This is a genomic window from Spirillospora sp. NPDC048911 (assembly GCF_043198015.1).
In the GTDB taxonomy this organism is placed as follows: Bacteria; Actinomycetota; Actinomycetes; order Streptosporangiales; family Streptosporangiaceae; genus Spirillospora.
Genome location: NZ_JBICUD010000002.1, coordinates 1,244,005 through 1,357,505, shown reverse-complemented (window position 1 = coordinate 1,357,505; position 113,501 = coordinate 1,244,005). Strand labels below are relative to the sequence as shown.

Sequence of the window (113,501 nt, the reverse complement as noted above, 5' to 3'; positions counted from 1 at the left end):
CCGCTGAGAGCTTCGCCCTGCCTGACGGGACCTTCGCGTGCCCTGGCGGAAGGACTGTCTGGTATGACGAAAGCCGTGACCTCGCAGAGGAGCTTCTCCTCCGCGCGACCACGGCTTCCGGTCGAGCTGCTACTCCTGGCCGTTCCGTGGGGTCGAGTCGACGGCGGTATCGTCCGCGGCCTCGTCCACGGCCAGGTCGCCACCGAGGTAGGCGGCCCGGACCTCGGGGTCGGTCAGCAGGTCCGCGGCGGGCGCGGACTTGACGACCTTGCCGGTCTCGATCACGTACGCGCGGTGGGCCAGCGAGAGCGCCTGCTGGGCGTTCTGCTCGACCACCAGCACGGTGGTGCCACGCCGGTTGATCTCCTCGATGATCTTGAAGATCTGCTGGATCAGCATGGGCGCCAGGCCCATCGAGGGCTCGTCGAGCAGCAGCACCTTGGGCTTGGTCATCAGCGCGCGGCCGATGGCCAGCATCTGCTGCTCGCCGCCGGACATGGTGCCGCCCGCCTGCTTCTTGCGCTCGCCGAGCCGCGGGAACAGGTCGTACACCTCGGCCAGGTCCTTGGTGAGGTCCCCCTTGCGGGCGTAGGCGCCCATGTGGAGGTTCTCCTCGACCGTCATGCCGGGGAAGATGCCCCGGCCTTCCGGCGACTGGCCGATGCCCAGCAGCACCCGCTTGTGGCCCGGGACCTTGCTGATGTCCTTGCCGTCGAAGGTGACCCGGCCGGACGTCAGCGGGCGCAGCCCGGAGATCGTCTTCAGCGTGGTGCTCTTGCCCGCGCCGTTGGCGCCGATGAGGGTGACGATCTCACCCTCATCGACCTGCAGCGACACGCCCTTGAGCGCTTCGATCTTGCCGTAGTGGACGTAGATGTCCTCGATCTCAAGAAGCATCGGCGGGAGCCCCCAAATACGCTTCGATCACCTTCGGGTTGCTCTGGACCTCCGAGGGCAGCCCCTCGGCGATCTTCTCGCCGAAGTCCAGGACCGCGAGCCGGTCGGCGATGTTCATCACCAGGCCCATGTCGTGCTCGATGAGCAGGACGGTGCGGCCGGAGTCGCGGATCTTGCGGATGAGCCCCTGCAGCGCGACCTTCTCGGCGGGGTTCATGCCCGCCGCGGGCTCGTCGAGCAGCAGCAGCTTCGGGTCGGTCGCCAGCGCGCGGGCGATCTCCAGCCGCCGCTGGTCGCCGTACGGCAGGTTCTTGGCCGTCTCCTCGGACCGGTGGCCGATGCCCACGAACTCCAGCAGCTCGCGGGCGAGCTCGCGGCCCTGGCGTTCCTCCTTGTAGTGCCAGGGCAGGCCGAGGATCGCCCCGATCGCGCCGGTCTTGTGGTTGGCGTCGGCGCCGACCATCACGTTCTCGAGCGCCGACATGTTGTGGAACAGCCGGATGTTCTGGAACGTACGGGCGACACCGCGCTTGGTGACCTTGAACCGCTTCATGCCGCTGATGCGCTGGCCGTCGAAGACGATCGCGCCCTCGGTCGGCTTGTAGACGCCGGTGGTCACGTTGAACACCGTGGTCTTGCCGGCGCCGTTCGGGCCGATCAGCGCGAAGATCTCGCCCTTGTTGACGTTGAAGGCGACCTTCTTGAGCGCCACGACGCCGCCGAACCGCATCGTGACGTCGCGCAGCTCCAGCAGCGGGGCCGCCGCGCCCTGGGCGGGCGCCCCGGGCGCGCTCTCGGTGCTCACGTCGCTCACTTGCCCACCTCCGGAGCCGCGGTCGTCGGCGTGGCCACCTCGGCGCCCATGGAGCCCATGCCGCCGGAGCCCTCCTGCATCTCGGCCTTGCGCTGCCGGGACGGCAGCAGGCCCTCGGGCCGGACGATCATCATGATCACCAGCACGGCGCCGAACAGCATGTAGCGGTAGTCGTCCAGGAACCGGAACCGCTCCGGCAGCCAGGCGATGATGAACGCGCCCAGGATCACACCCGGGATGTTGCCCGAACCACCGAAGACCACACAGACCAGGATGGTCGCCGACAGGATGAACGGGAAGTTCTCCGGCTGGATGTAGCCCTGCGGGCCGCCCATCTGCCCGGTGCCCGCCAGGCCGCCGACCATGGCGCCGACGAAGAACGCGAGCAGCTTGAACTTGAACGTCGGCACGCCCATCAGCTCGGCGGCGTCCTCGTCCTCGCGGATCGCGGCCCACGACCGGCCGACCCGGCTGTTGTTGAGCCGGATCGAGACGATGATGACCACGACGATCATCGCCACGATGAGGTAGTAGAACGGCTTGACGTCCAGCACGTCGTTGAAGTCGAGGCCGAACATCGTCGGCGGCCGGGGCAGGTCGGAGATGCCGCGCGAGTCGCCGATCGCGGTGGTGTTCCGCGCGACGATGCGGATGATCTCACCGAAGCCCAGCGTCACGATCGCGAGATAGTCGCCGCGCAGCCGCAGCGTCGGCGCGCCGAGGATGATCCCGGAGGCCGCGGCGATGACGAGCGCGGCCACGACCGTGCCCCAGAACGGCCAGCCGTGCTTGCCGCCGAGCACGCCCACGCTGTAGGCACCGATGGCGAAGAACGCCACGTAGCCGAGGTCGAGCAGGCCGGCCTGGCCGACCACGATGTTGAGGCCGAGCGCCAGCAGGATGTAGATGCCGATCGGGTCCCACAGCGTGGTGATCCAGTCGGTCTCCGGCGACATGATGTTCGCGACGCCCTCGGTGGGCAGGACGAAGAGCACGAAGAGGAGCAGCAGCAGGTAGACCAGCCATCGCACGTAGTGGGGCGCGTCGGCCCACCAGTCGCGGATCCGGTCGGACAGGCCGCTCCTTGCACTGAAAGTCTGCTTGAGGTTCATGCGCGCGCCTGCTGGAGAGATTCACCGAGAAGACCGGTGGGACGGAACATGAGGATGACCACGAGAACGGTGAAGGCGATGACGTCCTTCCAATCGGAGCCGAAGAAGATCGCGCCCCAGTTCTCGATCAGTCCCAGCGCGAACCCGCCGAGCAGCGCGCCGCGCAGGTTTCCGATGCCGCCGAGCACGGCGGCGGTGAACGCCTTGACGCCCAGCACGAAGCCGACGTTGTAGACCGTCAGCTCGAACTCGACGACGTACAGCACCGCGGCGACACCGGCCATGGCGCCGCCCAGCAGGAACGTGGTGCGCACGATCGTGTCGATGTTGACGCCCATCAGGACCGCCGTCTCGGGGTCCTGCGCCGTCGCCCGGATGCCGCGTCCGACCTTGGTCCGGCTCACGAACTGGTCGAGCGCGATCATCATGACCACCGAGGCGACGATGACGATCACGTGGTCCAGCCGCACGGTGGCGCCGAAGATCTCAAAGAGCTTGTCGCGCTCGACGATCCGGGGCACGCCGACCTGGTTGCGGCCCTCGGGCCGGTCGAAGAGCTTGGGGATGACCTGCAGGGCGAACAGCTCCTGCAGGAAGAAGGAGGCGCCGATCGCGGAGATCAGCGCGGCCAGCCGCGAGGCGCCCTTTCTCCGGAGCGGACGATAGGCGACGACCTCCAGGAGGACCGCCGCGCCGCCGGAGGCCGCCATCGCGACGACCATGAGCAGCAGCAGCACGCCGAGCAGCGCGAAACCGCTGTAGGGAGAGGTGACGTTCAGGAGCTCCGTCACCGTGAACAGCGCACCGATCGTGCCGATCATGAAGATCTCGGAGTGCGCGAAGTTGATCAGGCGCAGCACGCCGTAGACCATCGTGTAGCCGAGCGCGATCAGCGCGTAGATGGCCCCGACGGTCAGGCCGCCCACTGTGGACGGCCAGAACTGATTGATGAAGTCGTTGAGCAATGGATCGCCTTCAAGACGGGGACGGCGGTCAGCCGTCCGACTGACAGAGGCGGGAGCGCGGTAGCGCTCCCGCCTCGGCGCCGTCACATGCGTGGCAACTGGGCCGAATCAGCCCTTCGGCTTGGCCTCGTCGGTCTTGCCGAGCCACTTGATGGCTCCGCCCTGAACCTGGTACAGGTGGATCGTGGTCTCGGCCAGCTCGCCGTCCGGACCCCACTTGACCTGCTTGGAGACACCCTTCGCCGTGTAGGTCGACAGGAAGGTGTTGATCTTCTCACCGGTCTCGTTGCCGGCCTTGATCGCCGCGGTGAAGGCCGTCGCGGCGTCGTAGCCCTCGGTCGAGTAGATCGCCGGGGTGGTGTTCACCTTCGCCTTGTAGTCCGCCACGAACTTCACCAGCGTCGGGTCGGTCTGCTCGCCGAACGGGATGAAGCAGGGGCAGCCCAGCAGGGCGTTCTCGGCCTGCTTGGCACCGGCCGCCTCGACCAGCTTGGCGTCCAGCGAACCGTCACCGGAGGCGAAGAGCGCGGTCACACCGCCGTCGCGCAGCTGCTTGAGGAGCTTGCCGCCCTCGGAGTAGTAGCCGCCGTAGAAGATGACGTCCGGATTGGCCGCCTTGACCTTGGTGACGGTCGAGGAGAAGTCCGACGCCGTCTCGTCGATCTGGTCGCGCTCGGTGGGAATGCCCTTGGCCTTGAACGCCTGGAAGGCGAAGTCGCCGATGCCGACGCTGTAGGCCTTCTTGCCGTTGATGACGTAGGCCTTCTTCGGCGACTTGGCCTTGATCAGGGCCTCGGCGATGCCGGTGCCCTGGGCCTGGTCGGTGGCGACCAGGCGGTGCCAGTACTTGTGACCCGCCTTGGACAGGTCGGGGTTGGTCGCCGACGGCGTGATGCTCGGGACCTTGCCCTTGTCCAGGATGCCGTTGGCGGCCTTGGACTCACCGGAGAACGCCGGGCCGATCATGGCGACGATCTTGTCGTCCTTGATCGCCTTGGGAGCCAGGGCCGCGGCCTGGTTCTCCTTGCCCTGCGTGTCATAACGGATCAGCTTGACTTTTTTCTTCGGGTTCGTCGCGTTGTACTGGTCGATCGCCAGCTGCGCGCCGTTGAACGGCGGGATGACGATCGCCGAGTCCGGACCCGAAAGGTCACCCATGAAACCGATGTTCAGGGTGTCGCCGCCGCCACCACCGTCGTCGCCGCCGCAGGCGCTCGCACCGAGCGCCAGCACCGCGCTCATCGCCACCGCTCCGGTGACTCTCATCATGTTGCGCCGCAAGGTGCCCAACCTTTCCATCCGGATCCTCAATGGATCGGGTACGAGTGTTGACCCCGCGACTTCGCCCTCAGCGGGTGAAAGCGGTCACTCGGGGACCTGTCCGTAGTACACCGATGTGACATCACAGATCAGCACCCAAGAGCAGAAGGGTTACCCCTTCGTTACGCCTCCGTGCCCATGTGACACCGGCCCGTACATGGGCTGATTACAGAAAGTTATCACCCGACACAGACATCCCATGAATGCGCGCCGAACATTCGCCGACAAACTGCCGACCGTCCATCAGGACGTGGGAGGTTCCTCGGCGGGCTTGCCCAGAGCACCGGCGACGACGGCGTCGGCGACGGCCCGCATGGTCAGGCGGCGGTCCATGGACGTCTTCTGGATCCACCGGAAGGCCTCGGGCTCGCTCCATCCGTTGGCCTCCTGGAGCAGGCCCTTGGCGCGGTCGACGACCTTGCGGGTCTCCAGCCGGTCCTGGAGGCCGGCGACCTCGGCCTCGAGCGCGCGCAGCTCGGTGTAGCGGCTGACGGCCATCTCGATGGCCGGCGCGAGGTCGGTCTTGGTGAAGGGCTTGACGAGGTAGGCCATGGCCCCCGCCTCGGTGGCCCGCTGCACCAGCTCGCGCTGGGAGAACGCGGTGAGGATGACCACCGGCGCGATCCGGTCGGCGGAGATCCGCTCGGCCGCCGAGATGCCGTCCAGCACGGGCATCTTGACGTCGAGTATCACCAGGTCCGGCTTCAGCTCGCCGGCCAGCCGCACGGCGGTCTCGCCGTCCCCGGCCTCGCCGACGACCTCGTAGCCGTCCTCCTGCAACATCTCCTTGAGGTCCAGGCGGATCAGTGCCTCGTCCTCAGCGATCACCACACGCAGCGCGCTCTCCGTCACGAGCACGAGACTACCGGGAGGCGCTACTCTGGTCAGCGGCAGGTAGGGCGATCACCCACCGCACTTTTAGCTTCAGAAGAATGTCCAACATAAGCCCCGATATCCCAATGGCAGAGGAAGCGGTCTCAAACACCGTTTAGTGTGGGTTCGAATCCCACTCGGGGCACCCGTCACGAATGATGCCGTCGTCGAGGCGCAGAGTGCGGTCACATTGGGCCGCCACCTCGGGGTCGTGGGTCGCGATGATCAATGCCGCGCCGCGTTCGGTCTCGGCCAGAAGGCGCTTGAGCACCAGGTCGCGGTGGCCGGGGTCCTGCTCGGCCGTGGGCTCGTCCGCCAGCAGGAGCGCGGGACGGCGGGCCAGGGCGAGCGCGACGGCCGTGCGCTGTTGCTGGCCGCCGGAGAGTTCTTCGATCAGGTGATCGGCATAGGGGGTCATGCCGAGGGTCTCCAGGGCGTCTGCGGCCAGCTCGCGTGCTTTCGCCGGAGGCCGGCCTGCGGCGCGGAGGGCGATTTCCACGTTCTCAGCGGCGGTGAGCAGGGACATCAGGCCGTAGCCCTGGAAGACGTAGGAGATCTCCTGGCGTGCCGATTCGCCGATGGGGGCTCCCCGGAATCTCACCTGTCCGTGCGTGGGGGTGATGACTCCGGCGAGGAGCGTCAGGAGGGTTGATTTGCCTGAGCCCGATGGGCCGATCACGGCGATGCGTTCGCCCGCTGTCGCTTCCAGGTCGATGCCGGTGAGGATGGCACGGCCGTCGATCGTGTGCGACAGGCCCTCGGCGCGCAACATCACTCGGCCTCCCGGCGCAGCTCGACGCCGTCGGGCAGGGCGCGGGCGACGGCCCTGGTGCCCGGCGGCAGGATCTCCTGGAGCGCCGGCGGCAGCTGGACGGAGCCGTCCCGGCCCACGACCAGGTACTCGGCGCCGTCGCGTTCCTCGGAGCCGACGCGTCCGTCACGGATGGTGAGGCTCCGGTCGAACGCGGCGCTCACGGCGGGGTCGTGGGTGACCACGACGACGGTGGTCCCGTTCTCACCTGCGGCGCGCAGCAGATCGATCACCACGGTGGCCGACTCGCGGTCCAGCTGGCTGGTGGGCTCGTCGGCGAGGAGCAGGCGCGGGCGGTGCGCCATGGCGATCGCCGCGGCGAGGCGTTGCTGCTCACCACCGGACAGGCGTCCGGCGGGGCCCGGCACGTTCTCCAGGCCCACCTGTTCGAGGAGGCCGGCGATCACGCGGCGGCCGCGGGCGATGCGCTGGGCCTGCGCGATGTTCTGGGCGGCGGTCGCGTGCGGCAGGACGTTGCGAGCGGGGTTCTGGAGGACGATGCCGATCTCCCGGGCGCGCAGCCGGGACAGGGCTCCCGGACCGAGCGTCTCGACGTCGCGGCCGAGGACGCTGAGCTTGCCCGCGCTGGGCTTCAGCAGGCCCGCGAGCAGCCAGAGGAGCGTCGTCTTGCCCGCGCCCGAGGGCCCGATGAGGGCGAGGGACTCACCCTGGCCGACCTCCAGATCCACCCCTCGGAGGGCGATGACGTCGTCCTCCTCGGCCCGGTAGATGTGCAGGACGTTGTCACAGCGAACGGCGGTCACGGCGGGGCCTCCCTGAGCTGGTCGGCGCGGACGCGGGTCATGAAGGCGCCCGACATCAGCCAGGCCCCGGCGAACGTGAGGGCCGTGGCGGTGGCGATCACACCGGCGAGGAGCCACGGGTCCGGCGCGCGGGTCAGGTCCGGGACGGCGGGCGGGTGCACGAACTGCGGGATGGACGGGAGCGCGAGCCAGACGGTGAGGAGCCCGGCGATCACGCCGACGGACGTGCCGAAGCCGAGGACCACGAGTTGTTCGGCCAGGAGGCCGCGGCGCAGAACGCGGCGGCGGGCTCCCGCGACGCGGAGGGCGGCGAGTTCGTACGTGCGGCGGCGACCCGACGCGTACAGGCTGAGCATCGCCCCGGCGGCGGCGAGCAGGGCCGCCGCGGCGGAGGTGACGAGCAGGAGCATGAGGGCCAGCCCCGGGCCGTCCTGCCCGAGCGCCTCGGTCTCGGCCTTGACCGTGCGCTCGGAGAGCACGGTCATGCCCGCGGCGTGGATCGCGGTCTTGATCCGGGGCGCGGCCTCGGGGGTGCTCCAGATCTGGTGGTCGACGGTCCCGGTGGCGACGGTGCCCGCGACTCGGCGGGCCTCGGCCTCGTCGATGACGGCGCCGGCCTCGCCGGCGGCGGGCAGCGCGAGGACGGTGGAGGTCACCTCCGCCTCCAGCGGGCGGCCGTCGAGCCCCAGCGCCGCGGACTTCCGTTCGGAGGCCTCAGGGATCACGCCGGGAGTCGTGACGGCCGCGATCCTCCCTCCGGGGCCGACGTAGCCGAAGCCCTGCCAGAGCGAGAGCGGCGCGTGGAACGAGGCCCGTATGCCGCCGGGGACTTCGTGGCCGCCGGCCTTGAAGACGCCGAATTCCTGGTCTTCGACCAGGAGGACGCGCCATTGCCTTTCGGAGATCACGGGCTCCACGCGGTTCCATCGTCCCGCGGCCCGCTCCTGGAGGTTCCGGACGATCAGGTCTCCGTCGACGGCGGACGGGCTCTTGCTGGGCGGGACGTGGAGGAAGACGCGCAGGATCTCGCAGCCTCGGGAACATCCGGGCAGCGTGCCGGCGAGGGTGCGCCGGCCGGGTCCGGAGATGGTCCCGAGATCGACCTCGGTGGAGCGCAGGCGGCCCGGCTGGAGGATCTCGACGCGGATCTCGGCGCTGACAGGCTCCTTGGTGGCCGAGTCCCGGAGCGTTCTGACGTCCAGCTCGGCCCGGAGCCGCTCGCCGTGGACGAGCGGCGGCGTCCCCGACAGCCGCGACAGCTTCTCCATCATCGAGGCCAGTGACTGTTTCCCGAAGTCCGGCCGCCAGTACGCCACGGCCGCGAACCGCTTCGGGTCGACGGCGAGCGTGACGGGCGCACCCGGCTCGGTGCGGCGGGTGGCCAGGACCGGCGCGGCGGACCGGCCGGCCGGGTCGGCCTGGCGGACGAAGTCGGCGAGCGTCCTGTCCGCGGGCGGGCTGACGGTCAGGACGACGGGGGCGCCGATCCGGACGCGCGCGACCTCGCGGTGGTTGGTACGGGTGACCGACCACGCGGCGGTGGCGAAGACGACCAGGGCGAGCGAGGTCGCGAGCGAGATCGTGAGGCGGTTGCCGCCGGGTCTGCGGGCGATCTGGCGGAGGGCCAGGAAGGCCCCGAGGCCGCCCTGCCGCCGCGTCCGGCCGAACAGGGCACGGCAGGCCGGCGGGAGCGCCCGCGCCGCGATCAGGGCCGCGCCCAGGGCGAGCAGCCCGGGGACCACGAGCGAGACCGCGTTCTGGCGTCCCGCCGTGGACAGCGCGCCGGAGCCGACGATCTGCGCGAGGCCACCGGCGACCAGGGTCAGCAGCACCGCCTCCGGGACCCACCCCCGGCCGGGGCGGCGGCGTCCGGCCGTCCGGCGCCACTGCTCGGTGACGGGCCGCGACAGGGCGGTGCGCGACGCGATGACCACCGCCACGAGGCCGCCGGCGGTGGTGCCGGCGGCCGCCAGCCAGACCGCCACGGGCATGCCCATGGTCACCGTCTCGCCCAGGAACGCCGCGGCCATCGATCGGGCGGCGACCCGCCCGAGCCCGATGCCGAGCGGCAGCGCGATGAGCAGGAGCAGCACGGGCTCGGCGAGGCCGAAGGCCAGCAGCCGCACGCCGGTGAGCCCGCGGAGCTTGACCAGGGCGATGTCGGGGGCGCGGGCCTGGGCGACCTCGGTCATGAGGAGGAAGAGCAGCAGCCAGCAGAGCACGACCAGCTGCAGCGTCACCACGATCACCGGGACCTGGAGGGTGCCCAGGGTCGCGTCGATCTCTTCGAGTGTGGTGGCGAGTTCGGAGTGGAACGACGTCCACGTGCGCAGCTGGCCGAACGCGGCGGCGTCCCGTACCGCCGTGCCCAGCTCGCGCCGGTCACCGGGCCGCAGCGCGTCGACCCGCACGGGCAGCAGGATCCGGCCGATGAAGCCCACCTCGTCGGGGACCTTGCCCAGCTGAAGGGGTTCGGCGACGAAGAACGCGCCGTCGCCGCCCCGCCCCGGCGGGCTGCCGTACCAGTAGGGCGAGTCGGCGTCACGGATCGTGTAGACGCCGGTGATGAGGAGCGTCACCTGCCTGCCCCCGGTGTCGCGAAGCCGCGTCCGCACCCTGCTGCCGGCCTTCCAGCCCCGGGCCGCGGCCGTCTCCCGGTCGACGGCGGCCCGCGTGAACGGCGCGTCCCACATCTCCGGCGTGGAGTCGGGGCAGCGTCCCGACTCGAAGGTCAGATGAGCGCACGCGCCTTGCCGCCAGGTGATGCCGGCCGCTCTGCCGGTCCCGAAGTCGCCGGTGCCCTTGATCTCCATGATGGGGCTCTGGAACAGCCGATCGTGCCCGTGGAGCGCACCGGTCGCGTACGACTCCAAGGGGCTTCGGTCCAGCGCCTGCCCGGCGGGCGAGAGCGCGGTGAGGTGCAGGGCCTGCCCGGCGGGCGGCGCCTTGGTGATCGTACGGCGCAGCGCGAACGTGGCGGCGGCGTCGTGGTAGGACGGGCCGATCGAGGCGGCGGCGACGGCGACGACCGCCATGAGCAGGAGCCCGGCGGACATGCCCCGCCGGAACCACAGGCCGCGCCAGAGGGTGGCCGCCCGTCCCGTTCCCCGCATGATCGTCGCTCCCGCCGGCCGTCGTCCCTGGTGGGATCAACGTGCCACGGGGAGGATCATGGCGGTGGGTTTCGGCCGGTGACGGTCGGCCGGGCAACCTCTGAACACCTGTGCAGATGTGCGGACGAGCTCTGGCGGGGGTTCGGCGCGGCTCAGCCGGGGTAGCGGGTGGCCTCGTCCAGCTTCACATTGCCCGGCTCGGCGATGACCTGCGGCTTGGGCGGGACCTCCTGGGAGGCCAGGGTGTCGGCCGGCGGCGTGCGCGGTGGCAGGGACCGCCACCGCGTGGCCGTGCCCGGCTCGCGGCCGTCGTCATCGCGCGGGTGATCGCTCATATCGGAATCATGCGATCACCGGCGCCGGAATGTCCAGCTTTCGGGCGGACCGGCGCCGGCTTCCGAGCCGGGTCAGTCGCGGACGGCGATGGCGTCGCCGATGCGGTGGACGCGGAGCGCGTTGGTCGAGCCGGCGGTGCCGGGGGGCGAGCCGGCCACGATCACCACGCGGTCGCCCTTCTGGACCTGCCCGGTCTCCAGCAGGCCCTGCTCGACCTGGCGGACCATGTCGTCGGTGTGGTGGGCGTGCGGGACGATGAACGTCTCGGTGCCCCACACGTGGGCGAGCTTGCCGCGCACGGCCGGCACCGACGTGAACGCCAGCAGCGGGATCGGCGAGCGGTAGCGCGACAGCCGGCGGGCCGTCTCGCCCGACATCGTGAACGCGACGAGGGCCTCGGCGCCGATGATGGCGCCGACCTCGGCGGCGGCCCGGGCGATCGCGCCGCCGACGGTCTCGGGGATGCGGTCGAGGGCGTGCGTGGCCTGCAGCGACGCCTTCTCGGCCGTGGTGACGATGCGGCTCATCGTCTCGACCGACTCGATCGGGTACTGCCCGACGCTGGTCTCGCCGGAGAGCATCACCGCGTCGGCGCCCTCGAAGACGGCGTTGGCGACGTCGGAGGTCTCGGCGCGGGTGGGCCGGGGCGCGGAGATCATGGATTCGAGCATCTGGGTGGCGACGATCACCGGGCGGGCCTTCTCGCGGCACAGCTCGATGGCGCGCTTCTGGACGATCGGCACCTCTTCCAGGGGGAGCTCGACGCCGAGGTCGCCGCGGGCGACCATGATGCCGTCGAACGCGGCGACGATCTCGGGCAGCGCGGCCACGGCCTGCGGCTTCTCGATCTTGCCGATGAGGGGGACGCGGACGCCCTCCTCCTCCATGATCCGGTAGCAGATGTCGGCGTCCTCGGGCGTGCGGACGAACGAGAGCGCGACCATGTCGACGCCGAGCCGCAGCGCCCAGCGCAGGTCTTCCTCGTCCTTGTCGGTGAGCGCGGGCACGCTCACCGGAACGCCGGGCAGGTTGAGGCCCTTGTTGTCGGACACCATGCCGCCGACCATCACGCGGGTGTGCACGCGGGGGCCGTCGACCTCGACGACCTCGAGGGCGACCCGGCCGTCGTCGATGAGGACGGTGTCGCCGGGGCTGACGTCCCCGGGCAGGCCCTGGTAGGTGGTGGACACCTCGCGGCGGCTGCCCGGGACGTCCTCGATCGTGATCGTGAACTCGTCGCCGAGCGTCAGCCGTACCGGCCCGTCCGGGAACCGCCCGATGCGGATCTTGGGGCCCTGGAGGTCGGCCAGGATGCCGACGCCGCGGCCGGTCGCCTCGGCGGCGGCCCGCAGCCGGTGGAACACCTGCTCGTGGACGGCGTGCTCGCCGTGGCTCATGTTGAGCCGGGCGACATCGATGCCGGCCTCCACGAGGGCGTGGATCTGCTCGGGGCTCGAGCAGGCGGGGCCGATGGTGCTGACAATCTTCGCTCGACGGGTCACGTGCACAACGCTACTTAGTTACCGGCGGGTACGGATATTCGTGCAGGATGCGGTCGCCGAAGATTCACGTACTGGTCTAGGTCAGAGGTCTAGACCATAGGGGGAAATGTGACCTGAATCACCATCGGCCCGGCCCGCGGTCACCGCTTGAAGGCCTCGACGGCGGCCTGGCAGAACGCCTTCAGGTCGTCGGGCTTGCGGCTCGTCACGAGGACGTTCGGGCCGCCCTCGCAGACCTTGACCTCTTCGTCGACCCACGTCGCGCCGGCGTTGCGCAGGTCGGTCTGGAGGCTCGGCCATGACGTCAGCGTGCGGCCGCGGACGACGTCGGCCTCGATGAGCGTCCAGGGCGCGTGGCAGATCGCCGCGACCGGCTTGCCGGTGTCGAAGAACGCCTTGGCGAACGCGACGGCGTTCGGCTGCGTCCGCAGGAAGTCCGGATTGGCGACGCCCCCGGGCAGCACGAGCGCGTCGAACTCCTCCGGCGGCGAGACGTCCACGGTCGTGTCGACCGCGAAGGTGTCGCCCTTGTCGAGGTGCTCGAACGCCTGGATACGGCCCGACTGCGTCGAGACCAGCCGGGGCTGCCCGCCCGCCTGCTCGACGGCCTTCCAGGGCTCGGTCAGCTCGACCTGCTCGACGCCCTCGGGCGCGCAGAGGAAGGCGATGGTCTTGCCCTGAAGATCGGTGGCCATGGCGGAATTCTCCCCTTCTCGTCGGTTTGGGCTGTCCTCGTTGCCCCTGCCCACGACGGGCAGTGGTATGCAGGAAGGGTGAAGGCCAGCCGCTATCTTGAACTTCCCGCGCCGGCGGGAGCCGGGCTGGCCTGCGTCTGGCGCCACGAACTCGCGGCGGGCGCCGGCGAGCCGTACGAGCAGCGCGTCGTCCCGGACGGCTGCGTCGACCTGATCTGGTGGAGCCGGGACGCGCGGATCCAGGTCGCCGGGCCCGACACCGGCCCGATGCTCGCGAGGCTGGACCCCGGTGACCGGCTGATCGGCGTGCGCTTCCGGCCGGGCATGGCCGCGCCGATCCTGGGCGTGCCCGCCGACGCCGTCCGGGACGCGCGGCCTCCGCTCCGCGATCTGTGGGGGCCCGAGGCGGACCGGCTGGGCGAGGCGCTGGCCTCGGCCGGCGACCCCGCGCAGGTCCTGACCAGGGCGGTGCTGCGGCGGAGCACCGAGTCCGAGCCCGCCGACCCGATCGTCCAGCCCCTCCTGCGCGACCTGGCCGGCCGCCCCGTCAGCGAGGCCGCTGACGCACTGGGCCTCGGCGAGCGGCAACTGCGACGGCGGGTCCTGGCGGCCTTCGGGTACGGGCCGAAAACGGTCCAGCGGGTGCTGCGCTTCCAGAAGGCGCTCGGGCTGGCGTACGCGGGCCGGCCGCTCGCGGACGTCGCGTACGCCACGGGATATTCCGATCAGGCACATCTGGCCCATGAGGTGCGCGAACTGGCGGGCGCCCCGCTGACCGCCCTGCTGGAGAAGGCCGCTTCGCTGGAGAGGGCCGCGGACCTCACCCCCGTCTGACCGAGCCCGCTCACGACGCGCGACCGTCGGGCTGTCCGGCCTCGCCGCCGACGGGCCGGGCCGCCTGCGCGGCGGTCAGATGGCCTCGCCATGCCTGCGCGCGGGCGCCTCGGGCACGGGCGGGACGAACCCCGGGCGGAGCCGGCGGGGCAGGGTGGCGACCACCGTGTCGTACGCCTGGTCGACGAGCGCGCGCACCTCGTCGCCGTCCAGGTCGCCCTCCAGCACCACCGTCACCCAGTGCCGCTTGTTGAGGTGGTAGCCGGGAAGCACCGTGCCCGGATACTGAGCCTGGAGCGCCCGCACCTCGTCCGGCGGCAGCTTGAGGCTCACCCTCGGCGGGTCGGCGTCCTCGCTGAGCAGCGCGAAGATCTTGCCCGCGATCCGGTAGACCGCGGGCTGCGGGCCGAAGGGGAAGTCCTCCTTCGCCTGCTCCAGGCCGAGGCAGTGCCGGGTGACGTCGTCGGGGGTGAGACCGCTCATGCCGACAGTCTTCCGTATGCCCGCAATGTCCGGAGGCGTTCCACGGTGACGAAGCCGCCCCACTCCGGTCCGGTCTGGGGCGTCCAGATGAGGAAGTTGACCGTCCAGCCTCCGTCGTCCTGCTGCGCCTCCACCAGCGCGTCGAGATGGGCCTCGATGACGTCGTCGTCGAAGAGGCGGCGGCCGAAGCCGTCCGGCGAGGGCGCGAAGTCGAGCGGGAAGTGGGCGTCGCCGCCCGTGCGCGGGTCGAGGGCGACGTGGGCGAGCATCGGCTTGCGCAGCCGCTCGAACGCCGCCTCCGCGCGGTCCCGGTCGGGCACGTGGTCGAGGAACGTCAGGATCGCGTAGATCTCGTACGGCTGCGGGTCGGCCGCCTCGTCCAGCCAGGCCCAGCAGAAGCCGGTCGCGGGCTCCAGCCACGGGTGGCCGACGCCGATCCGGTGCAGCTGCCCCGCCAGCGTCCCGGTGGGGACGATGTGGCCGGGCGGGTCGTCGGGCGACCGCCACCAGGGGCCGGCCGGCGTCCCGCGCACGGTCGGCAGCACGAACGGGACTCCCCCGTCCGGCCGGGCGATGGACGTCAGGTAGTCGCAGATCCTTCCCACCGCGGGGTCGACGCCGGCACCCGCCTCGTGCAGGAACTCCAGGGCGTGCTGGGCGGGGACGGGCTGGCTGGCCTCGCCGCGCAGATCGGGTTCGAGGCCGTGGCCGTAGCCGCCGTCGGGGTTCTCGTACGGCCGCAGCGCCGCCGTGATCGCGGCGGCCGGGCCGCCCCGGAAGTGGAACGCGAACCGGTGCCGGTCGATGAGGCGCGCGTTGCGGCGCATGAAGTCCTCGGCGCGCGCCAGCCGCTCGGTGTCGATCGTCTTCATGGCCCCACCGTAGGAGCGCGGGCCGGCGGGGGTCTTGTAGGTATCGGACACGCGGGCGGCCCGGTCACCCCAGCGGTGGATGACCGGGCCCCGAGTCCCGCGAAACGGGGAAGCCGAGCCCCTGTCGCGGACCGGAAGATTCGCGAACGATGGGCTCGAAGGCACGCACGCGAGGTGTGCGCCGGTGCCGAAATTCAACCGGCCCGGGACGCGGAGCACAACATGATCAGCAAGGGATGGCAAGGTGTGGCCATGACCGAACGCCCCAGATGGGACATCGACGAGCGGTTCACCGGCATCGCCTCGGGGGCGGCCGCCACTCCCCACGTCCGCGATCTCCTCCGGCACACCGAACGGGACGGATGGGTGGCCGAGGAGCCCGAGGCCCATCTCCTGCCGCATCTCCGCCGCGCCGACGCGCCGTTCCGGATCGTCTCCGAACGGCTCCTTCCGGACGGCGTCTACGAGCTCACCGTCGTCTCCACCGGACCCGCCAAGAAGATCCATCTCCTGCGCGAGGCGATCCGGTTCCTCGCGGCGATCGCCGAGCCGGCGTTCCTCGTCCGGCAGGTGGACGCGACCACGATCGACTGCGCCACCGGCATGCTGGACGGTGATTCGCCGGTATTCGCCGCGCATGGCCACCTCGTCCGCCTCATCGTCCAGGACGAATGATCATTTACTCGGCGGAAGCGCCCTGCTTCACTGACGTCATGAGTGACCCCATCCACGAACATGACACCGCGGCCGCCGGTCTCGAACTGGTCGCGAACGCCGCCGCCCCCTACCTCGCGAGCCTGGCCACGCGGCCCGTCCACGACCGGACCCGCGACGTCCTCCTCAAAGACCTGGAGGGCCCGCTACCGGAACGCGGCGAGGGCGGGCCGGCCGCCGTGGCGGAGCTCCTGCGCATCGGCACCGAGGCCGCCACCCACCTCTCCGGCCCCCGTTTCTTCCATCTCGTGACGGGCGGCTCCACGCCCGCGGCCATGGCCGGGGACTGGATCACGTCGCTCCTCGACCAGGCAGCCGGGCTCTGGGTCGCCTCCCCGTTCGCCACCCAGGTCGAGACGGTCGTCCTCGGATGGCTCAAGGACCTGTTCGGCATCCCCGCCTCCTACGGCGGCGTCCTCACCCCGAGCGCCACGTTCGCGCACGTCACCGGCCTGTCCGCGGCCCGCTGCTGGTGGGCCGAGAAGCACGGCGTCGACGTGACCTCCCAGGGTCTGGCCGGGCTCCCCCAGATGCCCGTCTTCAGCAGCGGCCTGGTGCACGTCAGCACACGCAAGGCCCTGCAGATCCTCGGCTGCGGCCGCGACACGCTGCGCACCTTCGCCCGCGACGACTCCGGCGCGATCGACCTGCCCGCGATGGAGGAGGCCCTCGCCGCCCTGGACGGCGCCCCCGCCGTCATCGTCGGCAACCTCGGCGAGGTCAACACCGGCGGCTCCGACCCGCTCGACGATCTCGCCGACCTGGCCGAACGTCACGGGGCCTGGCTCCACGTCGACGGGGCGTTCGGCATGTTCGCCGCGCTGTCGCCCCGGACGGCCCACCTGGCCCGGGGCGCCGCCCGCGCCGACTCCATCACCGCCGATGGCCACAAGTGGCTGAACGTCCCGTACGAGAGCGGGTTCTCGTTCATCCGCGACGGGGCGTACCTCTCCAAGGCCTTCGGCGCCTGGGGCGCCGCCTACCTCCCGCAGCCCGGCGAGGGGCCCAACTACAACATGCTCGGCCCCGAGTCGTCCCGGCGGGCCCGCGCGCTCCCCATCTGGGCGACGCTCCGCGCGTACGGCCGGGAGGGCTACCGCGCGATGGTCGAACGCCATCTGGACGCGGCCGCCCACCTCGGCAAGCTCGTCGAGAACGCCCCCGACCTCGAACTGCTCGCCCCCGTCCAGCTGTCCATCGTCTGCTTCCGCTACCGCCCGCCCGGCGTCCCCGAAGAGGACCTCGACGCCCTCAACGCCCGGCTCGGCGCCGAACTCCTCGCCGACGGCCGCGTCTACGCCGGGACGAGCACCTACCGCGGCATGACCGTCTTCCGCCCCGCCATGGTCAACTGGCGCATCACCGCCGCCGAGGCCGAGCAGCTGATCATCGTCCTCCGCGAGCTCGCCGCCCGCTGATCAGACCTTCTCCTCCGACAGGCCGAACCGGGACCCGAGGAGCGCCGCCAGCGTCCGGCGCGCCTCCTCCGGGTCCAAGCAGCGGTCACCCTGTCGCCGTGGCGGTTGCCGATCCCATCGAGGTCTCCCTCACCTGGGAGTATCTCGGCATGGGGCTCGACTAGCAGTTGTTCCAGTCGGCGGTCTCGTCCAGTTTCTCGAAGGGCTGGGTGAGGCTGTACCAGTTGCCGGAGTCGTCGCGGAAGATGGCCTCGATGCCGTAGGGGCGTTTCTCGGGCTGCTGGATGAAGGTGACGCCGGCGGCGGACAGGCGCTCGTACTCCGCCTGGCAGTCGTCGGTGGAGAACGCGCCGGCGCCGAGGACGCCCTTGGCGATCAGGCCCTTCAGCTGCTCGGCGGACTCGGGGTCGAGGGACGGCGGGCCGGGGACCATGAGGGTGAGCTGGAGCTCGGGCTGGTCCCTGGCGCCGACGGTGACCCAGCGCATGCCGCCCTCCCCCAGGGTCATGTCGGTGCGCTCCTCCAGGCCGAGCTTGGCGGTGAAGAATTCTTTGGCGGAGTCCTGGTCGAGTACCCAGATGGTGGCCAGGCCGAGTCCGGTGATCATGAGGTTTCCCTTCGTGGTGTGGGGTCCACGTTAGGAGGCGGAGCTCCGTTGCGGCTTCTTGAAAATTGCTGGTCCGCACGGAAGCCGCCCGCCCAGAAGAGGACGAAGCAACCGGGGACGGGGGGTGTTCCGGAGCGCCGGGCCGCGCGGCGGAACTCGGTCGGCGTGACGCCCACCTGTCTCTTGAACTTGGTGGAGAACGTGCCGAGGCTCGTGAAGCCGACCAGGAGGCAGATCTCGGTGACCGTGAGGTTCGCCGAGCGGAGGAGCTCCTGGGCCCGTTCGATGCGGCGGCGGCTCAAGTACTGGCCCGGCGTCTCCCCGTAGACCTCGCGGAACAGCCGTACGAAGTGGTACTGGGAGTAGCCCGCCTCGGCCGCGACGGTGGGCAGGTCGAGGGGGCGGGCCCAGTCGCGATCCATGGCGTCCTTGGCCAGGCGTACCTGTCTCAGCTGGCCGGTGTCCATGCCTTCAGTGGGCGCCGGGCCAGGGGCCGGGCGGGGTGTGGTCGCGGAGTTCGGTGGCGGAGCGGACGTCGAAGACGCGGAAGCCGCGGGCCTGGTAGTTGCGGAGGGCGTGCGGGCCGTCGTTGGAACAGGTGTGCAGCCAGACGCGTTCGGTGGGCTTGCGGTCGGCCCAGCGGGTGGCGAGATCCCAGGCGCGGGTGGCGCCGACGGTGAGCAGGTGGCCGCCGAGGCCCTGGCCGGTGAACGCGCGGAGCAGGCCGAAGCTGGTGATCTCGACCTGGCCGTCGGGTTGCGGGTCGAGCTCGACGTAGCCCGCGGGCGTGCCCTGGACGTAGGCGACCCAGGTCTCCACGCCGGGGCGCTCCAGCCAGTTGCGCCACTGCTCGTGCGACCACGGGAGGCGGTCGGTCCAGTACCAGTCGCCGCCGACGGCGGTGTAGAGGAAGCGGCTCAGCTCGGGGCTGGGTATCTCGGCGCGGACGATCCGCGGGGGTGTCCCGGGGACGCGGGCGGGGCGCAGCTCGTCCGCCGCGCACTGCTCCAGGTACCACGTGGTCACGTCCATCTGGCGAGTCGGCATATAGGTCCCCCTGGACACGACTCCGCCGTGCCCCGGGCGTCCGGGACACGGCGGGATTTGCCGGATCAGGCTATCGGACGCGCGGTGGGCACGATCGGGTAGGGCAGGGACGTTTCGCCCATCAGGTGCTTGTCCACTCCGTGCGCGGCGGCACGGCCCTCGGCGATCGCCCACACGATCAGGGACTGGCCGCGGCCCATGTCGCCCGCGGCGAAGACATCGCCGACGGTGGTCCTGTAGTCCTTGTCGCGGACGACGTTGCCGCGCTGGTCCAGCTCGACGCCGAGCTGGTCGAGGAGCCCTTCCTTCTGCGGCCCGAGGAAGCCCATGGCGAGCGTGACCAGCTGGGCCTCGATCTCGCGCTCGGTGCCCGGGATCGGCTTGAAGCCGGTCTGCGGGCCCTCGACCTCGACCAGGCGCAGGGCCCGGAGGTCGCCGTCGGCGTCGCCCACGAACGCGGTGGTGGAGACCGCGTAGACCCGGTCGCCGCCCTGGTCGCGGAGCTCCTCGTGGGCGCTCTCCATCTTGAACAGCATCGGGTAGGTCGGCCACGGCTGCGCGTCGGGGCGGGCGGCGGGCGGCTGCGGCATGATCTCCAGCTGGGTGACCGAGGCGGCCCCCTGCCGGATCGCGGTGCCGATGCAGTCGGCGCCGGTGTCACCGCCGCCGATCACCACGACGTGCTTGCCCTTGGCCGAGATCGGGGACTCCTCGAAGTCGCCCTCCTGCACCTTGTTGGCCGGCGGCAGGTACTCCATGGCCTGGTAGACCCCCTTGAGCTCGCGGCCCGGGACGGGCAGGTCGCGCCAGGCGGTGGCCCCGCCCGCGAGGACGACCGCGTCGTGGCCTGCCCGCAGCTCGTCGGCGGTGATGTCCACGCCCACGTTCACCGAGGTCTTGAACTCGGTGCCCTCCGCGCGCATCTGCTCGACGCGCCGGTCGACGTGCCGCTTCTCCATCTTGAACTCGGGGATGCCGTAACGGAGCAGCCCGCCGACGCGGTCGGCCCGCTCGTACACCGTGACGTCGTGGCCGGCTCGGGTGAGCTGCTGAGCGGCGGCGAGCCCGGCCGGGCCGGAGCCGACGACCGCGACGCTCTTGCCGGTCTTGACCGCGGGCGGCTGCGGGCGCACCCAGCCCTCGGCCCAGGCCCGGTCGATGATCTCGGCCTCGACCCGCTTGATCGTCACCGGATCCTGGTTGATGCCGAGGACGCACGCCGCCTCGCACGGGGCGGGGCACAGCTTCCCGGTGAACTCCGGGAAGTTGTTGGTGGCGTGCAGCCGCTCGATCGCCTCGTGCCAGTCCTTGCGGTAGACGAGGTCGTTCCACTCGGGGATGAGGTTGCCCAGCGGGCAGCCCTGGTGGCAGAACGGGATGCCGCAGTCCATGCAGCGGCTCGCCTGCTTCTCGAGCCTGTCGTTGCCGAAGCTCTCGTAGACCTCGGACCAGCTCTTGATGCGCACGTCGACCGGGCGGCGCTTCGGGAGCTCCCGCTGGACGGTCAGAAAACCCTTCGGGTCAGCCATGGTGGGGTCCCCCTCTCACTTCTGCGCCGCGGCCATGATGGCCTCGTCGACGTCCTTGCCCTGCTGGCGCGCTTCCTCGGCGGCTCTGAGGACGCGCTTGTAGTCGCGCGGCATGATCTTGGTGATGCGCGCGAGGGCGCCCTCCCAGTCGGCGAGCAGCCCGTCCGCGACCGTCGAGCCGGTCTCGGCGCGATGGCGTTCGACGATGTCGCGCAGGAACGCGCGGTCCTCGTCGGTGAGCGCCTCCAGCTCGACCATCTCGGGGTTGACCCGCTCGGTGACCAGGTCGAGCACGTAGGCGATGCCGCCCGACATGCCCGCCGCCAGGTTGCGCCCGGTGCCGCCGAGGATCACCGCGCGGCCGCCGGTCATGTACTCCAGCCCGTGGTCGCCGACGCCCTCGACGACGGCGGTCGCGCCGGAGTTGCGCACGCAGAACCGCTCGCCGACCACGCCCCGGGCGAACAGCTCGCCCGAGGTGGCGCCGTAGAGGATCACGTTGCCGCCGATGATCTGGGTCTCGGCCGCGAACGTCGCGTCCAGCGGGGGCCGGACGGTGAGGCGCCCGCCGGACAGGCCCTTGCCGACGTAGTCGTTGGCGTCGCCGATCAGCCGCAGCGTGATGCCGCGGGGCACGAACGCGCCGAACGAGTTGCCGGCCGACCCGGTGAACGTGACGTCGATGGTGTCGTCGGGCAGCCCCTCGCCACCCCACTTCTTGGTCACCTGGTGGCCGAGCATGGTGCCGACCGTCCGGTTGACGTTGCGGATCGGCAGGTCGAGCGCGACCTTGTCGCCGAACGCGATGGCGCCCTCGGCGAGCTGGATCAGCGTGTTGTCCAGCGCCTTCTCCAGCCCGTGGTCCTGCCCGGTGACCTGGCGCATGGCCGCGCCGTCGGCCAGCTCCGGCTGGTGCAGGACGGGGGTCAGGTCGAGCCCGCTCGCCTTCCAGTGGTCGACGGCCTTGCGGGTGTCGAGCATCTCGACGTGCCCGATGGCCTCGTCCAGGGAGCGGAAGCCCAGCGCGGCCAGGTACTCGCGTACCTCCTGCGCCACGAACTCGAAGAAGTTGACCACGAACTCGGGCTTGCCGCTGAAGCGCTCGCGGAGCACAGGGTTCTGCGTGGCGACGCCGACCGGGCAGGTGTCGAGGTGGCAGACCCGCATCATGATGCAGCCGGAGACGACCAGCGGCGCGGTGGCGAAGCCGTACTCCTCCGCGCCCAGCAGCGCCGCGATGATGACGTCGCGGCCGGTCTTCATCTGCCCGTCGGTCTGCACGACGATGCGGTCGCGCAGGCCGTTGAGCAGCAGCGTCTGCTGGGTCTCGGCGAGGCCGAGCTCCCAGGGCGCGCCGGCGTGCTTGAGCGAGGTCAGCGGCGAGGCGCCGGTGCCGCCGTCGTGCCCGGAGATGAGCACCACGTCGGCGTGCGCCTTGGACACGCCCGCCGCGACCGTGCCGACCCCGACCTCGGCGACGAGCTTGACGTGCACGCGCGCCGCGGGGTTGGCGTTCTTGAGGTCGTGGATGAGCTGCGCCAGGTCCTCGATCGAGTAGATGTCGTGGTGCGGCGGCGGCGAGATCAGGCCCACGCCCGGGGTGGAGTGCCGGGTCTTGGCGATCCACGGGTAGACCTTGTGGCCGGGCAGCTGCCCGCCCTCGCCCGGCTTGGCGCCCTGCGCCATCTTGATCTGGATGTCGTCGGCGTTGGTGAGGTATTCGGACGTCACGCCGAAGCGGCCGGAGGCCACCTGCTTGATGGCGCTGCGCCGCAGGTCGCCGTTGGCGTCCGGGGCGAACCGCCGCGGGTCCTCGCCGCCCTCGCCGGTGTTGGACTTGCCGCCGAGGCGGTTCATCGCGATGGCGAGGGTCTCGTGCGCCTCGGCCGAGATGGAGCCGTACGACATGGCGCCGGTGGAGAACCGCTTGACGATCGACTCGACGGACTCGACCTCGTCGATCGGCACCGGCGGGCGCTCGCCCTCCTTGAGCTGGAAGAGCCCGCGGAGGGTCATCAGCTCCTCGGCCTGCGAGTCGACCTTGCCGGTGTACTCCTTGAAGATCTCGTACCGGCGGGTGCGGGTGGCGTGCTGCAGCTTGAACACCGTGTCCGGGTTGAACAGGTGCAACTCGCCCTCGCGGCGCCACTGGTACTCGCCGCCGACGTCGAGGGTGCGGTGCGCCGCCTCGTTGCCGCCGGGCGGGTAGGCCTTCTTGTGACGCTGCGCCACCTCGGCCGCGAGGACGTCGAAGCCGACGCCGCCGAGCCGGGAGGTGGTGCCGGTGAACGCGCGGTCGACGACCTCGCGGCCGAGACCGATGGCCTCGAAGATCTGGGCGCCGGTGTACGAGGCGACCGTGGACACGCCGATCTTCGACATGACCTTGAGGACGCCCTTACCGTACGCCTTGACCAGATTGCGGACGCCCTTGGCGGGCTCGACGCCGTCGATGACCCCGGTCTTGATGAGGTCCTCGACGGTCTCGATGGCGAGGTACGGGTTGATCGCGGACGCGCCGTACCCGATGAGCAGCGCCATGTGGTGGCACTCGCGGGCCTCGGCGGTCTCGATGACCAGGCCCACCTGGGTACGGGTCTTCTCCCGGATCAGGTGGTGGTGCACCGCGCCGGTCAGCAGCAGCGACGGGATGGCGGCCTTGGCCGAGTCCGAGCCGCGGTCGGACAGCACGATGATCCGCGCGCCCGCCGCGATGGCCCGCGACACCTCGGAGCAGATCTCCTCGAGCCGCTGCTCAAGGGCCGCGCCGCCGCCCTCGACGTCGTACAGGCCGTGCACGACGTGGGCTTCCAGATGCGGCAGCGAGCCCTCGTCGTTGATGTGGATGATCTTGGACAGCTCGTCGTTGTCCAGGATCGGGGTGGGCAGCACGAGGCGCCGGCAGGACTCCGGCCCCGGCTCCAGGAGGTTGCCCTCGGGGCCGAGCGTGGACTGCAGCGAGGTGATCATTTCCTCGCGGATGGCGTCCAGCGGCGGGTTGGTCACCTGCGCGAAGAGCTGCTTGAAGTAGTCGAACAGCAGGCGCGGACGCTCCGACAGCACGGCGATCGGAGTGTCGGTGCCCATCGAGCCGATCGGCTCGGCGCCCGTCCTGACCATCGGAGTCAGGATGATCCGCTGCTCTTCGAGCGTGTAGCCGAACGTCTGCTGGCGCTTGACGAGCGTCTCGTGGGTCGGTACCTCGCGCTCGCGCTGCGGCAGCTCCTCGAACCGGACGAGGCCGTCGTGCAGCCACTCGCCGTACGGGTGCTGCGCCGCCAGCTCGGCCTTGACCTCGTCGTCCTCGACGATCCGGCCGGCCTCGGTGTCGACCACGAAGATCTTGCCGGGCTGCAGCCGGCCCTTGCGGACGACCTTGTCGGCGGGGATGTCGAGCACGCCGGCCTCGGAGGCCAGCACGACGAAGCCCTCGTCGGTCACCCAGTAACGGCCGGGGCGCAGGCCGTTGCGGTCGAGCACGGCGCCGACGACGGTGCCGTCGGTGAACGTGACGGACGCGGGGCCGTCCCAGGCCTCCATCAGCGTGGAGTGGAACTCGTAGAAGGCCCGGCGGGCCGGGTCCATCTCGGTGTGGTTCTCCCACGCCTCGGGGATCATCATCAGCACCGCGTGCGGCAGCGACCGGCCGCCCAGGTGCAGCAGCTCCAGGCACTCGTCGAACGAGGCGGTGTCGCTGGCCTCGATGTCGATCACCGGGTAGATGCGGGAGAGGTCGCCGGGGATCAGGTCGGACTTCAGCAGCGCCTCGCGCGCGCGCATCCAGTTCCGGTTGCCCTTGACCGTGTTGATCTCGCCGTTGTGGGCGATGAACCGGTACGGGTGGGCGAGCTCCCAGGCGGGGAACGTGTTGGTCGAGAACCGCGAGTGCACCAGCGCGATGGCGCTGCCGAAGCGGCGGTCCGACAGGTCGGGGAAGAAGGGCTCCAGCTGCGGGGTCGTCAGCATGCCCTTGTAGACGATCGTCCGGCTGGACAGGCTCGGGAAGTAGACGCGCACGTCCTGCTCGGCGCGCTCGCGCATGCAGAACACGACGCGGTCCAGCTCAAGGCCGGTCTTGCCGGCGTGCGGGCCGTGCTCGGCGGCGGTCAGGAACAGCTGCGCGAAGTGCGGCATGGCCTTGCGGGCCGCCGGACCGGCGAAGGTCGGATCGTGCGGGAGCTCGCGCCAGCCGAGGACGGTGAGTCCCTCCTCGACGCAGAGGGTCTCGATGTGGGCGACCGCGGCGGCGCGCTCGTCGCCGCCGGTGGGCAGGAAGGCCAGGCCGGCGGCGTACGAGCCGGCCTCGGGCAGCGCGAAGTCGCAGACCTCGCGGAAGAAGGAGTCCGGGACCTGGACGAGGATGCCCACGCCGTCGCCATCGTCGGGCTCGGCGCCCACGGCGCCGCGATGGTCGAGGTTCTTCAGGACGGTCAGGGCGTTCTGAACGATGTCGTGGCTCTTGCGACCGTGCAGGTCGGCCACCATGCCGACGCCGCAGGCGTCGTGCTCGTTGGCCGGGTCGTACAGTCCCTGGTGAGGAGGCAGGCCCGGAGTGAGGGCAGCAGCAGCCATCAACCCTCCCGTCGTCTTCGTCGTGTCACTGGCTTCGATGTCAGTGCAGTCCGGGACGACGTTGGCCCTGCTGCGGTGTGATGACATTACATCACTGCCGGGATCATGCCCGACTCGACCGGATCGCGAAACTCCTGCGCACCGATCGCCTGTAGGTCATCGGTGAGTGGTTTAGACCAGGATACCGGGCAAGTTTCCTACGAAAACGTCCTGACCTCGGTGAGCATCATCACCGGGCCCGGATGTTTAGCGGGTTACGCCGTATACCCGCAAGTAACGTGCCGTACACACGCGGGTCCTGATGTGGTCTCGATGATCAAGGATCAGCCGGCCTTGGCGGCGCGCCCGAGCACCGCCGGGGCCTTGCCGCCCTCGATCAGCAGCGACAGCAGGTCCTCGTCCTGCTCGTCGCCCGAACCGTCCAGGTGCTGGGCCCAGGAGACGACGACGAAGTGGCCCATGGCCAGCCCGCGCGCCATCCCGAAGCCCTGCCCGAACTTGTCCAGCGGGGACGCCGCGGTCAGCGGGCGCACGAAGCCCCCGCCGCGCCCGTCCCCGAGCCGTTTGACGATCCGGTCGGAGTCGTCGGCGCTCGCCAGGTTGAACACCGTGACGGCCAGCGCGTATTTCTTCTTGGTGTCGGCGTACAGCGTGCGCGCCGCCTGCGTGCACCCGCCCTCGGCGAGGGCCGCCCCGACGGACTTGCCCCAGACCGCGGGGGCGCAGTCGCCGTCGAGCCGTTTGCCCTTCAGCGTCAGCTTGGCCTTGCCGGACGGCAGCGAGATCGTGGACGCGGACGAGGGGAACAGCTCCGCCGCCGTGAGCGGCTTGGCGTCCGCCGACCGCTGGGCGATGCCGGTGTAGGCGTCAGCAGAGGGCGAGCTGGAGTACGAGGCGGGCGCCGGACCACTCGCCGCCACCCGACCGATCTTGGGAGCGGCCGGACCAGGCGCGGGCTTGTCGTCCCCACCCCCGATCACCACCATCACCACGGCCGCGAGAACCACGACAAGGCCGAGCGCGCCCGCCGCGACAAAGAACCAGCGAGGATCCACCCCAGCCTTGCCACCCGCCCCCTCGGAGTTGCGCTTGCCCTCGGCGCCCTTGGCCTGTGCAGGCCTGGACTTGGCGGCCTTGGATTTGGCCCCACGCCTGGCAGGCCGACCGGACCGGCCCGGACCAGGCGACTCGTCCGCCTGTCCATCAAAGGGCTCGTCCGGAACCGACTGCCCCTGCATCGACTGCCCGTAGGACGGCTGGCCCTGAGGTGACTGCCCGTAGAACGACTCACCCTGAGATGGCTGACCATGGGGCAGCTCACCCTGGGACGCCTGGCCATAGGGCGACTCGCCCCGGAGTGGCTGGCCATAGGGCGGCTCGCCCTGCGGCGGCTGACCGTGGGGTGGCTGGCCCTGCGTTGGCTGACCGTAGGGCGACTCGCCCTGGGAGGGCTGACCGTACGGCTCACCCTGGGATGGCTGGACATAGGGCGGCGGCTGGCCCGGGAGTGGCTGGCCGTAGGACGGCCCGTCCTGCGGCGGCTGGCCGTGGGACGACTCGCCCTGGGACGGCTGGCCGTAAGGCGGCTGGCCGTGGAGTGGCTGGCCATAGCGCGGCTCGCCCTGCGGCGGCTGGCCGTAAGGCGGCCCGCCCTGGGACGGCTGACCATGGGGCGACTCGCCCTGAGATAGCTGGCCGAGGGACGGCTGGCCCTGCGGCGGCTCGCCCTGCGGGGGCTGGCCGTAGGGCAGCTCGCCTTGAGACGGCTGGGCGTGGGGTGGCTGGGGTTGCGGCGACTCGCTTTGCGGCGGGGGGGCCGGGGGGCGCTCCGTCTGGCGGGGTGGACGCGCGGCGCCACGTCCGGAGCCCAGCCTGCGGGGCGCGGATCGGCGCGCGGAGCCGCGGGACGGCTGCTGCCGGGCGCCGGGCCGCGCCCGCTGCTCCCCGGGGCGGGGGCGGCCGGAACGCCGGCCGGGCTCATCGTGGTCCACGAGGGCGCAGACTACTGCCGGTGACGCGGTGACACGGCCGTTCCCGCCCGGATCACTGCGTCTTCTTGGCCGGGACCAGCTCGAGCCGGCCCCACACGAAGTCGGCGGGCTTCTCGATGGCGAGGCTCGCGTCGATCATCTCGTTGAGCGAGGCGGGCTGGGCGCCACCGGCGCGCTGTACCCAGGTCACGATCACGTAGTGGCCGTAGACCTGCGAGTACGCGGCGCTGAAGCCCTTGCCGAACGCCGGCTGGCCATCGGCGTTGAGCGGCAGCACGAACCCGGCGTTGGTGGCGGGGTCGAGGGTGCGGACGATCTGCTCGGCGCCGTCCTGGCTGACCATGTTGAGGACCGCGATCTGGCCGACGTGCCGCTTGTCCTGGCTGACGTACGAGCCGCGGGCGACCTGGGTGCACTGGAACTTGGCGAGTTCGCCCTGCAGGCGCTCCCCCCACGTCACGGACTTGCAGTCGGCGGACACCTGGGAGGCCGCCAGCGTGAACGCGTAGGTGCGGTACTTGACGGTCTTGGTGTCGGCGGGGAAGGCCTCGCCCGCGGTGACCGGCCGCGGGTCGGCGGTCCGCGCGGCCAGCTTGACCAGGGCCTTGTCGGCCATCTGCGGCGTGTAGGCGACCGGCAGCACACCGGGACCGTTGGTCGTCCCGGCGGAGCCCTTTCCGCCCTTGTCGTCGTCGCCGCCGGTCAGGACGACGGCGGCCACCACCGCGAGCACGACCACGACCAGCACGGCCGCGGCGCCGAGCAACAGCTTGGGCCTGGAGTTGCGGGGGCCGGGCTGGTCGTCGGGCCAGAAGTCCCGCCCGCCGGTCCCGCCCTTCGCCTCGGTGTCACGAGCCTCGATCACAGTCCGGGACTCTATCGGTACACGCGCCCGTCGCGTGCCCAAAAGGGTGTTTCCGGTGGGTTCCGATCAGAGCCCGTTCGCTCCGATGAGGGCGCCCAGGCCGTAGGTGAGCGCGGCGGCCGCGGCGCCCAGCGCGAGCTGCCGCAGCCCGCTGAACCACCAGGTCCGGGTGGTCACGCGCGACACCAGCGCTCCGGCGCTGAACAACCCCAGCGCCGCGATCACGGCGGCGGGCCAGAGGCTGGAGCCGCCGAGCAGGTACGGGAGCACCGGCAGCAGCGCCCCCACCGCGAACGACAGGAAGGACGAGCCCGCCGCCAGGTACGGCGAGGGGAGCTCGCCCGGGGCCACGCCCAGCTCCTCCCGGGCGTGCACCTCCAAGGCCTCCTCGGGGTCGCGCGACAGCTGCCGCGCGACCTCGGCGGCCACGTCGGGATCCACGCCGCGCGACTCGAAGACCTCGGCGAGCTCGTGCATCTCGGCCTGCGGGTGCCGGAGCAGTTCCAGCCGCTCGACCTCGATCTCCGCCTCGGCCAGCTCGGACTGCGAGGCCACGGAGATGTACTCCCCCGCCGCCATGGAGAACGCGCCGGCCGCCAGGCCCGCGAGCCCGGCCAGCAGGACGACCTGCCGGTTCGCCTGGCCGCCCGCGACACCGGCGATCAGGGCGAAGTTGGAGACGAGGCCGTCCATCGCGCCGAACACCGCCGGGCGCAGCCAGCCACCGGTGACGTCGCGGTGCTTGTGATGGTTCTCCGCGGCCACCCCGGTCCCTTCGCCGCCTATTTGGCGTCCTTCACAGGAGCGCCCTTGGCGTCTCCATTGTCCTCGGCGGCCGGAGCGGGCTCCTCCCCGGGCACCGACTCGGCCCCACCAGCAGGCTCGGCCACGCCTGCGGGCTCCGCCTCGGCAGCGGGCTCGCCCGTGGCCGCGGGCTCGGCCACCTCGTTGGACGGCTCGGTCGCGGGAGTGGGCTCGTCCGCAGTGGCAGGCTCGACCTTGGCAGCGGGCTCGGCCACGGCGGTGGACTCGGCCTTGGTCGGCTCGGCTCCAGCGGGGTCGACCACCTCGTCGGACGGTTCGGCCACGGCGGCGGGCTCGACCTTGGTGGGTTCGGCTACGTCGTCGGACGCCTCAGACTCCTCGGCCATGGGGATGGGCTCATCCGCGACGGTGGGCTCGACCTTGGCGGCGGGCTCGGCTCCGGCTGGCTCGGCCACCTCGGCGGACGGCTCGGCCTCGTCAGACGGCTCAGCCACGGCGGCAGGCTCGACCTTGGCAGGCTCGGGTTCGACGGGGGCGGCCACCTCGTCGGACGCGTCGGCAGCAGGGGTGGGCTTGTCCGCAGCGGCAGGCTCGGCCTTGGCAGCGGGCTCGGCCACGGCGGTGGACTCGGCCTTGGTCGGTTCGGCTCCGGCGGGGACGGCCATCCCGTCGGATGCCTCGGCCTCGTCGGACACCTCGGCCAGCGGGGTGGGCTCGTCCGCGACGGTCGGCTCGGTCTTGGTGGCCTCAGGGTCGGGGGCGAGTTCCAGGTCTCTGCGGGTCTCGGAGGCTGGCTCTGGCGCGGGCTTCAGGTCTCGGCGGGTCTCGGATGCGGGGTCCGGGGTTACTTCCAGGTCTCGGCGGGTCTCGGACGCGGGTTCGTCCACTTCGGGCAGTTGGTCGGCGGGCTCGTCGGGGGCCGTCTCTTCCGAGGGCGGCTCTTCGGCCTCCCGGGCTTCGGCCACCGGTTCTTCCACGGCCTCTTCCTCGGCGACGGTGTCCGGCTCCTGGGTGGTGGCGACGGCGCCGACGTTCTCGGGGCCGGTCTTGTTGCGGGCCCAGTAGAGGTAGCCCACGGCGCCCAGGAAGACGACCAGCGACGTCCAGTCGTTCAAGCGCAGGCCGAGGAAGTGGTGGGCGTCGTCGATGCGCAGGGCCTCGATCCAGAACCGGCCCACGGTGTAGGCGGCCACGTAGAGGGCGAACGCCCGGCCGTGGGTGAGCTTGAAGCGGCGGTCGGCCCAGATGACGAGGATCGCGATGCCGACGCACCAGAGCGACTCGTACAGGAATGTGGGGTGGTACGTGGCGACGTCGGCGTACTTGGGGTCGACGCTGGTGTCGGGCAGCTTCGGGCGGTTGCCGTAGTCGATCTTGAGTGCCCAGAAGGTGTCGAGCGGCCGCCCGTACAGTTCCTGGTTCCACCAGTTGCCCCAGCGGCCGATCGCCTGGCCGAGGGCGATGCCGGGCGCGATCGCGTCGCCCAGGGCCAGCACCGAGACGCCGTGGCGGCGGCAGCCGATGACCGCGCCGAGCGCGCCCAGCACGACGGCGCCCCAGATGCCGAGGCCGCCCTCCCAGATCTTCAGCGCGTCGACCGGCTCGCGGCCGTCGCCGAAGTACCGCTGGTAGTCGGTGATGACGTGGTAGAGACGGCCGCCGATGAGGCCGAACGGCACGGCCCAGACCGCGACGTCGATGATGACGCCGGGGGTGCCCCCCTTGGCGGCCCAGCGGCGCTCGCCCAGCCAGACCGCGACGACGATGCCGATAATGATCATCAGCGCGTAGGCGCGGATCGGGATGGGCCCGAGGTGCCAGACACCTTCGGAGGGGCTCGGAATGTAGGCGACCGACTGCATGAGCATGGACGTTACCGCTTCCAGGCCCTTCCGTGCCCCAAGATCGGCATCGTCGGCCGGACGGGCCGCCGGTGCGGCGGGCCGGGCGGGCGGGCTACCTTCCGGCCGCCTCGATCGCCTTCTTCAAGCCGTCCGGTGTGAGGGCGCTTGCGGCGGCCTTCTTCCCGTCGAGCATGAGGGTCGGCGTCGACGTCACCCCGGCCCGGGCCGCGTGCGCGGTGGCCTGGTCGACCAGCGCGTTCTTCTCGCCGCCGTTCACGCACGCGGTGAACGCGCCGCCGGGGATGCCGGCCTCGGCCCCCCACTTGATCAGGTCGGCGTTCTCGAAGCCGACGTCGCCCTCGTCGGGCTGCTCGGCGTACAGCCGGTCGTGGTAGCGGACCCAGTTGCCCGCGGGCGCGCACTCCGCGGCGTTGGCGGCGCGCTGGGAGTTGGACTTCAGGGGCTCCTGCTGGAACAGCCGGAACGGCCGGTAGACGACCTTGACCTTGCCCGCCGCCGCCTGCTCCTTGATCGTCGTGCCCAGGCTCTCCTCCACGCTCTTGCACGCGGGGCACTGGAAGTCCTCGTACAGCTCCAGGACCGGCTTGGCGACGCCCGCCTCGGCCATCACGACCGACCCGTCCGCCTGCCGGGTGGCCGGGGCGAGCGCGCCCTTGTAGCCGGAGCCGGGCGCGGAGTCGTCGTCCGTCGAGCCGCGCACGAGCACGACGGCGACCACGACGACCGCCACGGCCACCACCGTGCCCAGCACGACGAACAGCAGCCGCCGCTGCTTGTCCCGCGCCGCCTGCCTGGAGCGTTCCTCGGCCAGCCGCTGCCGCGCCGAGCGCTCCCTGTCCACCATGCTCATCAGTCCCCCGACTTGTGCGCCGACCTGCGGTTTCGCGGGTCGACCCTAGCGGCGGGACGCGGCGCGGCAGGGCGGCGCGACCCTTCCGAGGGAGAGAAAACACCGAGCCGTGGCCCGCTCGGGGGCCACGGCTCGGCGAAAAGGCGACGGCCGGAAGCGGCCGGGGCCGGACTACTTGTTGGTCTTGGCGGCGTCGCTGACGGCCTTCTCCAGGCCCTGGGGGCTGCCGATCTCGTCGTTCTCCAGCTTGCGGCCGTTGAGGAAGACGGTCGGCGTGCCGGTGACCTTGCGGGTCTGCAGCGCGAACGTGGTCATCGTGTCGACCTGCGCCTTCTTCTGCTGGTCGGTGACGCACTTGTCGAAGCCCGCGTCGGTCACGCCGACGTCCTTGCCCCAGTTGATCAGCTCCTTGGTGGCGAAGCCCTTGGTGCCCTCCTCGGGCTGGAACTTGAAGAGCGCGTCGTGGTAGGAGAGCCACTTGTCGGCCGGGACGCACAGCGCCGCGGCGGCGGACCGCAGTGAGTTCTCCTTGACGGGGTTCTCCGACTGGCCGAACAGGTGGAACGGCCGATAGACGACCTTGACCTTGCCCGCCGCGGCCAGCTCCTTGACCGTCTTGCCGGTGCTCTCCTCGAACGCCTTGCAGGCCGGGCACTGGAAGTCCTCGAAGACCTCGAGCGTGGGGGCGGTGACGCCCGCCTTGGCCATCACGATCGAGCCGTCGGCGTCGCGGGTGAGCGGGGCCTGCGCGCCGGTGTAGGCGGTCGCCTTCTGGTCGCTCTTGCCCTTCTGGTCGAGAACGATCACGGTGACCACCACGACCGCCGCGACGGCGACCACCGCGCCGAGGACGATCGCGAGCAGCCTGCGCTGCTTGTCGCGTGCCTCCTGGCGCTTGCGCTCGACGGCCAGCCGCTCCCGTGCGGACCGCTCACGTGCGGCCTTGCTCATTGTGGATCTCCTAATCGGGGGCCGCGCGGCGGGTGGCCGCGCGGGCTCGGCGGTGGGGTCCTAGTCGACCTGGCCGATCCGCCGGAACTCGTCGGACAGGACAAGGACGAACAGCAGGATAGTGATGGCGTGGACGCCGGTGCACCACAGGCAGATCTTGTGCAGCAGGGCCAGCTCGACGGTCACCAGGTAGATGACGAAGACCAGCCCGATGCCGGTGGCGGCCAGCCGGCCCCAGCGGAACAGCGGCCGCTCCGAGCGCAGCGCGAACGGCAGGATCAGCGCCGCGAACGCGACGAAGAAGCCCAGCCCGAGCAGCGGCAGCGGGACGCCGGCCAGCTCCGAGTACTTGCTGGTGGTGACCGCGTGGCAGTCGATCTGGCCGGACGCCGAGCAGACCAGCGCCTTCTCGTCGTAGTGACTGATCGTCAGGTAGATCGAGATGCCGAGCCCGGCGAGCGTGAGCACCCACGCGGTGAGCATGAACCAGAGCGGCCGGGCGGGCGCCGGCGCCGCGCTCGTGTCCCGTCCCTCGACCTGCTGAGCCATCATGATCCTTCTCCCACTCGGCACCCGTCGGCACCCGCCGGACAGCCCTGCGCCCGGGCGCGGCGGCACGCCACCACTCCCGGGCTCGGGAACACCTTAGGGGACCGCGCATAAGCTCGCCGTACGAACCGCGGGCGACCGCGGCCCCCGGGGACCGACCCTATTTGATCTTGCGTACGCCCTCGGCCAGTTCGGTGGTGAGGGCGCGCAACCCGGCGAGCCCGGCGGCGGCGTCCGGGGCGTCCAGGATGCGCCGGACGAACGCCGAGCCGACGATGACGCCGTCGGCGAAGCCCGCCACGTCCGCGGCCTGGGCGCCGTTGGAGACACCGAGCCCGAGCCCGACCGGCAGGTCGAGCCCCTGCCGCTCGATGGCCGCGCGGGTCCGCTCGACCAGGCGCGGCGCGCCGGTGTCGACGGCGTTGCGCGCGCCGGTGACGCCCATCAGCGACGCGGCGTAGACGAACCCGCGAGACGCCTTGGTGATCTTCTCGATGCGCTCGTCGGTCGAGCTGAGCGCGACGAGGAACACCTTGTCGAGGTCGTGCGCGTCCGCCGCCTCCAGCCAGGAACCGGCCTCCTCGGGCGAGAGGTCGGGCGTGATGAGCCCGCTGCCGCCGGCCGACTTCAGGTCGCGCGCGAACGACTCCACGCCGTAGCGGTCGACCGGGTTCCAGTAGGTCATGACCAGGGTCGGCACGCCGGTCGCCGCCACCGCCTCGACGGTGCGGAAGACGTCGGCGACCTTGAAGCCGCCGACCAGCGCCTGGTGCACGGCGTCCTGGATGACCGGGCCGTCCATCATCGGGTCGCTGTAGGGCAGGCCGATCTCGATGACGTCGCAGCCCGCCTCGACCATGACGCGCAGCGCCTCGAGGGAGCCCTCGTAGGAGGGGAACCCGGCGGGCAGATAGCCGACGAGGGCGGCGCGCCCCTCGGCCTTGGCCTTGGCGTAGGCGACCTGGGCGCTCATCGGGCCTCTCCTTCCGGCATCAGGCCGAAGAAGCTGGCCGCCGTGTGCATGTCCTTGTCGCCGCGGCCGGAGAGGCACACCACGATCGTGCTGTCCGGGCCGAGCTCGCGGCCGACCTTGAGCGCGCCCGCGAGGGCGTGCGCCGACTCGATGGCCGGGATGATGCCCTCCGTGCGGCAGAGCAGCGCGAACGCCTCCATCGCCTCCGCGTCGGTGATCTCGCGGTATTCGGCGCGGCCGCTGTCGTGCAGCCAGGAGTGCTCGGGGCCGACGCCGGGATAGTCGAGGCCCGCGGAGATCGAGTGCGTCTCCATGGTCTGCCCGTCCTCGTCCTGGAGCAGGTAGGTGCGCATGCCGTGGATGACGCCGAGCGAGCCGCCGACCAGGGTGGCGGCGTGCTTGCCGGTCGTGACGCCTTCGCCGCCGGCCTCGAAGCCGTAGAGCCGCACGCCCTCGTCGGGGATGAACGCGTGGAAGGTGCCGATGGCGTTGGAGCCGCCGCCCACGCAGGCGATCACCGCGTCCGGCAGCTTCCCGGTGAGGTCGAGGACCTGCTGCCGGGCCTCGACGCCGATGACGCGCTGGAAGTCGCGGACCATCATCGGGAACGGGTGCGGGCCCATGACCGACCCGATGCAGTAGTGCGTGTGGCCGACGGTGGCGACCCAGTCGCGGAACGCCTCGTTGCAAGCGTCCTTGAGCGTCCGGCTGCCGGTCTTGACCGGGATCACCTCGGCGCCCAGCATCCGCATGCGGGCGACGTTGAGGGCCTGGCGCTCGGTGTCGACCTCGCCCATGTAGACGGTGCAGTCGAGCCCGAGGAGGGCGGCGGCGGTGGCGGTGGCCACGCCGTGCTGGCCCGCGCCCGTCTCGGCGAGGATGCGCTTCTTGCCCATGCGCCGGGTGAGCAGCGCCTGCCCGAGCACGTTGTTGATCTTGTGTGAGCCGGTGTGGTTGAGGTCCTCGCGCTTGAGGAGGACGCGGGCGCCGCCCGCCTCCGCGCCGAAGCGCTTGGCCTCGGTCAGCAGGCTGGGCCGGCCGGCGTAGTTGGCGAGCAGGTCGTCGAGCTCGGCGACGAACTCCGGATCTTTCTTCGCGGTCTCGAACTCGCGGTCGAGCTCGTCGAGGGCGGCCATGAGGGCCTCGGGCGCGAACCGCCCGCCGAAGGCACCGAAGTGGCCGTCCGCGTCGGGCACGGGCGAAGCAGCGCCGCGCGCGGCGTCGATGGTCATCTGAAGTCTCGTCCTGTCGTACGGAGAAGGGCTTACCTGATTAGTGAGATGTCAGGTAAGCGCGCCATCGTTCGCGCAGCGGTTCCATCGGCATGACCTAAATCTACCCGGCCTCAGCCGCCCTGCCGGAGGGCGGGGTGCGCCCCGGCCGCGACCAGGTCGGCGACGGCGGAACGCGGGTCCTTGCCGGTCACCAGGCTCTCGCCCACGAGCACGGCGTCGGCGCCGGACGAGGCGTAGGCCAGGAGGTCGTGCGGCCCCCGCACCCCCGACTCGGCGATCTTGACGACGTCCTTGGGGATCAGCGGTGCCAGCCGGGCGAACACGTCCCGGTCGACCTTGAGGGTCTTCAGGTCGCGGGCGTTGACCCCGATGACCTTGGCACCCGCGTCGACCGCGCGGGTGACCTCGTCCTCGGTGTGCACCTCGACCAGCGGGAGCAGCCCGATCGACTCGGCCCGCTCGACCAGCGACACCAGGGCGTCCTGTTCCAGCCCGGCGACGATCAGCAGGGCGACGTCCGCGCCGTACGCGCGCGCCTCCCACAGCTGGTAGGAGGTGACGATGAAGTCCTTGCGGAGGACGGCGATGTCGACGTTGGCGCGGACGGCGGCCAGGTCGTCCAGGCTGCCGCCGAACCGGCGCCGCTCGGTCAGGACGCTGATCACCTTGGCGCCGCCGGCCTCGTAGTCGGCGGCCAGCGCGGCCGGGTCGGCGATCGCGGCGAGCGCGCCCTTGGACGGGCTGCTGCGCTTGACCTCGGCGATCACCCCGACGCCGGGGCCGCGGAGCGCGGCCAGCGCGTCCTTCGGCGCGGCCGCCCGCTCGGCCTTCGCCTTGAGATCGTCGAGTGAGACCTCTCGCTGCCTTTCGGCGAGATCGGCCCGGACGCCGTCGATGATCTCGTCGAGAACACTCACGCGCTGGGCCCCCTATTTTCCGGTCGATCCGTGCACCGATCGTAGCCGCAGACGGCCGTGCCCCTCGAACCCGGCCCCGCTCCCAGGCCCGGCCGAAGCACCTTTAAGGGGCCAGAGCATGCGCAAACGGAAGATTGCGGACAATCCAGTACGCCACCATCACCACCAGGAACACCCCGACCGGCCATGGCCGGAACAGGACCGAGTCCATCGGCTCACCCCGGGCCGCGCGGACCGTCCACCTGACCCACAGGTAGCCGAGCACCGGCAGCAGCAGGAAAAGCAGCGGGTTCAGGCCGAACGCGGCGCCGACGTCCCCGTGCGAGAGCGAGTTGACCATGCGCATCGCGCCGCAGCCGGGACAGTAAAGCCCGGTCAGGGCCAGGAACGGGCAGGTCGGGTAGTGGCCCGGCTCATGCGGGTCGCGCAGGGACACCAGTGTCACTCCCGCGGCGACGGCCGCGAGAGTCCCGAACGGCCCGATCAACGCCGGCCGGCGCCCCCGGCGCGGTCCGGGGCTCGGGCCAGGCCCGGGTCCGGGTCCGTCAGGAACGGACGGGACAGGCTGGGCAGGAACGCGGGTCACGCGTCCAGGGTAGGCGTGCTCGGAACACACCTCGAAGTCGCCGCCCCTGACGGGTGCAAAGCGCCCGTGGCGAGAGCGAGGCGCCCGTGGCGAGAGCCAGGCGCCCGTGGCGAGAGCCAGGCGCCCGTGGCGAGAGCCAGGCGCCTGTGCGGGCGTGAGGCGTCCATGGCGGGCGTGAGGCGTCCATGGCGAGGGCCAGGCGGCCGTGGTGGGTGCTAGGCGTTCGGAGCTGTTAGGCGTCTAGGACGTAGCCGACGCCTCGTACGGTCCGGATCGGGTTCTCTTCGCCCAGTTTGGCGCGCAGCTGGGCGATGTGGACGTCGACCGTGCGGTTGCCCGCGCCCGCGCCGGGGCCCCAGGCGGCGTCGAGCAGCTGCTCCCGGGTGAAGACCCGGCCGGGGTTGCCCATCAGGAACTCCAGCAGGTCGAACTCGGTCACCGTGAGCGCGACGCCGCGGTCGCCGACCGCCACCGCGCGCCCGCGAGGGTCCAGCATCACCGGCCCGGCGCGCAGGACGCCCGGCGTCTCGACCGGCGTGCTCCGGCGCAGCGCCTCGGCGACCGCGCCCACCAGCAGGCGCGGGCCGAACGGCCGGGTGACCCGGTGCTCGCCGAGGCCCGGCGCGGTGACCTGGTCGAGCGGGCCGGTCACCGCGATGACCGGGGCCGGCCGGGCCGCGTCGGCGACCCGCCGGTAGAGCTCGGCGGGCAGGGCGGCCGTGGACACGTCGAGCACGACCACATCCGGCCGCGTGCGGGCGGCGGTGGCGGCCGCGCGCGCCGGATCGGTCTCCACCTCGACCTCGAAGCCCTCGCGGACCAGGTAACGGCGTTCGAGCTCGGCGACGGCGGCCTCGTGTTCGATCACCAGGACGCGGCCGCCCCCGCCCTCGCCGGTCACGGCCGGCGCTCTTCGGCAGTGGGGTCCTCACCGCGGTCCAGGGACTTCCAGAGGCTGGACGAGTCGTCCGGGGCCTTGCCGGGCGCGCTCGGCCGGGCGGCCCCCTGCCGTTCGTACCGCGCCGACATGCCGGGCCAGCGCGCGCCCCGCACGAGCGTGAGCAGGCCGGCGGCGACGAGCAGCACGGCTCCGGCCACGGAGATCGTCCACCACGCGCCCACGTCCACCGCGGGATGCGCGGACAGGCCCTGCAGCAGGGCCCGCCTGTCGCCCGCCGCGGTGAGGACGTGGGAGCGCCGGACCGCCGCGACGGAGGCGTAGCCGATTCCGGCACCGAAGATCACCAGCAGCGCGCCGACACCGGCGCGCACCCGGCCGCGGGTCGCGAAGAGGGCCGCCAGCGCGGCCAGCCCCGCCCAGGCGAGCGCGCTCGCGGCGCCGCCCAGGTCACGGCCGGTCAGGTCCTGGACGAACGGCGTGATCGAGTCGCGGGCGCGGACCGTCGCCCACGGCCGCCCGGCGGCCAGCAGCACGAGCCCGGCGCCGGCCGCGCACAGCAGCGCGGCCAGCCCGCGCTCACGGCCCGCGGTCATCCCTCGGCGGTCGGACGTTCTCCGACCACCGCGTCGAGCACGTCGGCGTCGAAGCACGTGCGATCGCCGGTGTGGCAGGCGGCGCCGATCTGGTCGACCTTCACCAGGATGACGTCCTTGTCGCAGTCGAGGGCGACGGACTTGACCCACTGCTGGTGGCCGGAGCTCTCGCCCTTCACCCAGTACTCGCCGCGGCTGCGGGACCAGTAGGTGGCACGGCCGGTGGTGAGGGTGCGGTGCAGGGCCTCGTCGTCCATCCAGGCGAGCATCAGCACCTCCCCGGTGTCGTACTGCTGGGCGATGGCGGGGACGAGGCCGTCCTCGGTGCGCTTGAGACGGTCTGCGATCTTGGGGTCCAGGTTGGACGGGCTAGCCGACATGGCATCCATTGTGCCGGGTCATGCCCGCGCCGCCGCATCGCCCCGCCGCCCTCCGGGTGTGCGCCCGGGTGCGGCCTCGAACGCGGCCCGGGAAACAACAAGGCCCGCATCCTGGTGGGATGCGGGCCTTGCCGTACGGCTATCGGGTGTTACAGGGGGACGACCTGGTCGGCCTGCGGACCCCGGTTACCCTGCGTCACCTCGAACTGGACGCGCTGGTTCTCATCGAGGGTGCGGTACCCGGAGGACTGGATCGCCGAGTAGTGCACGAAAACGTCCGGCCCACCGCCGTCGACGGCGATGAAGCCGAAGCCCTTTTCGGCGTTGAACCACTTCACGGTGCCCTGCTGGGGCATGTCTTTCTCCTTGCGGCAAAACGTGGGCCCACACCTCGCGAGCCCAGCGCGGTCGCGTGCGGAACGCTCTCGCCCCCGGCTCGTCCCGGAAAAGCCAAAACGCCCGCTGCCATCAGTCCGCGGGCGTCCGTACAAACGATCGAGAACCACGACTGCAACCGACGAGCCCCACCGTATCACCGGTTCCACGTAAAGCGGAGGAGCCGCAAGCCCCGCGATTCTCCTGACGGCGAACGTCCGCGTTACCGACCCGTTAAAGGCTTCAACTTGCTTCGGCCAGGGTCTTGACAGCCTCCCACCGAACCGGCGCCGGAGGCGCTACGGGACGCGCCGCGCGAGGTGTCCGGGACCGCCTCGAGGCAGGCGATGCGCGACCGCCGAGTCTCGATGAGACGCACTTGTGCACACAAATTCTTTTGGACAAATCAACCAATTGTTGGCACGAAGCGCACAGTTCCCTCGAAGGCACGTCCCGCCACGGACGGTAAGCCCCGCCTCCCCACGCGGGAATAAGTGACGCATGCGGATGGTAGGGATGTGCAGACCTGAAACCCCCACGATCCGGAGATAAGCCGTGCCAGCAGCCTCGACGCGCGTCAGTCCCCACATCCTGCGAGACGGCATGCGGGTGCTCTGGGTCGCGATCCGGGCGGAGCCGAGGGTCTTCACCGTCTCGGTCCTCGGCAGCGCCCTGTACGCGGCGATGACGGTGGCCACGGCCACCGTCCTGGGCCAGGTGACGGAGAGAGTCGTCCTGCCGGCGTTCCGGACCGGCGACACCACGGCCGGCGCGCTGGCGGGCGCCGCCGCCGCGATCGTGGGCGTGGCCCTGTTCAAGGCGCTCGGGGTCGCGGCCCGCAGGTTCTACGCCGGCCTGATGCAGTACCGCATGCAGGCGCGGTACCGCCGGGCCGTCACCCGCCAGTACCTGCGGCTGCCCCTCGCCTGGCACCACCGGCACCCGACCGGCCAGCTGCTGTCCAACGCCAACGCCGACGTGGAGGCCGCCTGGGCGCCGCTCGCGCCGCTGCCGATGGCCGTCGGCGTGGTCTTCATGCTCGTGATCGCCGCCGTGTCGATCGTCCTGACCGATCCGACGGTGGCGATCGTGGGCTTCCTCGTCTTCCCGGCGATCGCGCTGCTGAACGTGCTCTACCAGCGCCGGCTGGCCCCCGTGGCGACCCGCGCCCAGCAGCTGCGCGCCGAGGTCAGCGAGGTCGCGCACGAGAGCTTCGAGGGCGGCCTGGTGGTCAAGACCCTCGGCCGCGAGCAGGCCGAGACCGAACGGTTCGCCGAGCGCGCCGACGCCCTGCGCGACGCCAACGTGGCGGTGGGGCGGGTGCGCGGGCTCTTCGACCCGATCCTGGAGGCGCTGCCCAACCTGGGCGTGCTCGCCGTCCTGCTGATCGGTTCGGTCCGGCTGGAGGCCGGTGCCATGACGGCGGGCGACCTGGTGAACGTGGCGTACCTGTTCACCCTGCTGGCCTGGCCGATCCGGGCGCTGGGCTGGGTGCTGGCCGAGGTGCCGCGCAGCGTCGTCGGCTGGACCCGGGTCCGGTCGGTGCTCGACGCCACCGGCGATCTCCCGTACGGGCCGCACTCCTTGAACGGCCAGAGGACGGCGGCCGAACTGGAGGTCCGCGAGCTGCGCTTCGCCTACGAGGGCGAGGAAGACGACGAAGACGGCGACGACGCCGACACCAAGACCGGCGGCAACGGCGGTAAGCGGTACGTCCTGCACGACGTCTCGTTCGCGACCGAGCCGGGGCGGACGGTCGCCGTGGTCGGACCGACCGGCTCGGGCAAGTCCACCCTCACCTCCCTCCTGGTACGGCTGGTCGACCCCGCGGACGGGTCGGTCCTGCTGGACGGGATGGACGTACGGGACATACGCCAGGGCGGGGTGGCCGAGACGGCTGCGCTCGTCCCCCAGCAGACGTTCCTCTTCGACGACACCGTGCGCGGCAACGTGCTGCTCGGACTGGACATCCCAGACGAACGTGTCTGGGAGGCCCTGCGGCTGGCCCAGGCCGACGGCTTCGTAGCGGCGCTGGCGGACGGGCTCGACACCAAGGTCGGTGAGCGCGGGGCCACCCTGTCCGGTGGGCAGCGGCAGCGGCTCGCCCTCGCCAGGGCGCTCGTGCGGCGCCCCCGCCTGCTCGTCCTCGACGACGCCACGTCAAGCGTCGACGCGCAGGTCGAGGCCCGCATCCTGGCAGGCCTGCGCGAGGCCCAAGCGTCGGAGGACGGGCCGGGGGCCACCGTCGTCGTGGTGGCGTACCGCAAGGCCACCATCGCGCTGGCCGACGAGGTCGTCTACATCGAGCACGGACGCGTCCTCGACCGCGGCCCCCACGCCGACCTGCTGCTCCGGTCGGAGGGTTACCGCAACCTCGTCAACGCCTACGAGCGCGCCGAGGAGGAGCACGAGGCCATCGAGGGCCATGGAACAGAGGAAGACAGTGACATCGAAGGCAGCGAGGAGGCCCTCAGGTGACGGCGCTCAGTGACGTCTCGGTCCAGGAAGGCGCGCTCAGCACGCTGCGGCGCGGGCTGAGGCTGAGCCCGGAGTTCCGCGCGGGACTGGCCGGGACCCTGGCGCTCGCGCTGGTCGCGACCGCCGGCCGGATCGTCGTGCCGATCGCGGTGCAGCAGACGATCGACAAGGGGCTGAGCGCCGCCGGCGGCCCGGACGTCGGCTACATCCGCACCGCCGTGCTCCTGTGCGCCGTCGCCGTCCTGATCACGGCGGTGAGCGCGTACGCGATGAACGTGCGGCTCTACAAGAGCAGCGAGACCGGCCTGGCCGCCCTGCGGGTGCGGGCGTTCCGCCACGTCCACGACCTGTCGATGCTCACCCAGAGCGGGGAGCGGCGCGGCGCGCTGGTGTCGCGGGTGACCGGCGACGTCGACCAGATCAGCCAGTTCATGCAGTTCGGCGGGCTGATGATCATCATCTCGCTGGGCCAGCTGCTGGTCGCCAGCGTGCTGATGGCGGTCTACTCGTGGCCGCTGGCCCTCATGGTCTGGCTCGCCTTCGTGCCGCTGGCGCTCGCGCTGCGCCGGTTCCAGCGGCTGGTCTCCGCCGCGTACACCCGGGTGCGCGAGCGCACCGGCGACCTGCTGGCGGCGGTCAGCGAGTCCGTCGTCGGCGCGTCGGTGATCCGCGCGTACGGCTCGGAGGAGCGCACGGCGCGGCGGGTCGACGAGACCGTCGACGCCACCCGGACCGCCCAGACCCGCGCGCAGGGCCTGGTCGCGCTCACCTTCCCCACCAGCGAGCTCACCGCCGCGATCGCGACCGCGGCGGTCGTCGTCGCCGGGGTGCTGCTCGGCGTCGACGGCAACCTCACCGCGGGCGAGCTCGTCGCGTTCCTCTTCCTCGTGACGCTGTTCGTCAGCCCGATGCAGGCCGCCACCGAGCTCCTGAACGAGGCGCAGAACGCGATCGCCGGGTGGCGGCGGGTGCTGGGAGTCCTCGACACGGTCCCGGACGTCGCCGATCCCGGCGCGGACGGCGCGGTCCTGCCGCGCGGGCCCATCCAGGTGACGTTCGAGGACGTCGGGTTCGCCTATCCGGGCGGGCCGCCCGTCCTGCACGGCGTCAACGCCGCCATCCAGCCGCGCGGCCGGGTCGCGATCGTGGGCGAGACGGGGTCGGGCAAGACGACGTTCGCCAAGCTCCTTACCCGCCTCATGGACCCGACGTCCGGCCAGGTGCGCGTGGACGGCGTGCCGCTCGACGAGGTGAGGTTCTCCTCGCTGCGGGAGCGGATCGTGATGGTGCCGCAGGACGGCTTCCTCTTCGACGCCTCGCTCGCCGACAACATCCGGTACGGCAGGCCGGACGCTACCGACGCCGACCTCCTCCTGGCCCTCACCGAGCTCGGGCTCGCCGACTGGCTGGAGGGCCTGCCGCGCGGCCTGGCGACCCCGGTCGGCCAGCGGGGCGAGTCGCTGTCGGCCGGGGAGCGCCAGCTGGTCGCGCTGGCCCGCGCCTACATCGCCGACCCCGACCTGCTCGTCCTGGACGAGGCCACTTCGGCGGTCGACCCGGCCACGGAGGTGCGGATCCAGCGCGCCCTCGACGGGGTCACCCGGGGCCGGACCGCGATCTCCATCGCGCACCGGCTGTCGACCGCGGAGGCCGCCGACGAGATCCTGGTGTTCGATTCCGGCCGGATCGTCCAGCGCGGCCCGCACGCCGAGCTGGTGGCCGTGCCCGGCGTCTACGCCGATCTGCACGCGAGCTGGATCGCCCAGCGCCAGATCTGACGGTCCGGCGCTGACGGTCTGGCGCTGGGGAGCCCGATCTGACCAGCCCGTTCGGAGTAAAGGACTTGCCCGATATCGACTCTGGTGCGCATTCTGGCGTGGTGAACAACGAGGTCGTCTTGGAATCAGCGGGCACGCTGCACGGGCAACTGCAGCGGGGTCTGGGCAGGGCCGCGCGCAGGGCGGCCGACACGTCGGGCGCGGGCGAGTACGTCTTCGACTGCATACGGCGCGATCCACGCTGGGACTTCCAATGCGAGACCAGGAGCCTCTATTACGCCCGCCTGGTGGTCGACCTCGAGCTCCCGGTGGGGCCGATCGCCGACCATCTGCTCGATCCGTCCGATCACACCGACGAGGACGAGCAGCGGGTGATCCTCGCGTTGCGGGTGCTGGGGGACCTCGTCCGGCTGAGCCGGCGCGAGGCCGCCGTGCTGCTGCGCGAGTACGCCGAGGAGGGCAACCACTGGTTCGACGCCCTCGACGAGCTGATCGAGCTGCGCGACCCGGCGCTGACGCTCGGGCTGGACGAGCTGGTGGCCGCGCGCTGTGACGACGCCACCCTCACCGACCTGGTCGCCGGCCCGCCCAATCCGGTGATCGAGAGCTGGGCCGCCCGGGAGCCGCGCGTCGCGGCCGCGCTCGCCGCGCACCGGAAGGCGAGCCCGGCCGCCCGCCGCACCGGCGGCCCCGGCGGGGGCGGCCGCTCCGAACGCACCGAATCCGAACTCCTCGAAATGGCCCGGCAGCGCGACGACGGCGCGGTCGCGGCCATTTTCGAGCTGGGGCGCAGACGCGCACCCGCGCTGCTCGACCTCGCCGAGGAGCTCCTGCCGCAGCGACCCAGCAGATGGGGCGGCGCGGTGTGCCGGGCGCTGCGGGAGTACGGGCCGGAGGTCCTCCCCCGGGCCCGCGCGTGGGCCGCCGCCCACAACGGCTGCGAGGACATGGCGCTGCGCATCCTGGCCAGCCACGGCACCCGCCAGGACATCCCGCTGCTGATGAGCGAGCTCCGCGACGCCCTGTCCAGGGGCGACTGGAGCGACGCCGCCGGCCCCATCGAAGGGCTCGGCAGGCTCCGCGCGGGCGAGGCCGTGCCGCTGCTGAAGAGCGCGTGGACCGAGTCGACCTACGCCTTCCTGAGGCCTCGTGTCCTGACCGCGCTGACCCGCACCGCCCCGCACACGGCCGAGGCCTACACCGTCGAAGGGCTGTGGGACTGCGAGGAGGGCGTCCGCGAGATCGCCGCGCAGTCGGCCCCGCTCACCCGCGACACCCGGATCCGCCTCCAGCGGCTGCACCACGACCCGGCCGAAGAGCCCGAGGTCCGCGCGGCCGCGGCCGCCCGGCTCATGTGATCCGTTTTCAGATCGCCACCGGCTGAACCCTCGTCCCGTCCGGCGCGTACCACTCCCCGGAATCGCATCTCCCCGGAAGGACGCACCATGGGTTTGCCGCACCTCCTCAAGGTCGCGCTAGTGGCCGTACCGGCCGTGGCGTTGATGGCCGGCTGCTCCGAGAAGATGAACAACGGGGCGCACGCCGGGCACGACGGGCCGGAGGCCAAGGCCGCCACGATCGAGCAGATCGCCTCGCAGACGGGCTGCACGCTCTCCGGGCGGCGGAACGCCGAAGAGCTGCGGCAGGGCGCGTGCCAGACCGGCACCGGACGCTACACCGTGGTCGACTTCACCACCGAGCAGGGGCAGAAGAGCTGGCTCGACGAGGCCAAGCCCTGGGGCGGCACCTACCTGGTCGGCAAGCGCTGGGTGATCGTCAGCACCGTGCCCACCCTGGAGACGCTGCGCCAGCAGCTGGGCGGCGACATCGTCAACGGCAGCAGCCACCACGGCGGCTGATCACCGCTCCTCCGCCGTCCCGGGGAGCCGGTGTCACCGCCGGGTACTACTTCCGTCCCGCCTGGTTCCTCCCCGGGAAGGGCGAGGCGGCGGGAGGCCGCCTCATAGACTCGCGGGCATGACCTCCCCTTTGAAGCGCAGGCTCGCCGTGCTCCCCCTCGTCCTGCTGCCACTCGCGACGGTGGCGGCGTGCGGCGGGGAGAACACCAAGACCGACTGCAACCTGAACGCCTGCACGGTCACCTTCGACCGCGGTGTGGACGCCAACGCGTCGATCCTCGGCGTCAAGGCCGAGCTGGTCAGCGTCCAGGGCAACAACGTCACGCTCAAGGTCGGCGGCCAGCAGATCACCGTGCCGGTCGGCGAGAACGAGCAGTCCGAAGGGTTCAACGTCCAGGTGCAGTCCGTCACGAAGGACAACGTGGTCGTCAAGATCTCCAATAGTGGCTGATTCGCGGGCATAGTATTCGTCCATGCGTTCGATCACTGTGGCGGAACGGCGTGCCCGGCTGGCGGTCCGGCACCGGCTGGCCCCGCCGGCCCGGACCGACGACGTCGTCGAGATCGCCCGGTCGCTCGTGGCGTTGCACGCCACCGACCCCGCCACCGTCTTCCTGTCGGTGGCGGCGCGCAGCAAGGCCGCCACCCCCGCCCTGGTCGAGAAGGCCCTCTACGACGACCGGACGCTGCTGCGGATGCTCGCCATGCGGCGGACCATGTTCGTCGTCCCGGTCGAGCTCGTCCCCGTCCTGCAGGCCTCCTGCGGCGACGCCCTCGCGATCAAGCAGCGCCGTACGTACGGCAGGTACCTGGAGCAGGCCGGGGTGATCGACGGCGATGTCGCCGGATGGTGGCGTGACGTCGAGGACGCCACCCACGCGGCGCTGCTGGCCCGCGGCGAGGCGACCGGGGCGCAGCTCAGCGCCGACGAGCCGCGGCTGCGCACCCAGATCGACGCCGCTCCGGGCAAGGCCTACTCCAAGCCGACCAGCATCACCACCTGGGTGCTGGTCACCCTCGGCGCCGAGGGCCGCATCGTGCGCGGCCGCCCCAACGGCTCCTGGGTCAGCAGCCAGTACAGGTGGGCGCCCATCGAGGCGTGGCTGCCGGACGGCGTCCCCGCGATGCCCGCCGACGAGGCCCGGGCCGCACTGCTCCGCGACTGGCTCTGGTCGTTCGGCCCGGCGCCGGTGTCCGACCTGAAGTGGTGGACGGGCTGGACGATGGGCGACGTCAAGAAGGGCCTCGCCCTCCTCGACGTGACCGAGGTCGATCTCGGCGGCACGACCGGCCTGCTGCTCTCCGACGATCTCGAGCCGGTGACCCCGCCCGATCCCTGGGCGGCCCTCCTGCCCGCGCTCGACCCGACCCCGATGGGCTGGCAGGCGCGGTCGTGGTATCTCGGCGACCACGGACCCATCCTGTTCGACAAGACCGGTAACATCGGCCCGGCCATCTGGTGGGACGGCCGTATCGTCGGCGGCTGGGCCCAGCGCAAGGACGGCGAGATCGCCGTGCGCCTGCTGGAGGACGTGGGCGCCGAGGCGACGGCCGCGATCGAGGCCGAGGCCGCCCGTTTGCCCGGCTGGTACGGGGATGTCCGCGCGACTCCGCGGTTCCGCACGCCCCTGGAGCGCGAACTCACGAGCTAATCCGGGAAGATAAGCAGCATGCCCGCAGAACGCATGCTTCCCACCCCCGAAGCCGAAGACCTCATCGCGCTGACCCGCGAGCTCTGCCGCAAGGAACTGGCGCCCCGCGCGGCCCCGGCGGAGGAGTCCGGCACGTTCCCCCGCGACATCTTCCGGCTGCTCGGCCGCAGCGGCCTGCTCGGCCTCCCCTACCCCGAGGAGCAGGGCGGCGGCGGGCAGCCGTACGAGATCTACCTGCAGGTGCTGGAGGAGATCGCGTCGGTCTGGGCCTCGGTCGCGGTCGGCGTGAGCGTGCACTCCCTGTCCTGCTTCCCGCTGGCCAACTACGGCACCGACGAGCAGCGCAAGCAGTTGCCCGAGCTGCTCGGCGGCGAGCTGCTGGGCGGGTACGCGCTGTCGGAGGCGCACGCGGGCTCCGACGCCGGGGCGCTCAGCACCCGGGCGCTCGCCGTGGACGACCACTACCTGGTCAGCGGCACCAAGACCTGGATCACCCACGGCGGCGAGGCCGACTTCTACGTGCTGTTCGCCCGCACGTCCGACGAGGGCGGGCGCGGCATCAGCTGCTTCCTCACCGAGGGGCGGATGCCCGGCCTCACCTTCGGGCCGCCGGAGCGCAAGATGGGTCTCACCGGCTCCACGACGGCGCAGCTGCACTTCGACAACGTGCGCGTCCCGTCCGAATGGCGGCTCGGCGACGAGGGCCAGGGCTTCCCGATCGCGCTGGCCGCCCTCGACTCCGGCCGGCTCGGCATCGCCGCCTGCGCGGTGGGGCTGGCGCAGGGCGCGCTCGACCGCGCGGTCGTCTACGCCACCGAGCGCGAGCAGTTCGGCCGTCCGATCATCGCCAACCAGGGCCTGGCGTTCCTGCTGGCCGACATGGCGGCAGCCGTGGAGTCGGCCCGCGCCACCTACCTCGACGCCGCCCGGCGCAAGGACCGCGGGCTCCCGTTCGGCCGCCAGGCCTCCATCGCCAAGCTGGTCGCCACCGACGCCGCGATGAAGGTGACGATCGACGCGGTCCAGGTGCTCGGCGGCTACGGCTATACCCGCGACTTCCCGGTGGAGCGTTACATGCGCGAGGCCAAGGTCATGCAGATCTTCGAGGGCACCAACCAGATCCAGCGCATGGTCATAGGCCGCCACTTGGCCAAAGCCGCCGCCCTGTAACCCGTGGGGGCCACCCCCACACCCCCGACGCCGGGCCGGGCAGGGGCCAGCCCCTACGACCCCGGCAGGGGGCCGGCCCCCTGCACCCCCGGCGTGGGGTCGGCTTCCTGCACCCCGGGCACGGGTTCAACCCGCGTAGGGGCCCGGCGGCGGCATTTGCGGATAGGCGCCGCCCGGCATCGGCGGTCCGGGGGTCGGGGGGCGCTGGGCGCGGATGCGGCGCTTGGAGTTGCGGCGGCGCAGGGGGATCACGATGGCGGAGATGACTCCGAGGCCGCCCAGGAAGAGCCCGGCGAGGAGGGCGAAGCCCAGGTAGCCGTCGACCGTGTCGTCGGGCGCCACCAGCAGCTCGCCGGTGGCCCCGCGGCACGTGACCTTCGCCATTCCGCTCAGCGGGGCCTCGAAGGTCGCCACGTAGCGGTAGGAGGGGTAGTCCGTCGCGCTCCAGGAGTTCTTCTTGGTGAGCGCGACCGGGTCCGCGGTGCCGCCGTTGGCGGGGGCGATCGAGCAGGTCGTCGGCCCGGCCGCGTTGCCCCGGACGTAGACGAAGTACGGGTGGCCCTGGTGAAGCTCGACCGTCAGGCCGTTCACCGGGTCACCGGCCACCTTGGGCCCCGAGGCGTACTGGGTCTCCTCCCACTGGCCGACGAGCAGGGCGGTGAAGCCCAGCACCGAGCCCAGGATCAGCACGATCGGCAGCAGGTACCACGCCGCGTGCGGCCGGACGCGCTCCGCGGGCGCCCAGGACTGCCCGTGCTGGGGCTGCATCATCGGCGCGTTCGGTCCGGCCCACATCGTCGTCTCCCCCGCTGCTCAACTCCCTGAGCGCCACGATGTCAAAGAAAACGGCCCACCGCCATGGACGGGGACCACCGGGCCGTTCATGGCGGCCCGGTGGCCCAGGATCAGCGCAGGCGGCCCAGCTTGTAGTCCTTGCCGTCGCTCCACAGCAGCCAGTCGCCCGCCACGTGGACGACGCCCCGCCACGACACCGCGCGGTCGGTCGCCGGGTCGAAGAGGACGGCCTGCCGGTGGCCGTCGGCGCCCGTCACCGAGTACGCGACGTACCTCGACCCGGCCGTCATGGTCGCCTCGGCGCCCTTTTTGCCGGGATGCAGCCACTCGGGAAGCGGAACGGCGTCCTGCGCGCCGCTCTGCCGGTCGGCCGCCCGCAGCTTGCCGTCCGCGACCCAGGCGAAGACCCTCTTGTTGGCGGCGGCGTACCAGATCTGGTCCTGGTCGGCCATGGTGTGCCTGCGTACCCCCGCCGGCAGCGGGCCCTTGACGGAGTGCCCGGTCCTCACGTCCACCTGCCTCAGGACGAAGTCGTTCGTGGGATCCACGACCCAGAGGTGAGGAGCGGAGAAGGCCACGGCATCGCCGACGTTGCCGGGGACGAGCTTTCCAGGGCGGGCGCAGCCCTTCGCCGTGAACGGCTGGCGCATGATGTCGCTCCAGGCCACGAAGCCGCCGTCCGCCCACACGGGCCGTTCGGCCTCCGCGCTCTGCGGGCTGATGACCCTGGTCGTCCCGGTGGCGTCGCGGCACTCCAGGTCGAACCCGCCCGGCTTGATCCAGGTGAACGCGCCCGAGCCGGTCGACAGGCCGCCCCGAGCGCGGACTCCGGTCGATTCCGGAGTGCCCTTGCCGGGCCCGGCCCGCCACACCTTCATGTCGGGGGTGCGGCCCAGCACGCTGCCGTCCGTCCCCAGCGCCTCGGCGCGGAAGCCCGGCACCCCGGAGACGCGCACGAGACTCGCCGGATCCACCAGTTTCGCCGGGTCGTCGAGCACGCGCGGCGCGAGCCGCGAGGAGGCCGCGTCCTGTTCGCCGCCGTCGCGCAGCGTGTTCGCCAGCATGAAGGGGGCCGCGACCGCCGCGGCGGTCGCCGCGACCATGATCGGGACGGCGACGCGCCGCCGGGTCCGGTCCCGGCGCAGCCTCCTCCGGTTCTCGGCGTACGCGCCGGTATGGGTCCGCACGGACCCGGCGTCCTGCTCGAACGCGGCCTTGAGACGTTCCTCGATGCCGTTGCTCATGTCCGCTCCTTCAGTCGGTCCCTGATGGCCGCGACCGCCCGCCCGCAGTGCCCCTTGACGGTGCCGACGGCGATGCCCAGCGTCTCCGCCGTCTCCCGTTCGCTCAGGTCGAGCCAGTAGCGCAGGACGAGCACCTCACGCTGCCGCCGTGGGAGACCCGTGACGACGTCCAGCAGTGCGCGGATGTCCTCGCGGTGGACGGCCTGGTGCTCGGCCGAGACCACGTCGCCGGGCGCCGCCAGCTGGACGTGGCGGCGCCTGGCCATGCGCAGATGCCGGAGCCTGCTGCGGCTCGCGTTGCACACCGTGGAACGCAGGTACGCCAGGGCGGCGTTCTGGTCGCGCAGCGTGCCGCGCTTGCCGTGCAGGCGGACGAACGCGTTCTGGACCACGTCCTCGGGGTCGTCGGCGCCGAGGAGATGGGCCAGCCGTACCAGCCCCCAGAAATGCCCGTGGAACAAGGCCGCGTACGCTTCGTCGCCGCCCGGGGGCGAGGCGGCGACGATCTCGGCCGGCGGTGGTTCGGTCACGGGCAAGAGACGAACGTGCGGACCAAAGGTTTGCCGACAATTCCGAACATTCTTCGCGGCTCCTCGGGGTGCCGTCCGGGAAAGGACCGGCTACCGTTACCAGTTAGTAGCACCCGACCTGGCCGACGGAGACCCGATCAACCCCCCGCCGGGCTCGTACGGCGCTCTGGAGACAGCATGGCCCTGAGGGACCGCCTCCCCGCCTCGCCGATCAGACTCCCCCGCCCGCGTGGTCTGCCCCGCTACACCGTCCACCGCGACCTCCCCGTCGTCATGCCCGACGGCGCGACCCTGCTCACCGACCGCTACGTGCCCACCGGCGTGCGGCGGCCGCCGCCGACGATCCTCGTCCGCACGCCGTACGGGCGGCGCGGCCCGGCCTCGGTCGTCAACGGCCTGCCGCTCGTGCCGTTCGGCTTCCAGCTGGTCGTGCAGAGCGTGCGCGGCACGTTCGGGTCCGAGGGCGAGTTCGACCCGCTCACCCACGAGCGGGAGGACGGCCTCGCCACGGTGCGGTGGCTGAAGGAGCAGGACTGGTTCAACGGCTCGTTCGGCACGTACGGGCCGAGCTACCTCGGCTACACGGCCTGGGCGTCGGCGGCCGACTCCGGCCCCGAGCTGAAGGCGATGGCGCTGCAGATCACCACCTCGTCGATCCTGGCCGCGGCGTACGTCGGCGGCTCGTTCGCGCTGGAGTCCGCGCTCACCTGGAGCGACCTCACCGCGCGGCAGCAGACGCCGCTCGGCATGATCACCGCCCCGCTGACCGCACGGCGGCGCGTGGTGCGGGCGGCGCGCAGCGGCCGGGCGCCGGTGGAGCTGGACCTGCTGACGGGCGGCTCGCCGCTGCGGTTCTACCGCGACCTGCTGGACGGGCACGGCCACGAGCCGGGTTCGGACTTCTGGCGCAAGCGCGACTTCAGCGGCACGGTCGGCGAGGTCACCGCGCCGGTGTCGCTCATGGGCGGGTGGTACGACATCTTCCTGCCCTGGGAGGTCAAGGACTACCTCGCGCTGCGGGCGGCCGGGCACCGGCCGTACCTCACCATCGGACCCTGGTGGCACGCCGACGCCCGCCATGGGATCGTCGCGTTCCGCGAGGCGCTGGCATGGTTCCGGGCGCATCTGCGAGGCGACTTCTCCGGCCTGCGCGCCAACCCGGTCCGGGTGTACGTCACGGGCGCGCGCGAGTGGCGCGACTACGGTGACTGGCCGCCGCCAGGGATGACGCAACGGCGCTGGCACCTGCATTCCGGCGGCGGCCTCGGCGAGGACGGCCCGCAGGCGCGGCCCGGCAGCACCTACCGCTTCGACCCGGCGCGGCCGACGCCCGCGCTCGGCGGCCCCACGCTGCTGGGCAGTTCCAGGCCGGTCGACAACCGGCCGCTGGAACGGCGTCCCGACGTCCTGCTCTTCACCTCCCCCGAGCTGACCGAGGACCTGGACGTGATCGGCCCGGTGGGCGCCGACCTGTTCGTCCGGTCGAGCCGCGAGCACACCGACTTCATCGTGCGGTTGTGCGACGTCGCGCCCGACGGAGCCTCGCTGAACGTGTGCGAGGGCGGGCTGCGGATCGATCCCGGCAGGCCGGTGGCCGACAAGCCGGTCGGGACGGAGGGGGTGCGGCGGATCGCGGTGGACCTGTGGCCGACCGGGCACCGCTTCCGGCGCGGCCACCGCGTCCGCGTGCACGTGACCAGCGGCGCCTACCCCAAGGTCGCCGCCAACCCGGGCACCGGCGGCCCGCTGAACGCGGTCGGCGCGTTCCTGCCCGCCGACCAGGAGGTCTTCCACGATCCCGACCATCCGTCGGCGATCCTGCTGCCCGTTGTCGAGCGCTCGCCCGAGCGGGCCGTCCCCGATGTCGCCGCCGAGGGCTCCGTGTACTGAGGCGCCGAATAATTGGGATGCCGTCCCCGGCCGCCCCGCCTACGATCGGCGGTCGAGGGAGGCCATGGGACACATCGACGTGAGCGGGCTGACGTTCGTCCTGCCGGACGGGCGGCTGCTGCTCAACGAGGTGTCGTTCCGGGTCGGCGAGGGCGTCAAGGCCGCCCTGGTCGGCCCGAACGGCGCAGGGAAGACCACCTTGCTGCGCCTGATCGCCGGAGAGCTCGCGGCCGTCGAGGGCGGCGTGGCCTCGTCCGGTGGGCTGGGCGTGCTGCGGCAGTTCGTCGCGGGCGACCGGACGCTCCGGGAGCTGCTCCTCGCCGTCGCGCCCGAGCGGGTACGGGCGGCCGCCGGCGCGCTCGACCGGGCGGAGACGGCGCTGGGCGAGGACGAGGCGAGCCAGCTCGCATACGCGCAGGCCATCACCGATTTCACCGACGCGGGCGGCTACGAGCTCGAAGTCGTCTGGGACGCCTGCGCCACGTCGGCGCTGGGCCTGCCGTACGACGCCATCCGGGATCGCAAGGCGGGCACGCTGTCGGGCGGCGAGCAGAAGCGGCTGATGCTGGAGGCGCTGCTGCGCGGCCCCGACCAGGTGCTCCTCCTGGACGAGCCCGACAACTATCTGGACGTGCCAGGCAAGGAGTGGCTGGAAGAGCAGCTCAAGGCCACGTCCAAGACCGTTCTGCTGATCTCGCACGACCGCTGGCTCCTCGCCAACGCCGCGGACCGCGTCATCACCGTGGAGGACCGTACGGTCTGGGTGCACGGCGGCGGCTTCGCCACGTACGCGCAGGCCCGGCAAGACCGCGCCGACCGGCTCGACGAGCTGAGGCGCCGGTGGGACGAGGAGCACGCCAGGCTCAAACGGCTCGTCAGCTCGCTCCGACAGAGGGCCAGCACCAACGACGCCCTCTCCTCCGCCTACCAGGCCGCGGTGTCGCGGCTGGCCCGCTTCGAGGACGCCGGCCCGCCGGCGACCCCGCCACGGGAGCAGAACATCCGGATGCGCCTGCGCGGCGGCCGCACCGGCAAGCGCGCGGTGATCTGCGAGGGGCTGGAGCTGACCGGGCTGATGCGGCCGTTCGACCTGGAGGTCTGGTACGGCGAGCGCGTCGCGGTGCTGGGCTCCAACGGGTCGGGCAAGTCGCAGTTCCTGAAGCTCCTGGCCGGGCAGGCCGTCGCGCACACGGGCGTCGCGCGGCTCGGCGCCCGCGTCGCCGCCGGGCACTTCGTCCAGACGCACACCCGCCCGGACCTGCACGGCCGCACGCCGGACGAGATCGTCATGACCGAGAACGCGCTGCCCCTCAACGAGGCCATGCGGGCGCTCGCGCGCTACGAGCTCGCGCCCACCCGCCGCCAGCCGTTCGAGACCCTGTCGGGAGGCCAGCAGGCGCGGCTGCAGATCCTCCTGCTGGAGCTGTCCGGCCGCACGCTGCTCCTGCTGGACGAGCCGACCGACAACCTCGACCTGGCCAGCGCCGAGGCCCTCCAGGAGGGCTTGAACGGCTTCGCGGGGACCGTCCTGGCCGTGACGCACGACCGCTGGTTCGCCGCGGACTTCGACCGCTACCTGGTCTTCCGCGGCGACGGCCGGGTCCACGAATCGGCCGAGCCGAGCTGGCACGAGCCCCGGGTCGACCGTCCCCGCACGTGATCGTTCCCGGGAGCTTGACCTCAACCGCGGTTGAGGAAACAGGATGAGCCGCATGAGCCTGACTGACAACGAACGCGCCTATTTGAAGAGCCAGCCGCTGGCGCGGCTGGCCACCGTCGGCCCCAAAGGCGACCCGCAGAACAACCCCGTCGGCGTCAGCTACAACGCCGAGACCGGGACGATCGACATCTATGGCCACGCCATGGGCAAGTCACGCAAGTTCCGCAACGTCCAGGGGAACGACCAGGTCGCGCTGGTCGTGGACGACCTCGTCTCGACCAGCCCCTGGAAGGTGCGGGGGATGGAGATCCGCGGCAGGGCCGAGGCGATCAGCGGGATCACCCCGCCCGCCCCCTACCTCAGCGGCGAGGTCATCCGGATCCACCCGCGGAGGGTGTTCACGTGGGGCGTCGAGCCGGACGCCGAGGGCATGGTCAAGCGGACGATCGGCTGACCCTGCGCATGATCGCGCGGGCGAAGCGGGCAGCCGAGCCCGCCGCGTGCTCCAGGAAGAGGTTGGGCTCGGCCAGCTCCAACTCCAGGACGACGGGCGTGCCGTCCGGGCCGGGAACGAGGTCCACGCGGGCGTAGAGCAGTTCGCCGGGAACGGCGGCGAGCGCCTGGGCCGCCACCGCGAGCTGCTCGGGCGTCGCCTCGGCGGCGGTGATCTCACCGCCGTGCGGGGCGTCCAGCAGCCCGGCGCCGGCCTTGAGGATCGGCGCCTTGCGGGCGGCGTGGCTGAACTCGCGGTCACAGTAGAGCAGCGCGGTCTCGCCCTCGCTGTCGATGGCCGACAGATAGGGCTGGATCATGACCGTGCGGCCCGCCTCGCGCAGCGCCCGCAGATGGGCCCGCGCCTTGTCCTCCTCGCCCGCGCGCCACCGGGCGGTGTCGCGCGAGCCCGCCGAGACGGCCGGCTTGATGACGTACTCGGGCCAGTCGGCGGGGACGTCGTCCAGGTCCCAGCGGGTGGGGACGACCGGCACGCCCGCGTCCTGGAGATCCCGGAGGTAGCGCTTGTCGGTGTTCCAGCGCAGCACCTCGGCGGGGTTGAGGAGGCGCGGCACCCGGCCGGCCCATGCGAGGAACTCGTCGAGACGGGCGGTGTAGTCCCAGGTCGAACGGACGACGACGAGGGCGAAGGAGTCCCAGTCGGCGCCGGGATCGTCCCAGCTCACCACCTCGGGCCGGAGGCCCTGGGCGAGGAGCGCCTCGGCCAGCTCACGGACGTCGTCGTTGCCGTCGGGCATGCCGGAAAAGGTCGCCAAAGCGACACTGGGGGGCTGAGTCATGCGGTGAAACCTCGGGAGTCGTTCAGCGGACGGGGTGACCGGACGCGCGGAGGGCGTCTTTGACCTGGGAAATCTTGAGATCGCCGAAGTGGAAGACGCTCGCGGCCAGGACGGCGTCCGCGCCGGCGTCGACGGCGGGGGCGAAGTGCTCCAGCGCGCCCGCGCCGCCACTGGCGATCACCGGCACCGAGACGGCCTCCCGGACCTGGCGCAACATCTCCAGGTCGAAGCCGTTCTTGGTGCCGTCGGCGTCCATGGAGTTGAGGAGGATCTCGCCGACCCCCAGTTCTTCGCCGCGCCGGGCCCACTCGATGGCGTCGATGCCGGTGCCCTTGCGTCCGCCATGGGTGGTGACCTCGTAGCCAGACGGGGTCGTGGTGTCGCCGGTCACCCGGCGCGCGTCGACCGACAGCACGATGCACTGGGAGCCGAAACGGTGCGCGGCCTCTTTGAGGAACTCCGGGCGCGCGATCGCGGCCGTGTTGACCGACACCTTGTCGGCCCCGGCGCGCAGCAGCCTGTCGACGTCGTCGACGGCGCGGATGCCGCCGCCGACCGTGAGCGGGATGAACACCTGCTCGGCGGTGCGCCGCACCACGTCGTAGGTGGTCTCGCGGTCGCCGCTGGAGGCGGTGATGTCGAGGAACGTGAGCTCGTCGGCGCCCTCGGCGTCGTAGCGGCGCGCCAGCTCCACCGGGTCGCCCGCGTCGCGCAGGTTCTGGAAGTTGACCCCCTTGACGACGCGCCCGGCGTCGACGTCCAGGCAGGGGATCACGCGCACGGCGACGGTCATGGGGCCTCCTGGCCTGGACTGAGGAGCGTAGGGAGCGCAGCGACCGGAGTGACGAGGGAAGGCCAGGAGAACAAAGCCCCATGACCCGCCGCGCGCCAGCGCGGCAACGAGCACGTCATGGGGCCTCCTGACCTGGACTGAGGAGCGTAGGGAGCGCAGCGACCGGAGTGACGAGGGAAGGCCAGGAGAACAAAGCCCCATGACCCGCCGCGCGCCAGCGCGGCAATGAGCACGTCACGGGGCCTCCTTGACGGCCTCCAGGGCCTCTTCGAGCGTGAAGGCCTGGGCGTAGAGCGCCTTGCCGACGATCGCGCCCTCCACGCCCACGGGCGCCAGGGTCGCGAGCTCGCGCAGGTCGTCGAGCGAGGAGACGCCGCCGGAGGCGATGACGGGCTTGTCGGTGCGGGAGCACACTTCGCGCAGCAGCTCGGTGTTGGGGCCGCGCAGCGTGCCGTCCTTGGTCACGTCGGTGACGACGTAGCGCGGGCAGCCGTCCTCCTCCAGGCGGGCGAGCACCTCCCAGAGGTCGCCGCCCTCGCGCGTCCAGCCGCGGGCGGCCAGCGTCGTGCCGCGCACGTCCAGCCCCACGGCGATCTTGTCGCCGAACTCGGAGATGATCTTGTGGCACCAGGCCGGGTCCTCCAGCGCGGCGGTGCCGATGTTGACCCGGGTGCAGCCGGTCGCCAGGGCCGCCTCCAGCGACGCGTCGTCGCGAATGCCGCCGGACAGCTCGACCTTGACGTCAAGCCGCCCGGTGACCTCGGCGAGCAGCTCGCGGTTGGAGCCGCGCCCGAACGCGGCGTCCAGGTCGACCAGATGGATCCACTCCGCTCCCGCGTCCTGCCAGGCCAGCGCGGCGTCGAGCGGCGCGCCGTAGGAGGTCTCGGTGCCGGCCTCGCCCTGCACCAGGCGGACGGCCCGGCCGTCGGCGACGTCGACCGCCGGAAGGAGTTCGAGAGTCATGGACAAACCTTATCTGCGCAGTTGGACGGCTTATCGGCGGCGATCGAAGGCGAGGGTCGCGAAGACCGGGACGAGGAAGATCGACAGAGCGAGGAGGGCGAGCCGGGCACCCCAGGTGGTCAGCAGGAACCAGCCGGCGATCTGGACCGCGAGGAAGAACCCGAGGACGACGCGGTTCTGCACCCGGCGTTTGCGGGCCAGCTCCCCGCCCTGCCGCCGGACGCGTACCGGACGCGGGATCACCGCCGTGAGACGGCGCCGCCGCTCACGCCATCTGGCCGCCTTGGCCTGCCGTTCGGCGTGCTCAGCGGCGGCCCTGGCCGCCGCTGCCTCACGCTCGGCCCGTCGCTTGGCCCGCTCTCTACTCATGGCTCGCTCCGCTCGCGGCCGCGGGCGCCCGTCGCACGCTCACTCGACCGTGGAGAGCCAGTTCTTGAGGAGCTCGGCTCCCGCGTCGCCGGACTTCTCCGGGTGGAACTGGGTGGCGCAAAGCGCCCCGTTCTCCACGGCGGCGACGAACCGGTCACCATGCTCGGCCCACGTGACGAGCGGCGGCTTGAGGTGGCCCATGGGGTCGGGCTGCAACTCCCAGCGGCGGACGCCGTAGGAGTGCACGAAGTAGAACCGCGTGCCGGCGTCGAGCCCCCTGAAGAGCACCGTCTCGTTGACATTCTGGGGGGGCGACCCCCCAGACCCCCCGGCAAGCGCCACACCGCCACCACTCGCTTCGCTCCCGCTGGCGGCGGGCGCGTCCACCGTGTTCCAGCCCATGTGGGGCACGACGGGCGCCTCCAGGCGCTCCACCGTGCCGGGCCACTCGGCGCAGCCCTCGGTGGTCACGCCGTGCTCGACGCCCTTGGCGAAGAGGATCTGCATGCCGACGCAGATGCCGAGGACCGGACGGCCGCCGGCGAGGCGGCGGCCGATGATCTGGTCGCCGCGGACGGACGTCAGGCCGGTCATGCACGCGGAGAACGCGCCCACGCCAGGAACGATGAGGCCGTCGGCCTCGACCGCGGCGTCCCAGTCCGGCGTGACGGTGACGTCCACGCCGAGCCGGGCGACGGCGCGCTCGGCCGACCGCAGGTTGCCCGAGCCGTAGTCCAGAATGACGATCTTCTTGCTCACGACCACATCACTCCCCCGGCCGTCGCGAGCGCCGCCAGTCCCAGGACGATCAAGGCGGCGATCTTCAAGCCCTGCCGGATGAAGCTGATCACGCCCATCAGCAGGAAGACCGCGAGCCCGAACAGCAGGACGTTGGCGTAGCTGAGCTCCATGCCGCCGATCTCCACGGCTACAGGGCCCCCTTGGTCGAGGGGATGCCGTGCACCTTGGGGTCGAACGCCACGGCGTCGCGCAGCGCCCGGGCCAGCGCCTTGAACTGGCACTCGACGATGTGGTGCGCGTTGCGGCCGTACGGGACGTGGACGTGCAGGCAGATCTGCGCGTTGGCCACGAACGACTCGAAGATGTGCCGGGTCATCGTGGTGTCGTACTCCGGGCCGATCATCGGGGCCATGCCCTCGGGCTCGGTGTGCACCAGATAGGGACGGCCGGCGATGTCGACGGTCACCTGGGCGAGCGACTCGTCCAGCGGCACCGAGGCGTTGGCGAAACGGCGGATGCCCGCCTTGTCGCCGAGCGCCTGGCGGAACGCCTGCCCGAGCGCGATCGAGGTGTCCTCGATGGTGTGGTGGCTGTCGATGTAGAGGTCGCCGGTGGTCTTCACGGTCAGGTCGAACGACCCGTGCTTGCCGAGCTGGGCCAGCATGTGGTCGTAGAAGCCGACGCCGGTGGCGACGTCGACCTCACCGGTCCCGTCCAGGTCGATCTCGACGAGGACCTCGGTCTCCTTGGTCCCGCGCTGAACACGGCCCTTGCGGCTCATGCACTCTCCTCGCCTGGCGGCTCGTCGGCGCATGAGCCGCAAGGCGGCTGCTGTGCCCATTGGCTCGCTGCGCTCACGTACTCTCCTTCAAAGCGGTTCGGAAGGCCGCCATCTCCTCGGGTGTGCCGACGCTCACGCGCAGCCACTCGGGCGGCCCGACCTCGCGGATCAGCACGCCCCGGCCGAGCATCGACTCCCAGACCTTCCGCCGGTCCGCGAACCGGCCGAACAGGACGAAGTTGGCATCGGAATCGGCCACCTGATGGCCCTCGGCGCGCAGCCACGCGACCACGTCGTCACGGTCGCGGCGGAGCGCGTCGACCGAGCCGAGCAGCTCGGCCTCGTGCGCGAGGGCGGTGCGCGCCACGGCCTGCGTGACGGCCGACAGGTGGTACGGCAGCCGGACCAGCAGCAGGGCGTCGATCACGGCCGGATCGGCGGCCAGGTAGCCCAGCCGGGCGCCCGCCATGGCGAACGCCTTGGACATGGTCCGGGTGACGATGAGCCGCGGGTCGCGCGGCAGCAACGTCAGCGCCGAAGGGGTCCCTTCCCGGCGGAACTCGGCATATGCCTCGTCCACCACGACCATGCCGGGCGCCGCGCCCAGCACGGCCTCGATGGTGGCGAGGGGCAGGGCGGTGCCGGTCGGGTTGTTGGGCGAGGTCAGGAACACCACGTCGGGCCGGTGCTCCTCGACCGCCGCGACGGCGCGCTCGGCCTCCAGGCCGAAGTCCTCGTCCCGGTGCGCGTTGATCCACCGCGTGCCGGACACGCTCGTGATGATCGGGTGCATCGAGTACGAGGGCTCGAAGCCCAGCGCCGTGCGGCCGGAGCCGCCGAACGCCTGCAGGATCTGCTGGATGATCTCGTTGGACCCGTTGGCCGCCCAGACCCGGCGCTCGGTGAGATCCGCCCCCGGGGTGTCGCGGTTGAGGAAGCCGGCCAGGTCGGACCGCAGTGCCACGGCGTCGCGGTCGGGGTAGCGGTTGAGCGACCCGGCCACGCCGGTGACGGCCGCGCCGATGGCCTTCACCAGGGCCTCGGACGGCGGGTAGGGGTTCTCGTTGGTGTTGAGCGCGTACGGGACGTCGAGCTGGGGTGCCCCGTAGGGCTCCCGGCCCCTCAGATCGTCGCGGATCGGGAGATCGTTCAATGAAGTCACGGACGCGTGCCCTCCTGCGTCGGGCCCGCGGTGGCGCCAGGGATCTCCCAGGAGAAGCGCGCCTTCATCGCGGCGCCGTGCGCGGGCAGGTCCTCGGCCTCGGCGAGCGCGACCACCCGGGCCGTGGCCTCGGCGAGGGCGGGCTCGTCGTACTCGACGACGTGGATGCCGCGCAGGAAGGACTGCACGGACAGGCCGGACGAGTGGCAGGCGCAGCCGCCGGTGGGCAGCACGTGGTTGGACCCCGCCAGGTAGTCGCCGAGCGACACCGGGGCGTGCGCGCCGATGAAGATCGCACCGGCGTTGCGCACCCGGGCCGCCACCGCGCGGGCGTCGGCGGTCTGGATCTCCAGGTGCTCGGCCGCGTACGCGTCGACGACCGCCAGCCCGGCGTCGAGATCGTCGACCAGGACGATGCCGGACTGCCGCCCGGCCAGGGCCTCGGTGATCCGCTCGACGTGCTTGGTGCGGGCCACCTGGACGGCCAGCTCGGCCTCGACCGCGGCGGCCAGCTCGGCGGAGTCGGTGACCAGCACGGCGGCGGCGAGCGGGTCGTGCTCGGCCTGGCTGATCAGGTCGGCGGCGACGTGCACCGGGTCGGCGGTGGCGTCGGCGAGGACGGCGATCTCGGTCGGGCCGGCCTCGGAGTCGATGCCGATCACGCCCTTGAGCAGGCGCTTGGCGGCGGCCACGAAGATGTTGCCGGGCCCTGTCACCAGGTCGGCACGCGGGCACTCCTCGGTGCCGTAGGCGAACATCGCGATCGCCTGGGCGCCGCCGGCCGCGTACACCTCGTCCACCCCGAGCAGCGCGCAGGCCGCCAGGATCGCCGGGTGGGGCAGGCCGCCGAACTCCTTCTGGCCGGGCGAGGTGACCGCGAGGGAGCGCACCCCGGCCTCCTGCGCCGGGACGACGTTCATGACCACGCTGGACGGGTAGACGGCGCGGCCGCCCGGCACGTACAGGCCGACGCGGCCGACCGGCACCCAGCGCTCGGTGACGGTGCCGCCCGGCACGACCCGCGTGGTGGTGTCGGTGCGGCGCTGGTCGCGGTGGACGATCCGGGTGCGGCGGATGGCCTCTTCGAGCGCGTCGCGCACGGCCGGGTCGAGACCGGCGAGGGCCTCGTCGATCTTGCCGGCCGGGACGCGGGTGCTCTCCTGCTCGACGCCGTCGAAGGTCTTGTTGTACTCCCGTACCGCCTCGGCTCCCCTATGGCGCACGTCCTCGCAGATCGGCCGCACCTTCGCCAGGGCGGCCTCGACGTCGAAGTCGGCGCGGGGCAGCACGGAGCGCGGGTCCTCGGGGAGGGCCCCGCGCAGGTCAATACGGGAAATCACCGGTCCAGTCTACGTAGTGTCCACTGTCGCCCGCGCAATGTCTCACTACCCGAGACGCCAGGCATGACCTGAAGATCATCAGGCCTTGAAGTCGCCGTCCAGGATCGTCACCGCGCGGCCGGCCAGCTCGACCCGGTCGCCGTGCAGCGTGATGCCGACCTGCCCGCCGCGCTCGGAGGCCTGGAAGCCGGCGAGGCGGTCACGGCCGAGCTCGGCGCCCCAGTACGGGCCGAGCGCGCAGTGCGCGGAGCCCGTCACGGGGTCCTCGCCGTCGCCGAGCAGGACCCCGGCGCCGAAGAACCGGGATACGAAGGCGTACTCCCGTCCCGGATCGGCCTTGGCGGTGACGATGATCCCGCGGGCGTCCATCCGCCCGAGCGCCGCGACGTCCGGGGCCAGCTTGCGGACCGCCTCCTCGTCGGCGACGAGCACGAGCAGGTCGTTCTGCGAGTTGCGGCCCACCCAGAACGGCGTCGTGCCGAGCGCCTCACCGAGGTCGCCGGGCGCCTCGGTCTCGGCGGGCGGGCACGCGGGGAAGTCCATCAGCAGCCCGCCGTCCTCCGCGCGGGACACCGTGAGGACGCCCGAGCGCAGCGTCTGGAAGCGGATGGGCCGGTCCGCGGGCGCCACGCCCGTCTCGTACAGGGCGTGGGCACTGGCCAGCGTCGCGTGGCCGCACAGGGCGACCTCGACCACCGGCGTGAACCAGCGCAGCTCGAAGTCGGCGTCGGCGGCGTCGACCGGCCGGACGAACGCGGTCTCGGAGTGCTTCATCTCGGCCGCGACCCGCTGCATCCAGTCCGCGTCGGCGGCGCGGTCGAGCAGGCAGACGCCCGCGGGGTTCCCGGCGAACGGGCGGTCGGTGAAGGAGTCGACGACGAGCATTCTCATGCCTTCGACGCTAACCGGCACCCCTTCGCCAGGAGAACGGCCAATCCGGCAGGATTGGCCTTGAACGCGCCGCTATCGGATGCGACGGGCCTTGGGTGCAACGGGACTTGACCCGCGACGGGTCTCAGACGCCGCCGGTGACCCGGCCGAAGGACGGCAGGTCGTCGCGCGGTACGGCGGGGGGCTCGGAGAAGTGGGCGTCCCAGCGGCGCGGGCAGGCGACGATCCAGCCGATGGCGAAGCCGACGACCAGGCTCGCCGCGCTCATGATGATCAAGTTGGGCCACATGTGGCGGTCTCCAGGGTCTTTCCGGAAGGCGCACCTTCCCGGGGGAGGGCCGACGCTAGCGGCGCGAGGGGATCAGCATGCGGCGGTCAGGCCCATCTGACCCAGGGTGATCAGGCGCCCTGCCCCATTCGGGTCACTCACCTGGGCACGCGTGACCATTGCCGGTGAACCGCCGCCGCGTTTCGGTTTAACAGCTTCAGACTGTGATAAATCCGGCATACAACACTCGTTGAATCCGGAAGTACCCTGGCGCCGTGGGCGAACTCCCCGGCCGCCCCAGAAGTGAGTGAGGGGAGACCGTGACCGAACGGCTTCCGTTGTTCCCCCTCGGCACAGTGCTGTTCCCCGGCCTCGTGCTGCCCCTGCATCTGTTCGAGGACCGCTACCGCCTGCTCGTCCGCGACCTGCTCGAACGGCCCGAGCCGCGCTACTTCGGCATCGTCGGGATCGAGCTGGGCCACGAGGTGGGCGAGGACGCGGCGCACCGGCTGGCCGGGGTGGGCTGCGCGGCCGAGCTGCACACCGTGACCCCGCACGAGGACGGCCGCTTCGACATCGTGACGGTCGGCAGCCGCAGGTTCCTGCTCAAGGAGGTCGACCGCTCGCGTCCCTACCTGCGCGGGGACGTGGAGTTCCTGCCGGAGGAGGCGGGCGCCGAGCCCGAGCCGGTCGCCCGCCGCGTCCGCCTGCTGTTCCAGCTGTACCGGCACCGCCTGGCCAGCGCGGGCGCCGAGATGGCCGAGCCGCTCGACCTGCCCGTGGACGCCGTGCGCCTCTCGTACCTGATCGCCGCCGCGGTGGTCCTGGACGGGCACGAGAAGCAGCGCCTCCTGCAGGCCGAGGACGCCACGGTGCGCCTCCAGCTGGAACGCGATCTCCTCCAGCGGGAGAACCGCCTGCTCAACGCGCTGCCCACCGTCCCGGCGGGCCAGTTCCTGGACGGCGCGTTCAACCCGAACTAGCGGCCGGCGCCCGCCGTGGCCCATCCGGGTGCGAGCCGGTGATCGTCTTCGGCACACTGGACGGCATGACCTCAGCGAAGGCCAAGGGCGCGAGCAAGGGCGGCGGCAAGGGCACGCCCGCGACGGTGGCGGCGACCAAGGCGAAGGTCGACTTCAGCCTGCACACCTACGAGGTCGCCCCGAACACCGGCGTGTCGTACGGCGAGGCGGCGGCCGACGCGCTGGGCGTCCCGCGCGGGCGGCTGTTCAAGACCCTCGTGGCCGAGGTCGACGGCACGCTCACCGTCGGCGTGGTCCCGGTGTCGGCCACCCTCGACCTGAAGGCGCTCGCCGCGGCGGCCGGGGGCAAGAAGGCCCGGCTGGCGGACGCGCCGGACGCCGAGCGCGCCACCGGCTACGTGGTGGGCGGGATCAGCCCGCTGGGGCAGCGCCGGCGGCTGCCGACCGTGATCGACGAGACGGTCTCAGGGTTCGCGACGGTCTACGTCTCCGCCGGGCGCCGTGGCCTGCAGATCGAGCTGGCCCCGGCCGACCTCGTCCGGCTCACCGGTGCCCGGCTCGCCGCGATCGCCCGCGGGTAGGCGCCGCACGAACAGCTCCAGGACGCCGTACGTGCCGACGGCCAGGATCGGCCAGAAGGTCACGATGCCGGTGGCGCGGAGCTGGGCGACGCCGTCGACGGACGCGCCCTCCTTGGCCGTGCGCACCGCGTGCTCGTAGTCGGCGAGGCCGATCTGGTGGCCGACCTTCCAGGCGAGGAAGCCGGCGGCGAGGCCGCCCGCAGCGAGCCCCAGCACGAGCGCGAGGTCGTTGTCGCGGCCACCGGCGAGATAGGCCAAACCACCGCAGCCGATACCGGCCAGGACGACGATGAGCGCGAAGCGGCCGTCCATGCCGACCGGGCCCTGGCCCTCGGGGTCGGCGAGCAGCGGCTTGCCCTGGATGACCACGTATTCCACCGTCGGAACGATCTTCGACCAGAGCAGCCCGGCGAGCACTCCGAGGAGCGTCACCACGACGGTCGTGACCGCCCAGGTTCGCAAGGCCTTCCCGGTCGGTCCCCGCACCTCGTACGCTCCTAGGTGAACACCATCGCCCATGTCCTCTGACAGCGAAAGCCTAACGCCCTTCCCTCAGCCATCCATCTGGCCGCCCTCTGCCGCACGCGAGCTCATCGACGGCCGCGTGCTGTCAGATTCTCGCCCCCGTCCCTCTCATTCCCTGGGATAATGTCCCCGATATGTCCGGATTCAGCCCCGCGTTCGAACGCCTCGGCGCCGCCCTCGCCGCGGTCGTCCTGCAACAGCAGGAGACCCTCGCGGAGTTCCTGCCGCGCGAGGACTGGAGCGCCGACCTGACCGCGCGCACCTACTCCAGCGGCGGCGTCACCGTCCAGGTGTCGCTGCTCGGCAGCTACGCCGCCAACGAGCGCACCTGGCTCTGGGGCTGGGCCAATCCGCAGTTCGGCGACCGCCATCCGGCGGTGGCCCCCACCCTGGCCATCCGCGCCCTCGGCGAGCGCCTCGGCATCCCCGAGTTCACGACCCCCGAGATCGACCTCAGCTGGTACGAGGGCCCCGCGGGCCACGGCGGCGAGCTGATCGCGATGGCGGCGGGGGGCGTCCTGCGCGGCGGCGGCTACATCGGCGCCGGATACGACGGCGGCTCCGCCTACCTGCACGTGGACGACCCGCAGGCACCGCCCGCGAGCTGGGATCCCGTGCCGGTCCCCCGGCTGATCAGCAACGCGGTCAGCCTCTTCCCCCGCGAGCCCCGGCTGACGCTCGCCCGGCTGCTGAGCCACCACACGATCCCCTACCGCGAGACCGAGGGGCAGACCGAGGTGCTGCTGCCCGGCGGCGGCAAGGCCCACGCGCAGTTCGACGGCCTCGGCCGCTTCGTCCACTGGGACGCCGAACTGAGCCCCGCCAGTCTCTGACCCAGTAGATCTACCGATCCGGCGCGTGCCGGCCGCTGGCTAGCGTTGCCCCATGAACGTTCGATTCGGCATCCAGCTGGCCCCCGACACCACCGCGCTCCAGGACCTCCGGTCCCTGGCCCGCCTCGCCGACCGCGAGGGCCTCGACCTGCTGGGCATCCAAGATCACCCGTATGCCCCGCAACAGGTCGACACGTTCGCCGTCATCGCCACCGTGCTCGCGGAGACCACCGGCCTGCGCGTCTTCCCGGACGTGGCCAGCCTGCCCCTGCGCGGCCCCGCCATGATCGGCAAGCAGGCCGCCACCCTCGACCTCCTCAGCGGCGGCCGGTTCGAGCTCGCCCTCGGGGCCGGCGGCTTCTGGCCCGCGATCGCCGCGATGGGCGGACCGGACCGCACCGCCCGGGAGGCTCTCCAAGCCCTCGAGGAGGCCACCGAGATCATCCGCGCCATGTGGCGCCCCGGCACCCGGGTCAAGGTGCACGGCGAGCACTACGCGGTCGACGGCGTCCGGCCGGGTCCGGCGCCCGCCCATCCGGTCGGCATCTGGTTCGGCAGCGTCGGCCCCCGCGCCAACGCCCTCACCGGCCGCATCGCCGACGGCTGGGCCGCCCCGATCCCGCACTACCTCCCGTACGAGAAGTGGCGCGAGACGCAGGACATCATCTCCACCGCCGCCACCGAGGCCGGCCGCGACCCCGCAGCCATCACCCGCATGGCCCAGCTCGTCGGCCACATCACCGACTCCCCCGCCGCGGTCACGCTCGAAGGCGAGACGCCCATCCGCACCGACGCCGCCGGCTGGGCCCGCGTCCTGGCCGGCCTCGCCACCGAGACCGGCTTCGACACCTTCGTCTACTGGCCCGAGAACCCCGACGAGACCCAGTTGCTCCGCTGGGCGAACGAGGTCGCTCCGGCCACGCGCGCCCTTCTCACGGGCTGATACCGTTGACGGCATGCGGATGAACGGCTCACGCCTCGGCTGGTGGCGCCCCTGACGGGCGGCACCCTTCCTCCGCGTACTCATGACACCGCGGCCGCCCAGTCGGGCGGCCGTTTCTCATGTACGGCGCCGTCTCCGGCTGGCCGGCCCTCCCTCCAAGGAGTCAGCCATGCCACGACGGCTCACGGGATTCACCCCGTCCGGTGACCTGCACCTCGGCAACCACATCGGTGCGATCGGCCCGATCGTCTCCGGCCAGGCCACGGCCGACACGGTCGTGTTCATCTCCGACCTGCACGCGCTGACGATGGAACACGAACCGGCCGAGGTACGGCGGCGGACCCTGGAGTTCGCCGGCGTCCTCCTCGCCGCGGGCGCCGACCCCGACGCGTGCCTGTTCCTGGTCCAGTCCCACGTCCCCGAGCACACCGAACTGCACTACCTCCTCGAATGCGCCACGGGCCACGGCGAGGCCCAGCGGATGATCCAGTTCAAGGAGAAGTCCCGCCGCCGGGAGCACGTCCGGCTCTCGCTGCTCACCTACCCGGTCCTGATGGCGGCCGACATCCTGCTCTACGACACCGCCGAAGTGCCCGTCGGCGAGGACCAGAGCCAGCATGTGGAGCTCGCACGCGACGTGGCGCAGCGGTTCAACGCCCGCTACGGCCCGACGTTCACTCTGCCGAAGGCAGTGAATCCGCCCGTCGCGGCCAGGCTCATGGACCTGGCCGCGCCCGGCTCCAAGATGAGCAAGTCGGCCGCCTCGCCTGCGGGCACGCTGCGGCTGCTGGACGAGCCGGACGTGTTGCGCCGCAAGGTGATGCGCGCGGTCACCGACGCCGGCACCGACGTGACACACGACCCGGAGCACCGGCCCGGGGTGTCCAACCTGCTGACGATCCTGGCCTCGTGCACGGGTGACCGGCCCGAGCGGCTGGCCCCCGGCTTCACCCGCTACAGCGACCTCAAGGAGGCCGTGGCCGACGCGGTCATCACCACGCTCACGCCCATACGCGAGCGCTACCTGGAGCTCGACCCGCAGCACGTCCGCTCCGTCCTGCGGACGGGCGCCGAACGCGCCCGCGACCTGGCGGGCCCGAAGGTCAGGCAGGCGAAGGAAGCGATCGGCCTCCTGCCCGTCGGCACCTGACGGCGCCCGCCGAGTCGAGGTGGGCCAGGGGGGTCTGAAGGCGCCCTAGAGATTGAAGCAGGACGGGCCCAGGAGTTGCTTGAGGTCGCCCATGAGAGCGGGTGAGGGCGCCACCCGGAGTTTGTCGTCCAGGCGGACGACGGTGGTGCGCGGGCCGTTCTGAAGGTGCAGATGGACCTCGGACGTGCCGGGGTGGGCGGTCAGCACCTCCTTGAGGCTCGCGACGATCGGCGGGGTGCAGCGGCCGATGGGGAGGGTGACCGAGAGGGGGCCGTGGGCGTCGGCGATGGTGAGGTCGGGCTGGGTGACCTCCATCGCGATGATCTTGGCGACGTCCTCGCGGCGGTCGATGCGGCCCTTGACCACCAGGACCGCGTCCTCGCCGAGGAGGGTCGAGCACAGCTGGTAGCTGGACGGGAAGCACATGACCTCGATCGAGCCGCCCAGGTCCTCCAGCTGGAACATGGCCCACGAGTTGCCCTGCTTGGTCACCTTGCGCTGGAGCCCGGAGAGCAGGCCCGCGACGGTCACGACGTGGCCGTCGGCGCCGTCGCCCTCGTTGATGACGGCGATCGAGCGGTCGGCCTCGCGCTCCAGGATGTGCTCGATGCCCAGCAGCGGGTGGTCGGAGACGTAGAGGCCGAGCATCTCGCGTTCGAAGGCGAGCAGGGTGGTCTTGTCCCACTCCTCGGCCTCGGGGATGGTGACGGCGAACGCGTCCTGGCCGTCGTCCTCCTCCAGGGCGCCGAAGAGGGAGTCTTGCCCGATGGCTTCCTTGCGCTTGATGTCGATGACCGAGTCGATGGCCGGCTCGTGCACCATCAGCAGCGCCTTGCGCTGGTGGCCGAGCTCGTCGTAGGCGCCGGCCTTGATGAGCGACTCGACGACGCGCTTGTTGCAGACGATCGGCGGGACCTTGTTGAGGAAGTCGTTGAAGTCGGTGTAGGCGCCCTTCTCCTTGCGGGCGGCCACGATGCCCTCGACGACGTTGGTGCCGACGTTGCGGACGGCGGACAGGCCGAAGCGGATCTCGGTGTCGCCCATCGGGGTGAAGTCGGCGTCGGAGGTGTTGACGTCCGGCGGCAGCACCTTGATGCCCATGCGGCGGCACTCGTTGAGGTAGAGCGCGCTCTTGTCCTTGTCGTCGCCGACCGAGGTGAGCAGGGCGGCCATGTACTCGGCCGGGTAGTTGGCCTTGAGGTAGGCGGTCCAGTACGAGACCAGGCCGTAGCCCGCGGTGTGCGCCTTGTTGAACGCGTAGTCGGAGAACGGCAGCAGGATGTCCCACAGGGCCTTGATGGCGGCGGCCGAGAAGCCGTTGTCGAGCATGCCCTTCTCGAAGAACTCGAACTGCTTGTCCAGCTCGGACTTCTTCTTCTTGCCCATCGCGCGGCGGAGCAGGTCGGCGCCGCCGAGGGAGTAGCCGGCGACCTTCTGCGCGATCGCCATGACCTGCTCCTGATAGATGATCAGGCCGTGGGTCGTGCTGAGGATCTCCTCGAGCGGCTCCTCCAGCTCGGGGTGGATCGGGGTGATCTCCTGCTGGCCGTTCTTGCGGAGCGCGTAGTTGGTGTGGGAGTTGGCGCCCATCGGGCCGGGCCGGTAGAGCGCGAGCGCGGCGGAGATGTCCTCGAAGTTGTCGGGCTTCATCAGCCGCAGCAGCGAGCGCATGCCGCCGCCGTCCAGCTGGAAGATGCCGAGCGTGTCGCCGCGGGCCAGCAGCTCGTAGGCCTTGCGGTTGTCGAGCGGGAGCTTGAGCAGGTCGAGCTTCTCGCCCTTGTTGGCCTCGATGTAGCGCAGCGCGTCCTGCATGATCGTCAGGTTGCGCAGGCCCAGGAAGTCCATCTTGAGCAGGCCGAGCGTCTCGCAGGTCGGGTAGTCGAACTGCGTGATGATCGCGCCGTCGGCGTCGCGGCGCATGATCGGGATGTGGTCGGTGAGCGGCTCGGACGACATGATGACGCCGGCCGCGTGCACGCCCGTCTGGCGGATCAGGCCCTCCAGGCCCTGCGCCAGGTCCATGATCTGCTTGACGTCGGGCTCTTCGTCGTACAGCTTGCGCAGCTCGCCGGCCTCGCCGTAGCGCGGGTGCTTGTCGTCGAAGATGCCCGAGAGCGGGATGTCCTTGCCCATGACGGCGGGCGGGAACGCCTTGGAGATGCGGTCGCCGAGCGCGTAGGGGAAGCCGAGGACGCGGCCGGCGTCCTTCACTGCGGCCTTCGCCTTGATGGTGCCGAACGTCGCGATCATCGCGACCTTGTCGGCGCCCCACTTCTCGGTCGTGTAGCGGATGGCCTCCGCCCGGCCGACTTCGTCGAAGTCGACGTCGATGTCGGGCATGGAGACGCGGTCGGGGTTGAGGAACCGCTCGAAGATCAGCCCGTGCGGGATGGGGTCGAGGTCGGTGATGCCCATCGCGTACGCGACCAGCGACCCGGCCGCCGAACCGCGGCCCGGCCCCACCGCGATGCCGTTCTGCTTGGACCACATGATGAAGTCGGCGACGACCAGGAAGTAGGAGGGGAACCCCATCTTGCAGATGATGTCCATCTCGTACTCGGCCTGCTTCTTGTGCTCCTCGTCGTAGCCCTCGGGGAAGCGCCAGTCCATCCCCTTCCAGACTTCCTTGCGGAACCAGGTCTCCTCGGTCTCGCCCTCGGGGACCGGGAACTTGGGCATGAGGTTGTGGTACTCGAACATGCCCTCGGGATTGACCCGCTCCGCGATGAGCAGCGTGTTCTTACAGCCCTCGGACCAGATGTCGGACGAGTCGATGGACCGCATCTCGTCGGCGGTCTTGATGTAGTAGCCGCTGCCGTCGAACCGGAACCTGTCGGGGTCGGCCAGCTGCTTGCCGACCTGGACGCACAGGAGCGCGTCGTGCGCGGTGGCCTCGGACTCGTGGGTGTAGTGCGAGTCGTTGGTCACCACCGGCGGGATGCCGAGCTTCTTGCCGATGTCGATGAGGCCCTGGCGGACGCGGCGCTCGATCTCCAGCCCGTGGTCCATCAGCTCCAGGAAGTAGTTCTCCTTGCCGAAGATGTCCTGGAACGTGGCGGCGGCCTTGAGCGCCTCGTCGAACTGCCCGAGCCGCAGCCGCGTCTGGATCTTGCCGGACGGGCAGCCCGTCGTCGCCATGACGCCCTCGGCGTGCTCGGCGAGCAGCTCCTCGTCCATGCGGGCGTACTTGAAGACGAACCCCTCGGTGAAGCCGCGGCTGGACAGCTTGAAGAGGTTGTGCAGGCCCTTCTTGTCACGCGCCCAGAGCGTCTTGTGGTTGATCAGGCCGCCACCGGAGACGTCGTCGCGCTTCTGGCTCGGCTCGCCCCACTGGACCTTCTTCTTGTGGAAGCGCGACTCGGGCGCCAGATAGGCCTCGATGCCGATGATCGGCGTCACCCCGGCGGCGGTGGCCTGCCGGTGGAAGTCGTAGGCGCCGTGCATGTTGCCGTGGTCGGTCATCGCGATCGCGGGCATGCCCTGGCGGCTGACCTCCTCGAACATCTGCTTGAGCCGGGCGGCACCGTCCAGCATGGAGTACTCGGTGTGTACGTGAAGGTGTACGAACGAGTCCGCCATGCTCTGCGCGCCTCCTAGTCGGGCATGGCGGCCAAGCCATGCCATCAAGCCATGCGACCGCCCACGTGCGGTCGGCACGTGGTTGCGACATCCGGTCCGGGGGAAGATCGCCACCCCGGAACGGGCCCGGGACGACGCGGCTCTGAGAGCCTAACCCTCCCCACCGACAGCCCGCGCCCCGACACTCCGGATGCCCGGTGAGCCCGGTCTCGCCCGTTACGTTCGGCGCCCGGCCGCATGCCCGGAGTGTTCTCAGGCGGCGGCGCGGGCCCGCTGGTAGGCGCCCGGCGGAACCCCGATCGTACGCTTGAAGTGGCGCGTCAGGTGCGCTTGGTCCGCGAAACCCGTGTGGGTGGCGACGTCCGCCGCCCGGCCGCCCGCATCCAGCAGCCTGCGGGCCTCCCTCACGCGAATCTGGTTGAGGTAGGCGTGCGGCGGCAGGCCCGTGGCCGTACGGAACGCACGCAGCAGGGGGAACGGGCGCGCCCCGACGACCTCGGCCAGTTCCTCCAGGGTCGGCGGATCCACCAGGCGCTCGTGCAGGATCTCCCTGGCGGCGCGGACGGAATCCGGCATCGCCGGGGCCACCTCTCCCGTGCCCGAGAACTGGGCATGGCGCTGCAACATCCCGGCCACGGCGGACCGCAACAATGACGTGGCCGCGAGGGCATCGCCATGTTCCCCCGCCCGGTGGGCGGCGCACAGCAACTGAGCCGCGGCGGGGTCGTGCAGGACCGTCTCCGGGAAGTACGGGGTGCCGGGCGGCAGGCCCAGCTCGGCGGCGACGTCGGTGACGAGCTCCACCGACGGGTACATGCCGCGGTAGACCCAGCCCTCCGGCCGGCCGGCATGGCCGGTGTGGACGGTGTCGGGATTGACCATGACGATCGAGCCGGGACCGGCGCGCAGCAGCGTGCCCCGATGCTCGAACTCCTCGATCCCCTGCTCGATCACGCTGAAGTTGTAGTTCTCGTGGACGTGCCGTCCGAACCGGTGGGTGATGAAGCGGGCACGCAGCAGGTCGAGGTCCGGGAGTGCCGGATGCCGCCAGTAGTGCGCCCGTTCTTGACTCATGACCCGAATCGTACCGTCTCAATAACTGAGACGGCCGTTCCGGGACTTGGCGCACCCTGCCAACGCCCCCTACGATCGGGGACATGGATCGTCGCTATTTCGGGTTTACGCAGCCGGCTCTGGTCGAGCCGGTCGGCGCGACCTGAGCGACGACCCCGGAGCCGGCACAAGGCAGCGCCCACCAGGGCCTGCCTTTTCTTATTTTCCAGAACGCGGCTCCGGGCACGACGGCACCACGTGCGGGCACCTTGCGCGGAGGCCGCCGCGAGAGAGGGAACTCCCGCCATGCAAGAACTGGCCGACACCACCGTGAACGACGCCGCCGAACCGGCCATCGGCTCGCTGGCCGAGGCGCGCGCCGCCATCGACGAGATCGACGGCGCTCTGGCCGTGTTGCTGGAACGCCGGACGGCCGTGGCCGGGGCGGTGCAGCGCCTCAAGCCCGTGGGCGGCTTCGCGGGCCGCAATCCCGAGCGCGAGCGTCAGATCGTCGCGGCGATGGCGCGGAAGGCGCCCTCCCTCGGCCCCGACCGGCTGGCGAAGATCATGAACGCGGTCATCGAGGCGGGCCTGGAGGTCGCCGAGCAGGACCGCGGCGCCCCCTGACGGCCCGTCCCGCGCGCAAGAACGTTCAAGACCGGGCGTCACCCGCCCGAATACGGTCACCGGCATGATTTCGACGGACTCCGCGACAAGCGGGAGAACGCCGGACCGCCCGGCCGATCAGGCCACCGCCTCCGCCGCCCCCGAACCCGCTCCGGCGGCTTCCGCGGCACGGTCCGCGGCCGTGCGCGACGGGCTCGGGGTGGGCCTGGCGGTGGGCGTCTCCGGGCTGGCCTTCGGCGCGGCCGCGGTCACCGCCGGGCTCTCGGTGGCCCAGGCGTGCGTGCTCAGCCTGCTGGCGTTCACCGGCGCCTCCCAGTTCGCCCTGGCGGGAGTGATCGGCGGCGGTGGCGGCCTGGTGGCCGGAACGCTCGGTGCCGTCCTGCTGGGCGGCCGGAACGCCCTGTACGGCCTGCGCCTGGCCGAGCTGCTGCGCGTCCGGGGCTGGCGGCGGCTCCTCACGGCGCAGGGCGTCATCGACGAGTCGACGGCGGTCGCCACCGCCCAGCGCGAGCCCGCGGCGGCCCGCACCGGCTTCTACGTCACCGCGATCAGCCTCTATCTCACCTGGAATCTCTGCACGCTGGCGGGCGCGGCGGGGGCGTCCAAGCTGGGCGATCCGGACGCCTTCGGGCTCGACGCCCTGGGGCCCGCGGTCTTCCTCGCGCTGCTCTGGCCTCGGCTGACGGCGGGACGCACGGAGGTCAAGGTCGCGGCCGCCGCCGCGGTGATCGCGATCGCCGCCACTCCCCTGCTGCCGCCGGGCGTCCCGGTGATGCTGGCGGCCACGGCGGCGCTGCTGGGATTCCTGCCCGGACGCGGCGGTCAAGGGGCCCCGCACGCCGCCGCGAAGCAAGGCGTGATGGGGAGACCGCGGGGGTCTGGGGGTCGCCCCCCAGAGGAAGGAGCCCCGCACGCCGCCGCGAAGCAAGGCGTGATGGGGAGACCCCGGGGGTCTGGGGGTCGCCCCCCAGAGGAAGGGCCCGCGACGTGAACGTGTGGATCGCTGTGATCTCGACCGGATTGGGGTGCTACGCCCTCAAGCTGAGCGGGCTGGTCACGCCGCAACGGGTCCTCGACGACCCGCGGGTGCGCAGGTTCACCGATCTGGTGCCGGTGGCGCTGCTGACGGCCCTGATCGCGGTCCAGGCCCTGGCCGACGGCCGGGACCTGGAGTTCGACGGCCCCCGGATGGCGGGCCTGGGCGCGGCGGTCGTGGCCCTGGTGCTGCGCGCCCCGTTCCTCGTGGTGCTCGCGGTCGCGGCGGGGGTGGCGGCCGGAGTGCGCCTGCTGCTGTGACCGGGGGGCAGGACGGGGTCAGGATTCGGCGGCGACGATCTCCAGGGCGCGGGCGAGGTCATCGGGGTACGGGCTCTCGAACTCGACCCAGTCGCCGCCGGTCGGGTGCTCGAATCCGAGCCGCATGGCGTGGAGCCACTGGCGGGTGAGCCCCAGCCGGGCCGCCAGCGTCGGATCGGCCCCGTAGGCCATATCCCCCACGCAGGGGTGCTTGATGGCGGACATGTGCACGCGGATCTGGTGCGTGCGCCCGGTCTCCAGGTTGATGTCCAGCAGCGTGGCGGCGCGGTAGGCCTCCACCGTGTCGTAGTGCGTCACGGACGGCTTGCCGCCCGCCACCACGGCGAACCGGCCGTCCCCGGACGGATGCCGGTCGATCGGCGCGTCCACCGTGCCGCGGAAGGGGTCCGGGTGGCCCTGCACCAGCGCCTGGTAGCGCTTGTCGACGGTGCGTTCCTTGAACGCGCGCTTGAGCCGCGAATAGGCGACCTCGCTCTTGGCCACGACCATCGCGCCGGTGGTGTTGGCGTCGAGACGGTGCACGATGCCCTGGCGCTCGGCCGCGCCGCTGGTGGCGATGGTGTGCCCGGCGCCGAGCAGCCCGCCCAGGACGGTGGGGCCGGTCCAGCCGGTGGTCGGATGTGCGGCGACGCCGATGGGCTTGTCGACCACGACGATGTCGTCGTCCTCGTACAGGATCCCCATGCCCGGGACGGGCTCGGCCACCGGAGCGGGCGCCGCGGGCGGCGGCGGGAGGGTCACCTCCAGCCAGGCCCCGCCGTGGAGCCGGTCGGACTTGGCGACCTCCTTGCCGTCGACGAGGACGTCACCGGCGGAGATGATGTCGGCGGCCCGGGCCCGGGAGAGGCCGAACAACCGCGCCAGCGCGGCGTCCACCCGTTCCCCCTCCAGCCCGTCGGGGACCGGGAGGCTGCGAACGTCGGCCATCAGGACTTCTCTTCCGGCGCAGCCTCGGCACCGGCCTCCCGCTCGACCTGACCGTCGATCTTGCCGTTCGGCGCGCCACCATCGGCAGGGCGCCCTGCCTCTGCGCCAGACTCCGCAGCGGCAGTCCCGGGCGTGGCGGGCCCTGCGGCGGCCGGTCCGGCGGTCGCCTTGGCGGGCCCGGGATCGGCCTCGGCGGCAGGCGCGGCCTCGGCGGCGGCTGGCTCGGGCGTGGCGGGCTCGGCGGCGGTCGCCTCCGCGTCAGGCTCAGACTTGGCCGCGGGCTCGGGCTTCGCCGCAGGCTCAGGCTTGGTGTCGGCCTCGGCGGCGGGCTCGGGCTTGGCCGTGGGCTCGGGCTTGGCGGTGGGTTTGTCCTTTTCGTTCGTCAGGCGGGTGCCGTCCAGCTGGAGGCCGCGGGCGGCCAGCAGAACGGCGAGCACGCCGCCGCAGACGATCGCCGAGTCGGCGAGGTTGAAGACCGGCCAGTGCGGCAGCTCGATCCAGTCGACGACGTGGCCCTTGAGCGGCGCGGGCTCGCGCAGCATCCGGTCGATCAGGTTGCCGACCGCGCCGCCGAGCAGCAGGCCCAGGCAGATCGCCCAGGGCAGGCTGCGCAGGTTGCGCGCCGTGCGGAGGATGGCGACGACCACCCCGCACGCGATCACGGTGAAGATGATCGTGTAGCCGGTCCCGATGGAGAACGCGGCGCCGCTGTTGCGCGTCTCGCGCAGCGTCAGCAGGCCGCCCAGCAGCTCGATCGGCTCCTCGTCCTGCAGGGTCGCCACGACGATGATCTTGGAGACCACGTCGAGGGCCAGCGCGGCCAGCGCGACCACGATCAGGACGCCGATACGGCGCGGCCGGGGGGATCGCGGCGATCCCCCGGCGGCGTCCGCGGTGTCTGTGTCCTCGCCCCTGCTACTCAGTGACGTTCCTCGCGTTTCGGGCGGGGTGGCTTGCGTCATTCAGCGACGTTCCTCGCGTTGTTTGCATGTCACACATAGGGTCGCACGAGGAAAGGCCTGCAAACGCCCTTTGCCGATCGGCTTCCCGCACGATTCGCAGACACCGTACGTGCCGGCGTCCATCCGCTCGATCGCCCGCTCGTTCTGGGCGAGCAGGTCGCGCGAGTTGTTGGCGAGGGCCATCCCGTGCTCGCGCTCGTAGGTCTTGGCGCCCGCGTCGGCCTGGTCGTCGCCCGCGCCGTCGGTGACGTCACCCGCGGCGATCTGTGTCTCGGCGGCGTCGATCTCGCCGCGCAGCGCGGCGACCTCGGCTCCCAGGGCCGACCGGACCTCGGCGAGCTCGTGCTCGGTCCAGCGGTCCTCGCCCTCGCGGACCGGCAGCTCGGCGGCCTGGGCCGGCGCCGTCTCGGCGGGCGCCCCCGCGGCCCCGTTCCCCGCGCCGGCCATGTCGGCCCCCCTCGCGCTGATCTCCTCGACAGGCAGTGCGGGCAGCATAAGTCCCCTTTCGTGGCACGGCAAACACGACCGGCGGTCACTGAAATGACCTTGGTCGACTACACGCCGCAATATGCCCCGTGGCGGCCGGACGAGAACCCATGAACAGGTCGATCTCTGGAGTGACCTGCGCCACATCGACCCCCTCGATCCCCGGCCGGCGGGTAATGGGAAGAGTTTCCCCCGCCGGTGCGTTAAGGTCGCAGCGAGCAGTCTCATCGGCGCGGCCCTGATGGGGACACCTGCCGCCGCAAGCAGCCATGAGCGATCCGGGGACGGTGCGAGCCCGGAGGCGGGCCCGGCGGTGTGATCACCCCTGAGCCGCCGGAAGAACCGCCCCTGCGCCCCTCGCGGCGATCGCGGGCGAAGTAGACCCGGCAGCCCGAGACTCGAACGAAGTGGGCCGGATCGGCCGGGCAGCCCGGCTCGGCACGGCCAAGGAGGGTGGTACCGCGGGGCCCCGCCAGGGCGTCTCGTCCCTCCGGATTACCGCACGCACACGCTCATGCGCCGATCCGGAGGTAGAACCCACGTGAGCCGTCAGTTCCGGCCCCTGCCCGCGCAGGTGGACCTGCCCGCCCTGGAGCGGGACATGCTGCGCCGCTGGCAGGAGAACAAGGTCTTCGAGCGGTCGCTCGAGCGCACCGGGTCCGGGCCGCGCTGGGGCTACTACGAGGGCCCTCCGACCGCCAACGGCATGCCCGGCGTCCACCACGTCGAGGCCCGCGTCTTCAAGGACGTCTTCCCGCGCTTCAAGACCATGAAGGGCTTCCACGTCCCCCGCAAGGCCGGCTGGGACTGCCACGGCCTGCCGGTCGAGGTCGCCGTGGAGAAGGAGCTCGGCCTCACCGGCAAGAAGGACATCGAGGCCTACGGCGTCGCCGAGTTCAACGCGCGCTGCCGCGAGTCGGTGCTCCGGCACGTCGACGCGTTCGAGGAGATGACCGAGCGGATGGGGTTCTGGACCGACACGTCCCAGGCCTACCGCACCATGGACCCGGAGTACGTCGAGTCCGTCTGGTGGTCGCTCAAGACCGTCTTCGACAAGGGCCTGCTGTTCCGCGACTTCCGCATCACCCCGTACTGCCCGCGCTGCGGCACCGGCCTCTCCGACCACGAGCTGGGCCAGCCGGGCGGCTACGAGACGATCTCCAGCCCGTCGGTGTACGTGCGGATGCCGATCACCTCCGGCCCGCTCGCCGAGCTGGGCGCGTCGCTGCTCATCTGGACCACGACGCCGTGGACGCTGGTCTCCAACACCGCCGTCGCGGTGCATCCCGACGTCACCTACGTGGCCGCCCGCGCCGCCGGGTCGGACGAGGTGCTCGTCCTCGCCGAGCCGCTGGTGGAACAGGTGCTGGGCGACGATGCCGAGCGCCTCGCCAGCTACCAGGGCCGCGAGCTCGAACGCACGTCCTACACGCGCCCGTTCGATCTCGTCGACATCCCCGACTCGCACTACGTGGTGCTCGGCGACTACGTCACCGTCGAGGACGGCACCGGCCTCGTCCACCAGGCGCCCGCGTTCGGCGCGGACGACATGACCGTCTGCAAGGCCTACGGCATGCCGGTCGTCAACCCGATCGGCCCGGACGGCAAGTTCCTGCCCGACGTGCCGCTCGTCGGCGGCATGTTCTTCAAGGACGCCGACGAGACGCTCAGCGCCGACCTCAAGGCGCGCGGCCTGCTGTTCCGCGGCGGCCACTTCGAGCACAGCTACCCGCACTGCTGGCGCTGCCACACGGCGCTGCTCTACTACGCCCTCCCGGCCTGGTACATCCGGACCACCCAGATCAAGGACCGCCTGCTCCAGGAGAACGAGCGGACCGGCTGGTACCCCGAGACGGTGAAGGAGGGCCGCTACGGGGAGTGGCTTCGCAACAACGTCGACTGGTCGCTGTCGCGCAGCCGCTACTGGGGCACGCCGCTCCCGCTCTGGGTGTGCGGCGAGGACGACGACCACATCACGGCGGTCGGCTCCCTCAAGGAGCTGGGCGAGCTCGCCGGGCGAGACCTCGACAAGCTCGACCCGCACCGCCCCTACGTCGACGACGTGACCATCCCCTGCGGCCAGTGCGGCGCCGAGGCCAGGCGCGTGCCGGACGTCATCGACGTCTGGTACGACTCGGGCTCGATGCCGTTCGCCCAGTGGGGCGCGCCGCACCGCAACAACGAGATCTTCGAGGAGTCCTACCCGGCCCAGTTCATCTGCGAGGCGATCGACCAGACCCGCGGCTGGTTCTACTCGATGATGGCGGTCGGCACGCTCGTCTTCGACCGGTCGTCGTACGACAACGTCCTGTGCCTGGGGCTGATCCTCGCCGAGGACGGCCGCAAGATGAGCAAGCACCTCGGCAACGTGCTGCGGCCCATCCCGCTGATGGACGAGCACGGCGCCGACGCGCTGCGCTGGTACATGCTCGCCAGCGGCCTGCCGTGGGCCAACCGCAAGATCGGTCACAACGCGCTGGAGGAGGTCGTCCGCAAGGTCCTGCTCACGTACTGGAACACGGCCTCGTTCTTCGTCCTCTACGCCAACGCCGCGGCCGCGCAGGGCCGGGCCTGGACGCCGGACCGCCGCGCAGAGGCCCCGGCGCCGGCCGACCGGCCGCTCCTGGACCGCTGGGCCCTGGCCGAGCTGCACCGCACGGTCGGCGAGGTCGACGCCGCCCTGGAGGAGTTCGACACGACCCGCGCCGGGCGCCGCCTGGCCGAGTTCGTCGACGACCTGTCCAACTGGTACGTGCGGCGCTCGCGCCGCCGCTTCTGGGAGGGCGACGACGCCGCGTTCGCCACGCTCTACGAGTGCCTGGAGACCCTGACCCGCCTGATGGCGCCCATGGTGCCCTTCATCACCGACCAGGTGTGGGACGTGATCCGTCCCGAGGACGGGCCCGAGTCGGTCCATCTCGCCGACTGGCCCACCGTGGACGAGGGGCTGCTCGACCCCGAGCTCACCACCCGGATGGCCCTCGTCCGGCGCCTGGTGGAGCTCGGCCGCTCGGCCCGCGCCGCCAGCGGCGTGCGCACGCGCCAGCCGCTCGGCCGCGCCCTGGTGGGCGCTCCGGCGTGGAGCGGCCTGCCCCCGGAGCTCCGCGCCCAGATCTCCGAGGAGCTCAACGTGCTGGCGTTCGAGGACCTCTCCTCGATCGGCGGCGACCTCGTCGAGTACGAGGTCAAGCCGAACTTCCGCGAGCTCGGCAAGCGCTACGCCAAGGACACCCCGAAGGTCGCCAAGGCCGTCACCGGCGCCGACCCGACGCGGCTCGTCACCGATCTGCGCGCCGACGGCACGGTCACCCTGGACACCGAGATCGGCGCCCAGACCCTCGCGCCCGGCGACGTGATCGTCACCGAGCGGCCCCGCAGCGGCTGGGCCGTGGAGAGCGCCGGGGGCGAGACCGTCGCGCTGGACCTGGAGATCACGCCCGAGCTCCGCCGGGCGGGCCTGGTCCGCGAGGTGATCCGGCTGATCCAGGAGGGCCGCAAGTCGAGCGGCCTGGACGTCACCGACCGCATCGAGCTGTGGTGGCGGGCCGCGGGCGACGACCTCGCCGAGGCCGTCCGCGCCCACACCGCCGAGATCGGCGCCGAGGTCCTGGCCGAGTCCGTCCAGGAGGGCCACAAGGACGACGGCGCCGGCCTCACCGCGCACCGCGACGACGAGCTGGGCCTGACCTTCTGGCTCCGCAAGGCCTAGCCCGTCCGGGCAGAGCAGAACACCCGGAACTCCGCGGAACATCCGGGACACCGCATCCGGGTCAGGCGCCCCGCCTGACCCGGATGTGACATTTCCGCCGTGGGGCTTTTTCGAGACACATCGCGTTTGAGATGATGGCTCGCGTGAACGAGTCCGAGAACCTCCGCGCGTCCGACGCCGACCGCGACCGGGTCGCCGACCGGCTGCGCGAGGCCCTCGCCGAGGGCCGCATCACGCCGGACGAGCACGCCGAGCGCATCGACGTGGTCTACCAGGCGAAGACCTATGCCGACCTGGAGCCGGTCCTGCGGGACCTGCCCGGCGAGGACGGCCCGCCGGTCCGCCTCACCAAGGAGCCGGTCGCGCCGCCGCCCGCCGCCCAGTCCGCGAACATCGTGGCGATCTTCGCCGGCGCCGACCGCCGCGGCCGCTGGCTCGTCGAAGCGCAGACCAACGTCAGCTGCATCTTCGGCGGCGTTGAACTCGACTTCCGCCAGGCCGTGCTCTCCCAGCGCGAGGTCACCGTCAACATCAGCTGCGTCTTCGGCGGGGTCGAGATCACCGTCCCGCCGGGCGTGCGCGTCATCAACTCCAACTCCGCCGTCTTCGGCGGCGTGGACGTCCCCGAGGACGACGCGCTCGCCCACGACACCCCGACCATCCGCCTGACCGGCTTCACCCTCTTCGGCGGCATCAACGTCCGCCGGCGCGAGCCCGGCGAGAAGGGCCGCCGCGAGCTGGCCCGCGAATACCACCGCGAGCTCCACGACCATCACCGCGAGTTGCACGACCGCCGTCGCGAACACCATCACGACCGGCGCGACCGGCTCCGCGAGCTACGGGAGGCCCGCCGCTCCACCCGCCGCGAAGGCCGCTGACCCGCACGCCCCGCAGGCGGCCCGGACCGCCTAGGCCCGGACATGCGACGCGGCCGTGACTCCCTGAGGCAGGGGCCACGGCCGCGCTCGGACGGGTCAGTCGCGGGCGTGCTCCTTGTCGGGCTGGCAGACCAGGCACGGCGTGCAGCCGCGGGCCTTGGCCTCCGCGCGGGACAGCGCCTCGAGGTCGTCGGCCTCGTCGCCGATGTCCTCGATGAGGGCGCAGTCGGTGCGGTGGTAGCGCTTGGTGCCGCTGAGGATCCGGACCTGCGGGCCGTCGCCGGACTCGGCCGGGGCCGCGGATGACTTCGCGGCGGCGGACACCGTGGAGGTCTCGGGCCGGTCGGCCCCGGCGGCCTCGCGCGGCTTGGGCGTGGCGCTCTCCGCGGGCTCGTCCTTGGGCGGGCTCGCCGGCGGAGCGGGAGCGGGCCAGGCGGACGGGAGGCTCGAACCGGAACCGGCGGGTTTCTCCGCGGGGCTGGACGGGGCGGGGCTGGACGGAGCGGGCTTCGCCGCGGCCTGTGCGATGTCGCCCACCGGGGCGGCCGCCGGAGGGGCCGCCGAGGAGGCCGCAGACGCGGCGGGCTTGGGCTCCGGAGCGGGCACCGGGCCCTTGGACGGCGTCGCGGGCGCCTTGGCGGGGCTCGTCGTGGCCGAGGTGCGGGGAAGCTCCGCCGTCTTGGCCTTCGTCTTGGCCTTCGCCCCTGCGGCGGCCGTGGGGACCGACACCGCGGCGCGCGCCGCCAGTGCGGTGTCGGGCATGCAGGCCGTGCAGGGGCTGAAGCCCTCTTCCTTGGCCTCGACGTAGGTCAGCTCTTCCTTGTCGCGCCCGGCGAGCTGACGGCAGGTGCCGAGGTGATACCGCTTGCGGCCGCGTACGACGAAGACCACGGCGTCGTCCGGGACGTCGGCCGGGGGCGCGGGGATGGTGACCGCGTCGTCGGCGGGCTCGTCCTTGGCGGGGGCCGCCTTGCCGCGAGCCGGGGCGGCCTTCTTGCCCTTGCTCTTCCTGGTCTTCTTGCTCTTGGCCGCGGAGGGCGCGGCGCCGGCGCCGAACAGCTCCTTGCGCCGCAGGAACACTCCGAGGGCGAGGCACAGCGCGGACACGATGCTGACGGCGATCGAAATATAGATCACCACCAGCGCGTCCAGCCCGAAGACCTGTGCACTCTCTCCGTTGCCGGCCACGATGCCCGCGACCAGCAGGGCGATGGCGACGACGACGAGGACGCCACTCAGGATGATCAAGGGTCTCTCCCCCTCTAGCGGGCGCGCGCTCCGAGCCGCCTGCCGCTGTCGGGCAGGCCCGGAGGCGACCACAGACGGTCCGGACGCCGAACGCCGCCGGGATGGCTACGGCACCATCCGCGGCGCGGCGATCGGGACGACACTATCGCCTGCGCGACGCGCCTCAACGCCTCTCGTGCGGCGGGTTGTCGCCGCCCGAGTGGAACGCGCCGGTGGCCGAGTGCTGCACCTGCTGGGCGTGCTGCGCGGGCTCCGCGGGCGGCGGGAACGGCGACGGGCCGGACGCGGCCGAGCCGGTGGTGCCGTTGCGGTCGCCGGCGTGCGGGATGGCGCTCTGCGGGCCGGTCTGGGTGCCCGCCTGGACGCTCTGGCCCGGGGCGGGCGGGAAACCGCCGACCTCGGCGCTGCCCGCCTCGAGGTCGCGCAGCTGGCCCTCCAGGTAGACCTTCAGGCGGCTGCGGTACTCGCGTTCGAAGGCGCGCAGGTTGTCGACCTCGCGCTCGAGCTCCTCGCGCTGCTGCACGAGGGAGCCCATGACCTGGCGGTGCCGCTCCTGGGCGTCGCGGTCGAGGGCCTCCGCGCGCGAGCGGGCCTCGCTGACGATCTGGTCGGCCTGCCGGCGGGCCTTGCCGAGGATCTCCTCGGCCTCGCGGCGAGCGCGGCCCAGCGTCTCGTCGGCCTCGCGGCGGGCGTCGGCGATCGCCTGGTCGGCCGTCTGCTGCGCCAGCGCGAGCACGCGCGCCGCGGTGTCCATGTTGTCCTCGCCGGAAGGGGCGGCCATGCCGAGGCCCCCCATGACCGGCTCGGGCTCGGGCTGCGGCATCGGCTCGGGCCGGGGCGGCTCGGGGATCTTCGCGACGTCCGGCTTGGGCTCCACGATCGGGGCGGCCATCGCGGGGACCTTGCCGCGCAGGCACTCGGCCAGCTTCGCGCGCAGCTCCTCGTTCTCCTGGATGAGGCGGTCGAGCTCGGCCTCGACCTCGTCGAGGAAGGCGTCCACCTCCTCCTCGTCGTACCCCGGCCTCAGCCTGGTGGTACTGAACTGCTTGTTCCGCACATCGGCGGGTGTCAGCGGCATGTTCGTCTCCTTGGCGCGCTTGGAGTCTGTCCCAAAGGACGGTATCCGATCAGAGCTCCTGCACGAAGATGATCATGACCCAGACCACAAGGATGAGGACCGTGAAGCTGAGGTCGAGTGCCACGTTACCCAGACGTATGGGTGGGATGAAACGCCTCAGGAGCTTCAGTGGCGGATCGGTGACGGTGTAGGTCGCCTCAGCGATCACCAGCACCAGCCCCTTGGGACGCCATGAACGCGCGAACGACTGCAGGACTTCGAGGATCAACCTCCCGATGAGGAAGAGGAGGAAGATGTAGAGCAGTGCGCTCAGCACGGTTCCAACGATTGTCACGGACACTCTCGCATGTGGCTGTCAGCTTTGGTTGAAGAATCCTCGTTCTGCCATCCGGGCCTTGTCCTCGGCCGTCACCTCCACGTTGGCGGGTGACAGAAGGAACACCTTGTTCGTAACACGCTCGATGCTCCCATGCAGGCCGAATACGAGACCTGCCGCGAAGTCGACGAGACGCTTGGCGTCGCTGTCGACCATCTCGGTCAGGTTCATGATCACCGGCGTTCCCTCACGGAAATGCTCCCCGATGGTCCTTGCCTCGTTGTAGGTCCTTGGATGCAGCGTAGTGATACGAGCAAGGTCTGTGGTACCCGACTCGTACAGCGCTACCGACCGCTGACCGGAGCTCGACGGAGCGTGATGATCACGATCCCGGTCCGCGCCGTCCTCCGCTCGGGTAAGCTGCCCCGCGGACTCGTCGTCGCGCAGCCGGCCCTGCCGCCCGGCGCCCGGGCCGGCCTCGTCGTCGTACACCTCGTACTCGTCATCGTCGTCGTACTTGGCGTACTGGTCGTACTTGTCGTCGTAACGGTCGTCCTCCACAAGGCCGAGGTAGACCGCCATCTTGCGCATCGCGCTGGCCATATGCCCTCCGTCGTCCTGTGGGCCCCGGCGCTCCGGCACCGCGATCGGACCGATCCGACCGGCCCGAGGGCGACCCCCGGGCCGGTGTGGCCTGCCGTTTCGGCAGGTACCACTGGGGGGACATTACCTGACGATTGCCCGTCGGCCGCCGAGCAACGCCGTACCGACACGTACGTGTGTCGCGCCACATGTGATCGCGGTCTCCAGATCACCGCTCATCCCCGCCGAGACGACATCGGCCGCCGGGTGGGATTCCCGGACCTTCGCCGCGATCCGGGCCAGCTTCGCGAAAGCCTCAGCCGGGTCACCGCCCAGGGGCGCGACCGCCATCACGCCGCCCAGTTCCAGGCCTTCGGCTCCGGCGATCTCGTCGGCCAGCGCGAGCGCCTCGTCCGGCGCGGCCCCGCCCCGGCCTTCCCGCTCGTCCAGCGACACCTGGACGAGGCAGCGCAGCCGCCGTCCGGTCCGATCGACCGCGCGGCCCAGCGCCGTCACCAGCTTGGAGCGATCCACCGACTGCACGACATCGGCGTAGGACGCCACCGAACGGACCTTGTTGGTCTGCAACTGGCCCACGAAGTGCCAGGTCAGCGGGAGGCCCTGGCAGGCGGCGGCCTTGGGGGCGGCGTCCTGGTCGCGATTCTCGGCGACGTCGGCGAGGCCGAGCTCCGACAGCAGCCGGACGTCCGACGCGGGGAAGGTCTTGGTCACCGCGACCAGTGTGATCTCATCCGCGCCGCGGCCGGCGGCGGCGCAGGCGGCCTCGATCCGCTTGCGGACCTCGGCGAGATTCGCCGCCAGCTCGTCCCGGCGCTCGGCCGTGCCCGCGCCGCCCTCTTCGGTGAGCTCGCGGCGCTCGTCAGCCATCCCCGCCGCCCCTGAGCCAGACATATCCGGCGAAGCGTCCGGTTCGGCCGTCGCGGCGGTAGGAGAAGAGCTCGTCGCTCTCGATCGTGCACCGGAGGTCGATCCGCACGTCGGTGACCCCGGCGGCGGCCAGCTGCGCGGCGATGCCGGCGCGGATGTCGAGCCCCGGCGTGCCGGCCCTCGTGGTGGCGTACGCCTCGGGCACGGCCTCGGCCACCTTGTCGCGCATCTCGGCGGGCACCTCGTAGCAGCCGCCGCAGGCCGCCGGGCCGATGGCCGCGCGGATCCGCGCGGGGTCGGCGCCCTCGCCGCACATCCGCTCGACCAGCGCCGGAACCACCCCGGCGGCCGTTCCGGGCCGGCCCGAGTGCGCGGCGCCGACGACGCCCGCGTCGGGGTCTGCCAGCAGGACGGGCGCGCAGTCGGCGACGAGGACCGCCAGGGCCAGGCCCGGCTCCGTCGTCACGATCGCGTCGACCGGCGGGAGCTCGTCGCGGCCGGCGCCGGCGGAGGCGGGGGCCGTGACGAACGCGACGTCCGCGCCGTGCACCTGGCGCATCCAGACGGTGCGTTCGAGGTCGATACCGAGGGCGGCGGCGGCGCGGCGGCGGTTGTCACGCACCAGGGCGGCATCGTCACCGACGGCGCCGCCCAGGTTGAGAGAGTCGTAAGGGGCCCGGCTCGCGCCGCCCGCGCGCGCCGTGAACGCCGCGCCGACACCCGCGCCGAGCCCGACGTTCGTGATCACTTCAGGAAGTCGGGGACGTCGAGATCGTCGTCCTCGTCGAACACGACCGGGCGCCGGCGCTGGCCGGTCGAGGCCGAGCCGCTCTCGCTGTCGCCGGCGTGCACCCGCGCCGGGGCCGGCTCGGCCGACGGGCGCGGAGCGGGCGGGCGGGGGGCCGGCTCGGAGTCGTCGTCGGCCGGGGCGGCGGCTCCGCCCGAGGCGCGCGACTCGTCCCGCGGCGGCCGTCCGTCGCCGTCCTGCTGCGGCCGCTCGGGCTCGGCCCGCGGCGGGGCCGCGGCCGGCGACGCGGGCGGGGCGGGGGCCGGGACGGGCGCCGCCGCGGCCTGGGCGACGGTCTGCTGCTGCCCGGCCGGCTGGGGCGCGGGCTCCGAACGGCCCACCCTGCTCGGGATCGGATTGGCCGGGGCCGCCGGCGGCACCGGTGGCGGGGGCGCCGGGCGCGGCGGCGGAGGCACTCGCTTGGCCTCCGGTTCCGGTGCCGGCTTGGCCGGGCGCCCCTCGTCAAAACCCGCCGCGATCACCGTCACCCGGACCTCGTCGCCGAGCGCGTCGTCGATGACCGCGCCGAAGATGATGTTCGCGTCCGGCGCGGCCGCGTTCGACACCAGCTGCGCCGCCTCGTTGATCTCGAACAGGCCCAGATCGGACCCGCCGGAGATCGACAGCAGCACGCCGTGGGCGCCGTCGATGCTCGCCTCCAGCAGCGGGCTGGAGATCGCCATCTCGGCGGCGGCCACGCTGCGGTCGTCGCCGCGGGCCGAGCCGATGCCCATCAGCGCCGAGCCCGCACCGGACATGACCGACTTGACGTCGGCGAAGTCGAGGTTGATCAGACCCGGTGTGGTGATGAGGTCGGTGATGCCCTGGACACCGGACAGGAGCACCTGGTCCGCGGCCTTGAACGCGTCCAGCACGCTGACCTGCCGGTCGGAGATCGACAGCAGCCGGTCGTTGGGGATCACGATGAGGGTGTCGACCTCGTCGCGCAGTGTCTCTATGCCGGCCTCGGCCTGCATGGCCCGCCGCTTGCCCTCGAAGCTGAACGGGCGGGTGACCACGCCGATGGTGAGGGCGCCCAGCGACCGCGCGATGTTGGCCACCACGGGCGCGCCGCCGGTACCGGTGCCGCCGCCCTCGCCCGCCGTCACGAACACCATGTCGGCGCCCTTGAGGACCTCTTCGATCTCCTCGCGGTGATCTTCGGCGGCCTTGCGGCCCACGTCCGGGTTGGCCCCGGCTCCCAGGCCGCGGGTGAGCTCACGCCCCACGTCCAGCTTCACGTCGGCGTCACTCATCAGCAGCGCCTGGGCGTCAGTGTTGATCGCGATGAACTCGACGCCCTTGAGTCCCTCCTCGATCATCCGGTTGACGGCGTTGACGCCGCCGCCGCCGATACCGACGACTTTGATGACCGCGAGGTAATTCTGCGGTGCTGCCACGACGAGGGGCCTTTCCGCTCGCTCTATCCAACCGGCCGGCCCGGATTCCGTGCCGCTGCCATGTTCCTGACCTGGTCTTGCTCTGGTACGGATCGGGGTGGTTTCGGACCCCCCAACCCTCACCCTCAACTTGAGGCTTACAGTTATGTCAACCTGAGGACTGATACGGACAGTAGGGCGGGCTTACCGCCAGGGTCAACTAACCTCCCGCCAACGGAACCGGCGTGTCGCAGTGCGCGCCAGTTGCCCTGGTTAGCGAACCGAGGGCGACCGGCAGCGGTTGGCCTTACCCACGACACCGCACCTCATCCTCTCCTGCAGGCAAGTGATCCTCTCCCGTAAGCAAGCGATCCTCTCCTGCAAGCAAGCGTGCCGCATCGAGCGGCCGGAATCGCCTCGACACACGCACGGGATCGGACTCGCCGGACCGAACTCGTCCGAGATCGGCGCCGGCGGGCCGGGCTTCAGCGGGTGGTCACCACTTCGGGAGAGCTGACGTCGATGGTGCGGGCGGCCCGGCCGGCGGCGGTGCGCTGGAGCGCGTCGAAGAGCCGGAGCTTCTCGCCGAAGCGCTCGCCGGACCCCCAGACGAGGGTGAGGCCGCCGGTCAGGCGCAGGGTGACCGACTCGGGGGTGGGCGCCTCGACCTCGGCCAGGCGCTTGCCGAGCCGGGCCGGGAGGGCGTCCACCACGCCCAGCGCGGCCAGCGTGGCCGGGTCGGTCGGGCCCGGGGCGGTCGCGGTCAGGGTGGGCATCCGGCCGGGCCGGACGGGGGTGTCGGTGACGATCACGCCATGCCTGTCGAGCTGGTAGAAGCGGCCGGCGCGTTCGACCGAGACGAGGGGCACCCGCTCGCGCACGATGATCCGTACCGTGCCGGGCCAGCGCCGGATGACCTGCGCCGACTCGACCTCGCGCAGCTTCTCCACGCGGGCGCGGACGGAACCGGTGCCGAGCCGCACCATGGGCCCGCCGAGACGGATCCCCGCGGCGGCCACCACCCGGTCGCGTGGGGCGATCTCGGTGCCGGTCACCTCGACATGGCGGACGACCAGCAGGCGCGATCCGAGCAGGACCCAGGTGGCCGCGCCGAGCAGCGCGACCACGAGCAGGGTGACGAAGAGCACCTTCCAGCGGCTGGGCCGCGGGGGCGCGCCCTCGCCCGCCGGCCCGCCCGTCTCCGGCTGCCCGTCCGCCGGAGGAGAGGCCCCCGGATGACTCGTCTCCGTCTCGGTCATGACCCCAGCATGACCGTGTCGCCGGCGTCAGGCGGGGAGCCCACGCCGTGCGATCCGGTCAAGGATCATCGGGCCGAGTCGGGTGACGTCGCCCGCGCCGAGGGTGATGACGACATCGCCGGGCCGGGCGAGCCCGGTGACGGTCTCGGCGACCTCGTCCCAGACCGGCGCATAGACGGTCTCGGTGCCCGTGGGAACAGCGTCGGCCACCAGCTCGCCGGTCACGCCGGGCTCGGGATCCTCGCGGGCGCCGTAGACGTCGAGCACGACGGCGACGTCGGCGAGGCCCAGCGCCGCGCCGAACTCGGCGGCGAAGAAGCGGGTGCGGCTGTAGAGGTGCGGCTGGAAGACCGCGACGATGCGGGCGGCGCCGACCTGGTCGACGTAGTCGCGGGTGGCCTCGAGATCGGCCCTGACCTCGGTCGGGTGGTGGGCGTAGCTGTCGAAGACCTCGACCTCGCCGGCCGTGCCCTTGGGCTCCAGGCGGCGCATCGCCCCGCCGAAGGCGGCCAGGCCGCCGAGCACGTCGCCCAGGTCGTGGCCGAGCGCCCGTGCCACCGCGACCACGGCGGTTGCGTTGAGCGCGTTGTGGCGGCCGGGGACGCCGAGGGTGACCTCGCCCAGCCCCTCGATCTCGAACCGGGAGCCGAGCCCGCGCGGCGTGAAACCGGTCACGCGCAGGTCGGCGCCGGCCGCCTCGCCGTAGGTGACGACGGTGAGGCCGCGCTCGCGCGCTCGCCCGGCCAGCTCCATCGCGACGGGATCGTCGGCGCCCGCGACGAGGGTGCCACCGGGCTCGATCCGATCGACGAAGCGGGCGAAGTTCTCCTTGACCTTCTCGAAGCCGCCGTAGTTGTCGAGATGGTCGGCCTCGACATTGGTGATGATCGCGATGTGCGGCGTGTACATGAGGAACGAGCCGTCGCTCTCGTCGGCCTCGGCCACGAAGACGTCGCCGGAGCCCTCGTCGGCGCCGAGGCCGGTGGTGACCAGCTGGCCGCCGATGCAGTAGGCGGGGTCGGCCCCCGCGTGCTGCAGCGCGACGGTCAGCATCGACGTCGTCGTGGTCTTGCCGTGCGTGCCCGCCACCGCGACCGCGCGGCGGCCGACCATGAGGGAGGCCAGCGCCGCGGACCGGTGCAGGACGCGCAGGCCGCGCTCGCGGGCGGCCACGAGCTCGGGATTGGTGTCCCGGATCGCGGTGGAGACGACCACGGTGTCGGCCTCGCCGACGTACGCGGCGTCGTGGCCCACGAAGACCTTGGCGCCGAGGTCGCCGAGCTGCCCCAGCAGCTCGGAGTCGCGCGCGTCGCTGCCGGAGACGGCGATACCGCGCTTGATCATGATGCGGGCGATGCCGGACATGCCGGCCCCGCCGATCGCGATGAAGTGGACCGCCCCCAGCTCACCGGCCGGCACGATCTCACCAGGACTGATCAGACTCATCCGATACCGCTCGTCCCCTCGTTTCGCGCGTACGTCGCGATGGTCGATACCCGCGCCGGCGCGGCTGGTGCCGCTAGTGCTGCCGTCCCGACGCGCGCACCACGTCGTAGACCATCTTGGCCAGCGCCACGTCGGCGTCGCGCCGCCCCATCCGCCCGGCGGCCTCCGACATGTGGGCCACCCGGCCCGGGTCGGCCAGCACCGGCAGCAGGCTGCGGGCGATCCAGTCCGGCGTGAGCTCGGCGTCGTCGACGAGCAGCCCGCCGCCCGCCGCCACGATCGGCTCGGCGTTGAGCCGCTGCTCGCCGTTGCCGATCGGCAGCGGCACGTAGACCGCGGGCAGCCCGACGGCGGTCAGCTCGGCGCAGGTCATCGCGCCCGCCCGGCACATGGCCATGTCGGCCGCCGCGTAGGCCAGGTCCATCCGGTCACAGTACGGGATGGTGACGTACTGGGGGCCGCCGGCGACCGGCTCGGGCTCCTCGGTGTTCTTGGGCCCGACGATGTGCAGCACCTGGATGCCGGCCTGCCGGAACGCGGGGGCGGCGGCGACCGCGGCGCGGTTGAGCGACCGGGCGCCCTGCGAGCCGCCGAAGATCAGCAGCGTCGGCAGGTCGGGCAGCAGCCCGAAGTAGGACCGGGCCTTGTCGCCCATCGCCAGCCGGTCGAGCGTGGCGATCTCGCGGCGCAGCGGGATGCCGACGAACGTGGCGCCCGGCAGCGGGGAGTCGGCGTGCGAGACCGCGACGTGGTCGGTGAAGCGGGCGCCGAGCTTGTTGGCCAGGCCCGGCTTGGGGTTGGCCTCGTGCACGATGATCGGCACCTTGCGCTTGCGCGCGGCCAGGTAGCCGGGGGTGGCGACGTAGCCGCCGAAGCCGACGAGGATGTCGGCCCGCGCCTGGTCGAGGACGTTCGCGGCCGCGTTGATCGCGCCGCGCAGCCGGCCGGGGACCGACAGCAGCTGCGGGGTCAGCGTGCGCGGCAGCGGCACCGGCGGGATCAGGGCGAGCTCGTAGCCGCGCTGCGGGACGAGCCGGGTCTCCAGGCCCCGCTCCGTGCCCAGGCAGGTGACCCCCACGTTCGGATCGTTGCGGCGCAGCGCGTCGGCGAGGGCCAGGGCGGGCTCGATGTGTCCGGCGGTGCCGCCGCCGGCCAGGACAACCCTCATGCTCGTTGACAACTCCTCAAAGTGTCGATCAGGGGATTCAACGCCGTGCCAGGCCCAGCCAGCTTAGGGCCCGTGAGACCGGGCCGGGACCCCGCGCCGCCAGTGCCTGGCGCGCGCCCGGCTCCCGTTTGGCGAACGCCAGCAGGACGCCCAGCACGATCAGGGTCGGGATGAGCGCCGAACCGCCGTAGGAGACCAGCGGGAGCGGGATGCCCGTGATGGGTAGCACACCGATCACCGCCCCGATGTTGACGATCGCCTGCACCACCAGCCACGCGGTCGCCCCGGCCGCGGCGAGGCGGGTGAACGGATCCTTCACCCTCCTGGCGATCCGGAGCCCAGCGTACGCCAGCAGCCCGAACAGGCCCAGCACGACGAGGGTACCGACGAGCCCGAACTCCTCTCCGACGATCGCGAAGATGAAGTCGGTCTCGGCGTGGGGCAGGTAGTCCCATTTGGCGCGCCCCTCTCCCAGCCCGGTGCCGAACCAGCCGCCGGAGGCGACCGCGAACAGCCCCTGCCGGCCCTGGTAGTTGCTGGTCAGCTGGTTGCCCGAGGGGTCGAGGAAGCCGGTGAGCCGCTGCATGCGGTACGGCTCGACGACGATGAGGATCGACACCAGCAGGCAGACCAGCCCGGCGATGCCGATGAACAGCCGGCCGGGCGCCCCGACGACCCACAGCAGCGCCAGGAAGATCGTGAGGAGCACCAGCGTCGTGCCGAGGTCGTTGCCCAGCATCACCAGGAGCACCAGCAGCCCCGCGCCGGGCAGCAGCGGCACGAGCAGCGGCCGCCACTCGGTGAGCTGGCCGAGCCGTTCCTTGCGGGCCAGCAGGTCGGCGCCCCAGAGCACCAGGCCGAGCTTGGCGGGTTCGGACGGCTGGATCTGGATCGGGCCGAGGCTGATCCAGCGGGTGGCGCCGCCCGCCGTCCGGCCGAGGCCCGGCACCAGCACCAGCACCAGCGCGACGATCGACAGCAGCAGCAGGGGGTAGGCCAGCGAGCGGATCGTCTTGACGGGCATGCGGGACGCGAACCACATGCCGGGCAGGCCGATCGCCACCCAGATCGCCTGCTTCTGGAACAGGGTGTAGGCCGACCCGGTCTCCTGCAGCTGCTTCACGCTGGACGCCGACAGCACCATCGTGAGCCCCAGCGTCAGGAGCAGCATGGAGCAGCCCAGCACCAGGTAGTAGGAGGTGAGCGGGCGGTCCAGCAGCCCGACGGCGGCGACGACCTGCTCGCGCGGCCCCGAGCGCCCGGGCCTCTCCTCTTCGGCCGGTACGGCGGTCATGGGAGCTACCGGCGCTCGGCCAACCGCAGGACGGACGCCGCGAAGGCGTCGCCGCGCGCTCCATAGCTGGCGAACATGTCGAACGAGGCTCCGGCGGGGGCCAGGAGCACGGTGTCCCCGGGCTGTGCCAGGGCGGAGGCTTCAGTGACGACGCGGTCCATCGCCCCAGTGTCGGTGTCGGGGACGTCGACGACCGGGACCTTCGGCGCGTGTCGCGCGAGTGCGGCGGCGATTTGTGCCCGATCGGCCCCCAGGAGCACGACGGCGCGCAGCCGGCCGGCGCAGGAGCGCACCAGCTCGTCGACGTCGGCGCCCTTCAGCAGCCCGCCGGCGATCCAGACCGCCGACTCGCAGGCGGCCAGCGAGGACGCGGCGGCGTGCGGGTTGGTCGCCTTGGAGTCGTCGACGTAGTCCACGCCGTCGAGCGTGGCGACGTGGGCGATGCGGTGGGGGTCGGGCACGAACGCCCGCAGCCCGGCCCGGACTGCCTCGGCGGGGACGCCGAAGGCCCGGGCCAGGGCGGCCGCGGCGAGCGCGTTGGCGACGTTGTGGGGGGCGAACGGGCGCACGTCGGCCAGCGCGGCGAGCTCGGCCGCCTCGCTCTGCGGGTCGGGCACCAGCGCCCGGTCGACGAGAAGGTCCTCGACGACGCCGAGCTGGCCGGGCCGCGGGACACCGAGCGTGAAGCCGATGGCGTTCGCGCCGCCGAGCCGCACGGAGACGGGGTCGTCGGCGTTGACCACCGCGATGGTGCCGGGCGCGTAGATCTTGCCCTTGTCGGCCGTGTAGGCCTCCAGGGAGCCATGCCAGTCGAGGTGGTCGGGCGCGACGTTCAGCACGGCGGCGGCGAACGGGACGACGGAGCTCGACCAGTGGAGCTGGTAGCTCGACAGCTCCACCGCCAGGACGTCGTGCTTCTCAAGGACGGCGTCGACGATGGGGGTGCCGACGTTGCCGACCGCGAGGGTGCGGTGACCGGCGGCTTCGAGGATGCACGCGAGCATCCGCACCGCCGTGGTCTTGCCGTTGGTGCCGGTCAGCGCCAGCCACGGCGCCGCGCCGGCGCTCTGTTCCGTGGGGGGGCGACCCCCCGCACCCCCCGCGGCCTCCGTTGCTTCGCTGCGGGTGCCGTGGGCGAGCCGCCACGCCAGCTCCACCTCGCCGATGATCTCGATCCCGGCGCGGGCCGCCGCGGCCGGCAGCGGCGCGTCCGGACGCCAGCCCGGCGAGGTGACGACGAGGTCGATGTCGCTCGGAAGGGTGTCGCCGTCGCCGAGCCGCACGCGCACCCCGCGCGCCTCCAGCTCGGCGGCGTGACCGCGGAGCGCCGCGTCGTCGCGGCCCTCGACCGCCGTCACGCGCGCGCCGCGTTCGGCGAGCACGCGGGCGGCGGCCCGGCCGGAGACCCCGAGGCCCGCCACGCAGACCCGCAGCCCGTCCCAATCATTCTGGGGGGACGACCCCCCAGGCCCCCCGGCGACTGCTTTCATCACCGCTTGGGCATCCATTCCAGGTAGAACAGGCCGAGGCCGGTCGCCGCGAACAGCGCCGACATCAGCCAGAACCGGACGACGATCGTGGTCTCGGCCCAGCCCGACAGTTCGAAGTGGTGCTGGAGCGGCGCCATCTTGAACACCCGTTTGCCGGTCAGCTTGAAGCTGCCGACCTGGATGATCACCGACATCGTGATCATCACGATCAGGCCGCACAGGATGGCGAGCAGGAACTGGGTGTGGGTGAGGATCGCCAGGCCGACCAGCACGCCGCCCAGGGCCAGCGACCCGGTGTCGCCCATGAAGATCTTGGCGGGCGGGGCGTTCCACCACAGGAAGCCGAACACGCCGCCGAGCACCGCCGCCGCGACGACCGCGAGGTCGAGGGGGTCGCGCACGCTGTAGCAGCCGGGCGCGAGGCCGTAGTCGTAGCAGCTGTTGCGCAGCTGCCAGTTGCCGATGATGACGTACGCGGCGAGCACCATGCCGGCCGGGCCGGCGGCCAGGCCGTCCAGCCCGTCGGTGAGGTTGACGCCGTTGGACATCGCGGCGATCAGCAGCAGCGCCCAGACCACGAAGAGGTACGGGCCGATCGAGGGCCCGAAGTCGCGCAGGAACGACAGGTGCGGGGACGCCGGGGTGATGTCGTACCCGTTGGGGAAGTTGAGGGAGGCGATCGCGAAGACGACGCCGACCACGACGATGCCGACCATCTTGGCGCCGCTGCGCAGGCCGAGGCTGCGCTGCTTGAACACCTTGATGTAGTCGTCGACGAAGCCGACCAGCCCGAGGCCGGTCATCAGGAACAGCACCAGGAAGCCCGAGACGGTCGGGATCGACCGGGTGGCCAGGTGCGCGGCCGAGTAGCCGACCAGCGAGCCGACGATGAACACCGTGCCGCCCATGGTGGGCGTGCCGCGCTTGTTGAGGTGGGCCTCGGGGCCCTCCTCGCGGATCATCTGCCCGTAGCCCAGCCGGTTGACGATGCGGATCCACACCGGCGTGCCGACCATGACGAACACCAGGGCCACCCCGGCGGCGATGATGATGTTGGTCATGGCGTCGCCTTGTCTGGACTGAGGAGGGAGGAACGACCGACGAGGGAAGACACGGCGTCAAAACGCCATGACCCGGAGCGGCGCAGCCGCGACCATGAGCCCGTCATGGCGTCGCCTTGTCTGGACTGAGGAGGGAGGAACGACCGACGAGGGAAGACACGGCGTCAAAACGCCATGACCCGGAGCGGCGCAGCCGCGACCATGAACTCGTCATTCGCCCGCCTCCCCGAGCAGGCCGGCGGCGACCCGTTCCATCCCGGCGACGCGAGAGCCCTTCACCAGCACGACGTCCCGCGGCCGGAGCCGCTCCCTGAGCGCGGTCAGCGCCGCGCCGACGTCATCCACCTGTACGCACTCTCCCGTCCATGACCCCACCTGCCCGGCCCCTTCGGCCATCGGCGCGGCGTTCGCGCCGACGACGACGAGGCCGGCGAAACCACTGCGCGCGACATGCTGCCCGATCTTGGCATGTTCTGCCATAGCGGCGGCGCCCAGCTCCGCCATCTCGCCCAGCACCGCGAACGCGCGCCGTCCCCGGGCCATGTGGCCCACGGTGTCGAGCGCCGCGCGCACCGACTCGGGGTTGGCGTTGTAGGCGTCGTTGACGACCGTGACGCCGTCCGGGCTCTCGCCGACCTCCATCCGCCAGCGGCTGGCGGGCTCGGCGGCGCCGAGCGCGCCGGCGACGGCGGCCGGCTCCATGCCCGTCTCCCGGGCCACGGCGGCGGCGGCCAGCGCGTTGGCGACCGCGTGGGCGCCGTGCAGGCGCAGCGCGACCGGCGCCGTGCCCTCGGGGGTGACGAGGGTGAAGCGGGCCCGTCCCGCGTCGTCCAGGGACTCGTCGACGGCCCGGACGGCCGCGTCCGGCGCCCGGCCGAACAGCACCACCTTGGCGGCGGTGCGGGCGGCCATGGCCCGCACGAGCGGGTCGTCGGCGTTGAGCACGGCCGTGCCCTGCGCGGGCACCGCCTCGACGAGCTCGCCCTTGGCGCGGGCCACCATCTCCTGGCTGCCGAACTCGCCGATGTGCGCGCTGCCCACGTTGAGCACGACGCCGATGCGCGGCCGGGCGATGTGGGCGAGGTAGGCGATGTGCCCGACCCCGCGCGCGCCCATCTCCAGCACCAGGTGCCGGGTGCCCTCGTCGGCGCGCAACGCGGTGAGCGGCAGCCCGATCTCGTTGTTGAACGAGCCGACCGGCGCGATCGTCTCGCCGGCGTGGCGGACGAGCTGCGCGATGAGGTCCTTGGTGGAGGTCTTGCCCGCCGAGCCGGTGACACCGATGACGGTGGTGCCCGGCAGCCTGGTCAGCACGCCCCTGGCGAGCAGGCCCAGGGCCTTCTGCACGTCGTCGACGATGACGGCCGGCCCGGAGGGCTCGCCGGGCGCGCCGAACGGGCGCTGCGCCAGCACCGCGGCGGCACCCGCGGCGAGCGCCGCGGCGGCGAAGTCGTGCCCGTCCGCGCGTTCGCCCTTGAACGCGGCGAACAGCGCTCCGGGCTCCACCGCGCGCGAGTCGATGACGACGGGGCCGCCGACAACGGTCTCGGGCCGCCCCGTGTGGAGCACCCCCCCGGTCAGCTCCGCGATCGTCGACAGCGGAAGCGGAATCACGCCTGCGTCCCGTCCCCTCTCAGATTCTTCAGGCCGCGCAGGGCGCCCCGGACGACCTCGCGGTCGTCGAACGGGAACACCTCGCCGGCCACGTACTGCCCCTGTTCGTGGCCCTTGCCCGCGACGACGACGACGTCGCCGCGCCGGGCCCGGCCGACCGCCAGCTCGATGGCGGCCTTCCGGTCGGGCTCCATGACCAGGTGCGCGCGCTGGGGCCGCGGCACCCTGAGCCCGCCCTCGACCATAGCGGCGAGGATCGCCAGCGGATCCTCGGATCGGGGGTTGTCGTCGGTGAAATACGCCATGTCGGCCAGCCGGGCCGCGGCCTCGCCCATCAGGGGCCGCTTGCCGCGGTCGCGGTCGCCGCCGCAGCCGAGCACGATGATCAGGCGGCCCTCGGTCACCGGCCGCAGCGAGGTCAGCACCGCCTCGACGGCGCCGGGCTTGTGGGAGTAGTCGACCAGGGCGACGAACTCCTGCCCCTCGTCGACCCGTTCGAGCCGGCCCGGAACGCCGGGGAGCGAGCCGACGCCGGTCACCGCGGTCTGGAGCGGGATGCCCGCCTCGACCAGGGCGACGATCGCGGCGAGCGCGTTGGCCACGTTGAACGGGCCCGCGAGCTGGACGGCCGCGTCGGCCTCGATGCCGCCGGGGCCCACGACGCGGAAGACGCTGCCGTCGGCGCCCAGGCGCACGTCCTCGGCCCACCAGTCGGCGGCCTGGTCGCCGGTGGCCGAGAACGTGGTGACGGGCACGCCCGCCTCGTCGACCAGGCGGCGGCCGTAGTGGTCGTCGAAGTTGACCACGCCGACGCGGCTGTAGGCCGGGGTGAACAGCCTCGCCTTGGCGGCGAAGTAGTCCTCCATCGTCGGGTGGTAGTCGAGGTGGTCCTGGGAGAGGTTGGTGAAGACCGCCACCTCGTAGGCGGCGCCGCCGACCCGGCCCTGCTCCAGGGCGTGGCTGGAGACCTCCATGGCGGCGGCCCCGACGCCCTCTTCGCGCATCATCGCGAACAGGGCGTGCAGGTCGGTCGCCTCCGGCGTGGTCAGCGCGCTGGGCACCCTGCGGTCGCCGATCCGCATCTCCACGGTCCCGACCACCCCGGTCTCCACCCCGGCCGCGCGCAACCCGGCCTCGACGAGGTAGACGGTCGTGGTCTTGCCGCTGGTTCCGGTGACGCCGATGACGGTCAGGTCGTGTACGGGCTCCCCGTACACCCACGCGGCGGCGTCGCCGAGCCGCGTCCGCACCTCGTCCACCACGAGCACCGGCAGGCCGGTCCGGGCGGCGCGGTCGCGTCCGGCGGGATCGGTGAGGATCGCGGCGGCCCCGGCCTCCGCGGCCCGGGCGGCGAACTCCGCGCCGTGCGTCCGCGTGCCCGGCAGCGCCGCGTACAGGTCGCCGCGCAGCACCGCCCGCGAGTCGTGGGTGATCCCGGTCACCACGGTCTCGGCCGGATCCGCCACCGGGCCGGCGGTCAGCAGATCCGCGACCGTCTCGGCGCCCAGCAGCGCGGCCAGTCCGGAGAGCGGACGGGCCGGGTTGGTCGTCGGGCGCATGGCGTGTCTTTCGGTACGTGGCGTTGAGCCGGGTCGGGACAGCTGGACGGGCGGTGGTGAAGACGGCGACATTGCTGGACTCACGGCGAGAGAGCGTACTCGCTGCGGTCAGTCGCGGGCGTAGATCCTGATGGTCGGCGCTTTGCTCCCCGTCGGCGGAACCTTGCGAGTCTGCAGGGCGAAACTCATCACGTCCTTGAAGACGGGGGCCGCGACATCGCCACCATAGTGGCTCCCCCGCTTCGGGGCCTGCAGGACGACCTGGACGACCAACTGCGGGTCGTCGGCCGGCGCGAACCCGGCGAAGGACGCGGTGAAGCCACCGCCGGTGTAGCAGCCGCAGTTCGGGTTGACGATCTCGGCGGTGCCGGTCTTGCCCGCGACCCGGTAGCCCGGGATCCGGGCCTTGGGGGCGGTGCCCTCGGCGGTCGTGACGCCCTCCAGCATGTCCCTGATCTGCCGGGCGGTCTCCGCGCTGATCACTCGCTTCTGCCGGGGCGCCGGGGCGGCGGTGAAGGACTTGTCCTCGCCGATGGTGCCCGCGATCAGCTGCGGGGTGACGCGGACGCCGCCGTTGGCCAGGGTGGCGTAGACGCTGGCCATCTGCAGGGCGTTGACCGAGACGGTCTGCCCGAACGCGATCGGGTAGCGGTCGGTGCCGGACCACTTGGCGGGCGGGTTGAGCTGGCCCGCCGTCTCGGCGGGCAGGCCGACCCCGGTCTTCTCGCCGAAGCCGAAGGCGCGCAGGTAGCGGTAGAGCGTGTCCTGCGTGATGCGCTCGCTGGCCTGGATGGTGCCGACGTTGCTCGACGTGGCGAGCACGCCCGCGAAGGTCAGCCGCCGGGTGGGGTGCGGGTGCGAGTCGTGGAAGACCCGGTCCGACCGCCGGATCGAGTAGGGCACGACGAACTCGGTCTCGGGCCGGACCCCGCCCTGCTCCATCGCCGCCGCGGCCGTGACGACCTTGCCGGTGCTGCCGGGCTCGAACGCCTCCTGCACGATCGGGTTGCCCCACGTCCCGGGCGGCGACTTGGCGTAGTTGTTGGGGTCGAAGCCCGGGGCCGAGGCCATCGCGAGGATCTCGCCGGTGCGCGGATCCATGACGATCACGCTGCCGTTGCGGGCCTGCGTCGCCCGCACCTGCGCCTCGATCTCCTGCTGCGCCTTGGACTGCAGGTCGCGCAGCAGCGTCAGGCGCAGGCCCCGGCCGGGCACGGAGGGGCGCTTCTGGTCCTCGCCCATCGGGATGTGCTGGCCGTCGGGGCTGATCTCGACCTTCTGCGCGCCGTTGCGCCCGGCGAGCTGCTTGTTCAGGGCCGACTCGAGACCGGCGGCGCCGTTGCCCGCGCGGTTGACGAAGCCGATGACGTCGGCGGCCAGCGCGTCGTTCGGGTAGTCGCGGCGGTACTCGGGCAGCGTGCCGATGCCGAGGAACTTCAGCGCCGTCACCAGCCGCGCCTTGTCGGGGGGCACGCCGTGCGCCAGGTAGACGAACCGGCTCTTGGGCTTGCTGATGCCCCGCATCACCTCGGCCGGCGGCAGCCCGAGGATGGGCGCGAGCGCGGTGACGATCGCCTGCCGCTTCTCCGGCTTGATGACGTACGGGTCGGCGAAGATCGCGCGCGCCTCCACCGTCATGGCGAGCGGGTTGCCCTGCGCGTCGGTGATGTCGCCGCGGACGGCGGGCAGGACGATGTCCTGGAGCCGCTGCTCCATGGCGAGCTCGGTGTACTTGCCCGACTCGATCGTCTGCAGCTGGACGAGCCGCCCGGCGAACAGCGACAGCACGAACGCGACGACGAGCAGCCCCACGTTGAGCCGCTTCATCGGGTCGCGGCGGTGGAACGGGACGCGCTGGCGCGCCGGGCGCCGCGGCGGCGGCCGCCTGCCGCCCGCCCCCGCCCCGGGGCCCGGGCGGCGGGCGCGGCGGCCGTCGGCGGGCCTGGTGCCGTTCTTGCTCCCCTTGGGGCTCTTGGCGCTCTCGCCGCCCTTCGGCCCCGCCGCCTTCTTGGGCGCCGGAGCGGTCCGGCCGGTCTTCGCGGGGGCCGTCGCCTTGCTCTCGGGCTGCTTGCCGGCGCCGGTCTTGCGCGGCGGCGGGACGGTGCCGCCCCGGCCCGTCCGTCGGGACCCGCCGCGGTCTTTGCCCGACCTCGGCGGGGTGGACGGGCGCGGGGGGTTACCGGTGTGACGCCCGGACGCGCGCGCCGCGCCCGGGCCGCTCTTCTCGTCACGGCCAGGGGCGCCCTTGGGGCCGCGCCCACGGCCCGGGGGCGACCCCGCCGCCCCGCGGCCCGGCCGTGTCATCGTGCGCTCCGCTCGTACCGTCCGATCACGGCGTACCGGCCCCCATGCGGGGTGTCTGCCGCGGGGTCGCCGGCGGCGTGGTCGACGACGGCGGCGTGGCGCCCTGCGTGGCCCCGCCGCCGGGAGCGGTGGGGACGCCCTGGCCCGGGACGACGACGCCGGGCACGGCTGCGGCCCCGGCGGCCGCCGCGGCCGCGGCCGCGGCGTTGGGCACCGGCCGGACGTCGCCGCCGACCTCGGTCACCTGGCCCGTCATCGGGTCGATGTAACTCGCGCGGTCAGGCACCTCCAGGCCGAGGGCCTCGGCCTTCTGGCGCAGGCGTTCGGGCGACTCCTCGCGTGCGATCTCCCGTTCGAGCGCCTGCCGCTGCTGGTCGAGCAGCTTGTTGCTGCTCTGCAGCTCGGTGAGGCGGAAGGAGTCCTGCGCGAGGACGGTGTTGAGCAGCAGGAGGCTGACCAGCGCGCCGCCCAGCAGCCCGACGATGAGCAGCACGAACGGCGCCCGCGGCGGAGCCACCTGGCGGACCGCGGCCGGACGGGCCTTCGACGTCGCTTTGGACGTGGCTTTGGACGCCGCTTTCGGCGGCGCCTCGGCCCTGGACGAAGACTTGGCGGCCGGTTTGGCCGCGGGCTTCGCCGGGGACCTGGGCTTGGCGGGCTTGGTGCCGGACTTGGACGCGGGCTTCGCCGCGTCCTTGGCTCTGGCCGCGGTCGTGTCCTCCGGGTCGGGCCGGGATGCCGCGCCGGACCTGCGGCCGCCGGCCCGGGACCTGCCCGTGCCGCCGCCCCCCGGCGCGCGTGTGCTCGTCGTGGTCATGTCGCCTCCCGGACCCGTACCGCGGCGCGCATGCGCACCGACCCGGCCCGTGGGTTGGTCGTGGTCTCCTCGTCGGACGGCAGCTCGGCGCCGCGGGTCAGCAGCGCGAAGCGCGGCTGGTGCTCGGGCAGCGGCACGGGCAGGTCCGGTGGGGTCGTGTCGGCGGCCTGCGCGGCGAGGACCTGCTTGGTGATGCGGTCCTCGAGCGAGTGGTAGCTGAGCACGACGATCCGGCCGCCGACCGGCAGGGCGTCGAGCGCGACGGGCAGGGCCCGCCGCCAGGTGTCGAGCTCACCGTTCACCTCGATGCGCAGCGCCTGGAAGGTGCGCTTGGCCGGGTTGCCGCCGGTGCGGCGGGTCGCGGCCGGGATGGACGTGCGCACGAGGTCGGCCAGGCGCCGGGTCGAGTCGAGCGGCGCCTTGTCACGCTCGCGCACGATGGCGGCGGCGATGCGCTGGGAGAACCGCTCCTCCCCGTACTCGCGCAGGATCCGGGCGAGCTCCGCGGGCGGGTAGCCGTTGACCACCTCGGCCGCCGTGAGGCTCTGCGTGCGGTCCATCCGCATGTCGAGCGGGGCGTCATGGGAATAGGCGAAGCCGCGGTCGGCCTCGTCCAGTTGCGGGGACGAGACCCCGAGATCGAACAGGACGGCGTCCACCACGGGCACGCCCAGCCTGCCGAGGACCTCCGGAAGCTCGTCGTAGACGGCGTGCTCGAGGGTCACCCTGTCGCCGAAACGTTCCAGGCGCCTGCCCGAACGTTCCAGCGCGGTGGTGTCGCGGTCGAGGCCGATGAGACGGAGCCCCGGGTGGGCCGTCAGCATGGCCTCGGCGTGGCCCCCCATGCCGAGGGTGCCGTCGACGTAGACCGGCGCCCGGCCGCTGACCTGCAGCGCGGGCGCGAGAATCGCCAGAACGCGGTCGAGCATGACCGGTACGTGACCGGCCTCGGCCGCGTGGTCCCCCACGTCCATGGTCCACCCCCTTGTGCTGCCACCTCGCTCGCGGACTGTGTGGCATCGCCGGTCCCCGCGTCGCCCGCCTCCCCGTCGGGCGCCTGTCGCGGCGCCTTTCAGGCGGGTCGTGGTGTCTTCCGGCGGCCTCGCCCGGCCAGGTCCCCATCCGCTGCCCTGAGGAAGTTTCACCGCGTTACCGCGGGGGGTCGCCGTCTGGCACCGGGGAAGCTGCGCCAGCTGACTGGAGAGCGGCTGGAGACCTGGCCGAACGTGGGCCATGCCGGTCAACGGACCGACGAGTCGAATCTCAGAGGACCCCGGGCAACACCTCCCCCGAGATCTCGGAGAAGGCTTGCTCCTCCTGCTCCAGGTAGGTCTCCCAGGCCTGGGTGTCCCAGATCTCCAGGCGGGTGTTGGCCCCGATGACGGTGCAGTCGCGCGCCAGCCCCGCGTAGGTGCGCAGTGGCGGCGGGATGGTGATGCGGCCCTGCTTGTCCGGGGTCTCGTCGGAGGCGCTGGCGAAGAAGACGCGGCTGTAGGCCCGTACCGCCTTCTCGGTGACCGGCGCGGCACGCAAGGCCTCGGTGATGCGCTGGAACTCCGCCATGGGGAAGACGTACAGGCAGCGTTCCTGGCCCTTCGTGATCACCAATCCCCCCGACAGCTCCTCGCGGTACTTCGCCGGCAGGAACAGCCGTCCCTTGTCGTCGAGGCGCGGTGAATGGGTGCCGAGGAACATCGGCCCCACCTCCCGCGCCGCGTGGGTCGCTACTGCCCCCCACGGCGCCCCACTCTACTCCACTCTTCCCCACCGTCAACCGCGTAAACGCTCCCCGTGAACGACTTTCCCGCGAGAAGACGCAGGTCAGCGGGGGTGGTGCGGAGTGGGGCGCCCGGCGGGCACTCGCGTGGCGACAAGCCGCGGCGGCTCGCGAAAACTCTCCGGAATCCCGTGCCGAGGCGTCTCCCGGGGCAAGGTGGAGCGAAGTGGAGTGCTCCATGAGGCTGTGACGGAGATCCAGGTGGAGCACAATGGGCACCCCGCCCGCATCGACATCGGGGCGGGCACGGCGGGAATGACGAAATATCGCGGCGAACGGCTTGACGACGTACTGTCGTTCACGTACGGCCGTTCGGCTGAGGAGGGTGTTGGTGGCAGTAGGCACGCACGGCGAGTCGTACATAGAGACCGACCCCCCGGGCTCCCCCGGCCGGCACCCGCACGGGGGTTCCGGGCACGGGCTCGACGGGCTGGCGCAGGTCGCCACCAAGATCCGGGATGCGATCGAGTCGGTCATCGAGGGAAAGCCGGGCGTGGTGCGCCTGGCCTTGACGGTGCTGCTGGCGGAGGGGCACCTGCTGATCGAGGACGTGCCCGGGGTCGGCAAGACGATGCTCGCCAAGGCGCTCGCGCGTTCGATCGACTGCTCGGTGCGGCGCGTCCAGTTCACGCCCGACCTGTTGCCCAGCGACATCACGGGGGTCAGCGCCTACAACCAGGAGCGGCGCGAGTTCGAGTTCAAGCCGGGCCCGGTCTTCGCGCACATCGTGGTCGGCGACGAGATCAACCGCGCGTCGCCCAAGACGCAGTCCGCGTTGCTGGAGTGCATGGAGGAGCGCCAGGTCACCGTCGACGGCACCACCTATTCCCTCGAGCAGCCGTTCATGGTGATCGCCACGCAGAACCCGGTGGAGATGGAGGGCACCTATCCTCTCCCCGAGGCGCAGCGCGACCGCTTCACCGCCCGCATCTCGATGGGCTACCCGGACCCGGTCGCCGAGCTGGAGATGCTCGACGTGCACGGGCACAGCGCGCCGCTCGAACGGCTGAGCCCGGTCGCGCACGCCACCGACGTCCGCGAGATCATCAACGTGGTGCGGCACCAGCACGTCGCGCCGGCGGTCAAGCAGTACGCGATCGAGCTCGTCACGGCCACCCGCAAGCACCCCGAGCTGCGGCTGGGCGCCTCACCCCGGGCCACCCTGCACCTCGTGCGAGCGGCCCGGGCGTACGCGGCGCTCGACGACCGCGACTACGTGCTCCCCGACGACATCCAGGACCTCGCCGTCCCGGTCCTCGCGCACCGGCTGCTGCCGACGGCGGAGGCCCAGGTGGAGCGCCGCCGTCCCGAGCAGGTCGTGGCCGAGCTGGTCAACCGCCTGCCGGTGCCGTCCCCCCGCAAGTGACCCGCCCGATGAGCTCCGCCCGTCCCACGAGCTCCGCCTGGCGAACCCGCCTTTTTACCGGGAAGTGAACGTTGAGAAGAGCGCTGGCCGGACTGACCACCCGAGGGCGGTCCTTCGTGGCCGCGGGGGCCACCGCCATCGTGTGCGCGTTCGTCCTGGGTGAGCGCGACCTGCTGCGCGCCGGGGTGCTCGTCCTGGCCCTGCCGCTGCTGTGCACGCTGGCGGTGTCGCGGACCCGCTACCGGCTGGCCTGCGCGCGCCGGCTCGACCCGTCCCGGCTGCCCGTCGGCCACGAGGCCCGGGTCGACCTGCGGATGGAGAACGTGTCGCGCCTGCCCAGCGGGCTGCTGCTGGTGGAGGACCAGGTCCCCTACACGCTCGGCGGGCGGGCCCGGTTCGTGCTGGACCGGATCGAGCCGCACGGCGCCCGCGAGCTGACGTACCGGATCCGATCCGACGTGCGCGGCCGCTACCGCGTCGGGCCGCTGGTCGTGCGGCTGGCCGACCCGTTCGGCATGGTCGAGCTGGTCCGCTCGTTCAGCCTGTCGGACACGCTGACGGTCACCCCGACGATCGTGCCGCTCCCGCCGGGGCGGCTGACGGGCGCCTGGACGGGCGGCGGCGACAGCCTGGCCCGCACGGTCTCCAGCGCGGGCGAGGACGACGTGGCGCCGCGCGAGTACCGGCACGGCGACGACCTGCGGCGGGTCCACTGGCGGTCCACCGCGCGGCGCGGCGAGCTCATGGTGCGGCGCGAGGAGCAGCACTGGCAGAGCAGCGGCGCGCTCTTCCTCGACACCCGGCGGATCGCGCACCGCGGCGACGGGCCCGGCGCCTCGTTCGAGCAGGCGGTGTCGATCACCGCGTCGGTGGGGGTGTACCTGGGCCGGGCCGGGATGGGCCTGCGGTTCGTCACCGACGGCGGTGAGGCGCTGCCGCACTCGGTCGCGTTCGAGGGCGCCTTCGAGGGGACGCTCCTGGACGCGCTGGCGGTCGTCCGCACGTCCGACGGCCGGTCGCTGACGCCGGGCCTGGCCGCGCTGCGCGGCACGATGGGCCACGGCCGCGAGGGCGACGGCCTGGTCGTCGCGGTCTTCGGCGCGCTGGACGCCGAGGAGGCCCGTAGCGTCGCGGCCGTCCGGCGCGGCACCGCCACCTGCGTCGCCATCCTGGTCGACGACGACACCGCGACCGGCGACTCCGCGAACGGCGGGCCGGCGAAGGACGGGCCGGCGAGCAGGCCCGCGGCACGGCTGCTGCGCGCGGCCGGCTGGCGGGTCGTGACCGTGCGGTCCGCGACGGACCTGGCCGGCGCCTGGGCGGTGGCCGACCAGGCCACCGAGGATCTCGCCAGGGACGGCGCCAGGGGCCCATGGGAAGCGGGCAGGCGCTGGGAAGGCGCGAGCGAGGCTCCTCCCGTCAAGGACAGCGCGGGGCTGTGGGGAGGCGGGAGCGAAGCTCCTCCATCAGAGGGTGGCGGGAGGGGGCTGCGGAAGAGCGGGAGCGAAGCTCCTCCATCAGAGGGTGGCGGGAGGGGGCTGCGGAAGAGCGGGAGCGAAGCTCCTCCGTCAGAGGGCGGTGGGAGGGGGCTGTGGGAAGGCGTATGAGACTCAAGATGACGGTCATGGCCGCGCTGGCGACGCTGGCCAGCTCGGTGGGGCTCTATCCGCTGTTCGCGAGCGGCACGTGGTTCTGGTCCGGGCTGGGCGCGGTCATCGTGGTCGCGGGCGCGGGGCTGATCATGCGGCGCCTGCGCGCGCCCGCGCTGCTCGGCGCCCTCGGCGGGCTGGGCGCGCTGCACCTCTATCTGAACGTGCGGTTCGCCTCCAGCCAGGCGCTGCTGGGGATCATCCCCACTCCCGGCTCGCTCCGGCGGCTGGGCGAGCTCATGGGCGACGGCTGGAACGCGGCCAACCAGTACGCGGCCCCCGTCCCCCTCGTCCCGGGCATCGAGCTGCTGGCGGCGACGGGCATCGGCCTCGTCGCCGTCGTGGTGGACCTCCTCGCGGTCCGGCTGCGCCGGTCCGCGCCCGCCGGGCTGCCGCTCCTCGCGATGTACAGCGTGCCCGCCGCGGTGCGCGAGGACAGCGTGAGCTGGCTCGCGTTCGGCCTCGGCGCCCTCGGCTTCCTGATGCTGCTGATGGCCGACGCGCGCGAGCAGGTCGGCGGCTGGGGCCGCGCGGTCTTCACCCGCCGCTGGTCGGAGAGCACGGCCGAGCCGGTGGCCGAACGCCCCGACTCCAGCGGCATGGCCGCCAGCGGGCGCCGCATCGGCGTCGCCGCCGTGGCGGTCGCCGTCCTGCTCCCGACGATCGTTCCCGGCATCCATCCGCGCGGCCTGTTCGGCATGGGCGGCGACGGGGCGGGCGGCTCCCAGACCGTCACCACGGTCGAGCCGCTCGCGCAGCTCAAGCGCAAGCTGAACGGCGAGAACCGCGACGCGGTGATCCTCACCTACCGGACCGACGACGCCGACCGGCCCGACTACCTGCGGATGTACGCGCTCGACAAGTTCGAGGGCGACCGGTGGACCTACAGCGGGATGCCGAGCTCGGCCGCGGACCGGGTGTCCGGCCGCGATCTGCCCTTCCCGCCCGGCCTGGGCAACGCCGGGTTCCACGGGGTCACGACCCGCGTCAGGATCCGGAGCGCGGTGGACAAGGTCGACTTCCTGCCCGTGCCCTACCCTCCCCGCCGGGTCCAGATCAAGGGCGACTGGCGGGCGCACCCGCAGTCGCTGATGGTCTACTCGCTCCGCGACTCCGCGAGCGGCCGCTCATACACCGTCTCCAGCCTGCGCGTGCAGCCGACCGCCGCCGAGCTGACGCGGGCCAGCAAGTACCCGTCGGACATCGTGACCCAGTTCACCAAGCTGCCCCGGTCCATCCCGGCCGCGGTCCGCAGGACGGCCGAGGAGGTGACCAAGGGCGCCCCCACGGCCTACGACCAGGCGGTGCGCCTGCAGCGCTGGTTCACCGAGGGCGACTTCGTCTACGACCTCAACCCGCCGCCGCCCTCGTCGGCCAACGACCTGGCCGAGTTCGTGCTGACCAGCAAGCGCGGCTACTGCGAGCAGTTCGCCGCCTCGATGGCCGTGATGGCCCGCATGCTCAACATCCCGGCGCGCGTGGCCATCGGCTACACCGCCGGCACCCAGATCCGCCCGGGCGAGTGGGAGGTCCGTTCCAAGGACGCCCACGCCTGGCCCGAGCTCTACTTCGAGGGGGCCGGCTGGGTGCGCTTCGAGCCCACCCCCGCCGGGTTCGGCGGCCAGGGCACCGCCGCCACCCCGACCTACACCCAGCAGCAGGCCGAGCAACCCGCCCAGCAGCAGACCGAGGCCCCCGACCCGGCGGCCACGTCCTCGACGGCGCAGAGCCCCAGCGCCACCGAGGGCCCCAACCAGCGCCCCGACGACGGCGGCGCGGACGTCGGCACCGCCGACGAGGAGAAGGGCGGCTTCCCGATCCCCGTCGGCTGGCTGGCGGGCGGCCTTCTGGTCGTCATGCTGCTGGCGGCGCCCATGGTCGTCCGCCTGCTGACCCGCCGCCGCCGCTGGTCGGCCGCGCCCCCGCCCACCACCTCGGCCCCGCCGTCGAGCGCCACCGCCCACGCGGCCTGGCGCGAGGTCCACGCCGACGCCCTGGACCACGGCCTCAGCTGGCGTCCCAGTGACAGCCCCCGCGCCGCCGCCCGCCGCCTGGGCGAGCTCCTGGAGCTCAACCCCACGGCCTCCGAGGCCCTCGGCCGCATCGCCCGCGCCGAGGAGGTGGCCCGCTACGCCCGGTCCCGCCCGCCCGCCGCGGACCTGCGCGCCGACGTCCGCACCGTCCGCACCGCCATGTCGGCGGCCGTGGGCCGCAGCGCCCGCCTGCGCGCCCGCCTGCTCCCCCCGTCCACCATGTCCGACTTCCGCCACGCCGGCACCCGCGCTCTGGAAACGGCAGGCCGCCTGAACGCCACTCTCCGCCTCCCCCGCAACAAGTAACGGCCCCCACCCGTATGCGCCGGGAGCGGCGGCGCCGGTTGGGGGCTGCGGGACGGTCAGGGGACGGCGTTGCCAAGAGGCGGGCGCGGGTCACTGAGGCGGCTGCCCACACGCGAGCCGGAAAGCTGACCACACGTGGCTAGAGAGCAGTGACACCGCGTGCGGGGCGGGAGCGGTGCGTTCGTCGGCTGGGGGCCGGCCGACGGGCGTGGTCGGGCCGCGAGGGTGGCGGCCGCTGGTAGCGGCCGCCGGTCGGCCTCGGGTCACTCGCCCTCGGTGCGTTTGCGCCAGCGCTCTTCCATGCGGTCCATGAAGCCGGACTTGGCGGGGCGGGACTGGGTGCCCCGTTCCGGTTCGGTGCCGACTCCGGTCATGCGCTTCCAGCTGGACAGGGCCCAGACGCAGCAGACCACCATGAGGACGAAGCCGGCCACGCTGATCCCGATGGTGACCGGGCCCGCGTTCACGACCAGTCCCGCCATCAGTGCGCAGACGCCCACCACGAAGCCGAGAGCGGCCTTCACGATCCGGCGCTTGTAGTGCACCTGGGGATTGGTCGAGCGGACCGCGTGAGCGAACTTCGGATCCTCGGTGTACAACGCCTGCTCGATCTGGTCGAGCATGCGTTGCTCGTGCTCAGAGAGCGGCACGGCGCCTCCCAACGACAGCCCCGCGACGGGGTATCCGATGCAGGACAGGAACCTCAACGGTGATATGCCCAGAATACGAGCCCCGACGAGCGTACGAAAGCAAACGGCCAACCGAGGACCACATGCCGGTCATCTCACCGCCCTCAATCATCGCCTACCGTCACTTGGGCCACCAGCGTCTCCCTGTTCCGCGGGGCGTACCAGAGCGGCGGGACGGACCGTTCCGCTGCCGAACCGGTGCGCCGCCTGGTCCACAGCTCGCTCGGCCTCACGCCAGCCGCTTTCGGGCTCGTCGAAGGCCAGCTGGCGGGGGGCCTGGTCAGCGGGGCCCAGGTTCTCCACCCGGACGCCCACCAGCCTGAGTCGTACCCGCTCCAGGCCCGCCGCCTCATAGAGCTCGCGCGCTGTGATGTAGATCACACGAGAAAGATCCGTGGGCTCGCGCAGAGTCCGGGAGCGGGTGATCGTCCTGAAATCCGCCATGCGTAGTTTGACGCTTACCGTACGGCCAGAGTTTCCGGAGGCGCGGAGACGGGCGCCGACCTTCTCCGCGAGGCGGAGCAGTTCGCGGTGGATGACGTCGGGGTCGTCGATGTCGGTGTCGAAGGTCTCCTCGGCGCCGATGCTCTTGTCGGGGTTCTCGGGGACGACCTCGCGGGGGTCGCGGCCCCAGGAGAGTTCGTGGAGGTGGCTGCCGAGGGCGTTGCCCAGTTCGCGCTGGAGCGTTGTGAGAGGCGTCTGGGCGAGCTGCCCCACAGTGCGCAGACCCAGGCGAAGGAGGCTCTCCTCCGTGCGCTCTCCGACGCCCCAGAGGGCCGCCACGGGGAGGGGGTGGAGGAACGCGTGGACGTCGGCGGCGGGGATCACCAGCAGGCCGTCGGGCTTGCAGTGGGTGGACGCCAGCTTGGCGACGAACTTCGTGCTCGCCACACCCACGGAACAGGTGATGCCCTGCTGGGCGTGGACCTGGTCGCGGATCTGCTGGGCGATCACGGCCGGGCGGCCGAGGCGCCGCAGGGCCCCGGCGACGTCGAGGAACGCCTCGTCCAGGGAGAGGCCCTCGACCAGGGGCGTGACGCTCTGGAAGATCTCGAAGACGGCCGCGGAGACGCGGCTGTACTTGGCGTGGTCGGGCGGGATGATCACTGCCCGGGGGCAGAGGCGGCGGGCCCGGGTCATCGGCATGGCGGAGTGCACGCCGAAACGGCGGGCCTCGTAGGAGGCCGCGGCGACCACGCCGCGGGGACCCGCGCCGCCGACGACCACCGGCCGGCCGCGCAGCTCGGGCCGGTCGAGGAGCTCGACGCTGACGAAGAACGCGTCCATGTCGACGTGCAGGATCGAGCAGCCGGTGTCGTCGGCCGGCGGCCCCGGTTGCGGGCCGGGCCGGTGCAGCTGCTGTTTGCGGCTCATTTGTGGGCGAGCAGGTGAAGCTGGGTGGCGAGCTCTCGCAGGATCGGATGGACGGCCGCGGCCGACTCGAGGGCGATGAGCGCGTCGGCGGCGTCCTGCTCGGCGTCGACGAGGCCGCTCGGGACGAGGTCGGCGAAGATCCGGACGCCGTGCAGCTCGCCGACGGTGAGCCCGGACGCGGCGACGAGGCCGGTCAGCGTGGCCCGGGTGAAGCGCCGGGGCATACGGTCGTGGTCGCCCCAGCGGCCGTCGGGGTCGGTGAGCACCTGGCAGGCGTCGTCGAAATGCCCCGCCACGGCGCGGTGCAGGGCGGCGGCCACCTGCCCGGCGACCAGCACGCTGGCCGAGCCGCCGGGACGGAGCGTCGCGGTGAGCGCCCGGACGGCCGCGGCGGGATCGTCCACGTACTCCAGGACGCTGTGGCACAGGACGAGGTCGGCGGCGTCGGGGCCGAGGAGGTCCGGGAGATCGACGGCGTCGCCCTGCACGGCCCGGACCGTGACGCCGGACTCGTCGGCGCGGCGCTCCAGGGCCGCCAGCGCGTCGGGGCTGGCGTCGACGACCGTGACCCGGTGGCCCAGCTCGGCGAGCGGTACCGCGAAGCCGCCGGTGCCGCCGCCCACGTCCACGACGTCGCTGGGCCCCTCGGGCGCGATGCGGTCGAGAACGGTGCGCAGCGCGTCCCACAGCACCGCGCTCCGGACCCGGCTGCTCCCCCGTGGCCGCCGCTCGCCACGCCTTCCCACAGCCCCCGCCCGCCGCCCATCAGAGGAGTCGCTTCGCTCGGCACCCCTGTCTTGGGCTGCCACGGCCGCCCCCTCCATGTCCGTCATCCGCCCCAGCCTAGTTGGCTACAGCGACAGGGAGGGCTTGAGCTGCTGCAGACGCGACAGCAGGCCGTTGACGAAGCGCGGGGACTCGTCGGTGGACAGCTCGGTCGCCAGCCCGACCGCCTCGCTGACGGCGACCCCGTCGGGGACGTCGTCGACCCAGAGCAGCTCGAACGCGCCCATCCGCAGGACGTTGCGGTCGACCACCGGCATGCGCTCCAGCGTCCAGCCGGTGGCGTACGTGGTGATCAGCTCGTCGATGCGCTCCTGGTGCTCCTGGACGCCCTCGATCAGCCGGACGGCGTGGTCGTATTCGGCCAGCTCGTCCTGGTTGGGCCGGCCGCGCTGGGTCAGCACCTCGGTCGGCCGCTCCTCGCGGAGCTCGGCCGCGAAGAGGATGTCGAGAGCGAGCTTGCGCGCCTTGGTCCTTGCTGCCATTACCTCGCTCCGCTCGGCGGCTCGCAGCCCTCTTCGCGCGACGGCTTCCCTCGTCGCTCCAGTCGCAAGCTCCCCATGCTCCTCAGTCCAGCCGACGCGCGGCTGCTCGCGGCAGCCATCTCAGCCGCGGCCGAGGTACTCGCCGGAGCGGGTGTCGACCTTGACCTTCTCGCCGGTGGTGATGAACAGCGGGACCTGGATCTGCGCGCCGGTCTCCAGGGTGGCGGGCTTGCTGCCGCCGGTGGAGCGGTCGCCCTGCAGGCCCGGCTCGGTCTCGGTGATCTGCAGGACCACGGCGGCGGGCAGCTCGACGTACAGCGGGTTCTCGTTGTTGAACGCGATCACCGCGCTGCCCTCGGGCAGCAGGTAGTCGGCGGCACCGCCGACGGTGGCTGCCGGGATGTGCGGCTGGTCGTAGGTCTCGGTGTCCATGAAGACGAAGTCCTCGCCCTCGCGGTAGAGGTACTGCATCTCGCGCTTGTCGACGCTGGCGACCTCGACCTTGGTGCCGGCGTTGAAGGTCTTGTCGACGGTCTTGCCGGAGAGCACGTTCTTGATCTTGGTGCGGACGAAGGCCGGGCCCTTGCCGGGCTTGACGTGCTGGAACTCGATGACGGTCCAGAGCTGGCCGTCGATGTTCAGCGTCATGCCGTTCTTCAGGTCGTTCGTCGTCGCCACGTGTTTCTCCTGGTCGCGGTCCCGCCCGTGCGGATCCCGTGGGGGATCAGAGTACGAGCAGTTCCTTGGTCGTCTTGGTGAGGAGCTCCGGCCCGTCCGCGCGGACCACCAGCGTGTCCTCGATCCGGACACCGCCCCGGCCCGCGAGATAGACCCCGGGTTCGGCGGTGACGGGAACTCGATCCCTCAGCTTACCGGTCCTGTCGTACCCCATGAGCGGAGCCTCGTGGATCTCCAGGCCGACGCCGTGCCCGAGGCCGTGCGGGAAGTCGTCGCCATGGCCGGCCGCCTTGATCAGATCGCGGGCGGCGGCGTCGACGGCCTTGGTCTCGGCGCCGGGCCGCGCGGCGTCGACGGCGGCCTGCTGGGCCCGCTTGACCAGCTCGTACACCTCGCGCTGCCAGCCGGCGACCGCGCCGACGGCCACGGTGCGGGTCATGTCGGCGTGGTAGCCGCCGTAGCGGGCGCCGAAGTCCATCGTCACCAGGTCGCCGGACGCGATCTCGCGGTCGCCGGGACGGTGGTGCGGCACCGCGCCGTTCGGCCCGGACGCGATGATCGAGTCGAACGCGGGCGCCTCGGCCCCGAGGTCGATCAGCTGCCGCTCCAGCGCGATGGCGACCTCGCGTTCGGTCACGCCGGGCCGGACCATCGGCAGGATGCGCTCGAACGCGCGGTCGGTGATCGCGCACGCCTCCCGCAGCAGCGCCAGCTCCTCCTCGTCCTTGACGAACCGGAGCCCCTCCACCGGCCTGCTCAGCGCCGACAGCTCGAGTGCGTCGTCACGC

106 protein-coding genes and 1 tRNA gene are annotated in these 113,501 nt (G+C 72.1%); 28 read left to right on the top strand and 79 right to left on the bottom strand.

Going from position 1 to position 113,501, the window contains the following annotated elements; genetic code table 11:
• Positions 1–129 precede the first annotated feature (129 nt).
• The 6 genes from ACGFNU_RS13635 to ACGFNU_RS13610 form a co-directional block, all read right to left on the bottom strand.
• Positions 130–897, bottom strand: a complete 768-nt coding sequence (locus ACGFNU_RS13635) for an ABC transporter ATP-binding protein (RefSeq protein WP_392593238.1) — start codon at positions 895–897, stop codon at positions 130–132.
• On the bottom strand, positions 887–1,627 hold the full coding sequence (locus ACGFNU_RS13630; RefSeq protein ID WP_392593528.1) for an ABC transporter ATP-binding protein: 741 nt from the start codon (positions 1,625–1,627) through the stop codon (positions 887–889). Before ACGFNU_RS13630 ends, ACGFNU_RS13635 begins: the two co-directional genes overlap by 11 nt.
• An 80-nt stretch (positions 1,628–1,707) precedes the next feature.
• Positions 1,708–2,823: a branched-chain amino acid ABC transporter permease gene (locus ACGFNU_RS13625; RefSeq protein WP_392593236.1), complete on the bottom strand. Its 1,116-nt coding sequence runs from the start codon at positions 2,821–2,823 to the stop codon at positions 1,708–1,710.
• The gene (locus ACGFNU_RS13620) at positions 2,820–3,788 is read right to left on the bottom strand and encodes a branched-chain amino acid ABC transporter permease (RefSeq protein WP_392593234.1); all 969 of its coding nucleotides are present in this window, start codon (positions 3,786–3,788) and stop codon (positions 2,820–2,822) included. The genes ACGFNU_RS13625 and ACGFNU_RS13620 overlap by 4 nt, the downstream gene beginning before the upstream one ends.
• Positions 3,789–3,896: 108 nt before the next feature.
• Positions 3,897–5,057 carry a branched-chain amino acid ABC transporter substrate-binding protein gene (locus ACGFNU_RS13615; protein WP_392593232.1) on the bottom strand — a complete coding sequence of 387 codons (1,161 nt, stop codon included), beginning with the start codon at positions 5,055–5,057 and terminating at the stop codon, positions 3,897–3,899.
• 294 nt (positions 5,058–5,351) lie between these two features.
• Positions 5,352–5,966 carry an ANTAR domain-containing response regulator gene (locus ACGFNU_RS13610; RefSeq protein WP_392593231.1) on the bottom strand — a complete coding sequence of 205 codons (615 nt, stop codon included), beginning with the start codon at positions 5,964–5,966 and terminating at the stop codon, positions 5,352–5,354.
• A gap of 87 nt (positions 5,967–6,053) precedes the next feature.
• Here ACGFNU_RS13610 and ACGFNU_RS13605 point away from each other — a divergent pair.
• Positions 6,054–6,126: transfer RNA gene (locus ACGFNU_RS13605), tRNA-Leu, on the top strand.
• Here the strand turns inward: ACGFNU_RS13605 and ACGFNU_RS13600 are convergent.
• The 6 genes from ACGFNU_RS13600 to ACGFNU_RS13575 form a co-directional block, all read right to left on the bottom strand.
• A complete protein-coding gene (locus ACGFNU_RS13600; protein WP_392593229.1) occupies positions 6,097–6,753 on the bottom strand; it encodes an ABC transporter ATP-binding protein in 657 nt (218 codons plus the stop codon). The two genes, ACGFNU_RS13605 and ACGFNU_RS13600, sit on opposite strands and share 30 nt — an antisense overlap.
• Entirely contained in the window at positions 6,753–7,556 is an 804-nt protein-coding gene (locus tag ACGFNU_RS13595; protein ID WP_392593227.1) for an ABC transporter ATP-binding protein, read from the bottom strand. Before ACGFNU_RS13595 ends, ACGFNU_RS13600 begins: the two co-directional genes overlap by 1 nt.
• A complete protein-coding gene (locus tag ACGFNU_RS13590; RefSeq protein ID WP_392593225.1) occupies positions 7,553–10,669 on the bottom strand; it encodes an FtsX-like permease family protein in 3,117 nt (1,038 codons plus the stop codon). The genes ACGFNU_RS13595 and ACGFNU_RS13590 overlap by 4 nt, the downstream gene beginning before the upstream one ends.
• Before the next feature lie 152 nt (positions 10,670–10,821).
• Positions 10,822–11,004 carry a hypothetical protein gene (locus ACGFNU_RS13585; protein ID WP_392593223.1) on the bottom strand — a complete coding sequence of 61 codons (183 nt, stop codon included), beginning with the start codon at positions 11,002–11,004 and terminating at the stop codon, positions 10,822–10,824.
• Positions 11,005–11,076: 72 nt separating this feature from the next.
• Complete coding sequence (pyk, locus tag ACGFNU_RS13580; RefSeq protein WP_392593221.1) at positions 11,077–12,507, bottom strand: pyruvate kinase; 1,431 nt, start codon at positions 12,505–12,507, stop codon at positions 11,077–11,079.
• Positions 12,508–12,647: 140 nt separating this feature from the next.
• Positions 12,648–13,202 carry a type 1 glutamine amidotransferase domain-containing protein gene (locus ACGFNU_RS13575; RefSeq protein WP_392593219.1) on the bottom strand — a complete coding sequence of 185 codons (555 nt, stop codon included), beginning with the start codon at positions 13,200–13,202 and terminating at the stop codon, positions 12,648–12,650.
• A 78-nt stretch (positions 13,203–13,280) separates the two neighbouring features.
• Between ACGFNU_RS13575 and ACGFNU_RS13570 the strand changes: the two genes are divergently transcribed.
• Entirely contained in the window at positions 13,281–14,036 is a 756-nt protein-coding gene (locus ACGFNU_RS13570) for a DUF6597 domain-containing transcriptional factor (protein WP_392593217.1), read from the top strand.
• 75 nt (positions 14,037–14,111) lie between these two features.
• On the opposite strand, the gene ACGFNU_RS13565 is transcribed toward ACGFNU_RS13570, so the two are convergent.
• Together ACGFNU_RS13565 and ACGFNU_RS13560 are read right to left on the bottom strand one after the other, a co-directional pair.
• Positions 14,112–14,519: an MmcQ/YjbR family DNA-binding protein gene (locus ACGFNU_RS13565; RefSeq protein ID WP_392593216.1), complete on the bottom strand. Its 408-nt coding sequence runs from the start codon at positions 14,517–14,519 to the stop codon at positions 14,112–14,114.
• Entirely contained in the window at positions 14,516–15,391 is an 876-nt protein-coding gene (locus ACGFNU_RS13560; protein WP_392593214.1) for a hypothetical protein, read from the bottom strand. Before ACGFNU_RS13560 ends, ACGFNU_RS13565 begins: the two co-directional genes overlap by 4 nt.
• 252 nt (positions 15,392–15,643) lie before the next feature.
• On the opposite strand from ACGFNU_RS13560, the gene ACGFNU_RS13555 reads away from it, so the two are divergent.
• A complete protein-coding gene (locus ACGFNU_RS13555; RefSeq protein WP_392593212.1) occupies positions 15,644–16,066 on the top strand; it encodes a hypothetical protein in 423 nt (140 codons plus the stop codon).
• Positions 16,067–16,104: 38 nt separating this feature from the next.
• Positions 16,105–17,523 (top strand): pyridoxal phosphate-dependent decarboxylase family protein, encoded by a 1,419-nt coding sequence (locus ACGFNU_RS13550; protein ID WP_392593210.1) that lies wholly within the window; start codon positions 16,105–16,107, stop codon positions 17,521–17,523.
• 160 nt (positions 17,524–17,683) lie between these two features.
• On the opposite strand, the gene ACGFNU_RS13545 is transcribed toward ACGFNU_RS13550, so the two are convergent.
• The 6 genes from ACGFNU_RS13545 to ACGFNU_RS13520 form a co-directional block, all read right to left on the bottom strand.
• On the bottom strand, positions 17,684–18,130 hold the full coding sequence (locus tag ACGFNU_RS13545; RefSeq protein ID WP_392593208.1) for a VOC family protein: 447 nt from the start codon (positions 18,128–18,130) through the stop codon (positions 17,684–17,686).
• Positions 18,127–18,597 carry a helix-turn-helix transcriptional regulator gene (locus ACGFNU_RS13540; RefSeq protein ID WP_392593206.1) on the bottom strand — a complete coding sequence of 157 codons (471 nt, stop codon included), beginning with the start codon at positions 18,595–18,597 and terminating at the stop codon, positions 18,127–18,129. The genes ACGFNU_RS13545 and ACGFNU_RS13540 overlap by 4 nt, the downstream gene beginning before the upstream one ends.
• Before the next feature lie 4 nt (positions 18,598–18,601).
• Entirely contained in the window at positions 18,602–19,177 is a 576-nt protein-coding gene (locus tag ACGFNU_RS13535; RefSeq protein WP_392593205.1) for a GNAT family N-acetyltransferase, read from the bottom strand.
• A gap of 65 nt (positions 19,178–19,242) precedes the next feature.
• Positions 19,243–20,706 (bottom strand): glutamate synthase subunit beta, encoded by a 1,464-nt coding sequence (locus tag ACGFNU_RS13530; protein WP_392593203.1) that lies wholly within the window; start codon positions 20,704–20,706, stop codon positions 19,243–19,245.
• A gap of 15 nt (positions 20,707–20,721) precedes the next feature.
• Entirely contained in the window at positions 20,722–25,278 is a 4,557-nt protein-coding gene (gltB, locus tag ACGFNU_RS13525) for a glutamate synthase large subunit (RefSeq protein WP_392593201.1), read from the bottom strand.
• Between the two features lie 323 nt (positions 25,279–25,601).
• Complete coding sequence (locus ACGFNU_RS13520) at positions 25,602–26,516, bottom strand: hypothetical protein (RefSeq protein WP_392593199.1); 915 nt, start codon at positions 26,514–26,516, stop codon at positions 25,602–25,604.
• A 69-nt stretch (positions 26,517–26,585) separates the two neighbouring features.
• Between ACGFNU_RS13520 and ACGFNU_RS13515 the strand changes: the two genes are divergently transcribed.
• The gene (locus ACGFNU_RS13515; RefSeq protein WP_392593197.1) at positions 26,586–26,969 is read left to right on the top strand and encodes a hypothetical protein; all 384 of its coding nucleotides are present in this window, start codon (positions 26,586–26,588) and stop codon (positions 26,967–26,969) included.
• Between the two features lie 352 nt (positions 26,970–27,321).
• Here the strand turns inward: ACGFNU_RS13515 and ACGFNU_RS13510 are convergent, their stop codons facing one another.
• The 14 genes from ACGFNU_RS13510 to ACGFNU_RS13445 all read right to left on the bottom strand — a co-directional run bounded on the left by ACGFNU_RS13510 (position 27,322) and on the right by ACGFNU_RS13445 (position 39,055).
• Positions 27,322–28,134, bottom strand: coding sequence for a hypothetical protein (locus ACGFNU_RS13510; RefSeq protein WP_392593195.1), 813 nt, complete (start codon positions 28,132–28,134; stop codon positions 27,322–27,324).
• Positions 28,135–28,200: 66 nt separating this feature from the next.
• Complete coding sequence (locus ACGFNU_RS13505) at positions 28,201–28,899, bottom strand: VIT1/CCC1 transporter family protein (protein ID WP_392593193.1); 699 nt, start codon at positions 28,897–28,899, stop codon at positions 28,201–28,203.
• 17 nt (positions 28,900–28,916) lie between these two features.
• Complete coding sequence (gene lgt / locus ACGFNU_RS13500) at positions 28,917–30,761, bottom strand: prolipoprotein diacylglyceryl transferase (RefSeq protein WP_392593191.1); 1,845 nt, start codon at positions 30,759–30,761, stop codon at positions 28,917–28,919.
• Positions 30,762–30,855: 94 nt separating this feature from the next.
• A complete protein-coding gene (locus tag ACGFNU_RS13495) occupies positions 30,856–31,614 on the bottom strand; it encodes a DsbA family protein (RefSeq protein ID WP_392593189.1) in 759 nt (252 codons plus the stop codon).
• Between the two features lie 171 nt (positions 31,615–31,785).
• Positions 31,786–32,565: a DsbA family protein gene (locus ACGFNU_RS13490; protein ID WP_392593187.1), complete on the bottom strand. Its 780-nt coding sequence runs from the start codon at positions 32,563–32,565 to the stop codon at positions 31,786–31,788.
• A 60-nt stretch (positions 32,566–32,625) separates the two neighbouring features.
• A complete protein-coding gene (locus tag ACGFNU_RS13485; protein WP_392593185.1) occupies positions 32,626–33,117 on the bottom strand; it encodes a vitamin K epoxide reductase family protein in 492 nt (163 codons plus the stop codon).
• A 157-nt stretch (positions 33,118–33,274) separates the two neighbouring features.
• Positions 33,275–34,087 carry a tryptophan synthase subunit alpha gene (gene trpA, locus ACGFNU_RS13480; RefSeq protein WP_392593183.1) on the bottom strand — a complete coding sequence of 271 codons (813 nt, stop codon included), beginning with the start codon at positions 34,085–34,087 and terminating at the stop codon, positions 33,275–33,277.
• Positions 34,084–35,319 carry a tryptophan synthase subunit beta gene (trpB, locus tag ACGFNU_RS13475; protein WP_392593181.1) on the bottom strand — a complete coding sequence of 412 codons (1,236 nt, stop codon included), beginning with the start codon at positions 35,317–35,319 and terminating at the stop codon, positions 34,084–34,086. The genes trpA and trpB overlap by 4 nt, the downstream gene beginning before the upstream one ends.
• Positions 35,320–35,432: 113 nt before the next feature.
• Complete coding sequence (gene trpC, locus ACGFNU_RS13470) at positions 35,433–36,239, bottom strand: indole-3-glycerol phosphate synthase TrpC (RefSeq protein WP_392593179.1); 807 nt, start codon at positions 36,237–36,239, stop codon at positions 35,433–35,435.
• A gap of 103 nt (positions 36,240–36,342) precedes the next feature.
• Positions 36,343–36,675, bottom strand: a complete 333-nt coding sequence (locus ACGFNU_RS13465) for a DUF2752 domain-containing protein (protein WP_392593177.1) — start codon at positions 36,673–36,675, stop codon at positions 36,343–36,345.
• 382 nt (positions 36,676–37,057) lie between these two features.
• Complete coding sequence (locus tag ACGFNU_RS13460; RefSeq protein ID WP_392593175.1) at positions 37,058–37,726, bottom strand: response regulator transcription factor; 669 nt, start codon at positions 37,724–37,726, stop codon at positions 37,058–37,060.
• Positions 37,723–38,319, bottom strand: a complete 597-nt coding sequence (locus ACGFNU_RS13455; protein ID WP_392593173.1) for a TIGR02234 family membrane protein — start codon at positions 38,317–38,319, stop codon at positions 37,723–37,725. Before ACGFNU_RS13455 ends, ACGFNU_RS13460 begins: the two co-directional genes overlap by 4 nt.
• The gene (hisI, locus tag ACGFNU_RS13450) at positions 38,316–38,699 is read right to left on the bottom strand and encodes a phosphoribosyl-AMP cyclohydrolase (protein ID WP_392593171.1); all 384 of its coding nucleotides are present in this window, start codon (positions 38,697–38,699) and stop codon (positions 38,316–38,318) included. The genes ACGFNU_RS13455 and hisI overlap by 4 nt, the downstream gene beginning before the upstream one ends.
• A gap of 149 nt (positions 38,700–38,848) precedes the next feature.
• On the bottom strand, positions 38,849–39,055 hold the full coding sequence (locus ACGFNU_RS13445; protein ID WP_018657218.1) for a cold-shock protein: 207 nt from the start codon (positions 39,053–39,055) through the stop codon (positions 38,849–38,851).
• Between the two features lie 622 nt (positions 39,056–39,677).
• Between ACGFNU_RS13445 and ACGFNU_RS13440 the strand changes: the two genes are divergently transcribed.
• The 7 genes from ACGFNU_RS13440 (at position 39,678) to ACGFNU_RS13410 (ending at position 48,011) form a co-directional block, all read left to right on the top strand.
• On the top strand, positions 39,678–41,552 hold the full coding sequence (locus ACGFNU_RS13440; protein ID WP_392593168.1) for an ABC transporter ATP-binding protein: 1,875 nt from the start codon (positions 39,678–39,680) through the stop codon (positions 41,550–41,552).
• Entirely contained in the window at positions 41,549–43,330 is a 1,782-nt protein-coding gene (locus tag ACGFNU_RS13435) for an ABC transporter ATP-binding protein (RefSeq protein WP_392593166.1), read from the top strand. The genes ACGFNU_RS13440 and ACGFNU_RS13435 overlap by 4 nt, the downstream gene beginning before the upstream one ends.
• A gap of 101 nt (positions 43,331–43,431) precedes the next feature.
• Positions 43,432–44,688 (top strand): hypothetical protein, encoded by a 1,257-nt coding sequence (locus ACGFNU_RS13430; RefSeq protein WP_392593165.1) that lies wholly within the window; start codon positions 43,432–43,434, stop codon positions 44,686–44,688.
• Positions 44,689–44,775: 87 nt separating this feature from the next.
• A complete protein-coding gene (locus ACGFNU_RS13425; RefSeq protein ID WP_392593164.1) occupies positions 44,776–45,189 on the top strand; it encodes a hypothetical protein in 414 nt (137 codons plus the stop codon).
• 118 nt (positions 45,190–45,307) lie between these two features.
• Entirely contained in the window at positions 45,308–45,640 is a 333-nt protein-coding gene (locus ACGFNU_RS13420; protein WP_392593162.1) for a hypothetical protein, read from the top strand.
• A gap of 22 nt (positions 45,641–45,662) precedes the next feature.
• Complete coding sequence (locus tag ACGFNU_RS13415; RefSeq protein WP_392593161.1) at positions 45,663–46,841, top strand: winged helix DNA-binding domain-containing protein; 1,179 nt, start codon at positions 45,663–45,665, stop codon at positions 46,839–46,841.
• Between the two features lie 18 nt (positions 46,842–46,859).
• Entirely contained in the window at positions 46,860–48,011 is a 1,152-nt protein-coding gene (locus ACGFNU_RS13410; protein ID WP_392593159.1) for an acyl-CoA dehydrogenase family protein, read from the top strand.
• 126 nt (positions 48,012–48,137) lie between these two features.
• Here the strand turns inward: ACGFNU_RS13410 and ACGFNU_RS13405 are convergent, their stop codons facing one another.
• The 3 genes from ACGFNU_RS13405 to ACGFNU_RS13395 form a co-directional block, all read right to left on the bottom strand.
• A complete protein-coding gene (locus ACGFNU_RS13405; protein ID WP_392593158.1) occupies positions 48,138–48,806 on the bottom strand; it encodes a hypothetical protein in 669 nt (222 codons plus the stop codon).
• A 110-nt stretch (positions 48,807–48,916) separates the two neighbouring features.
• On the bottom strand, positions 48,917–50,050 hold the full coding sequence (locus ACGFNU_RS13400; protein WP_392593156.1) for a hypothetical protein: 1,134 nt from the start codon (positions 50,048–50,050) through the stop codon (positions 48,917–48,919).
• Positions 50,047–50,580: a SigE family RNA polymerase sigma factor gene (locus ACGFNU_RS13395; protein WP_392593154.1), complete on the bottom strand. Its 534-nt coding sequence runs from the start codon at positions 50,578–50,580 to the stop codon at positions 50,047–50,049. The genes ACGFNU_RS13400 and ACGFNU_RS13395 overlap by 4 nt, the downstream gene beginning before the upstream one ends.
• 177 nt (positions 50,581–50,757) lie before the next feature.
• Between ACGFNU_RS13395 and ACGFNU_RS13390 the strand changes: the two genes are divergently transcribed.
• The 3 genes from ACGFNU_RS13390 to ACGFNU_RS13380 all read left to right on the top strand — a co-directional run bounded on the left by ACGFNU_RS13390 (position 50,758) and on the right by ACGFNU_RS13380 (position 54,584).
• Complete coding sequence (locus ACGFNU_RS13390) at positions 50,758–52,470, top strand: CocE/NonD family hydrolase (RefSeq protein ID WP_392593152.1); 1,713 nt, start codon at positions 50,758–50,760, stop codon at positions 52,468–52,470.
• 64 nt (positions 52,471–52,534) lie between these two features.
• A complete protein-coding gene (locus tag ACGFNU_RS13385; RefSeq protein ID WP_392593150.1) occupies positions 52,535–54,130 on the top strand; it encodes an ABC-F family ATP-binding cassette domain-containing protein in 1,596 nt (531 codons plus the stop codon).
• A gap of 52 nt (positions 54,131–54,182) precedes the next feature.
• Complete coding sequence (locus ACGFNU_RS13380; protein ID WP_392593148.1) at positions 54,183–54,584, top strand: PPOX class F420-dependent oxidoreductase; 402 nt, start codon at positions 54,183–54,185, stop codon at positions 54,582–54,584.
• Here the strand turns inward: ACGFNU_RS13380 and ACGFNU_RS13375 are convergent.
• From ACGFNU_RS13375 to ACGFNU_RS13325, 11 genes are all read right to left on the bottom strand, one after another.
• The gene (locus ACGFNU_RS13375) at positions 54,565–55,380 is read right to left on the bottom strand and encodes a RimK family alpha-L-glutamate ligase (protein ID WP_392593146.1); all 816 of its coding nucleotides are present in this window, start codon (positions 55,378–55,380) and stop codon (positions 54,565–54,567) included. The genes ACGFNU_RS13380 and ACGFNU_RS13375 overlap by 20 nt on opposite strands.
• 64 nt (positions 55,381–55,444) lie before the next feature.
• Positions 55,445–56,215 (bottom strand): imidazole glycerol phosphate synthase subunit HisF, encoded by a 771-nt coding sequence (gene hisF, locus ACGFNU_RS13370; RefSeq protein ID WP_392593144.1) that lies wholly within the window; start codon positions 56,213–56,215, stop codon positions 55,445–55,447.
• A gap of 234 nt (positions 56,216–56,449) precedes the next feature.
• The gene (gene priA / locus ACGFNU_RS13365; RefSeq protein WP_392593142.1) at positions 56,450–57,184 is read right to left on the bottom strand and encodes a bifunctional 1-(5-phosphoribosyl)-5-((5-phosphoribosylamino)methylideneamino)imidazole-4-carboxamide isomerase/phosphoribosylanthranilate isomerase PriA; all 735 of its coding nucleotides are present in this window, start codon (positions 57,182–57,184) and stop codon (positions 56,450–56,452) included.
• A gap of 24 nt (positions 57,185–57,208) precedes the next feature.
• On the bottom strand, positions 57,209–57,547 hold the full coding sequence (locus tag ACGFNU_RS13360; RefSeq protein WP_392593140.1) for a hypothetical protein: 339 nt from the start codon (positions 57,545–57,547) through the stop codon (positions 57,209–57,211).
• A gap of 39 nt (positions 57,548–57,586) precedes the next feature.
• Positions 57,587–58,306, bottom strand: coding sequence for an imidazole glycerol phosphate synthase subunit HisH (hisH, locus tag ACGFNU_RS13355; protein ID WP_392593138.1), 720 nt, complete (start codon positions 58,304–58,306; stop codon positions 57,587–57,589).
• Positions 58,303–58,458, bottom strand: a complete 156-nt coding sequence (locus tag ACGFNU_RS13350) for a hypothetical protein (protein WP_392593136.1) — start codon at positions 58,456–58,458, stop codon at positions 58,303–58,305. The genes hisH and ACGFNU_RS13350 overlap by 4 nt, the downstream gene beginning before the upstream one ends.
• 17 nt (positions 58,459–58,475) lie before the next feature.
• Positions 58,476–59,069 (bottom strand): imidazoleglycerol-phosphate dehydratase HisB, encoded by a 594-nt coding sequence (gene hisB, locus ACGFNU_RS13345; protein ID WP_392593134.1) that lies wholly within the window; start codon positions 59,067–59,069, stop codon positions 58,476–58,478.
• 73 nt (positions 59,070–59,142) lie between these two features.
• Entirely contained in the window at positions 59,143–60,231 is a 1,089-nt protein-coding gene (locus ACGFNU_RS13340; protein ID WP_392593132.1) for a histidinol-phosphate transaminase, read from the bottom strand.
• Positions 60,228–61,571: a histidinol dehydrogenase gene (hisD, locus tag ACGFNU_RS13335; RefSeq protein ID WP_392593130.1), complete on the bottom strand. Its 1,344-nt coding sequence runs from the start codon at positions 61,569–61,571 to the stop codon at positions 60,228–60,230. Before hisD ends, ACGFNU_RS13340 begins: the two co-directional genes overlap by 4 nt.
• Before the next feature lie 78 nt (positions 61,572–61,649).
• Complete coding sequence (locus ACGFNU_RS13330; RefSeq protein ID WP_392593129.1) at positions 61,650–62,462, bottom strand: PhzF family phenazine biosynthesis protein; 813 nt, start codon at positions 62,460–62,462, stop codon at positions 61,650–61,652.
• 124 nt (positions 62,463–62,586) lie between these two features.
• A complete protein-coding gene (locus ACGFNU_RS13325; RefSeq protein WP_392593128.1) occupies positions 62,587–62,730 on the bottom strand; it encodes a hypothetical protein in 144 nt (47 codons plus the stop codon).
• Between the two features lie 320 nt (positions 62,731–63,050).
• Between ACGFNU_RS13325 and ACGFNU_RS13320 the strand changes: the two genes are divergently transcribed.
• Both ACGFNU_RS13320 and ybaK read left to right on the top strand, forming a co-directional pair.
• Complete coding sequence (locus ACGFNU_RS13320) at positions 63,051–63,713, top strand: LON peptidase substrate-binding domain-containing protein (RefSeq protein ID WP_392593126.1); 663 nt, start codon at positions 63,051–63,053, stop codon at positions 63,711–63,713.
• A 65-nt stretch (positions 63,714–63,778) separates the two neighbouring features.
• Positions 63,779–64,294, top strand: a complete 516-nt coding sequence (gene ybaK / locus ACGFNU_RS13315; RefSeq protein WP_392593124.1) for a Cys-tRNA(Pro) deacylase — start codon at positions 63,779–63,781, stop codon at positions 64,292–64,294.
• On the opposite strand, the gene ACGFNU_RS13310 is transcribed toward ybaK, so the two are convergent.
• Positions 64,178–64,780 carry a hypothetical protein gene (locus tag ACGFNU_RS13310; RefSeq protein WP_392593122.1) on the bottom strand — a complete coding sequence of 201 codons (603 nt, stop codon included), beginning with the start codon at positions 64,778–64,780 and terminating at the stop codon, positions 64,178–64,180. The genes ybaK and ACGFNU_RS13310 overlap by 117 nt on opposite strands.
• 173 nt (positions 64,781–64,953) lie before the next feature.
• Here ACGFNU_RS13310 and ACGFNU_RS13305 point away from each other — a divergent pair, with 173 nt between their 5' ends.
• From ACGFNU_RS13305 to trpS, 3 genes are all read left to right on the top strand, one after another.
• The gene (locus ACGFNU_RS13305) at positions 64,954–65,652 is read left to right on the top strand and encodes a DUF6882 domain-containing protein (RefSeq protein ID WP_392593120.1); all 699 of its coding nucleotides are present in this window, start codon (positions 64,954–64,956) and stop codon (positions 65,650–65,652) included.
• A 52-nt stretch (positions 65,653–65,704) separates the two neighbouring features.
• The gene (locus tag ACGFNU_RS13300) at positions 65,705–66,595 is read left to right on the top strand and encodes an LLM class flavin-dependent oxidoreductase (RefSeq protein WP_392593118.1); all 891 of its coding nucleotides are present in this window, start codon (positions 65,705–65,707) and stop codon (positions 66,593–66,595) included.
• A 169-nt stretch (positions 66,596–66,764) separates the two neighbouring features.
• The gene (gene trpS / locus ACGFNU_RS13295) at positions 66,765–67,745 is read left to right on the top strand and encodes a tryptophan--tRNA ligase (RefSeq protein ID WP_392593116.1); all 981 of its coding nucleotides are present in this window, start codon (positions 66,765–66,767) and stop codon (positions 67,743–67,745) included.
• A 45-nt stretch (positions 67,746–67,790) separates the two neighbouring features.
• On the opposite strand, the gene dnaE is transcribed toward trpS, so the two are convergent.
• Positions 67,791–71,324, bottom strand: coding sequence for a DNA polymerase III subunit alpha (gene dnaE, locus ACGFNU_RS13290; RefSeq protein WP_392593114.1), 3,534 nt, complete (start codon positions 71,322–71,324; stop codon positions 67,791–67,793).
• Positions 71,325–71,576: 252 nt separating this feature from the next.
• Positions 71,577–72,398, bottom strand: coding sequence for an AraC family ligand binding domain-containing protein (locus ACGFNU_RS13285; RefSeq protein ID WP_392593112.1), 822 nt, complete (start codon positions 72,396–72,398; stop codon positions 71,577–71,579).
• A gap of 285 nt (positions 72,399–72,683) precedes the next feature.
• Here ACGFNU_RS13285 and ACGFNU_RS13280 point away from each other — a divergent pair, with 285 nt between their 5' ends.
• From ACGFNU_RS13280 to ACGFNU_RS13270, 3 genes are all read left to right on the top strand, one after another.
• Positions 72,684–73,004, top strand: a complete 321-nt coding sequence (locus ACGFNU_RS13280) for a chorismate mutase (RefSeq protein WP_392593110.1) — start codon at positions 72,684–72,686, stop codon at positions 73,002–73,004.
• Between the two features lie 181 nt (positions 73,005–73,185).
• Positions 73,186–73,995, top strand: coding sequence for an AzlC family ABC transporter permease (locus tag ACGFNU_RS13275; RefSeq protein ID WP_392593527.1), 810 nt, complete (start codon positions 73,186–73,188; stop codon positions 73,993–73,995).
• A complete protein-coding gene (locus ACGFNU_RS13270; RefSeq protein WP_392593108.1) occupies positions 73,992–74,300 on the top strand; it encodes an AzlD domain-containing protein in 309 nt (102 codons plus the stop codon). The genes ACGFNU_RS13275 and ACGFNU_RS13270 overlap by 4 nt, the downstream gene beginning before the upstream one ends.
• An 18-nt stretch (positions 74,301–74,318) precedes the next feature.
• Here the strand turns inward: ACGFNU_RS13270 and ACGFNU_RS13265 are convergent, their stop codons facing one another.
• From ACGFNU_RS13265 to ACGFNU_RS13255, 3 genes are read right to left on the bottom strand one after another with little or no spacing between them, the layout of a single operon-like run.
• Positions 74,319–75,248 carry an RluA family pseudouridine synthase gene (locus tag ACGFNU_RS13265; protein ID WP_392593107.1) on the bottom strand — a complete coding sequence of 310 codons (930 nt, stop codon included), beginning with the start codon at positions 75,246–75,248 and terminating at the stop codon, positions 74,319–74,321.
• Entirely contained in the window at positions 75,248–76,210 is a 963-nt protein-coding gene (gene lspA, locus ACGFNU_RS13260; protein ID WP_392593105.1) for a signal peptidase II, read from the bottom strand. Before lspA ends, ACGFNU_RS13265 begins: the two co-directional genes overlap by 1 nt.
• Positions 76,211–76,657: a TraR/DksA family transcriptional regulator gene (locus tag ACGFNU_RS13255; RefSeq protein ID WP_392593525.1), complete on the bottom strand. Its 447-nt coding sequence runs from the start codon at positions 76,655–76,657 to the stop codon at positions 76,211–76,213.
• Positions 76,658–77,237: 580 nt separating this feature from the next.
• Here ACGFNU_RS13255 and ileS point away from each other — a divergent pair.
• Positions 77,238–80,405, top strand: coding sequence for an isoleucine--tRNA ligase (ileS, locus tag ACGFNU_RS13250; protein ID WP_392593103.1), 3,168 nt, complete (start codon positions 77,238–77,240; stop codon positions 80,403–80,405).
• A 143-nt stretch (positions 80,406–80,548) separates the two neighbouring features.
• Positions 80,549–81,283: a DUF1707 domain-containing protein gene (locus ACGFNU_RS13245; RefSeq protein ID WP_392593101.1), complete on the top strand. Its 735-nt coding sequence runs from the start codon at positions 80,549–80,551 to the stop codon at positions 81,281–81,283.
• Positions 81,284–81,379: 96 nt separating this feature from the next.
• On the opposite strand, the gene ACGFNU_RS13240 is transcribed toward ACGFNU_RS13245, so the two are convergent.
• The 19 genes from ACGFNU_RS13240 to mraZ all read right to left on the bottom strand — a co-directional run bounded on the left by ACGFNU_RS13240 (position 81,380) and on the right by mraZ (position 103,268).
• Positions 81,380–82,531, bottom strand: coding sequence for a hypothetical protein (locus ACGFNU_RS13240; RefSeq protein ID WP_392593099.1), 1,152 nt, complete (start codon positions 82,529–82,531; stop codon positions 81,380–81,382).
• Positions 82,532–82,694: 163 nt separating this feature from the next.
• Positions 82,695–83,609: a DivIVA domain-containing protein gene (locus ACGFNU_RS13235; RefSeq protein ID WP_392593097.1), complete on the bottom strand. Its 915-nt coding sequence runs from the start codon at positions 83,607–83,609 to the stop codon at positions 82,695–82,697.
• 49 nt (positions 83,610–83,658) lie between these two features.
• Positions 83,659–83,943, bottom strand: coding sequence for a YggT family protein (locus ACGFNU_RS13230; RefSeq protein ID WP_392593096.1), 285 nt, complete (start codon positions 83,941–83,943; stop codon positions 83,659–83,661).
• A gap of 21 nt (positions 83,944–83,964) precedes the next feature.
• Positions 83,965–84,528, bottom strand: coding sequence for a cell division protein SepF (locus ACGFNU_RS13225; RefSeq protein ID WP_392593094.1), 564 nt, complete (start codon positions 84,526–84,528; stop codon positions 83,965–83,967).
• Between the two features lie 123 nt (positions 84,529–84,651).
• Entirely contained in the window at positions 84,652–85,395 is a 744-nt protein-coding gene (locus ACGFNU_RS13220; RefSeq protein WP_392593092.1) for a YggS family pyridoxal phosphate-dependent enzyme, read from the bottom strand.
• Positions 85,388–86,143 (bottom strand): peptidoglycan editing factor PgeF, encoded by a 756-nt coding sequence (gene pgeF / locus ACGFNU_RS13215; RefSeq protein ID WP_392593090.1) that lies wholly within the window; start codon positions 86,141–86,143, stop codon positions 85,388–85,390. Before pgeF ends, ACGFNU_RS13220 begins: the two co-directional genes overlap by 8 nt.
• A complete protein-coding gene (ftsZ, locus tag ACGFNU_RS13210) occupies positions 86,140–87,582 on the bottom strand; it encodes a cell division protein FtsZ (RefSeq protein ID WP_392593088.1) in 1,443 nt (480 codons plus the stop codon). Before ftsZ ends, pgeF begins: the two co-directional genes overlap by 4 nt.
• Positions 87,583–88,046: 464 nt before the next feature.
• Positions 88,047–88,820 (bottom strand): cell division protein FtsQ/DivIB, encoded by a 774-nt coding sequence (locus tag ACGFNU_RS13205; RefSeq protein ID WP_392593086.1) that lies wholly within the window; start codon positions 88,818–88,820, stop codon positions 88,047–88,049.
• A gap of 27 nt (positions 88,821–88,847) precedes the next feature.
• A complete protein-coding gene (gene murC, locus ACGFNU_RS13200; protein ID WP_392593085.1) occupies positions 88,848–90,266 on the bottom strand; it encodes a UDP-N-acetylmuramate--L-alanine ligase in 1,419 nt (472 codons plus the stop codon).
• Between the two features lie 73 nt (positions 90,267–90,339).
• On the bottom strand, positions 90,340–91,434 hold the full coding sequence (murG, locus tag ACGFNU_RS13195; RefSeq protein WP_392593083.1) for an undecaprenyldiphospho-muramoylpentapeptide beta-N-acetylglucosaminyltransferase: 1,095 nt from the start codon (positions 91,432–91,434) through the stop codon (positions 90,340–90,342).
• Positions 91,435–91,471: 37 nt separating this feature from the next.
• Positions 91,472–92,728, bottom strand: coding sequence for a putative lipid II flippase FtsW (gene ftsW, locus ACGFNU_RS13190; RefSeq protein WP_392593081.1), 1,257 nt, complete (start codon positions 92,726–92,728; stop codon positions 91,472–91,474).
• A gap of 5 nt (positions 92,729–92,733) precedes the next feature.
• Positions 92,734–94,218 carry a UDP-N-acetylmuramoyl-L-alanine--D-glutamate ligase gene (murD, locus tag ACGFNU_RS13185; RefSeq protein ID WP_392593523.1) on the bottom strand — a complete coding sequence of 495 codons (1,485 nt, stop codon included), beginning with the start codon at positions 94,216–94,218 and terminating at the stop codon, positions 92,734–92,736.
• Positions 94,218–95,279: a phospho-N-acetylmuramoyl-pentapeptide-transferase gene (mraY, locus tag ACGFNU_RS13180; protein WP_392593080.1), complete on the bottom strand. Its 1,062-nt coding sequence runs from the start codon at positions 95,277–95,279 to the stop codon at positions 94,218–94,220. The genes murD and mraY overlap by 1 nt, the downstream gene beginning before the upstream one ends.
• A 210-nt stretch (positions 95,280–95,489) precedes the next feature.
• Positions 95,490–96,893: a UDP-N-acetylmuramoyl-tripeptide--D-alanyl-D-alanine ligase gene (gene murF / locus ACGFNU_RS13175; RefSeq protein ID WP_392593078.1), complete on the bottom strand. Its 1,404-nt coding sequence runs from the start codon at positions 96,891–96,893 to the stop codon at positions 95,490–95,492.
• Positions 96,890–98,452, bottom strand: coding sequence for a UDP-N-acetylmuramoyl-L-alanyl-D-glutamate--2,6-diaminopimelate ligase (locus ACGFNU_RS13170; protein WP_392593076.1), 1,563 nt, complete (start codon positions 98,450–98,452; stop codon positions 96,890–96,892). The genes murF and ACGFNU_RS13170 overlap by 4 nt, the downstream gene beginning before the upstream one ends.
• Before the next feature lie 108 nt (positions 98,453–98,560).
• Positions 98,561–100,756: a peptidoglycan D,D-transpeptidase FtsI family protein gene (locus ACGFNU_RS13165; protein WP_392593074.1), complete on the bottom strand. Its 2,196-nt coding sequence runs from the start codon at positions 100,754–100,756 to the stop codon at positions 98,561–98,563.
• Positions 100,757–100,781: 25 nt separating this feature from the next.
• The gene (locus ACGFNU_RS13160; RefSeq protein WP_392593072.1) at positions 100,782–101,573 is read right to left on the bottom strand and encodes a hypothetical protein; all 792 of its coding nucleotides are present in this window, start codon (positions 101,571–101,573) and stop codon (positions 100,782–100,784) included.
• Positions 101,570–102,547 carry a 16S rRNA (cytosine(1402)-N(4))-methyltransferase RsmH gene (rsmH, locus tag ACGFNU_RS13155; protein WP_392593070.1) on the bottom strand — a complete coding sequence of 326 codons (978 nt, stop codon included), beginning with the start codon at positions 102,545–102,547 and terminating at the stop codon, positions 101,570–101,572. Before rsmH ends, ACGFNU_RS13160 begins: the two co-directional genes overlap by 4 nt.
• A 289-nt stretch (positions 102,548–102,836) precedes the next feature.
• Positions 102,837–103,268: a division/cell wall cluster transcriptional repressor MraZ gene (gene mraZ, locus ACGFNU_RS13150; protein ID WP_392593068.1), complete on the bottom strand. Its 432-nt coding sequence runs from the start codon at positions 103,266–103,268 to the stop codon at positions 102,837–102,839.
• Between the two features lie 413 nt (positions 103,269–103,681).
• Here mraZ and ACGFNU_RS13145 point away from each other — a divergent pair, with 413 nt between their 5' ends.
• The 3 genes from ACGFNU_RS13145 to ACGFNU_RS13135 all read left to right on the top strand — a co-directional run bounded on the left by ACGFNU_RS13145 (position 103,682) and on the right by ACGFNU_RS13135 (position 108,704).
• Entirely contained in the window at positions 103,682–104,716 is a 1,035-nt protein-coding gene (locus ACGFNU_RS13145) for an AAA family ATPase (RefSeq protein WP_392593067.1), read from the top strand.
• Positions 104,717–104,787: 71 nt separating this feature from the next.
• Positions 104,788–106,323 (top strand): DUF58 domain-containing protein, encoded by a 1,536-nt coding sequence (locus ACGFNU_RS13140; RefSeq protein ID WP_392593066.1) that lies wholly within the window; start codon positions 104,788–104,790, stop codon positions 106,321–106,323.
• On the top strand, positions 106,320–108,704 hold the full coding sequence (locus tag ACGFNU_RS13135; protein WP_392593064.1) for a DUF3488 and DUF4129 domain-containing transglutaminase family protein: 2,385 nt from the start codon (positions 106,320–106,322) through the stop codon (positions 108,702–108,704). Before ACGFNU_RS13140 ends, ACGFNU_RS13135 begins: the two co-directional genes overlap by 4 nt.
• Before the next feature lie 263 nt (positions 108,705–108,967).
• Here the strand turns inward: ACGFNU_RS13135 and ACGFNU_RS13130 are convergent, their stop codons facing one another.
• The 6 genes from ACGFNU_RS13130 to ACGFNU_RS13105 form a co-directional block, all read right to left on the bottom strand.
• Positions 108,968–109,354, bottom strand: coding sequence for a DUF3040 domain-containing protein (locus tag ACGFNU_RS13130; protein WP_392593062.1), 387 nt, complete (start codon positions 109,352–109,354; stop codon positions 108,968–108,970).
• Positions 109,355–109,501: 147 nt separating this feature from the next.
• Complete coding sequence (locus tag ACGFNU_RS13125) at positions 109,502–110,767, bottom strand: DNA polymerase IV (protein WP_392593061.1); 1,266 nt, start codon at positions 110,765–110,767, stop codon at positions 109,502–109,504.
• On the bottom strand, positions 110,764–111,600 hold the full coding sequence (locus ACGFNU_RS13120) for a methyltransferase domain-containing protein (protein ID WP_392593059.1): 837 nt from the start codon (positions 111,598–111,600) through the stop codon (positions 110,764–110,766). Before ACGFNU_RS13120 ends, ACGFNU_RS13125 begins: the two co-directional genes overlap by 4 nt.
• Positions 111,601–111,618: 18 nt before the next feature.
• On the bottom strand, positions 111,619–112,035 hold the full coding sequence (nusB, locus tag ACGFNU_RS13115) for a transcription antitermination factor NusB (protein WP_392593057.1): 417 nt from the start codon (positions 112,033–112,035) through the stop codon (positions 111,619–111,621).
• A 120-nt stretch (positions 112,036–112,155) separates the two neighbouring features.
• Positions 112,156–112,713 (bottom strand): elongation factor P, encoded by a 558-nt coding sequence (gene efp, locus ACGFNU_RS13110; RefSeq protein ID WP_392593055.1) that lies wholly within the window; start codon positions 112,711–112,713, stop codon positions 112,156–112,158.
• Between the two features lie 46 nt (positions 112,714–112,759).
• Positions 112,760–113,501 (bottom strand): M24 family metallopeptidase (locus tag ACGFNU_RS13105; RefSeq protein WP_392593053.1); only part of this gene is annotated, 742 nt, incomplete at its 5' end.

Coding starts and splice junctions, on each gene's coding strand:
- ACGFNU_RS13635 (WP_392593238.1), bottom strand. CDS start 897: ATGCTTCTTGAGATCGAGGACATCTACGTCCACTACGGCAAGATCGAA.
- ACGFNU_RS13630 (WP_392593528.1), bottom strand. CDS start 1,627: ATGCGGTTCGGCGGCGTCGTGGCGCTCAAGAAGGTCGCCTTCAACGTC.
- ACGFNU_RS13625 (WP_392593236.1), bottom strand. CDS start 2,823: ATGAACCTCAAGCAGACTTTCAGTGCAAGGAGCGGCCTGTCCGACCGG.
- ACGFNU_RS13615 (WP_392593232.1), bottom strand. CDS start 5,057: ATGATGAGAGTCACCGGAGCGGTGGCGATGAGCGCGGTGCTGGCGCTC.
- ACGFNU_RS13600 (WP_392593229.1), bottom strand. CDS start 6,753: ATGTTGCGCGCCGAGGGCCTGTCGCACACGATCGACGGCCGTGCCATC.
- ACGFNU_RS13590 (WP_392593225.1), bottom strand. CDS start 10,669: ATGCGGGGAACGGGACGGGCGGCCACCCTCTGGCGCGGCCTGTGGTTC.
- ACGFNU_RS13585 (WP_392593223.1), bottom strand. CDS start 11,004: ATGAGCGATCACCCGCGCGATGACGACGGCCGCGAGCCGGGCACGGCC.
- ACGFNU_RS13575 (WP_392593219.1), bottom strand. CDS start 13,202: ATGGCCACCGATCTTCAGGGCAAGACCATCGCCTTCCTCTGCGCGCCC.
- ACGFNU_RS13565 (WP_392593216.1), bottom strand. CDS start 14,519: ATGAGCGGTCTCACCCCCGACGACGTCACCCGGCACTGCCTCGGCCTG.
- ACGFNU_RS13560 (WP_392593214.1), bottom strand. CDS start 15,391: ATGAAGACGATCGACACCGAGCGGCTGGCGCGCGCCGAGGACTTCATG.
- ACGFNU_RS13555 (WP_392593212.1), top strand. CDS start 15,644: ATGACCGAACGCCCCAGATGGGACATCGACGAGCGGTTCACCGGCATC.
- ACGFNU_RS13550 (WP_392593210.1), top strand. CDS start 16,105: ATGAGTGACCCCATCCACGAACATGACACCGCGGCCGCCGGTCTCGAA.
- ACGFNU_RS13545 (WP_392593208.1), bottom strand. CDS start 18,130: ATGATCACCGGACTCGGCCTGGCCACCATCTGGGTACTCGACCAGGAC.
- ACGFNU_RS13540 (WP_392593206.1), bottom strand. CDS start 18,597: ATGGACACCGGCCAGCTGAGACAGGTACGCCTGGCCAAGGACGCCATG.
- ACGFNU_RS13535 (WP_392593205.1), bottom strand. CDS start 19,177: ATGCCGACTCGCCAGATGGACGTGACCACGTGGTACCTGGAGCAGTGC.
- ACGFNU_RS13530 (WP_392593203.1), bottom strand. CDS start 20,706: ATGGCTGACCCGAAGGGTTTTCTGACCGTCCAGCGGGAGCTCCCGAAG.
- gltB (WP_392593201.1), bottom strand. CDS start 25,278: ATGGCTGCTGCTGCCCTCACTCCGGGCCTGCCTCCTCACCAGGGACTG.
- ACGFNU_RS13520 (WP_392593199.1), bottom strand. CDS start 26,516: ATGCAGGGGCAGTCGGTTCCGGACGAGCCCTTTGATGGACAGGCGGAC.
- ACGFNU_RS13515 (WP_392593197.1), top strand. CDS start 26,586: ATGGGGCAGCTCACCCTGGGACGCCTGGCCATAGGGCGACTCGCCCCG.
- lgt (WP_392593191.1), bottom strand. CDS start 30,761: ATGCAGTCGGTCGCCTACATTCCGAGCCCCTCCGAAGGTGTCTGGCAC.
- ACGFNU_RS13495 (WP_392593189.1), bottom strand. CDS start 31,614: ATGAGCATGGTGGACAGGGAGCGCTCGGCGCGGCAGCGGCTGGCCGAG.
- ACGFNU_RS13490 (WP_392593187.1), bottom strand. CDS start 32,565: ATGAGCAAGGCCGCACGTGAGCGGTCCGCACGGGAGCGGCTGGCCGTC.
- ACGFNU_RS13485 (WP_392593185.1), bottom strand. CDS start 33,117: ATGATGGCTCAGCAGGTCGAGGGACGGGACACGAGCGCGGCGCCGGCG.
- trpA (WP_392593183.1), bottom strand. CDS start 34,087: ATGAGCGCCCAGGTCGCCTACGCCAAGGCCAAGGCCGAGGGGCGCGCC.
- trpB (WP_392593181.1), bottom strand. CDS start 35,319: ATGACCATCGACGCCGCGCGCGGCGCTGCTTCGCCCGTGCCCGACGCG.
- ACGFNU_RS13455 (WP_392593173.1), bottom strand. CDS start 38,319: ATGACCGCGGGCCGTGAGCGCGGGCTGGCCGCGCTGCTGTGCGCGGCC.
- hisI (WP_392593171.1), bottom strand. CDS start 38,699: ATGTCGGCTAGCCCGTCCAACCTGGACCCCAAGATCGCAGACCGTCTC.
- ACGFNU_RS13445 (WP_018657218.1), bottom strand. CDS start 39,055: ATGCCCCAGCAGGGCACCGTGAAGTGGTTCAACGCCGAAAAGGGCTTC.
- ACGFNU_RS13440 (WP_392593168.1), top strand. CDS start 39,678: ATGCGGGTGCTCTGGGTCGCGATCCGGGCGGAGCCGAGGGTCTTCACC.
- ACGFNU_RS13425 (WP_392593164.1), top strand. CDS start 44,776: ATGGGTTTGCCGCACCTCCTCAAGGTCGCGCTAGTGGCCGTACCGGCC.
- ACGFNU_RS13420 (WP_392593162.1), top strand. CDS start 45,308: ATGACCTCCCCTTTGAAGCGCAGGCTCGCCGTGCTCCCCCTCGTCCTG.
- ACGFNU_RS13415 (WP_392593161.1), top strand. CDS start 45,663: ATGCGTTCGATCACTGTGGCGGAACGGCGTGCCCGGCTGGCGGTCCGG.
- ACGFNU_RS13410 (WP_392593159.1), top strand. CDS start 46,860: ATGCCCGCAGAACGCATGCTTCCCACCCCCGAAGCCGAAGACCTCATC.
- ACGFNU_RS13405 (WP_392593158.1), bottom strand. CDS start 48,806: ATGTGGGCCGGACCGAACGCGCCGATGATGCAGCCCCAGCACGGGCAG.
- ACGFNU_RS13400 (WP_392593156.1), bottom strand. CDS start 50,050: ATGAGCAACGGCATCGAGGAACGTCTCAAGGCCGCGTTCGAGCAGGAC.
- ACGFNU_RS13390 (WP_392593152.1), top strand. CDS start 50,758: ATGGCCCTGAGGGACCGCCTCCCCGCCTCGCCGATCAGACTCCCCCGC.
- ACGFNU_RS13385 (WP_392593150.1), top strand. CDS start 52,535: ATGGGACACATCGACGTGAGCGGGCTGACGTTCGTCCTGCCGGACGGG.
- ACGFNU_RS13380 (WP_392593148.1), top strand. CDS start 54,183: ATGAGCCTGACTGACAACGAACGCGCCTATTTGAAGAGCCAGCCGCTG.
- ACGFNU_RS13375 (WP_392593146.1), bottom strand. CDS start 55,380: ATGCCCGACGGCAACGACGACGTCCGTGAGCTGGCCGAGGCGCTCCTC.
- hisF (WP_392593144.1), bottom strand. CDS start 56,215: ATGACCGTCGCCGTGCGCGTGATCCCCTGCCTGGACGTCGACGCCGGG.
- ACGFNU_RS13360 (WP_392593140.1), bottom strand. CDS start 57,547: ATGAGTAGAGAGCGGGCCAAGCGACGGGCCGAGCGTGAGGCAGCGGCG.
- ACGFNU_RS13350 (WP_392593136.1), bottom strand. CDS start 58,458: ATGGAGCTCAGCTACGCCAACGTCCTGCTGTTCGGGCTCGCGGTCTTC.
- hisB (WP_392593134.1), bottom strand. CDS start 59,069: ATGAGCCGCAAGGGCCGTGTTCAGCGCGGGACCAAGGAGACCGAGGTC.
- ACGFNU_RS13330 (WP_392593129.1), bottom strand. CDS start 62,462: ATGAGAATGCTCGTCGTCGACTCCTTCACCGACCGCCCGTTCGCCGGG.
- ACGFNU_RS13325 (WP_392593128.1), bottom strand. CDS start 62,730: ATGAGCGCGGCGAGCCTGGTCGTCGGCTTCGCCATCGGCTGGATCGTC.
- ybaK (WP_392593124.1), top strand. CDS start 63,779: ATGACCTCAGCGAAGGCCAAGGGCGCGAGCAAGGGCGGCGGCAAGGGC.
- ACGFNU_RS13305 (WP_392593120.1), top strand. CDS start 64,954: ATGTCCGGATTCAGCCCCGCGTTCGAACGCCTCGGCGCCGCCCTCGCC.
- ACGFNU_RS13300 (WP_392593118.1), top strand. CDS start 65,705: ATGAACGTTCGATTCGGCATCCAGCTGGCCCCCGACACCACCGCGCTC.
- trpS (WP_392593116.1), top strand. CDS start 66,765: ATGCCACGACGGCTCACGGGATTCACCCCGTCCGGTGACCTGCACCTC.
- dnaE (WP_392593114.1), bottom strand. CDS start 71,324: ATGGCGGACTCGTTCGTACACCTTCACGTACACACCGAGTACTCCATG.
- ACGFNU_RS13285 (WP_392593112.1), bottom strand. CDS start 72,398: ATGAGTCAAGAACGGGCGCACTACTGGCGGCATCCGGCACTCCCGGAC.
- ACGFNU_RS13280 (WP_392593110.1), top strand. CDS start 72,684: ATGCAAGAACTGGCCGACACCACCGTGAACGACGCCGCCGAACCGGCC.
- ACGFNU_RS13265 (WP_392593107.1), bottom strand. CDS start 75,248: ATGGCCGACGTTCGCAGCCTCCCGGTCCCCGACGGGCTGGAGGGGGAA.
- lspA (WP_392593105.1), bottom strand. CDS start 76,210: ATGACGCAAGCCACCCCGCCCGAAACGCGAGGAACGTCACTGAGTAGC.
- ACGFNU_RS13255 (WP_392593525.1), bottom strand. CDS start 76,657: ATGGCCGGCGCGGGGAACGGGGCCGCGGGGGCGCCCGCCGAGACGGCG.
- ACGFNU_RS13235 (WP_392593097.1), bottom strand. CDS start 83,609: ATGCCGCTGACACCCGCCGATGTGCGGAACAAGCAGTTCAGTACCACC.
- ACGFNU_RS13225 (WP_392593094.1), bottom strand. CDS start 84,528: ATGGCCAGCGCGATGCGCAAGATGGCGGTCTACCTCGGCCTTGTGGAG.
- ACGFNU_RS13220 (WP_392593092.1), bottom strand. CDS start 85,395: ATGGCTGACGAGCGCCGCGAGCTCACCGAAGAGGGCGGCGCGGGCACG.
- ACGFNU_RS13205 (WP_392593086.1), bottom strand. CDS start 88,820: ATGACCGAGACGGAGACGAGTCATCCGGGGGCCTCTCCTCCGGCGGAC.
- murC (WP_392593085.1), bottom strand. CDS start 90,266: ATGAGTCTGATCAGTCCTGGTGAGATCGTGCCGGCCGGTGAGCTGGGG.
- murG (WP_392593083.1), bottom strand. CDS start 91,434: ATGAGGGTTGTCCTGGCCGGCGGCGGCACCGCCGGACACATCGAGCCC.
- ftsW (WP_392593081.1), bottom strand. CDS start 92,728: ATGACCGCCGTACCGGCCGAAGAGGAGAGGCCCGGGCGCTCGGGGCCG.
- murD (WP_392593523.1), bottom strand. CDS start 94,218: ATGAAAGCAGTCGCCGGGGGGCCTGGGGGGTCGTCCCCCCAGAATGAT.
- mraY (WP_392593080.1), bottom strand. CDS start 95,279: ATGACCAACATCATCATCGCCGCCGGGGTGGCCCTGGTGTTCGTCATG.
- ACGFNU_RS13170 (WP_392593076.1), bottom strand. CDS start 98,452: ATGCGCCCGACGACCAACCCGGCCCGTCCGCTCTCCGGACTGGCCGCG.
- ACGFNU_RS13165 (WP_392593074.1), bottom strand. CDS start 100,756: ATGACACGGCCGGGCCGCGGGGCGGCGGGGTCGCCCCCGGGCCGTGGG.
- ACGFNU_RS13160 (WP_392593072.1), bottom strand. CDS start 101,573: ATGACCACGACGAGCACACGCGCGCCGGGGGGCGGCGGCACGGGCAGG.
- rsmH (WP_392593070.1), bottom strand. CDS start 102,547: ATGGACGTGGGGGACCACGCGGCCGAGGCCGGTCACGTACCGGTCATG.
- mraZ (WP_392593068.1), bottom strand. CDS start 103,268: ATGTTCCTCGGCACCCATTCACCGCGCCTCGACGACAAGGGACGGCTG.
- ACGFNU_RS13135 (WP_392593064.1), top strand. CDS start 106,320: ATGAGACTCAAGATGACGGTCATGGCCGCGCTGGCGACGCTGGCCAGC.
- ACGFNU_RS13125 (WP_392593061.1), bottom strand. CDS start 110,767: ATGAGCCGCAAACAGCAGCTGCACCGGCCCGGCCCGCAACCGGGGCCG.
- ACGFNU_RS13120 (WP_392593059.1), bottom strand. CDS start 111,600: ATGACGGACATGGAGGGGGCGGCCGTGGCAGCCCAAGACAGGGGTGCC.
- nusB (WP_392593057.1), bottom strand. CDS start 112,035: ATGGCAGCAAGGACCAAGGCGCGCAAGCTCGCTCTCGACATCCTCTTC.